This is a genomic window from Streptomyces sp. SID5464, from assembly GCF_009862985.1.
GTDB lineage: Bacteria > Actinomycetota > Actinomycetes > Streptomycetales > Streptomycetaceae > Streptomyces > Streptomyces chartreusis_D.
Genome location: NZ_WWIQ01000076.1, coordinates 149,309 through 253,256, shown reverse-complemented (window position 1 = coordinate 253,256; position 103,948 = coordinate 149,309). Strand labels below are relative to the sequence as shown.

The following is a 103,948-nucleotide window of genomic DNA, read 5'->3' as shown; positions in this document are numbered from 1 at the left end:
GGGTGGGCGCAGCGGCACCCCGCTCCGCCGAGCTGCGGCCCAACCCGACAGCGACCCTCACGCCCAGCACGGAAATCACCACCCTCACCCCATCCCGCCTCGCCACCCTCACCTCCCTCCTGGCCCTGGTCGTCGCCGTCCTCGTCTTCGACCTGGACGCAGGCCTCACGGCCATCACCCTCGCCGTCCTCCTCAGCACCGCCTGGCCGGACGACAGCCGCAAGGCGGTGGGCGAGATCGCCTGGCCGACAGTCCTCCTCATCTGCGGCGTCCTCACCTACGTGGGCGTCCTCGACGAGATGGGCACCATCACCTGGGCAGGCGAGGGCGTGGGCAACATCGGCATCCCGCTGCTCGCCGCCGTCCTGCTCTGCTACATCGGCGCACTCGTCTCGGCCTTCGCCTCCTCCGTGGGCATCATGGGCGCCCTGATCCCCCTGGCCGTGCCGTTCCTGGAACGGGGCGAGATCGGCGCGATCGGCATGGTGGCGGCGCTCGCCGTGTCCGCGACCGTCGTGGACGTGAGCCCGTTCTCCACGAACGGCGCACTCGTCCTGGCCGCCGCGCCGGACGTCGACCGCGAGCGTTTCTTCCGGCAGCTGATGGTGTACGGAGGGATCGTGGTGGCGGTCGTACCGGCGGCGGCATGGCTGGTGATGGTCGTCCCCGGCTGGGGATAGCCCCGGCGTCCACAGCGAACCGCACGCAACAGCCAAGGAGATGACGCGTGACCCCTCTCTTCCCGGGCCTGACCGAACCCCCGGCCGACCACCCCGCCCTCCGGTTCGGCGAGCGCTCCCTCACCTACGCGCAGCTCGCCGCCGCGGCCGGAGCACTCACGGGCCGCATCGGCGAGGCCACGCGGGTCGCCGTCTGGGCGACGCCCACCATGGAGACGGCCGTCGCCGTCGTCGCCGCGCTGCTGGCCGGCGTCCCCGCCGTGCCGCTCAACCCGAAGTCGGGCGAGAAGGAACTCGGGCACATCCTGTCCGACAGCGCGCCCGACCTGGTGCTCACGGCACCGGACGACCAACTCCCCGCCCCCGTACGGGACCTGCCCCGCCTCGACATCGACGTGCACGGCACCGGGCCGGTCCCCGGGGACCACGCCGACGAGTCCGACCCGGCCCTGATCGTCTACACCTCCGGCACCACCGGCCCGCCCAAGGGTGCCGTCATCCCGCGCCGGGCGATCGCCTCGACCCTGGACGCGCTGGCCGACGCGTGGCAGTGGACCGGCGACGACGTACTCGTCCACGGACTGCCGCTGTTCCATGTGCACGGCCTGGTCCTGGGCACGCTCGGCCCGCTGCGGCGCGGCGGTTCGGTGCGGCACCTGGGCCGCTTCAGCACGCAGGGCGTCGCCCGGGAGCTGAACGCCGGGGCGACCATGCTGTTCGGCGTGCCGACGATGTACCACCGGATCGCGGAGGCGGTGACCGGCGACCCGGAGCTGGTGAAAGCGCTGACCGGGGCGCGGCTGCTGGTGTCCGGTTCCGCCGCGCTGCCCGTCCACGACCACGGGCGGATCGCGACGGCGACCGGGCGGCGGGTGATCGAGCGCTACGGCATGACGGAGACGCTGATGAACACCAGCGTCCGTGCCGACGGCGAGGCCCGCCCGGGCACGGTGGGCGTGCCGCTGCCGGGCGTGGAGCTGCGGCTGGTCGAGGAGGACGGCTCGGAGGTCACCGCGTACGACGGTGAGACCGTCGGCGAGATCCAGGTGCGCGGCCCGAACCTGTTCACCGAGTATCTCAACCGGCCCGACGCCACCGCCGCCGCCTTCACCGCGGACGGCTGGTTCCGCACCGGCGACATGGCGGTGCGCGACCCCGACGGCTATGTCCGGATCGTCGGGCGCAAGGCCACCGATCTGATCAAGAGCGGCGGTTACAAGATCGGGGCGGGGGAGATCGAGAACGCGCTCCTGGAACACCCGGGGGTGCGGGAGGCCGCCGTCACCGGGGAGCCGGACGCCGACCTGGGCGAGCGGATCGTGGCGTGGATCGTCCCGGCGGAGCCCGATTCCCCGCCGTCGCTGGAGGAGTTGGCGGATCACGTGGCCAAGCGTCTCGCCCCGCACAAGCGCCCCCGGGTCGTCCACCACCTCGACGCCCTGCCCCGCAACGACATGGGGAAGATCATGAAGCGGGCGCTGCCCCATGACTGAGCGCCTCCCCGGGACTGAGCGCCCCTCCGCCCGCGCGGTCGCCGACGCCATCGCCGACGACTCCACCTTCGCCGAACTGCCGGCCGTCATACGGGACGCGAAGCCGGACGGCCCGCTCGGCTGGCCCGGCTACGACGCCTTGCGCACCCGTGCCGCCGAACGCACCGGCGAGCAGGAGTCCGTGGTCTGCGGCACCGCCCGCGTCGGCGGTACCCGGGCCGTGCTGATCGCCTTCGAGTTCGGCTTCCTCGGCGGCTCGCTCGGCGAACGCACCGGCGACCGGCTGGAGGCGGCGTACACCTACGCCCGTGAGCACCGCCTCCCGGTCGTGCCGCTGGTCGCCACCGGCGGCAGCCGGATGCAGGAGGGCATGCTCGCCCTGACCCAACTCCAGCGCGTGGCCCGGCAGTCGGCGCTCACCAGGGAAGCGGGACTCGCGCAGGTCGCCGTGGTGCGCGATCCGACCACCGGGGGCGGCTGGGCCACCCTGGGCGCGGGCGCCGACGTGGTCCTCGCGCTGCCCGGGGCCCAGGTCGGCTTCGCCGGCTCCCGGGTGCGGCCGGCGGACGCGGACCCGGCGGCCTACACGGCCGAGGCGCAGGTCGCGGCGGGGGCGGCGGACGCGGTCGTACGGCCGGAGGACCTGCGCGGGACGCTGGGCCGGTGGCTGCGGCTGCTGACGTGCCCGTCCGGCACGCCGGCGCCGCCGCCCGAACCGCTCGGCGACGACGCGGGCCTGCCCGCCACCGGCTGGGACGCCGTCCGGCGCGCCCGCTCACCCCGGCGCCCGCGCGCCGCCGCCTACTTGGACGCCTACTTCTCCGACCGAGCGGCGATCAGCGGCGACCGCTGCGGCGGCACGGACCCGGACGGCATGCTGTGCGGCTTCGGCACGCACGAGGGCCGCACGATCGCGTACGCCGCGCAGACCGGAACCGCGACCCGCCCCGCCGGCTACCGCACCGCCGCCCGTCTGATCCGTCTCGCGGACCGGCTGGGCATCCCGGTGCTGACCCTCGTGGACACCCCGGGCGCCGCCAACGACGCGGCGGCGGAGCGGCAGGGCGCGGGTCCCGCGATCGCGGACCTGTTCGGCGCGGTGGCGGGCGCCCGCACCCCGGTGACGACGCTGGTGATCGGCGAGGGCGGCTCCGGCGGCGCGCTGGCGCTGGCCGCGCCCGGCAACACCTGGGCCACCCCGGACAGTTACTTCTCGGTGATCGCGCCGGAGCTCGCGGCGGCCATCCTCAAGCGGCCGCCCCGCGAGGTGGAGACGACGGCGGACCAGCTCCGCATCCGGCCGCAGGATCTGGTGGAGCTGGGGGTGATCCGGGGGACCGTGGGTCCGTGAGAGTTCGGTGGATGCCTCCCGCAACATCAAGTACCTTCCGTGACAATGGAAATGCTCAGTGCAGTGGGACGACGGGGGTGCCGTGGACGGGTTGGTCGAGTTCAGGACCGGTGACGGTGCCGTGGTCGCGGTCGAGGCGGTGGAGGAGCGGTCCGGCTCCCGCCTGGTCTCCCGCGGCGACGGCACGGTCCAGGCGACCCGCACCTTCGAGGGCGCCCTGGACGGGGTGCGCTCGGCGGCGGAGTCCGCGCTGCGGGTGTTCCGCGACGGCTCGCTGAAGCCCGACGGCGTGGAGATCGAGTTCGGGGTCAAACTGTCCGCGGAAACAGGCGCGTTCATCGCCAAGGGCACCGCCGAGGGCCACCTGGTGGTCAGACTGACCTGGTCCCCGGCCGGTCCGGAGACCAGCCCCGCCTCATGAACAGCGCCGAGTGGCACGCCCGGATCGAGTTACGGGGCCGGGTGGCCGGAGCCGGCTTCCTGGTCGCGCCCGGCACGGTGCTGACCTGTGCCCACGTCGTGGGGGACGGCGAGGGCCTGACCGTGACCTTCACCGAGCGGCCCGGCTCCCCGCCCGTGCCCGCCCGGGTGGTCGCGCACGGCGGCTGGACCGGCTCCAGCACCGACCTCGGCGACCTCGCCGTGCTGGAACTCGACGAGGAGGTGCCGATCGCCCCGGCCGCGCTGGCCCCGGTCGACGCCGCGCACGGCCCGGCACCGCGCAAGCTCGTCGTCTACGGCTTCCCGGTCGGCTTCGACGAGGGCACCCTCGCCGAATACCGCGTCACCGCACCCCAGTTGATCAAACGGGAGTGGATCCAGCTGGAGGCCTGGCACCCGGGCGGCCAGCCCCTGGCCCCCGGCTTCAGCGGGGCCGCCGTCACCCTGGCCGACACCGGCGAGGTCGTCGGCATGGCCACGGCGGCGGCCGGCACCCGGGACGTGCGCACCGGCCGGATGATGCCCACCCAGGTCATGGCCCGCTACTGGCCCGCACTCCAGAGCCTGGTCCCCACCTCCGACCACACCACCGCCGACCGGGCCCGGTTGCGTGCCCTGGTCGAGAAGGCGGCCCGCGCGGGCGTGGACTGCGACCCGGTCCGGCTCTACACGGCGGCGGCCGACCCGTTCGATCCGCCGCCGCCCGAGGAGGGGTTCGACTCGCTGTGGTCGGCGGCCCTGTTCGTCCTGTGCGAACTCGACGGCCCGGGCGCCGCGCGGACGGTGTCCCGGTTCGCCGACCGGCTTCAGGCCCTGCTGCACACCCCGGCCGTGGAGCCGTCGGCGCCCGACTGGTCGCCCATCCTCGTCGAACTCGGACACAGCGGCGCGGGCGACGACCTGGTCCGTGTCGAGGTGTCCGCGTACAGCGAGGGGCGGCGGCACCCGGTGGACTCGGGCACGGTCGAGCAGCACCGGCTGCGCGCTTACGTCCAGGACCGTATCGAGGCGGCCTTCCGCTATCTGACGCCCGGCGCCGACGAGTTGGTCGCCTTCGCACTGCCCCGGGACTGGCTGGACTGGCCCGTCGACCGCTGGGAGAGCGCCCCCGACGACGCCACCCCGCTCGGCTGCGTCTACCCGCTGGTCGTCACCGACCACGCCCGGCGCAAGGCCAGCACCCGGCATGTCCTGACCCGGGCCTGGAAGCGCCTCGACGCCTTGCCGGGCGCGCGGCTGCACCGCGTGGAGTGCGGCGGCCCGCAGGAGCCCGGGCGGCTGCGGATGCTGCTGCGGCGGCCCGACGCCTGCCTCGCCGGGTTCGGCACCGCCCCGGCCGCCTCCCGCACCCGGCCGCACTTCGACACCTCGCTCACGGCGCCGGCCCCGGTCATCGTGTGGTCGCGCGACGGCTGCGGCTCGGGGCAGGAGGACTGCTCCGGAGCGGACGGCTGCACCGGCAAGGCCTTCCTCGACGCGCTCGACGCCTGCCTCAGGGCCGTACCGCCCGCGGAACTCCCCCGCCGGATCCTGGCCCTGCGCGAGGAGGCCGACGCCGAGGAGGACCACTGGGCCCACGGCATCCAGCTGCTGTGGGACGACCCGCGCGTCTTCACCGACCCGCATGCCGTCGCCGCCCACGCCCGGACCCCGGTGGCCTGACCACCGCTGACACGGCCCGGAGCACCCGAGAAACACCAGCTCGACAACGGAGAGCGGAGAACATCCCCCATGCCGCACTGGTCCGTCTACACCGGCGACAGCGAGCCGCACGACGGCATCGACCACCTCCCCGCACCACCGCCCTGGCGTGCCTTCGACGGCGGGCCCGCCCTGCCGCCGCCGCACGACAGCGACGACGCGACGGCCGTCTCCCCCGACCGCGTGCACCGGGCGAAGTCGTACGTGGCCACCCCGGAGAGCGTCCGGCTCGTCAACGCCGCGCTGTGCCTGCGCCGCCCCCTGCTCGTCACCGGTCCGCCCGGCACCGGCAAGTCCTCACTCGCGTACGCGGTGGCGCGCGAGCTGCGCCTCGGACCGGTCCTGCGCTGGAACATCACCAGCCGCAGCACCCTCGCCGACGGCCTCTACCAGTACGACCCGCTGTCCCGGCTGTACGCGGCCCGGGAGCGGCAGGACGGGCCCGGCCGTGCCGCCGGTGACGTCGAGGACCACCTCCGCCTCGGCCCGCTCGGCACGGCCCTGCTCCCCTACGAACGGCCCCGCGCCCTGCTCGTCGACGAGATCGACAAGAGCGACCTCGACCTGCCGAACGACCTGCTGAACGTCCTGGAGGAGGGCCAGTACGAGATCCCGGAACTGGTGCGGGCCGCACGTCACTCCGGTGACGGCGCGGCCGAGGTCCTGGCGGACGGCACGGACACGCCGGTCACCGTCCACCGCGGGCGGGTCCGCTGCCGGGCCTTCCCGTTCGTGGTGCTGACCAGCAACGGCGAGCGCGAGTTCCCACCCGCCTTCCTGCGCCGCTGTGTCCGGCTGAAGCTGCGCCGCCCCGACCGGGACCAGCTCACCGACATCGTCCGCGCCCACCTGGACACCCCGGACGGTCACGCGGACCGTCTGATCACCCGCTTCCTGGAGCGGGCGGGCGGCGGCGAACTCGCCACCGATCAGCTGCTGAACGCCCTCTACCTCACAGGAGTCGCGGGCCTCGACGCCGAGTCCCGCGACGACCTCGCCGAGCAGCTGATGCCGTACCTCAGCGCGACGGCCGACGGCGATGGTTTCTGACCACGGCCCCGGGCCGTCCCCGGTTGCCCGGCTGGCCGCGGCCCTGTCCGCGGCCGGCGCGTCGCCGACGCCGCGCGAGCTGGCCGAACTGCTGTGGATGGCCGCCCTGTTGGACCGCGAACGGCAGGAGGAGGAGCCGTCGCGGGAGCCCGGCGAGGACCGCGCCCCGTCGTCCACCGCACCCGCACACGAGGCCGGCAACCCCGAGGCGAGCACCCCCGGGAAGGCAGACACTCCCACCCCCGTACCCCCGCAGCCGGAGCCGGTCCGCCACACCCCCGACCGCGTCCCGCTGACCCTGCCCGCCCCGCGCTCCCCGCAGCACCGGCACGACGCCCCGGGCGGCGGCGGATCCCCCCTCCTCGCCCCCGCACCCCCGATGCTGCCCCACCCCCTCGCGCTCCAGCGCGCCCTGCGTCCGCTGAAGCGCAAGGTGGCCTCCGCGCACGTCCGGGTGCTGGACGAGCGGGCGACGGCCGACCGCATCGCCCGGCTCGGCGCCCACCCCGACGTGTGGTTCCCGGTCCTGCGCCCGGCCCCCGACCGCTGGCTGCGCCTGAACCTCGTGCACGACACCGGCCCCACCATGCCGGTCTGGCGCCCCCTGGTGAGCGAACTGCACACCGCGCTGGCCCAGTCGGGCATCTTCCGTGACGTCACCCTGCACCCGGCGGCCCCCGACGGCCGGGCCCGCCACGTCCCGGTGCTCGACGACGGCCGCACCGTCACCCTCGTCGTCAGCGACTGCATGGGCCCGCAGTGGCGTCCGGGCGAGGCGGGCGACCGCTGGTACCGCACCCTGCGCCACTGGGCCCGCCACATGCCGCTCGCCGTGGTCCAGCCCCTCCCGGAACACCTCTGGCCCACCACCGCGCTCCCCGCCGAGCCGGGCCTGCTCACCTCCCCGTCCACGGCGGCCCCCTCGGCGCGCCTCGCCTTCACCCCCTACGAAGCCGCACCGCCCCCCGACCACGCCCTCCCCGTCCCGGTCCTGGAACCGGGCGCCCCCTGGCTCGCCCACTGGGCTGCCCTGGTCGCCGGCCCGGGCGGCGCCCGCACCCCGGGCGCGGCGGCATGGCTGCCGCCCTCCCCCGCACCGCCCGCCGAACCGACCCCCGACATCGCCTCGTCCTCCCCGGAGGACCTGGTCCTGCGCTTTCGCGCGACCGCGTCCCCGGAGGCCTTCCGCCTCGCCGGGCACCTCGCCCTGGCGGTCCCCTCGGTCCCGGTGATGCGCCTGGTCCAGCGCACCGTGGACCGCGACCCGCGCCCCCAGCACCTGGCCGAGGTGATCCTCAGCGGCATGCTCACCTCCGTCCCCGGGCCACCCGGCTCCTACGAGTTCCGGCCCGGTGTACGGGAGTTGCTGCTGCGCTCCCTCCCCCGCACGGCCCGGGGCCGCACCCGCGAGTTCCTCGAACAGGTCGGAGGCCTGATCGACGAACGGGCCGGACGCGCGGCCGGCGAGTTCCGGGCCGAGACGACCGGCGAACGCGACGGCTCGGGCATGGCGTTCGCGACGGTGAGCGAGGAGACGGTACGCCGGCTGGGCCACCGCGCCCGCCCCACGATCCTCTTCGAGGCCGACGACCTCACCGGCCACCCCGAGGCCCGCATCACCCTCGAATACGCGGTGCACGAGATGCTCTCCCGCGGCGCCCTCACCGCTTCCCAGTTCGACGTCCGGGTCCGCGGCAACGGCTACGTCGTCCACGCCGACCCCGGCACCTACGTGCTCCCCGTGCTGGTCGCGGTCCTGCGCGGGCTGCCCGAGGTCCTCACCGGGCTGGTGGACCCGCCGCGTCTGACCGTGACGTTCTGGGACCGGCCCACCCCGCCGCCGGAGGCACCGCCCGTGCCCGCCGACATCCTGGTGGTCGTCTCCCCGGACGTGTACGAGCAGTTCGCCGGCAGCTCGGCGGCGCAGGGGCCCCAGCGCTTCCAGCCCCTCTACCGGGGCGGCGCCACGGACACCCCGCCCGTCGCCTGGTACTGCCCGCTGTCCCCCGCCACCGCCGCCCCCGGACCCGAGGCCCGCGACCTGGTGCGGGGCCCCTTCATCACGCACGACCTGCGCCGGCTCGGGATACCGGCCCCGGGCCGCACGGCCGTCGTCCACACCCAGCCCGACGGCCCGCTCACCCTCCTCGACCCCGCCCAGCCGCACGGCGACGGGCCGCCGCGGCTCGTGACGTACTACGAGGTGGACCTCACCACCCACCAGTCCCACCACTGGGTCTCCCTGCCGAGCTCCGGCAAGGGCGCCTTCGCCGCCGCGGTCGAGCTGTCCTGGCGGGTGGACGACCCGGTCGCCTTCGTGCGCGCCGGGGTCACCCGGGTGTCCGAGCCGCTGCTCGGCCATCTGCTGGACGAGGCGGCCCGCATCACCCGGCGCCATCCACTGCGCCGGGCGGGCGCGGCCCAGCGCGCGGTCAACGCCGGGCTGCGCAGGTGGCCGGTGCCGGGGCTGTCGGTGGCGGCCTCGGTGGAGCTGGCCCCGGAGGGGGCGGCCCCGCCCGGCCTGCCGCAGGCCCCGGCCCGGTCGGCGCCCGACCTGTCCGGACTCCTGGATGAGGCCGAGACCGTGCTGCTCGGCTTCGACGGCCCCATGGCCCGGCTGTTCTCGGCGGCCACCGCCCGCGAGGCCGCGCTCGACCTGCTCACCCTCGTCACCGAGCACCGCGACCCGCAGGACGCCCTGACGGGCCGGCCCCTGGCCGCCGACGCGGCACGGGAGACGTTCGTCCATCCGCTCGACGTCCTGAGGGCCTTCGCCCGGGACCGGCTCGGCCCCCTGCTCCGCGACCGTCTCGACGCGATCGAACTGCGCGCGGTCCCCGACGCGCCGACGACCCACAACTCGGTGCCGCTGGTCCGGGCCCTGCACGACTCGGGCCGCCGCGTCAGCGTGGTCACGGACGTCAGCGCACCGGCCGTACACCGCTACCTCGACCCCTACGGCCTCCCCCTGGCCGGTATCCACGCCCGCGGCGAGGACCTCGCCCTGCTGACCCCGCACCCCGACTGCCTCCTGCGCGCGATGCACTCCTCGGGCGGCGCCGCCGCGACCGGCGTACTGATCGGCTCCACGGTCGCCGAACTCACCGCCGCCCAGCAGGCCGGAGTGCGCTTCGTCGGCCTCGCCCGCAACACCACCGCCGCCCGGCAGCTCGACGAGGCGGGCTGCGAGACCACCGTCAGCTCCCTGGCACCACTCCTGGAGGCCGCGCGCTCCCTCTAGGGGTGTCCGCGGAGTCCCGGTGGGCTGGAACCCCCCGTTCGGCGGCACCCCGCCCGGCCCCCTCCGAAAGGCGCCCCCGTCCCGTCCCACGCACCATGCGAGGGAGGCCCGCCGCCCGGCGGCCTCACGTCTGCGAGGCCCGCCACCTGGCGGCCTCCCACGGTCTGTGCTCTCGGGAGGACCTGCCATGACCGCCAGTCTGGAGCAGTTGCGCCGCTGCCACTTCGCCGTCGACCTGGGGGCGGCCCGCACCCGTGTCTACGTCAAGGGCGCCGGGCTCGTCGTCGACCAGCCGTCGGCCGCCGCCGTGAACAGCCGCACCGGCGCGCTGATCGCGGTCGGCGAGCTCGCGGAGAAGATGACGGGCCGCACACCGGACTACATCAGGGTGGTACGGCCGGTCTCCGGCGGCACCGTCGTCGACATCGAGATGGCGCAGCGCATGCTGCGACACCTGCTCGGCGACAAGATGCGCCGCAGCCTGCGCCGCAAGCCGATCCTGCGCGCCGCGGCCTGCACCCCGCACGACGCCGACCCGCTCGCCCAGCGCGCCGCCATCGAGACGCTGGTCGGCCTCGGGGCCCGCCGCGTGGAACTGGTCGACACGCTGATCGCCGCCGCCGTCGGCTGCGGACTGCCCGTGGAGCAGCCCGAGGCCACCATGATCATGGTGTGCGGTGCCGCGGCGACGCAGGTGGCCGTGCTGTCCCTCGGCTCGATCGTCACCGCCGAGCGCATCCCCGTGGGCGGCGAGGCCGTCGACAACGCGATCGTGCAGCACCTGCGGCACCGGCACGAGCTGATGCTGCCCAGCCAGTCGGTACGGCCGTTGCAGCTCGCCCTGTCCGGCAACGGCCTCACCCCGCACGGTCCGGCCTCGACGGAGATCCACGGGCGGGACGTCGCCACGGGCCTCGCCCGTTCCGTCCAGGTCGACACGGCCGCCGTCCGGGACGCCATCCAGACGCCGCTGACCGCCATCCTGGACGGCATCGGTGCCGTGCTGCGGTCCTGTCCGCCCGACCTGGTCGCCGACCTCGCCGACCGGGGGATCATGATGGTCGGCGGCAGTGCGCTGCTGCCGGGCCTGGACCAGATGCTGCGTCAGGCGACCGGGATGCCCGTGCACATCGCCGAGCGCCCGGACGTGTGCGCCGTGCAGGGGCTCGGCGCGATGATGGAGGGCAGGATCGAACCGCTGGCGCTGGATCCGCTGGGATCCTGAACCGCCGGGGCCCGAGGCCCGCCCTCAGCGCGCTGCCCTCAGCGGGCGAACCAGCAGCGCACGGTCGTCCCGCTGTCCCCCCTGTGCACCCGCACCAGGTCGGCGATGAGATTCACCAGCAGCAGCCCGCGCCCGCCGCGCTGGTCCCGGGGCACGGGCCGGCGCCCGGCCAGCACGTCCGCGAGCCGCCCTTCGTCGCGCACCTCGCACACCACGTACCTGTCCTCGGTCCACACCCGCAGCACCCCGGAACCGCCGCCGTGCACCACGCTGTTGGTGGTGAGCTCCGCCGTGGCGAGGGCCAGGTCGTCCAGCTTGACGCCGGTGAGGCCGAGCCGCGCGCCCTCCCCGACGGCCACGTGCCGGGCCTCGGAGAGCGAGCCGGAGTCGAAGGCGAACGTCAGCGCGTCCGGCACGGGCGGCAGCGCCTCGTTGTAGCGGTCGACGACGTCCCCGGGGGCGTACGCGTCGCTGCCCTGCTCCAGCCGGGAGCCGGAGGGGATGACGGTGGGATGCGTGGCGTAGGCGTCGGCGAGGACGTGCTCGGGGAGCTGCTCGACGTCGTACGGACACAGGATGGTCGCCGTACGGCCCCGGAAGGCCGCGTTGATGAGCGCCTCGTGCTGGACGCAGGCGGGGTACTCGGTGTCGGAGCGCCCGGCCCAGATGGGCTCGCCGATGATCCGCACCCGGCGTCCGGCCGGCTGGGCGTCGGCGAACGCGCGGAGCACGCCCGGGATGATCCGCCCGGGGTTGCGGCCGGCCTCGCGCATGTCGAGGAGCCGCACCGCCTCGGCGGCATCGCCCAGCGCGTCCCGGATCAGCGCGAGGTTCTTGCCCGGCACGGCGACGGCCACGGGTTCACCGGCCGCCAGACCTTCGCGCACGAAGGGCACGGTGACGTCGAGGTACTCCTCCTCGTCGCGGTAGAAGAGCGCGGGATGGACGAAGGGTTCCAGGGGACCGAAGGGTTCAGCCACGGCAGCGGTCATGACATCGACACCTCGATCCCCGCATGGCCGGGCCACAGCAGGTCCAGCGTCCGCCGCAGGGCCGCCGGCGGCCGTCGCACCACGAACCGCCGGCCGTCCCCGAGCTGCCCGGCGGCCGTCGCGAGCGCACCCGCGCCCGCGACGTCGACGAACGTCACGTCGGACAACTCCAGGTGGTACACGTCCTCATCCTCGCGAACGGCCTGCTCCAGTACGCCTTCCCAGATCGCACGGGTCGTCAGGACGACCTCGCCCGCCGCCCGGACACCCTGCCGCCCGGACAACGGGAACACCGCCAAGCCCGGCACGGGGTCACTGGACCCGGCGGCCGGCACCCGATACTGAGTGTTCAAGCCCCTCTCCCCACGCTTCTGGACCACAGCGCTCGTACCCGCCCGGGAGAGGCTCATTCCCCACTGTGGTGTGTAGTACGCCGTACGGCGGGCAGGCGCACCTCACACCGACGTCCACGGGGGCGAGTGACGTCGTGCAGTTCCCGCGAGGAGGAACGCGACCGACGAGGACCGAGAAGGCGGTGACATGACGTCTGCGGCATCACCACATCGCACAGGAGGGTTGAACACACTGGTCATCAGTGGCCGCGTGGACGCGGAACGGGCTGAGCTCACCCCGTGTGGTGAGCTGGTCCACGGCTGCGCGGAAACACTGGCCAGGACCCTGGCCGAACTGCCGCCCACGATCACGCGGGTGGATCTGGACATGGGGGGCGTGCACTTCATGGACACGGCGGGTCTGCAGTTCCTCGACGTGCTGGGCGACTTCGCCCGGCAGCGGTTCGTGACGGTCACGACCACGAACTGGAACGGCCAGCCGCGCCGGATCCTGGAACTGGCGGGCCTGGACACGACCGACCCCCTGCGGGCCACGCCCCGGCCCGACCCGGAGCCCGCCCAGCCGTCCGCCCCGGCCCCGTCCGCGGTCGCCCTGGAACGCGCGGAGCGCCTGCACGTCCTCCAGGAGGAGGTCGAGCAGCTCCGCCAGGCCATCGCCTCCCGCCCGGTCATCGACCAGGCCCGGGGCATCCTGATGGCGACCCACGGCTGCACGTCCGACGAGGCCTGGCACATCCTCCGCGAGACCTCCCAGCTCTCCAACACCAAGCTCCGCGACGTGGCCGCCGCGGTGACGGCGAGCGCGAAGTCGGACGGCCCCCGCCCGTCCCCCGCCCTCCGCGAGGCCTTGCAGCGAGCCATCACCCGCCGCGGCCGGACCTGAGAGCGAGACCGACGACCGCGCCGGCACCCTTTCCGAGGAGGACGGCACCGGCTCCTGACGGCACCCCGACCCACATGCACTAGCCCACGCGCTCATCGCACAACCTGGACGTGCCGTCCTCGTTGTGAGCGATGTGCCTCGCGCGAACACACGACCGGCAGACCGACGAGCGACCTCCGCACGGGCGGTGATCGGCGACGATCCGGCGCTGCGGGCGGCCTACGGGCTGTGCCGGCGCCGGACCAGGGAGCAGGACCCGGCGGAGTACGCGCTGATCCAGCTGGTGCCCGCGGGGCTGCGCCCGGCCTGCTGGGCCCTCTGGGCGGCGGCCAACGCGCTCGACGACCTGGGCGACGACCGCACCGCGCCCGCCGCCGAACGGGCCGCCCGGGTCGAGGAGTGGATCACCGCCCTGCACCGCGAGCTGCCCACCGGCACGAGCCCGGACCCGGTCCGCCACGCCCTGGTCGACACCGCGGCGCGCTGGCGCCTGGACCTGTCCGAGCTGCACGGCGCCATGGTCCAGGTCCAGGACGACACCCGCGGCAGGCACTTCACCGACTGGGCCGCGTGGCGCACCTGGGGCCGGGACAACCTGCTGCCCTGGTTCGGCCAGGTCCGCACCCTCTTCGACCGGGCGGGCGTCCCCGTGGCACTCCGGCTGGACTGCCGGGAGGCCTACGAGGAGTTCCTCGACGGCGTCCGGCTCACGGACATCCTGACCGACCTGTCCGCCGACCTCGCCCAGGGCGACCTCCTCCTGCCCGACGAGGCCGTGCGGTCCTGCCCGGGGGCCGCGGACGACCTGGCGCACCGGCGCTGGAGCCCCGCCGTCGCGGCCCTGGTCACGCAGCTGACCGGCCTGGCCCGCCAGTGGGTGACCCAGGACGGCCTCTGCCGCGGCATGCACCCCGGGCCCGCCACCGTCCTGACCACCATGGCCGCCCTGCTCCGCGCCCAGCTCGACGCGATCGGCTCCGCCGGCCCGGCTCTCCTGCGGCGCCCGCCCCGGCCCGCGCTCCGCACCCGGGCCCGCATCCTCGTCCCCGCCCGGGCCCGCGCCGCCCTGGCCTGGAGTCTGACTCCGCCGACGGTGCCGCCCGCACGGCCCGCCGGGCCCGGCGACCCGTCCCCGGCCGGGCGGACGGCACCCGTCCGGAGCTTCCGGCCGCCGCCACCGCACCCCGGCGGCCATCGGCCCCCGCCCCTCCCGCCGGACCGGCTCCCCGCCCACGTCGCCGTGATCATGGACGGCAACGGCCGCTGGGCCCAGCAGCGCGGGCTGCCCCGGCACGAGGGACACCGGGCCGGCGCCGCCGCCGTCCGCGAGGTGGTGCACGGCGCGCTGGAGATCGGTCTGCGGCACCTGACGCTCTACACCTTCTCCACCGAGAACTGGCACCGCGATCCGCGGGAGGTCGACGCCATCCTGGACCTCCTGCGCCGCGAGGTCGTCGACGACCCCTTCCGCGACCTCGACGTCCGGCTGCGCTGGCACGGCCGCGCCGGCCGCCTGCCGCCCGACCTGGCCGACCTGCTCCACCTGCGGGAGCGCGGTACCCGCACGCGCACCGGCCTGACGCTGACGATGTGCATCGACTACGGCGGCCGCGACGAGCTCACCCGCGCCGCCGCGGCCCTCGCCCGCCGGGCCCGGGCCGGCCAGCTGGATCCCGACCTGATCGGCGAGGAGGACTTCGCGCGGCACCTGCCCCGCCCGGACATGCCGGACGTCGACCTGCTCTGGCGCACCGGCAACGAGCAGCGCACCTCCAACTTCCTGCCCTGGCACACCGCCTACGCCGAGCTGCACTTCACCCCGGACCTCTGGCCCGACACCGACCGCCGCCACCTGTGGCAGGCGATCACCGCGTACACCCACCGCCAGCGCCGCCACGGCTCCGCCCCGACGCCCACGCCCTGAGCCGAACGCCGCTTTGTGCGGGGGACGCCGCGTCGGCCGGGAGCGGTGCCCCTGCCGACTGGAGGGTGCCACCCCACCGTGACGAGGCACTGGTCCGCTCGGGCTTCGAACTCATTCTCGGCGCGTCCGAGGACATCGAGGTCGTCGCGACCGCGAGCGGCGGCGACGCGGTGGGGACCGTCCGCCGGGAGCGACCCGACGTGGTGCTGCTGGACATCCGGATGCCGGACGTCGACGGGCTCACCGTCCTGCGCGAGCTGCGCACGATGCCCGATCCGCCGGTGGTGGCGATGCTGACCACGTTCGACACCGACGAGTACATCCTGACCGCGCTGCACTCCGGCGCGGCCGGCTTCCTCCTCAAGGACACCGAGCCCGACCAGCTCGCCCACCTGGTGCGCACCCTGGCCGCGGGCGGTGTCGTGCGGCACGGTGAAGGACCACGTCAGCGCGGTCCTCACCAAGCTGCGGGTGACGAGCCGGGTGCAGGCCGCGCTGCTGGCGCAGCGGGCCGGACTGCTGGACGAGCGCCCGCGGTCGGAGGCCGGCCGATGAGCCGTGCGCGCGCCGTGTGGCAGCGGGTTCCCGCACCGGTCGTCGACCGCACAGACGGCAGCCGACGTCGCCCTACCGCGTCCGCGCACCGGCCATCTACTCACCCGCAGGTCAGGGTGTGGAGCTCCCCCGAGCACCGCCCGACTCCAAACCCACGAGCAGCGGATTCGGTCCGTCCAGGCGAAGTTGACGCTCCGGCACCCAAAAATGAACGTTTCAGCAGGTCAGCGACCTGCAAAGGTGGGGCGGGTGGGACTCGAACCCACGGCCGACGGATTATGAGTCCGCTGCTCTAACCGGCTGAGCTACCGCCCCATAGCGGCGTGTCGCGTACATGTGTGCGCGCCGTCTGCCGCAGCATAGCCGCTCATACGATCTCCTGCTTCGGATGGTCGGCTACGCACGGCCTTCGTGACCATGAGGACTGCGCCCGGCGCCGCGCGGTTCCCGGAAGATCGGAACGGACATGAAAAAGGACCCCTGCGGGGGTCCTCGTTCAGCATGCTCCCCCGACTGGACTCGAACCAGTAACCTGCCGGTTAACAGCCGGCTGCTCTGCCAATTGAGCTACGGAGGACCGAGCTCCCCGGACTGGACTCGAACCAGTAACCTGCCGGTTAACAGCCGGCTGCTCTGCCAATTGAGCTACCGAGGAAGGTCTCGTTTTGCATCGAACGTACCTACCTGGGTATTCGCCAGGGGGCGCGCGCTCGCTGCGACACATACATTAGCGCAAGCAGGGGGGTGCTCCGCCAATCGGTACTCCCCGGCGCCGTCGCCGCATCGGAGACCTACGCAAGGGAAGGGTGGCCGCCATGCGTTACCGGCTCACGTTCGTCGCCGGAGTCGTCCTGGGTTACGTGCTGGGCACGAGGGCCGGACGCGAGCGCTACGAACAGCTGAAGAAGTCGGCCCAGCAGTTCGCACAGAACCCGGCCGTCCGTAACACCGCGGAGACGGCAGCCCAGCAGGGCCGCGAGTTCGCGGGCAAGGCCTACCACGTGGTGAGCGACAGGGTCGGCGACCGCGTCCCCGACTCGGTGGCCGAACGCGTCCGCCACCTCAAGGAGCGCGCCACCCACAACGGCGGCGAGGACGACTGGGGCACGAGCAACACGTAACAGTCCCTTGTCAGGCGCCGAGTACGCCCGCGCCCCCAAGGGGCGCGGGGAACTGCGCGACCGGCCACGACGAGACCCGCACCCGAAGCCCGGCGACACCCCCCACGGCGCCCACGGCTCCAGCCGGCGCAGCGGTACGGCAGAATTTTGGCCATGGGGATAGTCGCCGGGTTGGACAGTTCACCCGATTTCACTCGTATCGTCGTCTGTGACACGGACTCCGGAGCCGTGCTCAGGCAGGGATATGCACCGCATCCGGTGGAGAGCCCCGACAGCGGCGGCCGGCCGTCCGACGTCGACCCGCAGGCCTGGCTGCTGTCCCTGGGCGAGGCCGCGGGCGGCGGGCTGCTGGAGGGCGTGCAGGCGATCGGCGTCTCGGCGCAGCAGAACGCCGTCGTGCCGCTGGACGCGCAGGGCAACACCGTGCGGCCGGCGATGGTCGGCGCCGACAAGCGGACGCAGGTCGCGGCGGCCGACCTGATCGACGCGCTCGGGGGGCGCGAGGCGTGGGCGCAGGCGGTGGGGTGTGTGCCGCAGGCCGCGCAGCCGGTGACGAAGCTGCGCTGGCTGGCCCGGACCGAGCCGGAGAACGCGCAGCGCACCGCGATCCTGCTGCAGGCCCATGACTGGCTGGTGTGGCAGCTGCTGGGCCGGCCGGTCCGCAGAACCACCGACCGGGGCGGGGCGTCCGGGACCGGGTACTGGTCCGCGGCGACCGGCGCCTACCGGCCCGACCTGGTCGAGCTGGCGCTCGGGCACCAGGTGATGCTGCCGGAGGTGATCGGCCCGGCGGACGCGGCCGGTACGACGCCGGAGGGGCTGCTGATCTCCGTAGGGACCGGCGAGACCATGGCGGCGGCGTTCGGGCTCGGCATCGGGCTCGGGGACGCCGTCGTGTCGCTGGGCGCGTCCGGGTCCGTGATGGCCGTGCATCCCGAGGCGCTGGTCGACGGCTCCGGCATGATCACCGCGTTGGCCGACGCGACCGGCATGCACCTGCCGGTCGTCACCACGCTGAACGCCGTACGCACGCTGCGCGGGACCGCGGAGCTGCTGGGGCTGCCCGATCTGGAGAGCCTGTCCGAGCTGGCGATGAAGTCGACGCCGGGGGCGCACGGGCTGGTGCTGCTGCCCTATCTGGAGGGTGAGCGGACGCCGAACCTGCCGCACACCGCGGGGACCCTGGCGGGGCTCAGGCGCGAGTCGATGAAGGCGGAGCATCTGGCGCGGGCCGCGTTCGAGGGCATGCTGTGCGGGCTCGCGGACGCGCTGGACATGCTGCGCGCCCGGGGTGTGGAGGTGCGGCGGGTGTTCCTGCTCGGTCCGGCCGCCGAGCTGCCCGCCGTGCAGGCGGCCGCGCCGTCGCTGTTCGGGACGCAGGTCGTGGTGCCGCAACCGGCGGACTACGCGGCGATCGGGGCCGCCCGGCAGGCGGCATGGGCGCTCGGGGCGTCCCAGGGCACGCTCGACGCGCGGACCCCGCCGGCCTGGCAGGGCGCGGTCGCGCAGGTGCTGGAGCCCGGGGAGGAGCTGGCCGTGGGGCAGGCGGTGCGGCAGCAGTTCGTGTCGGTGCGGGAGCAGACGCATCCCGGGGCGTTTTGACCGCCTGTTGGGTTAATTCGGTTGAGGTAACGCGGGTGGAGTGTTCGACGATAGGGGCCACGGGCAACCAACCGCCCCGTCACCCCACTCCGAGAGAAGCAGCGTGCTCATACGACTCCTGCGGACCTGTCTCAGGCCCTACAAGAGACCCATCGCTCTGCTGGTGCTGCTGCAGTTCCTGCAGACCTGCGCCACGCTCTACCTGCCCACGCTGAACGCGCACATCATCGACCGGGGTGTCGTGAACGGCGACACCGGCTACATCCTCGGCTACGGCGCCCTGATGATCGGCATGTCGCTGGTCCAGGTCGTGTGCAACATCGGTGCCGTGTACTACGGCGCCCGTACGGCGTCGGCGCTCGGGCGGGACGTGCGGGCCGCCGTGTTCGACCGGGTGCAGTCGTTCTCCGCGCGTGAGGTGGGTCACTTCGGGGCCCCCTCGCTGATCACCCGCACGACGAACGACGTCCAGCAGGTGCAGATGCTGGTGCTGATGACGTTCACACTGATGGTGTCGGCGCCGATCATGTGCGTGGGCGGCATCGTGCTGGCGCTCGGGCTGGACGTGCCGCTGTCCGGGGTGCTGGTGGCGGTCGTGCCGGTGCTGGGCATCTGCGTGACGCTGATCGTGCGGCGGCTGCGGCCGCTGTTCCGGGCCATGCAGGAGCGGCTGGACACGGTGAACCGGGTGCTGCGCGAGCAGATCACCGGCAACCGCGTCATCCGGGCCTTCGTCCGGGACGAGTACGAGCAGCAGCGCTTCCGGAAGGCCAACACCGATCTCACCGACTTCGCGCTGGGCACCGGCAACCTGCTCGCGCTGATGTTCCCGATCGTCATGACGGTGGTGAACATGTCGTCCATCGCCGTGGTGTGGTTCGGCGCGCACCGGATCGACAGCGGCGGGATGCAGATCGGTGACCTGACGGCGTTCCTCGCCTATCTGATGCAGATCGTCATGTCCGTGATGATGGCCACCTTCATGTTCATGATGGTGCCGCGCGCGGAGGTGTGTGCGGAGCGCATCCAGGAGGTGCTGGACACCTCGTCGAGCGTCGTGCCGCCGTCCGCGCCCGTGCGGGAGCTGCGGCGGCACGGGCATCTGGAGCTCCGCGGGGCGGGCTTCCGCTACCCGGGTGCCGAGGAGCCGGTGCTGCGGGCCGTGGACCTGGTGGCCCGGCCGGGCGAGACGACCGCCGTCATCGGCTCGACCGGCAGCGGCAAGTCCACGCTGCTCGGGCTGGTCCCGCGGCTGTTCGACGCGACCGAGGGGCAGGTGCTCGTGGACGGTGTCGAGGCGGCGGAGATCGATCCGGAGCTGCTCGCGAAGACCGTCGGGCTGGTGCCCCAGAAGCCGTATCTGTTCGCGGGCACGGTCGCGACCAACCTGCGCTACGGCAATCCGGACGCCACCGACGAGGAGCTGTGGCACGCGCTGGAGGTGGCGCAGGCCAAGGAGTTCGTCCAGCGGCTGGAGGGCGGGCTCGACGCGCCGATCGCGCAGGGCGGGACGAACGTCTCGGGCGGTCAGCGGCAGCGGCTCGCGATCGCCCGGACGCTCGTGCAGCGGCCGGAGATCTACCTCTTCGACGACTCCTTCTCCGCCCTCGACTACGCCACGGACGCCGCCCTGCGCGCCGCGCTCGCGCAGGAGACCGCGGAGGCGACCGTGGTGATCGTCGCCCAGCGGGTGGCGACCATCCGGGACGCCGACCGGATCGTCGTCCTCGACGAGGGCCGGGTCGTCGGCACCGGCCGGCACCACGAGCTGATGGCGGACAACGAGACCTACCGGGAGATCGTGCTCTCCCAGCTCACGGAAGCGGAGGCTGCCTGATGGCGGGGCCCATGGGGCGGATGATGGCCGGGGGCGGCCCCGACCAGCGCTCGCTGGACTTCAAGGGGTCGGGCAAACGGCTCGTCGCGCGGTTCCGGCCGGAGCGCATCACCATCGTCGTGCTGCTGGCGTGCGTGGTGCTCAGCGTCGGCCTCAACGTCGTCGGGCCGAAGATCCTCGGCAAGGCGACCGACCTGGTCTTCGCGGGCATCGTCGGGCGGGGGATGCCGGAGGGGGCGAGCAAGGAGCAGGTGCTCGACCAGATGCGGCAGCGCGGGGACGGTGACGTCGCCGACATGCTGCGCAGCACCGACTTCACCCCGGGCGAGGGCATCGACTTCACCGCCGTCGGGCACGTGCTGCTGCTCGCGCTGGGCGTGTTCACGGTGGCCGGGCTGCTGATGGCGGTGGCGACGCGGCTGGTGAACCGGGCCGTGAACCACACCATGTTCCGGATGCGCGAGGACGTGCAGACGAAGCTGTCGCGGCTGCCGCTGTCGTACTTCGACAAGCGCCAGCGCGGCGAGGTGCTGTCCCGGGCGACGAACGACATCGACAACATCGGGCAGACGCTCCAGCAGTCGATGGGGCAGCTCATCAACTCGGTGCTGACCATCATCGGCGTGCTCGCCATGATGTTCTACGTCTCGTGGATCCTGGCGCTGGTCGCGCTGGTGACGGTGCCGCTGTCGTTCGTCATCGCCACGCGCGTGGGCAAGCGGTCGCAGCCGCACTTCGTGCAGCAGTGGCGCTCGACGGGCGCCCTGAACGCGCACATCGAGGAGATGTACACCGGGCACGCGCTCGTGAAGGTGTTCGGACGGCAGGAGGAGTCGGCGCGGCAGTTCGCCGAGCAGAACGAGGCGCTGTACGAGGCCGGGTTCCGGGCGCAGTTCAACAGCGGCGTCATGCAGCCGCTGATGTTCTTCGTGTCGAACCTCAACTACGTGCTGGTCGCGGTCGTCGGCGGGCTGCGGGTCGCCACTGGCTCGCTGTCCATCGGTGATGTGCAGGCCTTCATCCAGTACTCGCGGCAGTTCTCCATGCCGCTGACGCAGGTCGCGTCCATGGCGAACCTGGTGCAGTCGGGCGTCGCCTCGGCCGAGCGGGTCTTCGAACTGCTGGACGCGGAGGAGCAGGGCGCCGACCCGGTGCCGGGCGTGCGGCCCGAGGAACTGCGCGGGCAGGTGGCGCTGGAGCACGTGTCGTTCCGCTACGACCCCGACAAGCCGCTGATCGAGGACCTGTCGCTGAAGGTCGAGCCCGGGCAGACGGTGGCCATCGTCGGCCCGACCGGTGCCGGCAAGACGACGCTGGTGAACCTCTTGATGCGGTTCTACGACGTCACCGGCGGGCGTATCACCCTCGACGGGGTCGACATCGCGCGGATGTCCCGGGACGAACTGCGCGCCGGGATCGGCATGGTGCTCCAGGACACCTGGCTGTTCGGCGGCACCATCGCGGAGAACATCGCGTACGGGGCCGCGCGGGACGTGACGCGGGGGGAGATCGAGGAGGCGGCCCGGGCCGCGCACGCGGACCGGTTCATCCGTACGCTGCCGGACGGGTACGACACGGTGATCGACGACGAGGGGGCGGGGGTCAGCGCGGGTGAGAAGCAGCTGATCACCATCGCCCGGGCGTTTCTGTCCGACCCGGTGATCCTGGTGCTCGACGAGGCCACCAGCTCGGTCGACACCCGCACCGAGGTACTCATCCAGAAGGCGATGGCCAAACTCGCGCACGGACGCACCTCGTTCGTCATCGCACACCGGCTGTCGACGATCCGGGACGCGGACACGATTCTGGTGATGGAGAACGGGGCGATCGTGGAGCAGGGCGGACACGAGGAGCTGCTGGCGGCGGGCGGGGCCTACGCCCGGCTGTACAAGGCGCAGTTCGCGCAGGCGGCGGCAGAGGTCGACTGAGCTGGTCGCGTCCCACGCGGCGGAGCCGCACATCGATACAGCCCCGCGCCCCTGACGGGCGTCAGCTGAACGCCCCCGAGGGGCGCGGGGAACTGCGCGAACGACCCCCGCCGGCCCGCGGGCGGCATCAGTCCAGATAACCCCTCAGCTGGTCCGCGAAGGCGTGGTCGCGGAGCTTGTTCAGGGTCTTCGACTCGATCTGCCGTATGCGTTCCCTGGTGACGCCGAAGATGCGGCCGATCTCCTCCAGCGTGCGGGGGCGGCCGTCGGCGAGGCCGTAGCGGAGCTGGACGACCTTGCGCTCCCGCTCCCCCAGGGTCGACAGGACCGCTTCCAGATGCTCCTTGAGCAGGAGGAACGCGGCGGATTCGACGGGGCTGGTGGCGTCGCCGTCCTCGATCAGGTCGCCGAGGGCGACGTCGTCCTCCTCGCCCACGGGCGCGTGCAACGACACCGGCTCCTGGGCGAGGCGCAGCACTTCGCTGACGCGCTCCGGGGGCAGGTCGAGGTGGGCGGCGACCTCTTCCGGTGTCGGCTCGTACCCCCGCTCCTGGAGCATGCGGCGCTGGACGCGGACGACCCGGTTGATGAGCTCCACGACGTGCACGGGGACGCGGATGGTGCGGGCCTGGTCGGCCAGGGCGCGGGACATGGCCTGGCGGATCCACCAGGTGGCGTAGGTGGAGAACTTGTAGCCGCGGGCGTAGTCGAACTTCTCGACGGCCCGGATGAGCCCCAGGTTGCCCTCCTGGACGAGGTCGAGCATGGTCAGGCCGCGCCCGACGTAGCGCTTGGCGACGGAGACGACCAGGCGCAGGTTGGCCTCGATGAGGCGGCGCTTGGCCATCCGGCCCATGACGACGAGGCGGTCGAGGTCCAGCGCCAGCTGGCTGTCCAGGTCGGGGGCGAGTCGCAGCTTCTCCTCGGCGAACAGGCCGGCCTCGACGCGGCGGGCGAGTTCGACCTCCTCGGCGGCGGTCAGCAGGGGGATGCGGCCGATCTCCCGCAGGTACTGGCGGAACAGGTCGGAGGAGGGGCCACCGGTGTCGGGGCGGGCCGGTGGCGGTTCGACGGCCTCGGGAGCCTCGGCCGTCTCGATGGCCTCGGCGGGCGGCTCCTCCGGTTCCGTCTCGGGGCGGAGCACGACGCGGCTCTGCGCCGGGACCGCGGGGAGGACGTCGTCCTCCGCGTCCGGTGCGCTGCCGTCGACGCCGACGGCACCGCTGGCGTCGGTCTGGGTGAGGGTCTGGGTCTGCACGGGGGCGACCTCCAGGATGATCGCTGCCAAGGAGGGCGGCAGCGGTACTTCGGGGGCGGAGTCGGCGGCCTCGCCGCTGTCCGTCCCGTACGCGATGAGCGGAACCGCGGGGGTCTGGGACCCGTCGGGGACGGATCGGCCGCGCTCCGAGGACTCAGGCACCGGAACCCAGTGTGGGGTAAGACACATCCTCGCCACGAGGGGCGTGCGATGACTTTTTGCTTCCGGTCCGTGACCGCGCGGTGACCTCAGAGCGCGGCGGCGCCGTGCTCCCGGAGGGCCTGGTCGTACTGCTGGAGGACCCAGAGTTCGTTCTGCACGGCGGCCAGCTGGGCCGGGTCGCCGTGGGTGCCGAGGCGGGTGAGCTGGCTCGTGATGTCGCGGATGCGGCGTTCGACGGCGCGGCGGCGGACGGTGACCAACTGGGCGCCCGCGTAGGTCTCGTCGACGCCCTTCACGCCCTTGTGCAGCAGGATCGCCTCGACGGCCAGTTCCGTCACCATCGCGCGGACCGCGTCGTCCGGGGCGGCCTCACGGACCTTCACCAGGTAGTCCTGGGGGTCCGCGACGCCCAGTTCGGCGCCGCCGGCGTCCAGGATGGCCTGGCGTACGGCGGCGTAGGGCGGGGCGGTGAACTCGTCGACGCCGTACGCGTCGAAGGCCGGGGAGACCAGCTCGGGGCGCTGGAGGGCGAGTTTGAGCAGTTCGCGTTCGGTGGCGTAGACGGGGTTGCGCAGGTTGAGGGCCGGGCCGCGGGGGGCGGCGGACGGCTGGGCGGCGGCGTACTGCTGTGACCCGTGCTGGTGCCGGTCCGGGGCCGGGCCCTTGCCGCCGCGGTCGCGGGCCCAGCGGGCCAGCTGGGCCACGCGCTTGACCACGAACTGGGTGTCGAGGATGCCGAGCATGCCGGCGAGCTGGACGGCGACCTCGTGCTGGGCGCCGCTGTTCTTGATGCGGGCGACGATCGGAGCGGCCTCGTCCAGGGCGGCGGCGCGGCCGGCCGGGGTGTCGAGGTCGTAGCGGCTCACGATCTGGCGGAGGGCGAACTCGAAGAGCGGGGTGCGGGGTTCGACCAGGTCCGCCACTGCCTCGTCGCCCTTGGCCAGGCGCAGGTCACAGGGGTCCATGCCGTCGGGGGCGATGGCGATGTACGTCTCGGCGGCGAACTTCTGGTCGTCCTCGAACGCGCGCAGGGCGGCCTTCTGGCCGGCGGCGTCGCCGTCGAAGGTGAAGATGACGCGGGCCGAGCCGTTGTCCATCAGCAGGCGGCGGAGGATCTTGATGTGGTCGCCGCCGAAGGCCGTGCCGCAGGTGGCGATGGCGGTCGTCACCCCGGCCAGGTGGCAGGCCATCACGTCCGTGTAGCCCTCGACGACCACCGCGCGGCTCGTCTTCGCGATCTCCTTCTTCGCCAGGTCGATGCCGTAGAGGACCTGGGACTTCCGGTAGATCGCCGTGTCGGGAGTGTTGAGGTACTTGGGGCCGTTGTCCGCCTCGTACAGCTTGCGGGCGCCGAAGCCGACGACGTCGCCGCCGATGTCGCGGATGGGCCACATCAGGCGGCCGCGGAACCGGTCGATGGGGCCGCGGCGGCCCTCCTGGGCGAGGCCGGAGAGGATGAGTTCCTTGTCCGTGAAGCCCTTGCCGCGCAGGTAACGCGTGAGGTGGTCCCAGCCCTGGGGGCTGTAGCCGACGCCGAAGTGGACGGCGGCGGCCTGGTCGAAACCGCGCTCGGCGAGGAAGACCCGGCCGGTGTCGGCCTCGGGGGAGGTCGCGAGCTGTTCCGCGTACCACTCGGCCGCGATCTTGTGGGCCTCGACCAGGCGGATGCGTTCGCCGCGCTGGTGGGAGGGGTTGTACCCGCCCTCCTCGTAGCGCAGGGTGATGCCCGCCTGGCCGGCCAGGCGCTCGACCGCCTCCGAGAAGGAGAGGTGGTCGATCTTCATCACGAACGTGATGGTGTCGCCGCCCTCCTGGCAGCCGAAGCAGTGGAACAGTCCCTTGCTCGGGCTGACCTGGAAGGACGGTGACTTCTCGTCGTGGAACGGGCAGAGACCCTTGAGGTTGCCGCCGCCCGCGCCCCGCAGCTGGAGGTACTCGGACACCACGGCGTCGATCGGGACCGCGTCCCGTACCGCCTTCACGTCCTCGTCGTTGATCCGCCCAGCCACGGAGCGATTCTACGGGGCGGAACCGACACTCCCGACGGCTAGGAGGCGAGGCTGTCCAGCGGTGCGTGCGGGTCCGCCAGTGCCTCCGTGCTCACCCGGGCCTTCGACCGGATCAGCTGCTGGATCTTGTCTGTGACATCCCACACGTTCACGTTCATCCCGGCCAGCACCCGGCCCTCCTTCACCCAGAAGGCGATGAACTCGCGCCGGCTCGCGTCCCCCCGGATCACCACCTGATCGTACGTCCCCGGGGGCGCCCAGCCGGAGTACTCCATGCCGAGGTCGTACTGGTCGGAGAAGAAGTAGGGAACCCGGTCGTACGTCACGTCCCGGCCGAGCATGCAGCGGGCCGCCGCCGGGCCGCCGTTCAGCGCGTTGGCCCAGTGCTCCACCCGCAGGCTGGTCTCGAAGAGGGTGTGGTGGAAGGAGGCCACGTCGCCGGCCGCGTAGATGTCGGGGTCGGAGGTGCGCAGCCGCTCGTCGACCACGACGCCGCCGCCGCGCGCCCGGTCGGCGATCTCCAGCCCGGCCGCCTCGGCGAGGGCGACCCGCGGGGCCGCGCCGATCGCGGCCAGGACGTCGTGCGCCGGGTGTTCCTCGCCGTCGTCCGTGCGGGCCGCGAGGACCATGCCGTCCTGGCCGACGATCTCGGTGAGCCGGCTGCCGAAGTGGAAGCGGACGCCGTGGTCGCGGTGCAGGTCGGCGAAGAGCTGGCCGAGCTCGGGGCCGAGGACGTGGTGCAGCGGGGTCGGCCCGCGGTGGACCACGGTGACCTCCGCGCCGTACTCGCGGGCCGCCGCCGCGACCTCCAGGCCGATCCAGCCGGCGCCCGCGATCACGAGGTGGCCGTTGTCCCGCCCGAGATTGGTCAGTACGTGCTTGAGCCGCTCGGCGTGCGCGAGCCGGCGCAGGTGGTGGACGCCGGCCAGGTCCGTGCCCGGGATGTCGAGGCGGCGGGGCTCGGCGCCGGTCGCCAGGAGCAGCTTGTCGTAGCGGACGACGGTGCCGTCCTCGCCGAAGCGGACGGTCTTGGCCGCACGGTCGATCGCGTCGACGGTCTGGCCGAGGTGCAGCTCGATGTCGTTCGCCGCGTACCAGGCGGGCTCGTGCACGAAGACGCTGTCGCGTTCCTCCTTGCCGAGGAGGTAGCCCTTGGACAGCGGCGGACGCTCGTAGGGGTGGTCACGTTCGTCGCAGATCAGTATCACCCGGCCGGTGAAGCCCTCCGCCCGGAGCGTCTCGGCCGCCTTGGCGCCGGCGAGTCCGCCTCCGACGATGATGAATGTCTGATCCGCGTCGACCACTTGGTGCCTCCTCGTAAGGGTGTCGCCACTTGCGAGCGTCCCGCACGGAGCGTGATGCGGGAAGGGGGAGTGACCCGATCAGGCCACGGAGGGTCACGATCGGGCGTGCCGGGCTCCCCTGTTTCCCGTGTGCCGTCTGCTGTTTCCCGCCAGTTTCATGCGTGCCCCGTCAGACGGGCGTGAAGCGAACGGGCGGAGGTGTCGGTGAGGGAGGCGATCTGGTCGACGATCACCCGTTTGCGGGCCCGGTCGTCCGGCGCCCGGTCGAACAGCGCGCGGAACTGCGGGTCCAGGCCGTCCGGGGCGCGGGCGGTGAGCGCCTCGGCCAGTTCGGCGACGACGACGCGCTGGTCGGCGCGCAGGCGTTCCTGCTCGGCGCGCTGCATGACGTAGAGGTCGGCGACGGCCTTGAGGACGGCGCACTCCATCCGGGTCCCGCGCGGGACGACGAGTTCGGCGGCGTACCGGGTGAGCCGTCCGGTGCCGTACGCGGTGCGGGTCGCGGTCTCGGCGGCCAGGCAGAAGCGGCCGATGAGCTGGCTGGTGGCATCCTTCAGCCGGGCCTGGGCGACGGCGGTGCCGTCGTAGCCGTGCGGCCACCACTCCTGGGCGAGGAGCCGGTCCAGGGCCTCGGCGAGTTCGGCGGGGTCGGTGTCCGCCGGTACGTACCGGTCCCGGGCGACCTGGAAGACGTCCTGCCGTTCGGGTTCCGCGTGCAGGCAGTTCGGGTCGATGTGGCCGGCGTGCAGGCCGTCCTCCACGTCGTGCACCGAGTAGGCCACGTCGTCGGACCAGTCCATGACCTGCGCCTCGAAGCAGATGCGGGTGCCGGGGGCGTCCTTGCGGACCCAGTCGAAGACCGGGCGGTCGTCCTCGTAGACACCGAACTTGCGGGACGCCGGGTCGGTGGGGTGGGCGCCACGGGGCCAGGGGTACTTGGTGGCGGCGTCGAGGGCGGCGCGGGTGAGGTTGAGGCCGACGGAGCCTTCGGGGGTGAACCGTTTGGGCTCGATGCGGGTGAGGAGCCTGAGGGACTGGGCGTTGCCCTCGAAGCCGCCGCAGTCCGCCGCGAACTCGTTGAGGGCCTGTTCGCCGTTGTGGCCGAAGGGGGGGTGGCCGAGGTCGTGGGAGAGGCAGGCGGCTTCCACGAGGTCCGGGTCACAGCCGAGGGCCGCGCCCAGCTCGCGGCCGACCTGGGCGCATTCGAGGGAGTGGGTGAGGCGGGTGCGGGGGCTGGCGTCCCAGGCCGGGCCCATGGTGCCGGGCGTCACCACTTGGGTTTTGCCGGCGAGTCTTCTCAGGGCGGCGCTGTGCAGGACTCGGGCCCGGTCGCGCTGGAAGGCGGTGCGGCCGGGGCGCTTGTCTGGTTCCGGGGCCCAGCGGTCGACCGACGTCGGGTCGTAGGCCGGGGGGGTTTGTGAGGTGCCTGCCATGTGTCGACAGTACGGGCCCGGGTGTGCTGTGTGCCTGAGCGTTTGCCGGGTGCGGGTGTGTGGCGGGTGCGGGTTGAGTGTGGCTTGTCGCGCCCACGCGGCGGAGCCGCATATCGAATACAGCCCCGCGCCACCTTCAGGCCGATGCCAGTGCTGGTTCCTCGAAAGCCCGGGTTGCCAGGGCCTCGTCGTAGCGGTGCAGGAGGAGCCGGGCCATCGACGGGTGGGTGCCGAGGGGGGCCGCTGCGATCCAGGGGGCCGCTTGGGCGCACTCCGTGGCGAAGCGTCCGGGGGCCGTGAAGTAGGAGGCCAGGGCGATGCGGTGGCGGCCCCGCGCGATCAGGGTGCGCACGGCCGTCTGGACCGTCGGGGTCGCCGCGGAGGCGTAGGCGGGGATGACGGGGACGCCCAGGCGAGCGGCGAGCAGGTGGGCCGTGCGGCCGGTGTCCGTCTTGGCGTCCGGGTCGCGGGAGCCGGCGGCGGCGAGGATCACGGCGCTGGTGCGGCGGGTCGCCTCGTCCATGTGCGTGGGCCAGCCGGCCTCGGTCAGGCGGGCCTGGAGGGCGTCCACCAGGAGGGGGTGCGGGCCCAGGGGGGCCGCCAGGTGGGTGCGGGCCCCGGCGGCCGCGGCCATCTCCGGGATGTCCTGCTTGACGTGGTAGCCGCGGCTGAGGAGGAGGGGGACCAGGACCGCCTCCGTGTCTCCCAGGGCGGCGAGCGTGTCGGGGAGCAGGGGGGCGTTCAGTTCGATGTGCCCGAGGTGCACCGGCACGTCGGGGCGGAGCGCGCGGACGCGGTCCAGGAGCGCGCGGACGGTGCTCAGCGCACGGGGGTCGCGGCTGCCGTGCGCCACGACCACGAGAGCGGGCGGGGCCGGGCGGCGCGTGGCGGGCGGCGGGACGAGGCTGAGCTGGCTGGGCATGTCACCGATGGTCGCCGCCGCACGTTGCCTTCCCGTTGCGTGGGCGTCACGGGTGTTTTCCAGCGGTTCACGATGTGGGACAGGTTCGGTGTGAGGCGGCTTGACCTGGGGTTTCCGTGTAACGAGTGAAGCTGGTCACGCGTATCCGGATGAACCGGGCGGCCCGGGAGGACGTCCCTGACTGTCGAGGGGCCGACCTGGGGAGGGACCGTCCGATGCGTCGTGTGACGTTCCGCAGACCGCGGCTGCCGCGTACCCGGCGGGGGCAGCGGCGGCTGGTGCAGGCCGTGATGGCCGGGTGCGTGCTCGCGTTGCTGCCGGCGACCTGGATGTACGTGGTCGCGGGTGACCGGCTGCGGACGGCGGCGGACGTGCCGCGGACCGATGTGGCCGTGGTGTTCGGTGCCGGGCTGTGGGACGGGGAGCCGTCGCCGTACCTCGCGCACCGGCTGGACGCGGCGGCCGGGCTGTACCGCGAGGGGCGGGTCGAGGTGGTGCTCGTCACCGGGGACAACAGTCGCGAGGACTACGACGAGCCGGACGCGATGCGGGTGTACCTGACGCGGCACGGGGTGCCCGACGGGCGGATCGTCAGCGACTACGCGGGGTTCGACACCTGGGACTCCTGCGTGCGCGCGAAGAAGATCTTCGGCGTGGACGAGGCCGTGTTGATCAGCCAGGGCTTCCACATCCGGCGGGCGGTGGCGCTGTGTGAGGCGGCGGGTGTCGAGTCGTACGGGGTGGGCGTGGACGCCGTGCATGACGCGACCTGGTACTACGGGGGCGCCCGGGAGATCCTCGCCGCCGGGAAGGCCGCTCTGGACGCGGTGTTCCGGCCGGACCCCCGGTTCCTCGGCCCCCGGGAGCCAGGGGTGGAGCGGGCCTTGACCACGGCCGAACAGCCGCTCGGATGACGCGAACTGGGGGAAAGGAAAACGTGGCCGGGGGCGGGAGCGCGGCCGGCGCGCTGCGGGCGTCCCGCCCCCGGCTGTCCTGTGACCGTCAGCGTCCGTGGAAGCGCGGGGGGCGCTTCTCCAGGAACGCCGTCATCCCCTCCTTCTGGTCCTCGGTGGCGAACAGGGCGTGGAACACCCGCCGTTCGAAGCGGAGGCCGTCCCGCAGGCCCGACTCCAGGGCCCGGTCGACGCATTCGCGGGCCGCCCGGACCGCCGTACGGCCGTACGAGGCGATGGCCGCCGCCGCTTCCAGTGCCTCGGCGAGGACCCGGTCGTCGGGGACCACGCGGGAGACCAAGCCGCAGCGCTCGGCCTCCCGGGCGTCCATCGTGCGGCCGGTGAGCACCAGGTCCAGCGCCTTGGCCCGGCCCACCAGACGGGTCAGCCGCTGGGTTCCGCCGATGCCGGGTATCACGCCCAGCTTGATCTCCGGCTGGCCGAAGAGGGCCGACTCGCCCGCGACGACCAGATCGCACATCATGGCCAGCTCACAGCCGCCGCCGAGCGCGTAGCCGGCCACGGCGGCGATCTTCGGGGTGCGCAGGTCCGCGAAGTCCTCCCAGGCCGCGAAGTAGTCCTCGGACATCATGTCGACGGCCGACCTGCCGGCCATCTCCCGGATGTCCGCACCGGCCGCGAAGACCTTCTCCGAGCCGGTGACGACGAAGCAGCCCACCTCCGGGTCCTGGTCCAACGGGCCGAGGAGGCCGAGGAGTTCGGCGAGCAGCTCGGAGCTGAGCGCGTTCAGGGCGTGCGGGCGGTGCAGGCGGACGGTCACCACGCGGCCGTCCCGTTCGACTTTCAGGTGGTTCATCCTGGCTCCCTGGACGTTGGGTTAGGAATCCCAGATCGCGCCGTACGCCGGAACGCCGCGCCGTTCCAGACCGTGCACCACCTGCCAGGTCAGCCGCTTGTTGGAGATGCAGATGACCGCCTCCGCACCGAAGTCGCGGTACGCGGCGTGGGCGAGGCGCACCATGTCGGGCTTGCCGTGCCGGGAGGTGTCCCAGACCAGGGCGTGCGGCTGGACGGCGAGGATCTCGTCGACGAGGGCGTCGCCGTAGGTGGCGCGGGGGTCGCGGGTCGCCCAGACCAGGCGCGAGGGGACCTCCGCGGCGAGCAGGTGGGGCAGGCAGGGGCCGATGCCGCTGCCGGTCGCGACGTAGACCACTTTTCTGAACAGGACCTCGATGTTGGCGACTCCGGCCGTGGTGATGCCCTTCACCCACACCCGCGAGGGCAGGTCGTCGATGAAGGAGCCGGTCCAGTCACCGGCGCGGGAGATGGTGAGCCGGAAGCCGGAGCGGCCGGGGGCGGGCACGTTGGCGAAGGAGTGCCACTCCGTCAGCGGGCTGCGGCTGATCGCGGTGGAGGAGCCGGCGAAGGGGGTCTCGCCGTAGTCGAAGCGGGCCAGCGCGACGTGCGGCGACGGACGTTCGACGCGGACGTCCACCTTGCGCAGCCGCAGCCAGGGCAGGGCCACGCTGAAGGTGACGACGGCGAGGACCGCGAGCGGCACCGGTCCCTGGCCGGACAGCAGGGTGTGGGTCCAGAACAGCGTGAGGGCGCTCCAGCCGCCGAAGCGGTGGATCTTCTCGAACCGGTCGTGGTGGCGGGAGCGGAAGGGCGGCAGCGCGGTGGCGACGATCAGGGCGAGCAGGGCCACCAGGGTCCAGCTCACCGTGATCAGCGGCAGGTCCGTTCCGGCGCGGGTCACCGCGACCGTCAGGGCCAGGAACCAGGCCGCCCCGGCCAGCGCCCCGCCCACGTGCAGCCCGCCGAAGTGGTACACCTTGCCGAGCGTCCAGCGGACCTTCAGCGGCCAGCTCACCGGGGCCGAAGTCGCCAGCCGGAACAAGAGGTTGATGACGTACTGCTGGCGCACGAGGACGGCGAGGGCGAGGTTGGCGAGGGCGGCGTGCCCGAGGGTGGGCGTGGCCAGGGGCCGCGCGGCCCACAGGAACGCCGCGTTGGCCAGGAGGACCAGGGCCGCGAGGCGGTTGTAGTGCATCAGGCGGGGGTGCTTGAGCAGGCGGCGGGGGGCGGGCAGGAGCGGCGGGAGCTCGCCCGTGTCCTGGCGCGTCCGGGCCGGGGACGTGGTCATCGGGCCACCGCCAGGCGCTGTTCGAGCATGCTCAGCAGGGCCTGTTTGTCGACCTTGCCGCGGTCGGTCTCGGGGAGGAACGCCAGGGGCAGGACCTGCTCGGGGACGCAGTAGTACGGCAGGGCCTCCGCGACCGCGCGGCGGGCCGTGTCGGGGTCGATGTCGGCGGGGCAGACGAAGGACACCAGGGTGCGGGCGTCGCGCTTCAGGGTGACGGCGCGGGTGCAGCCGGCGGCCGTCTCCAGGACGGCGGAGACGGAGTCCAGCTCGACGCGGAAGCCGCGCACCTTGACCTGGTCGTCGGTGCGACCGAGGTGCTCCAGCTCGCCGCCGGGGGTCCAGCGGCCGAGGTCCCGGGTGCGGAACATGCGGCGGTCGCCGCCGAGGAAGGGGTCGGGGGCGTAGCGCTCGGCGTTGAGGGCGTCGTCGCCGAGGTAGCCGGCGGAGACGCAGTCGCCGCCCGCCCACATCTCGCCGGGCTCGCCGACGGGCACCGGGCGCCGGTCGGCGTCGAGGACGTAGACCGTGTTGTTGGGGGTGGGGCGGCCGATGGTGAGCAGCGGGGCGGCCGGGTCGTGGCGGCTCATCGTGTTGACGATCGTGGTCTCCGTCGGGCCGCAGCAGTTGTGGAAGACGGCCCGCCGGGCCCAGCGGTCGGCCAGCGGGCGCGGGCAGGGCTCCCCCGCCACGGCGACCGTGCGCACGCGCGGGCAGCCGGCGGGGTCGAGGCCCGACAGCACGGTCGGGGTGGCGATCAGCACGTCGGCGGTGCGGGCCGCCGCGGCGATGTCCTTGCCGCGGATGACGAGGGTGCCGCCGTGGGTGAGGCAGCCGAGGATCTCCCAGGCCGCCATGTCGAAGGCGATGTTGAGGAGCTGGGCGACCCGGTCGCCGGGGCGGATGCCGAGGCCGCCCGGCTCGGTGAGCAGGAGGTTGGCGACGTTGCGGTGGGTGACCTTCACGCCGTTGGGGCGGCCGGTGGTGCCGGAGGTGAACAGGACGTAAGCGCCGTCCTCGCCGGTGACGCGCGGGCGCGGGGCCGGGGCGTACGGCAGCGGCTCGTCGAGCGCGAGCAGCAGGTGGCCGTCCGGCAGCGGTACCCGGTGGGCGTGTTCGGCGACGGTGAGGACGACCCGGGTGCGGGCGGTGCGGATGACGTGGGTGAGCTGGGCCGGGGGCGCGAGGCCGATGTCCTGCGGGACGTAGGCGGCGCCGGCCTTCAGGATGCCGAGCAGGCCGACGAGCATCGGGATCGAGCGGCGGACGAACAGGCCGACGTGGTCGCCGGGGCGTACGCCCTCGCGGACGAGGCGGGCGGCGAGGGCGTCGGCGTACCGGTCCAGCTCGCCGTAGGTGAGGTGCGCGCCCTGGTGCTCGGCGGCCACGGCGTGCGGGGTGGCCGCGGCGTGCCGGGCGACGGCGTGGTGCAGGAGGGGGTCGGGGACGGGGACGGTGGGGCCCCGGCCGTACTGCCGGAACAGCTGCCGGTCACGGGGGGTCAGATGGCGCAGAGGCATGGTCGGTTGGCCTCCTGGCTGTTTCGAGTGTCGGATGGCCACACGCGGCGGAGCCGCAGGTGGATGCTGCCGTGAGCGGCGGGCATGCCCGGGTGTCGAACGCCGTACGGAGTCGTGCGAGCGCTGCGCGTAGCGAGAGCGTAGTGCGGCTGCTTCAACACTCAACTAGGTCGGATCAGCCAAGAAAGGAGAGCAATGAGCCACATGTGACGTTTTTGGTCGCACAGGCAACGTCCGTGCCGGTCGGCGGCGACCTGAAGGTGGGCAGGCGTGTGCCTCACGCCGGTGGGGCGGTGGCGGGGAGGTTGCCGTCCCTGCCGCGTAACAGGGAACCGTCCCGGGCGTAACACGGTGGAAGCAGGCTGAACGGTATGCAGACCACCGCCACGCCCACGCACTGCCCGTACTGCGCCTTGCAGTGCGGGATGAACCTGACGCCCGCGCCCGACGGGACCGTCGAGGTGAGCGAGCGTACGGACTTCCCGGTGAACCGGGGGGCACTGTGCGGCAAGGGCCGTACGGCGCCGGCCGTGCTGGCCTCGAACGTGCGCCTGACCTCGCCGTTGGTGCGCGAGCAGGGCGCTCTGGTGCCGGCCTCCTGGGACGAGGCGCTGGACCGGATCGCCGAGGGGCTGCGCCGGACGCGCGCGGAGTACGGGCCGGACGGGGTCGGCGTGTTCGGCGGGGGCGGCCTGACGAACGAGAAGGCGTACACGCTCGGCAAGTTCGCGCGGGTCGTGCTCGGCACGTCCCAGATCGACTACAACGGCCGCTTCTGCATGTCGTCGGCCGCGGCGGCCGGTATCAAGGCGTTCGGCCTCGACCGAGGGCTGCCCTTCCCACTGGAGGACATCCCCAGGACGGGCTGCGTGATCCTCGTCGGCTCGAACCTCGCGGAGACCATGCCGCCGTCCCTGCGTTTCCTCACCGAGCTGAAGGAGAACGGCGGCACGCTGATCGTCATCGACCCGCGCCGCACCAGGACCGCCGAGCAGGCGGACCTGCACCTGGCGCCCCGGCCGGGCACTGACCTGGCGCTCGCCCTGGGTCTGCTGCACCTGGTGATCGCCGAGGGACGAGTGGACGAGGAGTACGTCCAGGAGCGGACCGTGGGCTGGGAGGACGCCAGGGCCGCGGCGATGGCGCACTGGCCGGAGTACGTGGAGCGGATCACGGGGGTGTCCGTTCCCGAACTGCGGGAGACGGTACGGATGTTCTGCGAGCCCGAGTCGGCGATGGTGCTCACCGCGCGCGGGCCCGAGCAGCAGTCCAAGGGCACCGACACGGTGGGCGCGTGGATCAACCTGTGCCTGGCGACCGGCCGGGCGGGCCGCCCGCTGTCCGGGTACGGCTGCCTGACCGGGCAGGGCAACGGGCAGGGCGGCCGCGAACACGGGCAGAAGGCCGACCAGCTGCCGGGCTACCGCAAGCTGGACGACCCGGCGGCGCGGCGGCATGTCGCCGAGGTGTGGGGCGTGGACCCCGACTCGCTGCCCGGCCCGGGGCGCAGTGCGTACGAGCTGCTGGACGCGCTGGGCACGGACGTCAGGTCGCTGCTGCTGATGGCGTCCAACCCGGTGGTGTCGGCGCCGCGTGCCGCGCACATCGAGGAGCGCATCAAGTCCCTGGACTTCCTGGCCGTCTGTGACGTGGTCCTGTCGGAGACGGCAGCGCTCGCGGACGTGGTCCTGCCGGTCACCCAGTGGGCCGAGGAGACGGGCACGACGACCAACCTGGAGGGCAGGGTCCTGCTCCGCCGCCAGGCCATCACCCCGCCCGACGGCGTCCGCAGCGACCTGGAGGTCCTCCACGAACTGGCCGCCCGCCTGGGCGTGGAGAAGGGCTTCCCGACCGACCCGGAGGAGATCTTCGAGGAACTCCGCCGAGCGAGCGCGGGCGGCCCCGCGGACTACTCGGGGATCACGTATCGCAGGCTGGTCGAGGAGAACGGGGTGTTCTGGCCGTGCCCGGCGGTGGAGCCGGAGGGCCTGACGGGGGCCGAGGACGGGGCGGGCGGCCCCGGGGCGCAAGGGAGCGCGCCGGGCCGCCCGGCCTCCACCGACGACAGGCCGGCCGCCACGGGAGACACGCCGGCCGCCACCGGGGACACGGCGGACCCTGCCCACCCCGGCACCCCGCGCCTCTTCCTCGACCGTTTCGCCACCCCCGACGGACGCGCCCGCTTCGTCCCCGTCTCGCACCGGGCGATCGCCGAGGAACCGGATGACGAGTACCCGGTGCTGCTCACCACGGGGCGGGTCGTGGCGCAGTACCAGTCCGGGGCGCAGACCCGGCGGGTGGCGGAGCTGAACGCCGCCGCGCCCGGGCCGTTCGTGGAGTTGCACCCGCGGCTCGCGGCCCGGCTCGGGGCGGCCGAGGGCGATCCGGTGGCCGTCGTGTCCCGGCGGGGCCGGGCCGTGGCGCCCGCCAGGATCACCAACACCATCCGCCCCGACACCGTCTTCATGCCGTTCCACTGGCCGGGCGAGGGCCGCGCCAACTCCCTCACCAACCCGGCGCTCGACCCGACCTCCCGGATGCCGGAGTTCAAGGCGTGCGCGGTGCGACTGGAGGCGGTGCGGCCCTAGGCTTTCCTGTCCGTGCCGGTGCGGCTCAGCCCACGTTGACCGCGCTCCAGGCCGCCGCCACGGCCTTCCGCTCCGTGCTGTCGCTGCCGTAGAGGTCCTTCGCCGCGTTCAGGGTCGCCGTACGGGCCCCCGCGTAGTCCGTCGAGGACGTCATGTAGACCGTCAGGGCGCGGTACCAGATCTTGCCCAGCTTGGCCCGGCCGATGCCCTTCACCGCGGAGCCGTCGCAGGTCGGGGAGGTGTGGGCGACGCCGTTGATCGTCTTCGCGCCGCTGCCCTCCGCGAGGAGGTACGCGAAGTGGTTGCCGACGCCCGAGGAGTAGTGCACGTCGAGGTCGGCCAGCCCCTCGCTCCAGCAGTCGGCGGACTTCCCGTCCGTCGACGGCTTGTCCATGCGGCGCAGGGCCTCCCGGCCGAGCCCGGAGCGCACGACCTTCTCGCCGATCAGCCAGTCACCCGGATCCTTCGCGTTGTCCGCGTAGAACTCCACCAGCGTGCCGAAGATGTCCGACGTGGCCTCGTTCAGGCCGCCGGACTCGCCCGAGTACGTCAGCGCCGCCGTCTTCGACGTCACGCCGTGGGACATCTCGTGCCCGGCCACGTCCAGCGACACCAGCGGTCCGAGCTGCTTGCCGTCGCCGTCGCCGTACGTCATGCAGAAGCAGTTGTCGTCCCAGAAGGCGTTGTTGTAGTCCTTGCCGTAGTGGACGCGGTTGAACGAGCCCTTGCCGTCGCCGGCGATGCCGTTGCGCCCGTGCGCGTTCTTGAAGTAGTCCCAGGTGACGTCCGTGCCGTACTGGGCGTCCACCGCGACCGTCGCGCGGTCGGAGGCCTGACCCGTGGCCCAGTGGTTGTCGGCGTCCGAGAAGACGGTCGCGGGGGCCCGGTTCAGGCACACGGTCAGCAGGCACAGGTCCGTCTTGTTCGCGGCGTCGCCCGTATAGGTGCCGCCCCGCGTCGCGTCCTTCAGCTGGTACGACGACCCGGACTTCGTCGTCTCCAGCGGAACCGTTCCGCCGTAGAGGGACTTGCCGTCGCCCGACGCCGACTCCAGGGTGTCCCAGGCGTCGATCCGGTCGCCGGTCGTCGCGTCGGTCAGCACCGTGCGCCCGACCGGGTTGCCGAGCCCGTCGTGCGCCACCGCGTCGGTCTGCCAGGCCAGCTTCGGGGCGCCGTGCAGGGCGTCGACGACCAGCCGCGGCCGGGCGGTCAGCTTCTTCAGGGTCTCGCCGAGGTGCGCGGCGCGCAGCAGGCTCGCGGCGAGGTCGGCGGCCTTCGGGGCGCTCACCTTCGGGGTGACGCTCTTGAGGGAGAGCGCGGACTTCGTGGCCCGGCTCGTGCCGCGGTAGCTGCCGTCCGGGTGCAGATGGAGGACGAAGTCACCGCCCAGGACCGGGAGCCGGTGGTACGTGCGGTCGTAGCGGACGTGCCGGGTGCCGTCCTCGTCGACGACCACGTCCCGGACCTTGGTCTCCTGGGCCGAGGTGAGGCCCAGTTCGGCGGCCCGGTCGGCGAGGACCGTCTCGGCACTGTCGATCGCGTCGGACCGGGTCGGCCGGTCCTCCGCCAGGGCGTTCGGCGAGAGCGCGGCGGCCAGCAGGGCGGCGGTGCCGGTGACGGCCGCCCCCGCGACGGCGAGACGGGACCCCCGGACGTGACGTATCCGACTCATCGGTCTCCTCATACGGGCGCACCCGGTCGCGTGGGGTCGACCGGGTGCGGCGTTGATGTTGACCGCGAGTTAAGGCGGCCCGGACATGTCATGTCCATAGGCCCGGTGTGGAGGTGTGTGAGGGTGGAGAATCGTTCCTGTGACCCTCCCCTTCTTCGTCTACGGCACCCTCCGCCCCGGCGAGGTCAACCACGACCTCTTCCTGCGCGGCCGCACCCGCTCCGAGGTACCGGGACGGCTCTCCGGCGCGGTGCTGTACGAGGGGCCGGGCTATCCCTACGCGGTCGAGGAGCCGGGCGGCGGGGTCGTGTGCGGGGAGCTGGTGACCGCACACCCTCAGACGTACGCGGAGCTGCTCGCCGAGCTGGACCGGCTGGAGGACTACGTGCCGGGCGACCCGCGCAGCCTGTACGAACGCGTCGAGCGGAAGGTCGTGCGCGACGCGGACGGAGCGGTTGTCCGGGCCTGGGTGTACGTCGCCGCGCCCGCCGTCGCCGCCCGGCTCCGGACCAGCGGGAGGCCGATCGCGGGCGGTGACTGGCGGGCGCGGGGGTGACAGGGGGCGGGCAGGGGTGAGGGCGGGCGGGCTCAGCCCGCGTACGGCCGCTTCGCCCGGGCCTCGCGCAACGCCAGGCCCCACCACACCAGTTGGTCCAGCATGGCCTTGGCCGCCGCGTCCGGGCCGGACGGGTCGTGCAGGGTGCCCGCGTCGTCGAAGGACGCGCCGGCGTTGTGGAAGGAGACGGTGTCGCGGACCGTCACGGCGTGCAGCTCGGCGAAGACCTGCCGGAGGTGCTCGACGGCGCGCAGGCCGCCGGCCAGTCCGCCGTAGGAGACGAGGGCGACGGGCTTGGCCCGCCACTCGCCGAAGTGCCAGTCGACGAGGTTCTTCAGGCCCGCCGGGAAGGAGTGGTTGTACTCGGGGGTGAGGACCACGAAGGCGTCCGCGCGGGCCAGCTTCGGGGTGACGCCGGACAGCGCGGCGGTCGCCTCGGGGGTCGGCTCGAAGGACGTCGGCAGGTCGACGTCGACGACGTCCACGACCTCGGCGACCAGGTCGTCCCGGCCTTGGAGGTGGTCGAGGAGCCAGCCGGCGACGACCGGGCCGAAGCGGCCGTGACGGTTGCTGCCGACGACGAGGGTCACCCGGAGGGGCTCGGTCGCGGGCGGGTCGGGGACGGGTGCGTTCGTAACGGCTGTGTTCATGCGGCACAGCCTCATACCTCAACCTTTCTTGAGGTCAAGGGCGGATGCGCGCGGCGTCCGGGTCACCCGTTCACACGCGCGCCCCGCGCTTTTCCGCGACCGGTCCGCCGACAGCCCGTGACCTGCCCAAACACCGACGAACGCCACCCCGCCCACCTCCCCCTGACACCCATTCACCCCAATTCTGACGCTCCATCAGAAAGCGGGGTCGTCTCGCTGCCCGTTACCTCGGAAGGGCAGGTGCACGAACGAACAGCTCGAAGGAGCACCGATGCGACGTACCGCCCGGCCGCTGACCGGCACCGCGCTCGCCGTCGCCGCCGCGGCCCTCGCCGCCGCCCCCGCGTACGGCGCGTCCGCCGGTGACGTGGAGGTGTACCCGTCCTCGGTCGTCCCGGGCGGACAGGTCACGGTGCGCACGGCGGCCTGCGGCGACGGCGGCACGGCGACGGGTGACGCCAGCGCGGTCGGGGCCGGTCCCCTCAGCCTCGCGCCGGGCCCGCACGAGCAGGACGCGACCGGGCGGTTCCGGGTGCCGCCGAGCGCGCAGCCGGGGACGTACGAGATCACGGCGACGTGCACCGGGAGCGGTCGGCGGATCACCGGTGACCTGGTCGTCACGTTGACGGCCGGGCACCAGCAGGTCCATCCCAGAGGGAGTGTGAAGACGGGGGTCGGCGGCGCACTGGGCCCCGATCCCGTGCAGACCGCGGCCGGTGTGGCGGCCCTCGCCGTCGCCGCCGCGGGCGGTACCTGGCTCCTGCATCGCCGGGCGAGAGGCGACGGGATCTGACGGACACCCTCCGCTGTCCGTCGCCGGTACCGCATGTCCCCTCCCCCTCCGGGTCCGACGCCCCTCGCGGCCCGGAGGGGGGTACGGGGCGGTCCCAGGACAGGAGCCCGGGGTCTGCTGTCTGCTGGGTCGAGGGCCGAGAACGGGACGACTGTCGGGGATCAGGAAAGGGTCGGCCATGCGCAGGTTCCCCAGGTACGGCACCAGGTCCGGCAACCCGGCCAACGCCGCCATGGCGGCCGTCACGGTGTTCGCCCTGTGCTCCGGGGCGTGGCTGCTGCGCAACGGCGCCGAGACGCACGCCCCGCCGCAGCCCTCCGCCGCGCAGGCCCGAGCCGGGCAGGACGGGCAGGACGGCCGGGCCGGTGAGCGGCCCGCCGTGCCCGCGCTGCCGCCCTCGCCGCCCGACCGCATCCGCATCCCGGCGATCCGGGTGAACGCGCCCCTGACCGGGCTGGGCCTGACGAGGACCGGCAGCCTCGACGTACCGCCCGCCGCGCGGAGGAACCTCGCCGGCTGGTACGAGGCCGGCACCACGCCCGGCGAACAGGGCACCGCCATCGTCGCAGGCCACGTCGACAACGCCGACGGCCCCGCGGTCTTCTACGACCTCGGCGCCCTGGCCAAGGGCGCCACGATCGAGGTGGACCGGCGGGACGGCGGCGTCGCGGTGTTCACCGTGGACGCCGTCGAGGCGTACGCGGCGAAGGACTTCCCCGACGAGAAGGTCTACGGCGCCGCCCGCCGCCCCGAGCTGCGGGTCATCACCTGCGGCGGCGGCTACTCACGCGGCTCCGGGTACCAGGGGAACGTCGTCGTCTTCGCGCATCTGACCGGCAGCCGGTGACCCTCCCAGCACGTTGGCCTTCCCCCAGGCCCCCAGCGGTTCCAGTGCCTCGTTCAGGGAGACGCCCCGGGGGGTCAGCGAGTACTCCACCCGGGGCGGCACCTCGTCGTACGCCTCGCGGTGCACCAGGCCGTCGGCCTCCATCTCCCGCAGGTGCGAGGCCAGCACCTTCTCGGTGATCCCCGGCAGCTCGCGGCGCAGCTCGCCGAAGCGGCAGGGCCGCTCGTGCAGCGCCCAGAGGATCAGCACCTTCCACTTGCCGCCGATCACGTCCATCGCCGCGTCGATCCCGCAGACGTACGACCCCGGCCGCCGCCCCCTCGTCCCCATCCCCGAGCCCTCCCCTTCCGCTGCCTGCACGCTTCCCCCGGGGTAACCGCCCACTTCGAAGTACGTACTTGAGCGGTCGCACCCCTGGGACGAGCCTAAACGCCATGACCGACAACCCAGTTGATTCCCGCACCCCTCTCACCCTCCTCGGCACCGGCGACATGGGCACCGCCCTGGCACGCGCCTGGCTCGCCGCAGGACACCCGGTGACCGTCTGGAACCGCACGGCCTCCCGCGCCGAGGCCCTCGCCGCCGAAGGCGCCACCGTTGCCCGGACCGCCGCTGAGGCGGTGGCCGCGAACCGGCTCGTGGTCGCGTGTCTGCTCGACGACGCCTCCGTGGGCGAGGCCCTCGACGGGGCCGACCTCACCGGCCGGGACCTGGTGAACCTGACCACCGGCACCCCGGGCCAGGGCCGTGCGCGCGCCGCCTGGGCCGAAGCGCGCGGCGCCCGCTTCCTGGACGGCGGGATCATGGCCGTCCCGCCGATGATCGGGGTCCCGGAGTCCGGCGGATACGTCTTCTACAGCGGCTCCCCCGAGCTGTTCGCCGAGCACCGCGACACCCTCGCCGTCCCGGCCGGCACCCGGTACGTCGGGGCCGACCCGGGCTTCGCCGCGCTGCACGACGTGGCGTTGCTGAGCGCGATGAACGGCATGTTCGCGGGCGTCATGCACGCCTTCGCGCTGATCCGCCCGGAGGACATCGCCCCGAAGGACTTCGCGCCGCTGCTCTTCGGCTGGCTCACCGCGATGGCCCCGGCCGTCCACCAGACCGCCGACCAGCTGGAGAGCGGCGACTACACCAAGGGCGTCGTCTCCAACCTCGCGATGCAGGCGGCGGGCATCCCCACGTTCCTGCGCACGGCCGAGGAACAGCACGTCAGCCCCGAGCTGCTGACGCCGTACCTGGAGCTGATGGAGAAGCGGGTGGCCCAGGGGCACGGGGACGAGGACGGGACGGGGATGATCGAACTGCTGAAGAAGGAGGGGTCACACTGAGGTCTGCGGGCGTGTAGTCCGGTTTCTTCGCTGGCCCGAGACAACTAGGTGGGCTCCTTGGACGAGGAAAGTCGGCGGGAAGGTGCGAGCCTCGAGGTCGACCGCGTCATGCGCATCCTGCTGGACCAGATCGCCGGCGGCATTTTCCCACCCGGGTCACGGCTTCCGCCCCAACGCGAAACGGCCAAGGAATTCGGCGTTGCGCGCGACACGGTGCAGCGTGCGCTCAGGAAGCTGGCCGACGAGGGGTACATCCAGTCCCGGCAGGGCAGCGGAACCCGCGTCCTGCGGCCGCCGCGGGGAGAAGAACGATGGACCAGGCCGGGCCTACTCCGTGGGTCGCTGGGCCAGCTCGTCCAGGATGCCTTCAGGGTCGCCGAGGGCGGCGTGCCGCCTGCCTCGATCCGCGTGCGTGTGCTGTGCATGGGCGGCGACGGGGGCAGCCCTGACATCGAGGAACTTCGGCACCTGTTGGAGGACACGGCGAGGCGCGACCACAGCGAGGTGGAGTTCGAGCTCCGGACGTCCACGTCCCAGCCCCCACGGAGGTGTATCTGATCAACGAACGGACCGTGCTCGCGTCCTACTTCCACGTGCCCGGGCCGAGTCCGAACCCGCTGCACCCGCTGCCCGAGGACCGGGTGGCGGAGACCCGGGGCTGGTTCGAGTCATGGTGGGACCTGCTCGGAGGGACTCAGACCGACCGGCAATAGGCGCTGCGGAGGTGGCCCGGACGGCAGAACGGGCATGGGTCCCCGCGGTCATGGAGCTCTACGCTCGGAAGCCCTCGCTTGTCAACGCACCAGGGGGAGGAAGAGCGTGTCGACGATCTCTTCGAGAACCTGGTCGGGTACGGCGGCGAAGGTGGTCAGGAGCTCGTGGCGAAGCAGGTCGAACGGCAGGGTCTTGATGCGTTCGGTGAGGTGCTCCGCCTTGACTTCCCCGCGGTCGACGGCACGGTTGTAGATCGTGTCGATGGCTTGCCCCCGTCCGGTCTCGGAGGGATCGAGCAGTTCGCTGGGGCTGGTCCCGGTCGCCTGGTGGTAGTCGGCCAGGTACACGCTCATGACGGTGACGAGCTGGACGCGGGTGGCGTTGATCTTCCGCATGAGGGTCAGGACGTCCTCGCGGAGGCTTCCGGTGTCGGGAACGGCCAGGACGTTCTTGTGCAGGATGTGGACGAGGGTCGCCCGGACGAGTGCGTCGCGGTCGGGCCAGCGGCGGTAGAGGACCGGGGGGCTGGTGCCGGCGCGTTTGACGACGGCGTCCATGGTGAACCTGGCGTAGCCGGTGGCCGTGAGCTCGTCCCAGGCCGCGTCCAGCAGGGCATTCTCCAGGGCCGCTCCGCGGCGCCGTTCGGGCATCGCCACTCCTCCAATTAGATAGATTTGCCTATCTTAGGGTAGCGCCGTAGCCTGAGCTCCATAAGATAGAGCGCATTATCTTAAGGAGGGCGTCCATGAAAGCCAGCGGTACCCAGTCACCACCCGTCCCCGGTTCCGACCGGGTCGACCCGGCCTTGCGGCGCCTGACCTACACGTTGATCGTCGGCGCGCTCGCCGTCATCTTCGACACCACGATCATGAGCGTCGCCATCGACAGCCTCGTCGGGCAACTGCACACCTCGCTCGCCACCATCCAGTGGGTGACCACCGCCTACCTGCTGGCCCTGTCCGCCACGATGCCGACCGTCGGCTGGGCCCAGTCGGTCCTGGGCGGCAAGCGGCTGTGGATCCTCGCCCTGGGCCTGTTCCTCGCCGGATCGATGCTGTGCGCCGCGGCGTGGAACGCCCCGAGCCTGATCGCATTCCGCGTTCTCCAGGGCATCGGCGGCGGCATCATGATGGTGCTGATGGCCACGCTGGCCATGCAGGCCGCCGGGGGCCGCAACATCGGCAAGGTCATGTCGCTGATCACCGTGCCCACCGCCCTGGGCCCGGTCGTCGGCCCGGTGATCGGCGGCGTCATCCTGCACCTGGGCGACTGGCGCTGGATCTTCCTGTTCAACATCCCCTTCTGCCTCGTCGGCGCCTACCTGGCCTGGCGCAACCTGCCCGAAGACGGGCCTCGCCCCGGGACCACCCCCCGCCTGGACCTCGTGGGCACGCTCCTGCTCTCACCCGGCATCGCCGCCGTCATCTACGGCCTGACGCAGCTCGGCGGACCCGACTCGTTCATCGGCATCAGGGCCGGGCTGCCCCTGCTCGCCGGAGTCGTCCTGCTCACCGGCTACCTCGCCTGGGCCCTTCGGCGCGGAGCCGACGCCCTGCTCGACATCCGCCTGCTCCGCCACCGGGCCCTGGCCTCGTCCACGGCGCTGCTGCTACTGGCCGGAGCCGCCCTCTACGGGGCCATGCTGCTCATGCCGCTGTACTGGCAGCAGGTCCGGGGAGAATCCGCTCTGGGCGCCGCGATCCTGCTCATCCCGCAGGGTGTGGGCACCTTGTTGTCCCGTTCGCTGGCCGGCAAGTACATGGACCGCATCGGGGCGCGCCCGGTCGCCGTCATCGCCTTCGCCGTCACCTTCGCAGCCACCATGCCGTTCGGCTTCGTCACTGCCACCATGGACAACTCCATGCTGATGGCCGTGCTGTTCGTCCGCGGCCTCGGGCTGGGCGCGGCCATGATCGCCCTGATGGGCGGCGCTTTCGTCGGACTGCGACGCCAGGAGATCCCGGCTGCCGCCAGCATCAGCCGCGTCGCCCAGCAGATCGGTGGCTCCATCGGCACCGCGATCCTCGTCATGATCCTGCAGCACGCCACCGCCGGCACCCACACCCGGGCCGCGCTGGCCTCGGGATTCGGCGACGCCTTCTGGTGGGCCGCCGTGTTCACCGCCGCAGCGGTGCCGCTCTGCCTCCTGCTGCCGCGCCGAGCCGACCCCGAACGCCAAGACCAAGAGACCACTCCTGACGCACCATCCACCGAAGTCTGAGCTACCCAGGCACCGCCGAGCCTGATGTACACGAAAGTTCGAGGGTCAGCCGTGTCCCTCGGTTGGGAATCGCTTCTCAATGATCACGAAGGACAGCCGTGCCCGCGGTGCCGTCTTGCCGTTCGAACCCCTCTGGGACCCATGGGCCGAACTCCTGCCCACACGACCGGAGGTCACTCTGAACCACCCGCTCGGCCGCCACCGCCGTAGGGTCCCCGACCGGACCGTGTTCGAGCATGTGGTCCTCGCGCTGGTCCACGGCTCGGGCTACGAGCGTCTTTCCAGCCCCGGATACTCGGACCGCACCATCCGTCGAAGACTCGATGAGTGGGCGAAACAAGGCATCTCCGAGGCCGTCCACGCTCTCGCGCTCCAAGCCTACGACCGCATGATCGGTCTGGAGCTGTCCGAGATATCCGTCAACGGCTGCATCACCAAGGCCCCGTGCGGCGGCGAAGGTGCGGACCGTTCCCCGGTCGACCGCGAGAAACAGGGCCTGAAGCGCTCTATCGCTACCGAGGCCCACGGCATCCCGCTCGGCCTGGTCGCCGCCGGGGCAAGCCGCCACGACTCGCCTCTCCTCGGGCCGACCCTCGAAGCCGCCATCGGGCAGATCGGCCCCCTGCCCGAGGGCGTGAACGTCAACCTCGACGGTGGCTACGACAACACCAAGTCCCGTGATCTGCCACGAGTTGGGCTTCACCGGCGAGGTCGCCCGCAAGGGAGTGCCCGTGCCGATCCAGGTCGGCAAGCGGTGGGCCGTGGAACGGCCACACTCATGGATGAACGGCTACGGCAAGCTGCGGCGCTGTACCGACAGGAACGGCGCTGTCGTGGGGTCCTGCCTCTACCTGGCCGCCGCACTCGTCACGCTCCGCATGGTGATCCGCCACGCCACCACGCGCTACCGGTGGGACGGCCGCCCCACCACACGCCGTCTCAAGTGATCCATTTGCCGGTCGGTCTTAAGCAACCCACTGCTCGTACGCCAGGTTCCCCACCAGGGCGAACACCACCGTCAGCAGCACGATCCGCACGAAACCGCTGCCCTGCTTCAGGGCGGTGTGGGCGCCCAGGGTGCCGCCCGCCAGGTTGAACACGGCCATCAGGGCGGCCAGTTGCCACAGGACCGCGCCCTGCCAGGCGAAGGTGGCGAGGGCGCCCGCGTTGGTGCAGCAGTTGACGATCTTGGCGGTGGCCGAGGCGCTGACGAGGTCCAGGTGGAGCACGGCGGTGAGGGCGAGGACCAGGAAGGTGCCGGTGCCGGGGCCGATGAGACCGTCGTAGAAGCCGATGCCGAGGCCGGCGAGGCCGATCGCCGCGAGGATCCGGCGCCGGGTGACCGGGCCGGTCGCGGGGGCCGTGCCGAAGGCGGGCCGCAGGATCACGAACGCGGCGACCCCGAGCAGCACCACCATGATCACCGGCTTGAGGACGTCGGTGCTCATCCCGGCCGCGAAGAAGGCCCCGGCGGACGATCCGGCGAGCGCGGCCAGTCCGATGCGCACCGCCGTCCGGACGTCCACCGGGGTCTTGCGGGCGTAGGTGACCGCCGCGCCCGTCGTGCCCACGATGGCGACCGCCTTGTTGGTGCCCAGGGCGTGCGCGGCGGGCGTGTGCGACGGCAGCCCGAGCAGCAGCACCGGCAGCAGCAGGAGCCCGCCGCCACCGACCACGGCGTCGATCCACCCGGCGGCGAGAGCCGCGACGCAGAGCACGGCGATCATGGTCAGAGATATGTCGGGCATGATCGGGAGCGTATGCGACGGGCGGGCGACGGCCGTGCGGCGCTTCCCTCACAGCCCGCCGTCACCGCACTCCAGGAACCCTCACACCCACGGCCCGCCTCTGCTGAGGGCAGCGTTCCCCGTGGGAAACAGTCGTGATGCTGCCGGGAAACACCGGCACCGCACGCTCAAGGACATGACCTCGAATGAGCGTGTGGTGGTGATCGGCACCGGCCTCGCGGGCGTACGGCTCGCCCGGCGGCTCGGTGAGCTCGGCACGCCCGCGTTGCTGATCGGCGAGGAGGAGCACCGGCCGTACAACCGGGTGCTGCTCGCCGAGGTGCTGGCCGGGCGTTACAGCCCCGAGGTGATCGCGCTGCCGGCGCCCGCGCAGGCCGTGCGCGGCCGGGTCGTCGGCATCGACCGCGACGAGCGCACCGTCGAGTGCGCCGACGGCACGGTGATCGCATACGACCGGCTCGTCCTCGCCACCGGATCCAACCCCGTACTGCCGCCCCTGCGCGGCCTGTTCACCCCCGACCACGTGCTGCCCGAGGGCGTCCACGCCTTCCGGACCATGGACGACTGCCTGGGCCTGTCCAAGGCGGTCCGGCCGGGGGCGCGGGCGGTGGTCATCGGCGGCGGGCTCCTCGGGGTCTCCGCGGCCCGCGCGCTCGCCCTGCGCGGCGCCCAGGTCGTCCTGGCCCAGCAGTCCGAGCGGCTGATGGAGCGCCAGCTCGACCCGGCCGCCTCCAAGCTCGTCAAGCGGCACCTGACCGACCTGGGCGTCGAGGTGCACACCGAGTGCCGCGTACGGGACGTGCGCTGCGTCGGCGGCGCCGTCCGCTCCGTGGAGATGGCCGACGGGTACGCGCTCGACGCCGACCTCGTCGTGGTGGCCTGTGGGGTGCGCCCCCGGGTGGGCCTCGCGCAGGCCGCCGGCCTCGACGTCCGCAAGGGCGTCGTCGTCGACGACGAGCTGCGCACCTCCGACCCCTACATCCACGCCATCGGCGACTGCGCCCAGCACGACGGCGTCCTCTACGGCCTCGCCGCTCCCGCACTCGAACAGGCCGACGCGCTCGCGGAGCTGCTGGCCGGCGACGCGGACGCCCGCTACACCGGCACCCGCTCCCTGACGCGACTCACGCTGAACGGGCACGACAGCCCCTTCGACCTCGCCGCGTTCGGCGAGACGGAGGCGCTCCCGGGCGACGACGTCGTCCAGCTCACCGACGCCACCCGCGGCACCTACCGCAAGGTCGTCGTCCGCGACGACCGCCTGGTCGGCGGGGTCCTCGTCGGCGAACTCGGCACCGTCGGCGCGCTCGCCCGCGCCTGGGAGGGAGCAGAGCCGCTCCCCTCCGACGGCGGCCCGCTGCTCCACCTGCTTACCAACGATGGAGGCTCCTGAATGACCGCCAGCCTGGGGGCCACCCCCACGATCGTGCTCGTCGGCCACGGCATGGTCGGCCAGCGCTTCCTCGAAGCGCTCGCCGAACGCGGCCTGACCGCCACGCACCGCGTGGTCGTGCTCTGCGAGGAGCCGCGCCCGGCCTACGACCGCGTCCAGCTCACCTCGTACTTCTCGGGCAAGACGCCCGAGGACCTGTCCATGACGGACCTGCGGTTCATCGAGGACCACGGCATCGAGCTGCACGTCGGCGACCCGGCGGAGACGATCGACCGCGAGGCGCGCCGGGTGACCGCCCGTTCCGGTCTCGTCGTCGACTACGACGTGCTCGTCCTGGCCACCGGCTCGTACCCGTTCGTGCCGCCGGTCCCGAACAAGGACGCCGAGGGCTGCTTCGTCTACCGCACGATCGAGGACCTCCTCGCGATCGAGGAGTACGCCAAGAAGGCGACGACGGGTGCCGTGGTCGGCGGCGGTCTGCTCGGTCTGGAGGCCGCGGGCGCGCTGAAGGGTCTCGGACTCACCTCCCACATCGTGGAGTTCGCGCCCCGTCTGATGCCCGTCCAGGTCGACGAGGGCGGCGGCGCCGCCCTGCTGCGCACCATCGAGGAGATGGGCCTGAGCGTCCACACGGGCGTCGGTACGCAGGAGATCGTCGTCGGCGAGGACGGCGCCGTGACCGGCATGAAGCTGTCCGACGGCTCCGAACTCGCCACCGACATGGTGGTGTTCTCCGCCGGTGTCCGCCCCCGTGACCAGCTGGCCCGCGACTGCGGCCTGACGGTCGGCGAGCGCGGCGGCATCAGCGTCGACGAGCAGTGCCGTACGGTCTCCGACCCGCACGTGTTCGCGATCGGCGAGTGCGCGCTGGCCGCCGACGGCCGGGTCTACGGCCTGGTCGCGCCCGGGTACGAGCAGGCCGAGACGGCCGCCGCGACGATCGCGTCGGACGAGGCCGCCTTCACCGGCGCCGACCTGTCCACCAAGCTGAAGCTGCTCGGCGTGGACGTGGCGTCCTTCGGCGACGCGCACGGCACCGCCGAGGACTGCCTGGACGTCGTCTACTCCGACTCCCGCGCGGGCCTGTACAAGAAGCTGGTCATCGGCCGCGACGGCACGCTGCTCGGCGGCATCCTGGTCGGCGACGCGGAGGCGTACGGCACGCTGAAGGCGTTCACCGGCTCGGTCCCGCCGGTCGCGCCCGAGGCCCTCGTCCTGCCCGCCGGCGCCGGCGCCCCGGCCCAGCTCGGCCCGTCCGCGCTGCCCGACGACGCGATCATCTGCTCGTGCCACAACGTCTCCAAGGGCGCGATCCGCGGCGCGGTCACCGACCACCAGTGCACGACCGTGCCCGAGGTGAAGAAGTGCACCAAGGCCGGCACCGGCTGCGGCTCCTGCGTCAAGGTCCTCGGTCAGCTCGTCAACGCGGAGCTGGAGGCCGGCGGCATCGAGGTCGACAAGGGCCTGTGCGGCTGCTTCTCCCAGACCCGCGAGGAGCTGTACGAGATCGTCCTCGCCCTGCGCATCAACAGCTACCAGGAGCTGCTGGACCGGCACGGCCGCGAGGAGGCCAGGGGCGGTGACGGCTGCGAGGTCTGCAAGCCGGCGGTCGCCTCGATCATCGCCTCCCTCGCCCCGGCGATCGGCGCCAGCGGCTACGTCCTGGACGGTGAGCAGGCCGCCCTCCAGGACACCAACGACCACTTCCTGGCCAACCTCCAGAAGAACGGCTCGTACTCGGTCGTCCCGCGCATCCCCGGCGGTGAGATCGCCCCGGAGAAGCTGATCGTGATCGGCGAGATCGCCCGCGACTTCGGCCTCTACACGAAGATCACCGGTGGTCAGCGGATCGACATGTTCGGCGCCCGCGTGGAGCAACTGCCCCTGATCTGGGCCCGCCTGGTCGACGCCGGCTTCGAGTCCGGCCACGCCTACGGCAAGTCGCTGCGCACGGTGAAGTCCTGCGTCGGCCAGACCTGGTGCCGCTACGGCGTCCAGGACTCGGTCCGCATGGCGATCGACCTGGAGCTGCGCTACCGGGGGCTCAGGTCGCCCCACAAGCTGAAGTCCGCGGTCTCCGGCTGCCAGCGCGAGTGCGCCGAGGCCCAGTCGAAGGACTTCGGCGTGATCGCCACCGCCAACGGCTGGAACCTGTACGTCGGCGGCAACGGCGGCGCCACGCCCCGCCACGCGGACCTGCTCGCGCAGGACCTGTCGGACGCCGAACTGGTCCGGCTCATCGACCGGTTCCTGATGTTCTACATCCGCACGGCCGACCGTCTGGAGCGCACCTCGACCTGGCTGGAGCGGATCCCCGGCGGCCTGGACCACGTGCGGGACGTCGTCGTCCACGACTCGCTCGGCATCTGCGACGAGCTGGAGAAGCTGATGCAGGCGCACGTCGCGCACTACCGCGACGAATGGGCGGAGACCATCAACGACCCCGAGAAGCTGGCCCGGTTCGTCTCCTTCGTGAACGCGCCGGACACCCCGGACCCGGTCGTCGCCTTCGTGCCCGAGCGCGACCAGATGAAGCCCGACCTGCCGCTGCTGTCCATCGGCATGCGACCCGCCGAAGACGTACTGGAAGGAAGCGCCCAGCGATGACCCTGGCACCTGAGACCACCGATCTGAAGGTCGAACTCGCTCTGGACGGCGACTGGTTCACGGTCTGCGACCTGAGCATGCTGCTCCCGGGCCGGGGGGTGGCCGCACTGCTGCCGGACGGCCGCCAGGCGGCGATCTTCCGGGACCGCACCGGTGAGCTGTTCGCCATCGACAACCGCGACCCGTTCACCGGCGCGGCGGTCCTCTCCCGCGGCCTGACCGGCACCCACCGGGGCCGCCCGTTCGTCGCCTCCCCGCTGCTGAAGCAGCGCTTCGACCTGGCGTCCGGGCAGTGCCTGGACGACGAGGCGGTACAGGTGACGGTGTACAAGGTCCGCACCGCCTGACGGTCGGTCCGGACAGACCATCGCGCGCAGGATCCCCGCCCGGCCACGGATGCCGGCGGGGATCCTGCGCGCTGACCGTTTCCGGCCGGGTACTCGACGATCACCACACCCCTGTACGGCAAGCTGTCGGAGCTGCACGGCCGCAAGCCGTACTTCCCGATCGCCATCAGCATCTTCGTGGTGGGTTCGGCGGCGAGCTCCTTCGCCGGCTCGATGACCGAACCGGCCTGGTACCGGGCGTTCCAGGGGCTCGGCGCGACGGCCACGACATGGAACTGGCCCACCCGGCCGAGTGAGCGAGGCCACGGATCACTTGACCGAACGTTCCAGAAAAGCCTAGGCTCCACCTCGTGGCCAGGACCAAGGAGTTCGATCCGGACGCCGCGCTGCAGGCAGCCCTCGAGCTGTTCTGGCGGCGCGGCTACGAGGCGACCTCGATGTCCGACCTCGTCGAGCACCTCGGCATCGGGCGCGCCAGCCTCTACGCGACCTTCGGCAACAAGCACGAGCTGTACCTGAAGGCGCTGGACCGCTACCAGCAGACCTGTGACCCGCAGCTTCTGCGGGAGCTGTCCCGACCGGGGCCGGCCCTGCCCGCCGTACGGGCGGTGGTACGCCGTTTCGCCGCTGAATCCGCGGCCGACGAACGCCGTCTGGCCGGCTGCTTCGTCGTCAACACGGCCACCGAGCTGGCCCCCCACGACACGGCCGCGTGCCGCCGCGTGGAGCACAGCTGGGACCAGCTGGAGACCCTGCTGCACTCGGCCCTGCTCCGCGCGCAGGCGCAGGGCGAGCTGGACCAGGGCCGCGATCCGCGCACCCTGGCCCGGATGCTGCTCGTGCTGATGCAGGGGCTGCGGGTCGTCGGAAAGGCGTCGGCGGATCCGGCCCGGGTCCGGGACGCCGCGGAAGGGGCCCTGGCACTGCTCGACTGAGAACCGGGCGCCCGCGAGGGCGCCTTTTTCACGCCCTCATACTGAACCGATCAGTCAAGAAAAGAGAAGATCATGACCCACCGTTTCACCGGCAGGACCACCCTCGTCACCGGCGGCGGATCCGGCATCGGACGCGGTATCGCCCTCGCGTTCGCCGCCGAGGGCGCGAACGTCGTCGTAGCCGGGCGGCGCCAGGAGCCGCTCGACGAGACCGTGGCGCTGATCGAGGCGGCGGGCGGAAAGGCCCTCGCGGTCACCGCCGACGTCACCCGCGCCGACGACGTGCGGGCCCTGGTCGACGCCGCCGTGGACCGCTTCGGCTCGCTGGACGTGGCGGTGAACAACGCCGGGGTCCTGGAAGCCGCCGGAACTCCCGTCGCGGACGTCCCCGAGGACGCCTGGCGCCGGATGCTCGACATCAACGTCACCGGCGTCCTGCTCGCCCTCCAGGCCGAGGTGCGCCAGATGCGCACCCAGCCCGGCGGCGGCGCCATCGTCAACATCGCTTCCCGGATCGGCGTCCACGGCCGCATCCCCGGCACCACGGCCTACGGCGCCACCAAGGCGGCCGTGTCGGTCCTCACGCGCGGCGCCGCCCTGGACCACATCGCCGACGGTGTCCGCATCAACGCGGTGTCGCCCGGCGCCACCGCCACGCCCATGTCGCTCCAGCCGGGCGAGACGGAGGCCGGACGCGCGGAGCGCATGAGGACCGCGGTCCCGCTCGGCCGGGTCTCCACGGTCGAGGAGACGGCGGCCGCCGTGCTGTACCTGGCTTCCGACGACGCGGCATCGGTGGTGGGCACGGACCTGGTGGTGGACGGCGGCTCCACGGCCTGAGCGCGGACCTGATGGTGGAGGCGGCCCCACGGCCTGAGCGCGAAACGCCCCCTGGCGGACCCGCTGCTGGCAGGCTGGGCACATGGTCACGCAGCCGAACGACTGGTCCGGGCTCTCCTGGCTGGGCCCCCCGATCGACGCCCGCGCGCTGTTCGGTCCCGAACTGGACGCCCTGCTTGGGCTGTTGCGGGGACTGGGGCCGACGCAGTGGGCGCGGATCGCCGTGCCCGGGTGGACCGTGCACGACGTCGCCGCGCACGTCCTCGGCGACTGCTCCGCGCGCCTCGGCCGCCGCGAGTTCGGCGCGTTCGCGCCGGGCGAGACCCTGGAGGCGTTCATCCACCGCTCGAACCAGGAGTGGGTCGACCGCCACCGGGACATGGACCCGGCCTCGCTCGTCGACGCCCTGGAAGAGGCCGGCACCGAACTGGCCCGCCGCTTCGCACACGCCGACCTCGACGCGCCGTCCCTGGGCGTGTCCTGGGCCGGGGCGGACCCGGCGCCGATGTGGCTGGACTGTGCCCGGGAGTTCACCGAGTACTGGACGCACCGCCAGCAGATCCGGCACGCGGCCGGGCTGGGCACCGACCCCGCGCCGCGGGCCCTGTCCATCGTGCTGGACACCTTCATGCGGGCCCTGCCCCACACGCTGCGCGACACCGCCGCACCGGCCGGCACGCGGGTGCAGGTGACGGTCCCCGGCCCGGGAGGAGGCACCTGGAGCGTGACCGCCGGGGCGGAGGGCTGGTCCCTGGCGGAGGACCCCGGCGCCCGGCCGGCGGCAGCCGTCGTGGAGCTGGACACGGAAACCGCCTGGCAGCTCTGCACCCGGGGTGTCGAACCGGCCACCGCTCTCACCCGGGCCCGGGTCGATGGCGACCGGCGGCTCGCCGAGGCCGTGGGCCGGATCGTGTCGATCGTCTACTGATCAACTGCCGTGCCCGGCTGTCGAGTTGCTGTCGACTTCACCGACTCGGCTGCCATGCCGGGGTCGTTCACGTTTCATCGAGTCACCTCACCGCCTTCCTTCCACGAAAGGCCCGACCATGACTCGGAACCACACCCGGCCGTCCCGGCGGACCGTGCTCGGCGGGGCCGTCGCCGCGCTCGCGGTGGCCGCCGGCACCGGCACGGGGCAGGCCGCCGCCGGGACCCGTTGGCCCACCGAGTTCCCGCTGCCCGACGGCTGGCTCCCCGAGGGGATCACCATAGGCGGCAGGCCGTACGCGTACATGGGCTCGCGCGCCGACGGCGCGATCTACCGCACCGACCTGCGCACCGGCGAGGGCGGGGTCCTGCACGAGGGTGCCGCCGGTCTCGCGTCCATCGGGCTGAAGCTGGACCGGGACGGCCTGCTGTACGTGGCCGGCGGCGCCGGAGGCACCGCGCGGATCGTCGACGCGCGCACCGGCGAGCTGCTCACCACCTACCGACTCACCCGGGACGCCGCCCCGTTCGTCAACGACGTCGTGCTGCACGGCGACCGCGCCTGGTTCACCGACTCCCGTGCGGCCGTCCTCCACGGCGTGCCGCGCGGCCGGCGGGGCGAGGTCCGCTCCCTTCCGCTCACCGGCGAGTGGGTGCAGGCGCCCGCCGGGACCAACAGCGCCAACGGCCTGGTCGCCACACCCGACGGCCGCGGCCTGATCGTCGTCAACGCGGGTCGGCTGTACCGCGTGGACCTCAGGACCGGCCACGCCACCGAGGTCACGCTGCGGGGCGCGCCGGACGTGGCGGGCGGCGACGGCCTGGTCCGCCTCGGCCGCACGCTGTACGTCGTCCAGAACCGCCTGAACAAGATCACGGTCTGGGACCTCGACCGGAAGGCCACCACCGCCGGCCTGACCAGGACGATCACCGACCCCCGCTTCGACGTCCCCACCACGGCCGCCCGCCACGGCAACCGCCTCTACCTGGTCAACGCCCGCTTCACCAGCCCGCAGACGCCGGAGACGACGTTCAACGCGGTGGCCGTGTCCCTGTGAGGGTCACGCCGTCAAAGCGCCGTACGTCACGCCGGTCAGCTCCTCGGACGCGGCCCACAGTCGCTGCCCCGCCGCGTCGTCGAGGGTCCAGGGCGCCCGCCAGGACGGTGCGGGGGCCCCGCGCCACATCGCGATGTGCGGGCCGGTGAAGGAGTCGGGCCGTACGCCGGGTTCCGTCGCCGCGTACAGGATCGGGAGCGCGCCCGCCTCGGCCGGCTGGGCGACGACCCGGTTGGCGATCCGCACGAGCCGCTCGGCGGCCCGGCGCCCCTCGGCGAGCGGCCCGGTGGTCTGGAGATTGGTGGCCGCGTACCCGGGGTGGGCCGCGGCCGCCACCAGGCCCGTGCCGTGCGCCGCCGCCCGGCGCGCCAGCTCGTGCGTGAACAGCAGGTTGGCCGTCTTGGAACGGGCGTAGGCGATCCAGCGCCGGTAGCGGTGCTCGCTGTTGAGGTCGTTCATGTCGATGTTGGCGAGGGCGTGCATCCCGCTGGAGACGACCACGACCCGGGCCCCCGGCGCCGCGAGCAGCGCGGGCAGCAGCAGGCCGGTGAGGGCGAAGTGCCCCAGGTGGTTGATCCCGAACTGGGTCTCGAAGCCGTCCGCCGTCGTCCCGTACGGCAGCGCCATCACCCCGGCGTTGTCGACGAGCACGTCCAGCCGCTCGTACGGGAACCCGGCCGCGAACTCGCGTACGGAGGCCAGGTCCCCGAGGTCGAGCCGGCCCAGCTCGACCCGGGCCTCGGGCAGTTCCGCCCGGAGCCGGTCCACGGCCGCGTTCCCCCGGGCCTCGCTGCGGCACGCGAGCACCACCCGCGCGCCCTTGCGGGCCAGTTCCCGTGCCGTGACGAGCCCGATCCCGCTGTTGGCGCCGGTGACGACGGCGACGCGGCCGCTCTGGTCCGGGATGTCCCCTGTGCTCCAGCCTGGCATGGCAGGCTCCCTTCGCCGGTGGCCGTGATCCAGCCTACGAGGAGGAGTTGGGGCGAGACGGACCCGGGGCACCGGCCCCGGGCCGGGGTCAGCCCACGGGGCTCGACCGCTGGTCGTCCGGGAGGGGCCGGGTGTCGAGGTAGAACCACTCGGCGTCGGCGGTGGGCCAGGGGGAGGGCGGGGCCGGTGCGGACGGTGGTGCGGACGGTGGTGCGGACGGTGGGGACGGTTCCCTCACCGGTTCGCCCCACGGTTCCTCGGCCATGGCCGTGACAGGCCGTTTGGGCAGCGGTGCCTGGGCGTCTCCCGCGGGCGCCGCGGCCCGGTCACCGGTCGGCTTCGCCTCGCCCGGCATCAGCAGCTCCACTCGCAGCCCCAGTCCCCGCTGCTGGGCGGTGAACTCCTCGACCTGGTTGCGGCAGGCGTGGTCCAGGTGGGTCACGCCGGTCAGGTCGAGCCGGATCCTCGGCTTCCCGGACGCGGCGGCGGCCTCAAGCGCCTCGATCACCTTCGGCAGCCGCAGGAACGTCGCGTTGCCGGCCATGACGACCTTCGCCGTGTCGTCCTCGACGTGCTGGCGGATCGCGGTCTGCGACATGCGCAGCGCCGCCAGCACGATGCCCGCGGCGAGGCCGATCAGCACGCCCTCCAGCAGCGCGGTCACCACGATGACCAGTGTGGTCAGCGTCATCACCGCGAACTCGCCCTTGTCCTGGCGCCACATCTTCGGGAACTCGGCGGGCCCGAACAGCTTCCAGCCGCTGTGCACGAGGACACCGGCGAGCACCGAGATCGGGATCAGCGCGAGCACCTGCGGCAGCAGCAGCGCGAACGCGAGCAGCCACAGGCCGTGCAGGGTGCGGGAGAGCCGGGTCTTGGCCCCGGCCTGGACGTTGGCCGAACTGCGGGCCACGACCGCGGTGATGGGGAGCGCGCCGAGGATGCCTGCGACGGTGTTCCCGGCGCCCTGGGCGATCAGCTCGGTGTTGTAGCGGGTGCGCGGGCCGCTGTGCATACGGTCCACCGCGGCGGCCGTGAACAGGCTCTCGGCGGACGCGATGACCGTGAAGGTGAGGATGGCGGTGATGATCGCCCCGTCCGCGAGCCCGGCGAACTGCTCCGGCCCGGGCAGCGACACGGACGCGAGCAGATTGCCGACTTGGAGCGTCTTGACGTCCACGCCGGGCAGCGCGGCGACCACGATGCCGATGCCCACGGCGACCAGCGCGGCGGGGATCCTCCCGGCCGGGCCCGGCACCTTCTTCCACACGAAGCTGAGCACGATCGTGACGACACCGAGCAGGGTGGCGATCATCGCCTGTCGGTCGGTCAGGATGCCGGCCAGCAGTCCGGGGATGCCGGCCATGTTCTCGATCGCGGTGCCCGGGGCCTTGGCGTCGGCCATCGGGTAGGCCTGGCTGAACATCAGCGGCACGCCGATGCCGGCCAGCATGCCCTGGACGACGGCGACCGAGATGGCCTGGAACATCCGGCCGAGCCGCACCAGTCCCAGGATGATCTGGAGGAGGCCGGCGAACAGCACGATCACGCCGAGCATGGCCACGCCGACCTCGGCGACGGTCTCCGCGACCAGCGCGGCGAGGCCGGCTGCCGGCCCGCTGACCTGGAGGGTACTGCCGCGTGCCGCGCCGACGACCAGACCGCCGATCACCCCGGAGATGATCCCGAGCTCGGCGGGCACGCCGGAGGCGACGGCGACGCCGATGCACAGCGGCAGAGCGACGAGGAAGACGACGAGCGAGGCGGTGATGTCGGTGACGAGATCACCCTTGGCCCCGGCCTTGCCGCCGGCGCCCTTCACACGGCTGATCAGCCCACCCAGCACACCGCCAGAGCCGCCCCCCGGGTCACGGGAGGAACCGCCCGACCCCCGACGCGCACCGCCTCCCGCCCGGTCGCCACCCGCGCCACCGGACGGACCCCCCGACCGCCAACCCGCACCGCCTCCCACCGAATCCCACCCCGGCTCACCACCCGGACCCCCCGACCGCCAACCCCCAGGGCTCCCCGCCGAGTCCCCGACCAGGCCACCGCCCGCACCACCCGACCGACCCCCCGTCAAACCGCTCGCCGGTCCGTCCGATCCCCAGCCTGCGGCACTTCCCGCCGAACCACCTCCCGGCCTGCCGGGCCCCCAGTCCGAGACACCCCCGTCGGAACCTGCCGCTGCCCAGTCCGCCGCGTCCCCGCCGCGATCACCCGGCCCCCAGCCCCCCGAGCCCTCTGCGAAACCGCCCGCTCCTCCATCCCCGGAGCCCTCCGCGGAGCCGCCCGACCTCCAGTCCGAAGCACCGCTCCCGGCATCAGCCGATCCCCAGCGCGCGGCACCCCCCTCGGAAGCAGCACCCCAACCCCCCGCGTCTCCCGCAGGGCCGGCCTGCCGGCCCCCCGGCGCGGCACCGCTCCTTACCCGCCCCCGCGCATGCGCCCCGCTCACGCGGCATGCACCCGGAAGGCGCCGTCGTCGCCGAGTTCGTAGACGAACCCCGTGTCGACCTCGTAGTACCAGCCGTGCAGCCGCAGCCGGCCCGCGTCGAGCCGCTGTCGCACCACCGGGTAACTCCGCAGCGCGGCCAGCTGGTTGACGACGTTGCCCTGGGAGACCTCCGGCAGCGACGGGTCGTCCGGCGCGGACTCCAGTACGGGGGTGAGTTCCGGGCGGGCGATGTGGAGCCAGGCGTCCACGCCGGGCAGCGCGGACAGGTCGTCGCCGGACTTCAGCGCGCCCATCGCGCCGCAGTGTGAGTGACCGCACACCACGATGTCCTGAACCCCGAGCACTTCCAGTGCGTACTCGATGGTGGCCGCCTCGCCCGAGGCCCCGGGCCGTCCGTAGGGCGGCACGATATTGCCCGCGTTGCGCAGCTCGAATATCTCCCCGGGCCGCGCACCCGTGATGAGTGCGGGTATGACACGGGAGTCCGAGCAGGTGATGAACAACGCCTCCGGATATTGCCCTTCGGCCAGTTTCCGGTATTCGCCGCTGTCGAAATCGACACGCGTCCTGAACGTGCGGGCACGATCCAGCAATGCCTTCAACTTCGCCTCCTGAACTGCCGTTTCGTTCTGTGCACCCCACCGTAGACGGACGACGTACAGAGGAAGGTTAAGCGAGCTCCAGCGCCCGGCCAGGAATTGAACATTCTTTGTCCGGATACCCAGACGAACGGTCATCTTGTAGCGTGTGAACTCCAGGGCGGAAATTGCGAATTCACGCTGCCCGGATTTATGTCGGCTTCACGGAGAGACAGGACGTATGGGCCTACGAGTGCTGCTCATCGAGGACGACGAGACGATCGCCGAGCCGCTCACCGAAGGGCTGGGACACTTCGGGCTGACGGTCGATCATGTCGCCACGGGCACGGACGGGCTGAGAGGCCCGTACAACGACGTCGTCCTGCTCGACCTGGGACTGCCGGACATGGACGGCATCGACGTCTGCCGCGGCATCAGGCAGGTCTCGGACGTGCCCATCGTCATCCTCAGCGCCCGTGGCGAGGAGGCCGACCGCGTGCTGGGCCTGGAGCTGGGCGCCGACGACTACCTGGCGAAACCATTCAGCGTACGGGAGCTGGTGGCCCGGGTCCGGGCGGTGACCCGCCGCACGCAACGCACCCGGCAGACGTTCCCCGAGCCCTCGGGCACCCCGGGCACAGCAGGCGCAACCGGCGAGTCGAGCACGCCGGGCACCGCCGAGCCGCTGCCCCACGTACCGGCCCCCGGCCCCCCGCACGACCCGGGCCCCCTCGTGGTGGACCGCCGTACCCGCCAGGTCTGGGTCGGCGACTCCCCCGTGCTGCTCACCCCCAAGGAGTTCGACCTGCTGGCGCTCCTCAGCGAGGACCCGGGCGCGGTCTACTCGCGACAGCAGATCCTCGACCGCGTCTGGGATCCGCACTACGACGGCCCGACCAAGACGCTGGACGTCCATGTGGCCGCGCTGCGCCGCAAGCTGGGGCACCCGGCGTGGATCAGGACACTGCGGGGTGTCGGCTTCCGGCTGGCGGTGCACACCGGGCCGAACGCCCCGCAGGTGGCATCTCCATGACCCGCCGGCTGCTGTTCAGCTATCTCACCCTCGCCGCGCTGGTGCTGCTCTGCCTGGAGATCCCGCTGGGCTTCGTCTACTCGCGCGGTGAGCGGGAGCAGGTGGTCAACGCGGCGAAGGACGAGGCCGAGTCGGTCTCCGCGTACGCCGCGCTGTCCCTCGCGGCGGGCCGGGCCGAGGGGGACCTGCCCGCACGGGTGGCGCACTGCGCGAAGCGCATCGGCGGGAAGGTGGTGATCGTCGCCGCCTCGGGCGCCACGCTCGCCACCTCGCATCCGATCGACACCTCGGTGTCCGGCGCCCTGGCCGACCGTCCGGGCATCGCGGCCGCGCTGCGAGGCACCTCGACGGTGGATGTGCGTACCTCCACGATCGGCGGGGTCGAGTACCTGTCGGTGGCCGCGCCGGTCGGTCAGGAAGCGCGGCCGGTGGGTGCCGTGTGGCTGACGGTGCCCACGCGGACGGTGCACGAGCGGGTCCACCACGTGTGGCTGTTGCTCGTCCTGGGCGGGCTGGCCGTGCTGACGGCGGTGGCCGTGGTCGGCTTCGCCTTCGCCCGCTGGGCCGGTCGCCCCATCCGCGAACTGGAGCAGGCGACGCACGACTTGGCGGAGGGCGGCGGCCGGTTCACCCCGGTGACGATCACGAAGGGCCCGCCGGAAGTACGCAGTCTGGCCGCGGCGTTCAACCGCACCGCGGCCCGCCTCGCCCATCTGCTCGCCTCCCAGCGGGCGTTCGCCGGCGAGGCCTCGCACCAGCTGAAGACCCCGCTCGCGGCGCTGCGGCTGCGCCTGGAGAACCTGGAGCCGGACGTCGCCGCCCGGGCCCGGGGCAGCCTCACGGCGGCCGTGACGGAAACGGACCGGCTCGCCCGGATGGTGGAGCACCTGCTGGCGATGGCCCGGCTGGAGGAGCACGCGGCGATCCCCGCCACCGTCGATCTGGGCGCGGTGTGCGCGGAACGGCACCGCACCTGGCAGCCCCTCTTCACACGGGAGGACGTCTCCCTCGTGCTCTTCGCGGGCGGCGTCGGCCCGGTGCTGGCGGTGCCGGGGGCCGTCGAGCAGATCATGGACAACCTCCTGTCCAACGCCCTGCGGGCGTCCCCGCCCGGCAGCACCGTCACGATCGAGCTGCGGGTGCCGGCCCCGCCCCGGCGGGCCCTGCGCGACGGCCGCCCCCGCTGGGTCGACCTGCACGTCACCGACGAGGGCCCGGGCATGACGGAGGATCAGCGGGCCCGCGCCTTCGACCGTTTCTGGCGCGCCCCGGGCGCTCCCAAGGGCGGCTCGGGACTCGGGCTCGCCCTGGTGCAGCGCCTCGCCCACGCCAGCGGCGGCGAGGCGACCCTGCACGCGGCGGCGACGGGCGGCCTGGACGTGGTGATCCGTCTGCCGTCCGTACGACCACCGGCCGAGGGCCACGGACCGGGCACGGACCGCCCGAGGGGCGCCCGGAGACAGCAGGCCCCGGCGCTGCCCGCGTGAGCCCGCGAAGGACGAGGCGAGGCCCGCCGGCTCCTGGCCCCACAGGCGGCACACAGCATGCCGTTCCACGGCCACGAGTTGGCCATGCCCCGTCAACCCGGCCCGCTTAGCGTTCCTCCCGCCTCCCCCCACGCACAACCCTGCCGTCGACCGGCGGCGGGGCGGTACGGCACCTCTTGGAGTGAGAGTGGAACGTCGTAGCCTCCTGCGTGCGGCCGTCCTCGGCGGCACCTCGGCCGCCCTCGGCGGAACTCTGTGGCGCGGGGCCGCCTACGCGGCCCCCGCCCAGCCCGGCACCGGCCCCTACGGGCCGCTGGGCTCCCCGGACGCCAACGGCATCAGACTCCCCAGCGGCTTCACCAGCCGGGTGATCGCCCGCTCGGGCCAGCGGGTCGGGAGCACGTCGTACACCTGGCACAACGCCCCGGACGGCGGCGCCTGTTACGCCGACGGCACGGGCTGGATCTATGTCTCCAACTCCGAGATCAACCCGTCGGGCGGCGCGAGCGCGGTGAGGTTCTCCTCGACCGGGGCGATCACCGGCGCGTACCGCATCCTGTCCAACACCCGCCAGAACTGCGCCGGCGGCAAGACGCCGTGGGGCACCTGGCTGTCCTGCGAGGAGGTGGACCGGGGCTACGTCTACGAGACGGACCCCTGGGGCACGAAGGCGGCGGTGCGCCGCGACGCCATGGGCCGCTTCAAGCACGAGGCGGCGGCGGCCGACCCGGTCCGCCAGGTCATCTACCTGACCGAGGACGTCACCGACGGCTGCTTCTACCGCTTCCGCCCGACGACCTGGGGCGACCTCTCCTCCGGCACGCTGGAGGTCCTGGTGGCGGGCAGCGGCACCAGCGGCCCGGTCACCTGGGCCCGGGTCCCCGACCCCTCCGGCGCGACCGCCACGCGCAGCCAGGTCTCCGGCGCCAAGCACTTCAACGGCGGCGAGGGCTGCTACTACGCGGACGACACCTGCTGGTTCACCACAAAGGGCGACAACCGCGTCTGGCAGTACGACGCCGCCGCCCAGACCATCGACCTCGCCTACGACGACTCCCTGGTGACGAGCGGCACGGCGCCCCTCACGGGTGTCGACAACGTCACCGGCTCCGCCTCCGGAGACCTCTTCGTCGCCGAGGACGGCGGCAACATGGAGATCTGCGTCATCACCCCCACCGACGTGGTCGCCCCGTTCCTCCGCGTCGACGGCCAGTCCGGCTCGGAGATCACGGGTCCGGCCTTCTCCCCGGACGGCACGCGCCTGTACTTCTCCAGCCAGCGCGGCACCAGCGGCAGTTCCTCGGGCGGCATCACCTACGAGGTGACGGGCCCGTTCCGCTCGTAACGGCACCACCCGCCTTCACCTGATCATCACAAGATGGTCACCTCTCCCTCATCCGGGGCCGCTCGGACCTACGGTCATCCCCTCACGTACCACTACTGGGGGGATGACCATGAGCAATCCGTACACGGGCCCGCACGCCGACCCGTATCCCGTGCCGCCGGCGCCGCAGCCCGTCCGGCCGGCGCCCCGCTGGGCGCGGAAGCGCTACCTGCTGCCCGCCCTCGGCCTGGCCTGGTTCATCGGCGTCGGTATCGGCGCCTCCGGCGACAAGACGGCCGACGCGAAACCCGCGGCCGCCAGACCGCAGCCGACCGTCACGGTCACCGCGACGACCACCGCCACCGCGACACCACTCGCGAAGAAGCCGGAACCCGCCCCCACGGTCACCGCCACCAGGACCGTCAGAGCCACCACCACCGTCACCGCACAGCCGGCCGCGGGCGGCGGCTCCGACGACGACGGATCGAGCGGATCGGGCGGCTCGGAGGACGTCTACTACGCGAACTGCTCCGCCGTCCGTGCGGCCGGAGCCGCCCCCATCCACCGTGGTGAACCCGGCTACGCCTCACACCTGGACCGCGACAACGACGGGATCGCCTGCGACACGTGACACGAGTACGCCGGTGACCATCGGCGCGTCCGGCCGTTCCACCGTTTGGGCAGCTCGTCCCGGGCTGCCCGGACGACGGAAGGAACACCACCGTGGACACGACCGTGCCCGCCACCGACGTACAGCGCGTGCTGCCGCGTGACGAGTGGGTCAAGACGCTGCCGCAGACCATCGTCGCGTCGTGCGTGCTGCTCCTCGACGCGGAGGACCGGATCCTGCTGCTGCGCTACGCCGAGGGCGAGCCCGGTGCCGGGCTCTGGGGGCTGCCGGGCGGGATGCTCGACCACGGCGAGGACCCCTTCGGTGCCGCGTGCCGGGAGCTGCACGAGGAGACCGGCATCGTCCTGGACCGGGCGCCCCGGTTCATCGGCTACGACCACCGGGCCGATGTGAAGGGCACGGGCCCGGTGATCGACTTCTACTTCCACGGCGGCCGTGTCGCCCCCGGGCAGACCGTCAGGCGCAGCGGCGAGCACGACCGAGACGGCCTGTTCGCCCTCGCCGACCTGGAATCCCTCTCGCTGTCGACTCCCCTGCCGGCCCTCACGGCGCTGCACACGGCCGCCCTGACGGGAACCGTCGTCTGCCTGCGGGAAGGACTGCCCCGGTGACAGCGGCCGGGCTTCGGCGAGCCAGGCGTGGGCCGGCCCGGGGGCCGGTCCCAGCAGGTGTCCCGGTCAGCCGTACATCGCCACGCGGAAGAGAGTCGCCAGCGCGTCGTCGATGGGGTGGGGCTGCGGCTTGCCGGAGGAGTCGAGCCTGTTCCACCTCTGCAGGTTCACCGCGACGGACAACTGCCGCCTGCCGTCGGCACGGGTCATGGCCAGCGCTCCGCCGCCCCAGACCGTGCCGCCATGGCCCCAGAAGGTGCCCGGACCGGGACCTTCCATCGGGTGCAGGCCGAGGCCGTAGCGGATCGTCTTTCCCTCCTGGGAGACGACCGGGACGGTGCGTCGCATCTGCGCCAACGACGACGGGCTGACGATCTCACCGGCCAGCAACAGGCCGAAGAAGCGGTTGAGGTCCTTGACGGTCGATATCAGCGAGGCCGACGGCCCCACCCATGACATGTCGTACACGCTGTAGTCGCGCGGCGGGTCGATCATGCCGAACCACGACTCGTAGAGCTGCGAGTGCGGCCCGTCGACGTACGGTCCGGCGGGGAATCCGGTGTCCCGGAGCCCGGCGCGCTCGATGACGTTCCGGGTGATGTACCGCTCGGCCGTAGTGCCCGTCACCTGTTCCAGGAGTGCGCCGAGGAGCAGGTAGTTGGTGTTGGAGTAGACCCCCGGAGCACCACCCGGGGCGCCGACGGCAGGTGCGGCGACCCCCATCTCGATCAGTTCAGTGGGGTCGAACCGCGTGAACCGGTGGTCGTCCAGGCTCTGGGGCCCGGTGTCCGCGAGGGCGGGGAACGCCCTGAGGGAGGGGTAGGCGTACGGGAGGTACTCGGCGAGGCCGCTGGTGTGGTTGATCAGCATCCGGACCGTGATCGCGTCACCGCGTTCTCCGGGCACCAGCTTCGGCAGGTACCGGCCGATCGGTGTGTCGAGACCGATCCGACCGCTCTCGACCTGCTGCAGAACCGCGGCGGCGGTGAAGGTCTTGGTGATGCTGCCGACGCGGTGCCGCATGTCGGCGGTGACGGGACGGCCGGTGGCGACATCGGCGACCCCGGCGGCGCCGCGCCAGACCTGGTCGCCGTCTCGCACCTCGGCGAACAGGCCCGGCATCCCGGCGCGGTGGACGTCTTCCATGGCGGCGTTCAGGGCCGCGCAATCCAGTGGGCTCTTCACGTCATGCGTCCTTTCGTGTTGCCCGCCCGGTACACCCATGTCCCCATTATGCACGCGGTGCGTGCAACACCAAGTGCACAAGTAGTCTGGGGTCCGGCGAGAGGAGCAGAGATGGCAGGCCGAAGGCGTTGGTCGACCGAGGAGATCCTGGATGCGGCGGCGGAACTGCTGCGCACGAGCGACGCGGATTCGTTCAGCGTGCGCAAGCTCGCCGCGGCCCTCGGGACGGATTCCTCCAGCCTCTACCGGCACTTCCGCAGCAAGACCGAACTGCTGCGCGCGGTCGCCGACCGGATCCTCCTGGCCGCGATGGACGGCTACCGCCCCGAGGGCGACTGGAAACAGCGCATCACGGCCCTGGCCCTGCGCGTGAGGGAGGCCTTCGGACGGCAACCGCAGCTCGCCGCGGTCTGGGGACGCTACGCCTCGTCCGGCACCGGTTCCCGGATGGTCATGGAAGAGGTGCTGCAGGCTCTGCGCTCGGCGGGACTGCCCGACGAGGAGATCCCGGCCCGCTACCACCGGCTCGCGGTCCTCATCGCCGCGTTGATCGCCTCCGAGGCCGGGGTCAGCACCGTCACCCCCGGAGAGGCCGAACAGGGCATGGAGCTGTTTCGCGTCGCGGTACTCGGCGCCGACCCCGAACGCTTCCCGGCCCTGGCCCACTTCGCCCGCGACGTCCGTCCCCTCGGGATGGATCGCCGCGCCGCGTTCGAAGAGATCCTCGCCGCCCAACTGGCCCACATCGAGGCCGCGACCCGCCCGAGCTAGCCGACCGCCTCAGGGGTTTCGGCACACGAGAGCGGGGGCGCATCTCCGCACAAGATGCGCCCCCGCTCTCCTCCGTGCTCCGGAGCCGCCGCGATCGGTGAGGGTCGGGGACCGTCGACGGCTCCGGGTCCTGAGCTGCCCGCAGGGGCCACAGCGAGGTGGCCCCGCACGGGCCACGGTCTACCGGTGGTCGCTGCCCTGCGACTGGACCGCCGCCCGGCCCGCCTCCAGCCGGGCCACCGGGATGCGGAACGGGGAGCAGGAGACGTAGTCGAGTCCCACCTCGTGGAAGAAGTGGACCGACTCCGGGTCGCCGCCGTGCTCGCCGCAGACGCCGAGCTTGAGGTCGGGGCGGGTCTCACGGCCGGCCTTGGCGGCGAGCTTCACCAGGGAGCCGACGCCGTCCTTGTCGATCGTCTCGAACGGCGAGACGCCGAAGATGCCCTTCTCCAGGTACGCGGTGAAGAAGCTGGCCTCCACGTCGTCACGGGAGAAGCCCCACACCGTCTGGGTGAGGTCGTTCGTGCCGAAGGAGAAGAACTGGGCGGCCTCGGCGATCTGGCCGGCGGTCAGGGCGGCGCGCGGCAGCTCGATCATCGTGCCGATGGACAGCTTGAGCTGCGTGCCCGAGGCCGCCTCCACCTCGGCGATGACCTTGTCGGCCTCCTCGCGCACGATCTCCAGCTCCTGCACCGTGCCGACGAGCGGGATCATGATCTCGGCGCGCGGATCGCCCTTGGCGGCCTTGCGCTCGGCGGCGGCCTCGGCGATCGCCCGGACCTGCATGGTGAACAGGCCGGGGATGACGAGGCCCAGGCGCACGCCGCGCAGACCCAGCATCGGGTTCTGCTCGTGCAGCCGGTGCACGGCCTGGAGGAGGCGCAGTTCGTTCTCGTGCGGCTCCTGGCGGGACTCGGCGAGCGCGACCCGCACCGACAGTTCGGTGATGTCGGGCAGGAACTCGTGCAGCGGCGGGTCCAGGAGGCGGACGGTGACCGGGAGGCCGTCCATCGACTCGAAGAGCTGCACGAAGTCCTGCTTCTGGAGCGGCAGCAGTTCCTTCAGGGACTCCTCGCGCTCGGCCTGGGTGTCGGCCAGGATCAGCCGCTCCACCAGCTCGCGCCGGTCGCCGAGGAACATGTGCTCGGTGCGGCACAGGCCGATGCCCTGGGCGCCGAAGCGGCGGGCGCGCAGCGCGTCCTCGGCGTTGTCGGCGTTGGCCCGCACCCGCAGGCGGCGCTTGCGGTCGGCGAACGCCATGATGCGGTGGACCGCCTCGACCAGCTCGTCGGCGTCCTCGGCACCGGCGTGCATCCGGCCCTCGAAGTACTCCACGACCGGGGACGGCACGACCGGTACCTCACCGAGGTACACCTTGCCCGTCGAGCCGTCGATGGAGACGACGTCGCCCTCCTCGACGACGTGCCCGCCCGGCACGGTCATCCGGCGGCGCTTGGTGTCGACCTCCAGCTCCTCGGCGCCGCAGACACAGGTCTTGCCCATGCCGCGCGCGACGACGGCGGCGTGGGAGGTCTTGCCGCCGCGCGAGGTCAGGATGCCCTCGGCGGCGATCATGCCGTCCAGGTCGTCGGGGTTGGTCTCACGGCGGATCAGGATGACCTTCTCGCCCGACCGCGACCACTTGACCGCCGTGTAGGAGTCGAACACCGCCTTGCCGACCGCCGCGCCCGGCGAGGCCGCGATGCCCCGGCCGACCGTCTCGACCTTGGCGCTCTCGTCGAAGCGCGGGAACATCAGCTGCGCGAGCTGGGCGCCGTTGACGCGGGTGAGCGCCTCGGCCTCGTCGATCAGGCCCTGGTCCACCAGCTGGGTCGCGATCCGGAAGGCCGCGCCCGCCGTGCGCTTGCCGACCCGGGTCTGGAGCATCCACAGCACACCGCGCTCGATCGTGAACTCGATGTCGCAGAGATCCTTGTAGTGGTTCTCCAGCGTCTCCATGATCTGCATCAGCTGGTCGTACGACTTCTTGTCGATCTGCTCCAGCTCCGCGAGCGGCACGGTGTTGCGGATGCCCGCGACCACGTCCTCGCCCTGCGCGTTCTGGAGGTAGTCGCCGTAGACGCCCTGGTGGCCGGAGGCGGGGTCCCGGGTGAACGCCACGCCCGTGCCGGAGTCGGGGCCGAGGTTGCCGAAGACCATCGAGCAGACGTTGACGGCCGTGCCGAGGTCGTGCGGGATGCGCTCCTGGCGGCGGTAGAGCTTGGCGCGGTCGGTGTTCCAGGAGTCGAAGACCGCGTGGATGGCGAGGTCCATCTGCTCGCGCGGGTCCTGCGGGAAGTCCCGGCCGGCCTCGGTCTTGACGATCTTCTTGAACTTGGTGACCAGCTTCTTGAGGTCGGCCGCCTCGAGCTCGGTGTCGACCGTGACCTTCTTGGCCGCCTTGGCCGCCTCCAGCGCGTCCTCGAAGAGCTCGCCGTCGACGCCGAGGACGGTCTTGCCGAACATCTGGATGAGGCGGCGGTAGGAGTCCCAGGCGAAGCGGTCGTCGCCGGCCTGCTTGGCCAGGCCCTGCACCGACTTGTCGGACAGGCCGATGTTGAGGACGGTGTCCATCATGCCCGGCATGGAGAACTTGGCGCCCGAGCGCACCGACACCAGCAGCGGGTCGTCGGCCTGGCCGAGCTTCTTGCCCATGCGCTGCTCCAGCGCGTCGAGGTGCGCACTCACCTCGTCACGCAGTGCCGCCGGCTCCTCGCCGCTTTCCAGGTAGACCTTGCACGCCTCGGTGGTGATCGTGAAGCCGGGCGGGACGGGAAGGCCCAGGTTCGTCATCTCGGCGAGGTTCGCGCCCTTGCCACCGAGGAGGTCCTTGAGGTCCTTGTTGCCCTCGGTGAAGTCGTAAACGAACTTCACGCCCTCAACACTCTTACCGTGCTCAGCTACGTGGGGATCTTTGTTTTCCGACACGGGTCTCGACTCCTCGAGGACGCGGTGGCTGCCCTGACGGCGAGGAACATACCCAGATCAAAGGCGTCTGGGTACGTCCACTCGCGCGTCATACGCCTGTAACCACTCGTCCGCCAGCGGATCGAAAGTCAAGGCTCGGCAAGCGATCACAGCCGTATGTTTTCACTTCTTGAACGCAGGAACCTCCATTGAGCCCGCTGAGCGCTCAAACGAGCGGGGTTCGGCACGCTTGATTTCGCTCGATGAACGATCAAAGGGTGGCACTCAGTGCCACCCTTTGGAGAAGTGCAGCCGCTCAAGATCCGCTCATCTGAGCGCAACCCTTATCAAGGGTGGCGAGAATCACGTTGCCACAGCCGACCGGATTTCACCATGCGGACGCGTCTCGGGGCTGAAATGTCCCGGTCACACCCCGAGCGCGCGCAGCCGCTCCTCGACCCGCTCGGGGGCGTAGAGGTGCTCCACGACCATCGCCCCGGCCCCGACCAGCCCGGACCGCTCGCCGAGCCGCGCCGTCACGACGTCCAGGTGGGCGGTGGAGCGGGGCAGCGCCCGCTGGTAGAGCAGTTCGCGCACGCCCGTGAGGAAGGGGGTTCCGGCCAGATCCCCGGCGATCATCAGCACCCCGGGGTTGAGCAGGGTCACCACGGTCGCGAGTACGTCCCCCACCCGGCGCCCGGCCTCCCGGGCGAGGCCGACCGCCTCGGGATGCCCGGACGCCAGCAGGTCCCGCACGTCCGAGCCGGACGCCGCCGGCACCCCGGCCTCGGCCAGCCGCCGCGCCACCGCGCCACCGCTCGCGATGGCGGCCAGACAGCCGTAGGAGCCGCACCGGCACAGCGTCTGGGCGCCCTCCGGCACCCGGATGTGCCCGATGTCCCCGGCGCCCCCGTCGATGCCCCGGAAGACCGCGCCGTCCACCACGACCCCGGCACCGATGCCGGTGGAGACCTTGACCAGCACGAAGGCGGAGCAGTCGGGATAGCCGGTGCGCTGTTCGCCGTACGCCATGAGGTTGGCGTCGTTGTCCACCAGCACCGGCACCGCGGCGGCGCCCGTGTGCTCGGTGAGCGCCCGGGCCAGCCGGCTCCTTATGTCGTAGCCGTCCCAGCCGGGCATGATCGGCGGCTGGACGACGCGGCCGGTCTCGGTGTCGACCGGGCCGGGCACGGCGAGCCCTACGCCGCACACCGACTCGGCCCCGCGGCCGGTCTTCTCCAGCAACTCGCCGAACCAGCGGCCGAGTTCTCCCAGCACGACGTCCGGCCCGTCCTCGACGACGAGGGTGCCGGAGTGCTCGGCGAGGATCTCGCCGCTCAGCGACAGCACGGCCGCCCGCGCGTGCCGGGTGTCGAGGTCGGAGGCCAGGACCACCGCGTGCTCGTCGTCGAACTCCAGGGTGATGGAGGGGCGCCCGCCCAGCGGGGAGTCCACCGGCCCCCCGGCGCCCTCGCGCAGCCAGCCCGCGCGGAAGAGCCGGTCGAGCCGCTGCCCGACGGTGGCCCGGGACAGTCCGGTCGCCTGCTGGAGCGCACCCCGGGTCACGGCGCGACGACTGCGCACCAGTTCGAGCAGTTCGCCGGCACTCGCCTGGCCGGTACCTCGTCCCGTTCTGACGGGCCGTCCGGTCATGCACACCCCCTTGTGTTTCTCAACCTTGCCTTACATAGTGGGTTTTGCGTGTTAAATAGACGTAACCCCACGGTAGCCGCAGCCGAACCGGCCGGCCGGACGTCTTCCGGAGAGCCCCGAGTGGACAGCACCGCCCAACGCGCCCCTCGTCCCACGGGACGAACCGTTGCATACGATCCGTCCAGTACCGCGTCACCGCTGCACGTCAGGGCCGCCGCCGTGCTGGAGGCCGGCTGGACGGGCACGTCCACGGTGCCCTCGCGCGGTCTGTATCCGCACCAGTGGTCATGGGACTCGGCGTTCATCGCGATCGGCCTGAGACACCTGTCGCCGTTACGGGCGCAGACGGAACTGGAGACGCTGCTGGCGGCCCAGTGGGCCGACGGGCGCATCCCGCACATCGTCTTCAACCCCTCCGTCCCGCTCGACGCGTACTTCCCGAGCCCCGACTTCTGGCGCTCCTCGACCGCGGGGCGCGCCGCGGGCGCCCCGCGCACCGTACAGACCTCAGGGATCGTGCAGCCACCGGTCCACGCGCTGGCCGCGTGGCTGGTGCACCTCGCCGACCCCGGTCTGTCCCGGGCGCGCGGCTTCCTCACCCGGGTGTATCCCCGGCTCGCGGCCTGGCACCGGTACCTGCTGCACCGGCGCGACCTGGGCGGGGGCGGGCTGGTGTCCGTCGTGCACCCCTGGGAACAGGGTATGGACAACAGCCCCTGCTGGGACCGTCCGCTCTCCCGGGTCACTCCGGCCCCGGCCCGCTCCTTCCGCCGCGCCGACCTCGCCCACGGCTCCCCCGAGGACCGGCCGACGGACCTGGACTACGGGCGGTACGTGCGACTGGCGGCCGACTACCGGGACCGTGGATACGCCGACGGTGGAATCGGGGGTGCGGCCCGCAGGGCCTCGGTTGAGGGCGGTGGTGGGAGACGGGCGGGCGATTTCGCCGTGGAGGACCCGGCGTTCAACGCCCTGCTCATCGCCTCCGAGTACGCCCTGGCCCGGATCGCCCACGAGCTGGGCGCTGCGGCCTCGGCCCGGCAGGACCGCGCCGAGCGCCTCACCGCCGCCCTGGTGGAGCGGCTGTGGGAGCCGTCGGCGGGGATGTTCCTGTGCCGGGACGTGTGCGCCGGGGAGCTGATCCCCGAGCGCGGTGTCTCCGGGCTCGTACCGCTGCTGCTGCCGAGCCTGCCGCGCGACCTGGCGGCCACCCTGGTGCGCACCCTGAGCGGCCCGCATTTCGGGCTCGGCGGCACGACCCGGCTGGTGCCCAGCTACGACCTGCTCGGCGAGGCCTTCGACCCGCACCGCTACTGGCGCGGCCCGGCCTGGTTCAACACCAGCTGGCTGCTGGAGCGCGGGCTGCGGCTGCACGGCGAGCGCGGCCGGGCCGACGCCCTGCGCAGGGGGATCCTGCACACCGCGGGCGCCTCCGACTTCGCGGAGTACGTGGACCCGTACACCGCACAGGCCTGCGGCGCCACCGGCTTCGGCTGGACCGCCGCGCTCACGCTCGACCTGCTGCACGACCGGCCCGCACGGGACAGGAACGGCGTCACGGCGATCAAGGGAGAGGACCGGGCATGACGGACCGGCATCATCTGCTCGTGCACGGCGGGACGTTCGCCGCCGTCGGCGACCGCGGCGACATCAGCGGCTACCGGGGCGGCAGCGCCCCGGACGGAATGTTCGTACGGGACGCGCGGCATCTGAGCCGGTGGCAGCTCACCGTCGACGGAGCCGTGCCGGACACGCTGACGCCGGTGGCCGACGGGGACACCGCGCGCTGCGTGCTCGTCCCGCGCGGCGGCCGCAGCGAGCCGCCCGCGTACACGCTCTTCCGCGAACAGGCCGTCGGGGACGCCTCGTTCGTCGAGTCGCTGCGAGTCACCAGCAACCGCCCGGTGCCGACGACGGTCCGCCTCGCGGTCACCGCCGACGCCGACTTCACCGACCAGTTCGAGCTGCGCGCCGACCAGCGCACCTACACGAAGGCCGGTGCCGTCCGCTCCCGCCAGGTCCTCCGGCACGGCGTGGAGTTCAGCTACCGGCGCGGCGAGTGGCGGTCCGTCACGACCGTGACGGCCGAGCCCCAGCCGGACGCCGTGGAGGAGACCGGCACCGGCGCCCGCCGCCTGGTGTGGAACCTGGACCTCGAACCGCACGGCACGGCCGAGCTGGTCCTGCGGGTCATGGCCCGCCCGCACGGCGACAAGCGCGCCCTGCGCGTGCCCCGCTCCCCCGCCGCCCTCCAGCAGCAACTCCTCGCCCGGGAAGGCCGGTTCATGGAGGGCGTGGCCCTGCCGGCCGGCTGGCCGGAGCTGTCCGCTGCCTGCACCCGGGGTCTCGCCGACCTGGCCGCGCTCCAGGTCCCGGCGACGGGCCCGGACGGGGAGGAACTGCGCGTCCCGGCCGCCGGTGCCCCCTGGTTCCTGACCCTGCTGGGCCGGGACGCGCTGCTGACCTCGCTGTTCGCCCTGCCCTACCGGCCCCGGCTGGCCGCCGCCACCCTGCCCGCGCTCGCCGCGACCCAGGCCACGGACGCCGGTGCCAGCGAGGTCGCCCAGCCCGGGAAGATCGTGCACGAGGTGCGGCACGGCGAACTGGCGCACTTCGGCCAGGTCCCCTACGGCCGCTACTACGGCTCGGTCGACGCCACGCCCCTGTTCCTCGTCCTGCTCGGCGCGTACACCGAGCAGACCGGCGACACCGGCCTGGCCCGCCGTCTGGAGCCGCATGCCCGGGCGGCGGTCGGCTGGATGCTCGACCACGGCGGCCTGACCTCGCGCGGCTACCTCGTGTACCGCGCCGACCGGGGCGGCCTCGCCAACCAGAACTGGAAGGACTCCCCCGGCGCCATCTGCTCCGCCGAAGGCACCCGCCCCAACGGCCCGGTGACGGCCGCGGGCGCCCAGGGCTACGCGTACGACGCGCTGCGCCGCACGGCGTGGCTCGCGCGCACGGTCTGGCAGGACGGGACGTACGCGGACCTGCTGGAGCAGGCGGCCGGTGACCTGCGCGACCGTTTCCAGCGGGACTTCTGGATGCCGGAGCACTCCTTCCCGGCACTCGCGCTCGACGGCCGGGGCGGACAGGTCGACGCGCTCGCCTCCGACGCCGGGCATCTGCTGTGGTCGGGCCTGCTGGACAAGGAGTACGGCGAGCAGGTCGGCCGACGCCTGCTGGAGCCGGACTTCTTCTCCGGCTGGGGCGTGCGCACCCTGGCCGCCGGCCAGCCCGCCTACCACCCGCTCTCCTACCACCGCGGCTCGGTCTGGCCGCACGACAACGCGCTGATCGCGCTGGGCCTGGCCCGCTACGGGCTGCACGACGAGGCCCGCGCGATCGCCCGCGGCCTGGTCGACGCGGCGAGCGCGACCGGCCACCGGCTGCCGGAGGTCCTCGCGGGCTACGGCCGCGACACCCACCCCGAGCCGGTGCCGTACCCGCACGCGTGCGTACGTGAATCCCGGTCGGCGTCGGCCCCGTTGGCCCTGCTCACGGCGGTCGGCGGCGCCTGAGGGCCAGTTGGCCGGGCGTTTGCCCGGTGTTTGCCGAGCGCTGGCCCGGTGGGCTGAACGCGCCTGCCGGGCGCCCCGTACGGAACTGCGGCGGACCCGTACCCCCACGCGGGTCCGCCACCCCACCGGGTTTCGTACGGGAAGGACCTCCGGGTGCCTGTCTTCACACGCTTCCGCCAGCCGTCGCAGCCGGGCAGCTCGGAGGACGAACCCGAGACGCAGCAGGAGGTCATCCCAGAGGAAGGGGGGACTCCCGCCCCCGGCTCCCGCCTCACCCCCCTCCGCACCTGGCGCACCCGTCACCCCCGGGCCGCCCGTGCCCTCCGCCTGACCACCACCGCCCTCGCCGCCGTCCTGGTCCTCGGGGCGCTGCTCCTGCCCAACACCCTGCCCGCCGTCGAGCCGGAGCGCTTCGCGCGGATCCCGGCGGAGGCGGTCGTCGGAGCCGTCGTGATGCTGGTGCTGCCGCGCCGGGCCCGGCTGGCGGCGGCGGTGCTGTACGGGCTCGGTCTGGCCGCGCTGACCACGGTGAACCTGCTCGACATGGGGTTCAACGAGTACCTGGGCCGGGGCTTCAACGCCGCGCTGGACTGGGACCTGCTCCCGGATGCCCGGGCGTACGTCGAGGACACGCTGGGCGCCGGCGTCGCGACCGCCGCCGCCGTCGGCGCGGTCGTGCTCGTCCTGCTCGTGGCGGCCGTCATGGTCGCGGCGACGATCCGGCTCGGCGACGTACTGGCCCGCCACCGGATCCGGGCGACCAAGGGCGCCCTGCTCGCCGGCACCGTCTGGGTCACCTGCTCCGCCCTCGGCCTGACGCTGTTCGGCGGCCCGATCGCCTCCGAGCGCGGTGCCGGGGCCCTCCGGGTGCACGCGCAGCGGACGGTGGAGTCGCTGCGGGACGAGGCGGCGTTCGTGCGGCAGTCGAAGGCGGACACCTTCGGCAACACCCCGCCCGGTCAGCTCCTGCCCGACCTGCGCGGCAAGGACGTGATCTTCACGTTCATCGAGAGCTACGGCCGCAGCGCCGTCGAGGACCCGATCATGGCACCCGGCGTCGACCGCACCCTCGACACGAGCACCGAGGCCCTGGCGAAGGCCGGCTTCCACGCCCGCAGCGGCTGGCTGACCTCGGCGACCTACGGCGGCAGCAGCTGGCTCGGCCACTCCACGACCATGTCCGGCCTGTGGATCGACAACCAGCGCCGCTACCGCACGGTCACCGCGGGCGACCACCTCACCCTCACCAAGGCGTTCCAGAAGACCGGCGCCTGGGACACGGTCGGTGTGATGCCGGGCGTGCAGAAGGGCTGGCCGGAGGAGAAGTGGTACGGCCTCGACAAGCTCTACGACGCCTTCGACCTGGGCTACCGGGGCCCGAAGTTCAGCTGGTCGACGATGCCCGACCAGTACGCGCTGGAGGCGTTCCAGCGCCAGGTGCACGGCGAGAAGCGCGACAAGCCGCTGATGTCGTTCGTCATCCTGACCTCCAGCCACCAGCCCTGGGCGCCCATCCCGAAGACGGTCGGCTGGGACGAACTGGGCGACGGCTCGGTCTTCGACGCCATCCAGAAGTCCGGCGAGAAGGCCGCCGACGTCATCACCGACACCACCAGGTCCCGGCAGGAGTACGGCAAGTCCATCCAGTACTCGGTCACCAGCCTCACCCAGTGGCTGGAGCGCTACGGCACCGACGACACCGTCCTGGTCTTCCTCGGTGACCACCAGCCCATCGCCCGGGTCAGCGGCAACCGCGCCAGCCGGGACGTGCCGGTGTCGATCGTCGCGAAGGACCCGAAGGTCCTCGACCAGGTCGCGGACTGGAACTGGACGGAAGGCCTCAAGCCGGACCGCGACGCCCCCGTCTGGAAGATGAGCGCGTTCCGCGACCGCTTCCTCAGGGCGTTCGGCTCCACACCGCACCCCTCGGCCGGCTGATCAGCCGCCGGAGGTGTCCAGCTCCGCGTCCTCGCTGATGCCCGCGCAGTCGTACGGGTCCTTGAGCCAGCCGTCCGGCAGCACCACCCGGTTGTTGCCGGACGTACGGCCCCGGGGCCCGTCGGCGCCGACGGGCCAGGGCTGGTCGAGGTCCAGCTCGTCGAGACCGGCCCGCAGCTCTTCGAGCGACGAGGTGATCGCGAGCCGCTTGCGCATCTCGGAGCCGACCGCGAAGCCCTTCAGGTACCAGGCGACGTGCTTGCGGAAGTCGATCACGCCCCGCGACTCGTCCCCGATCCACTCGCCGAGCAGCGTGGCGTGCCGGACCATGACGTCGGCGACTTCCCGGAGGGTGGGCCTGCGGTAGTCCTCACGGCCCTCGAAGGCGGCCACCAGGTCCGCGAACAGCCAGGGCCGCCCGAGACATCCGCGCCCCACGACCACTCCGTCGCAGCCGGTCTCCCGGACCATCCGCAGGGCGTCCTCGGCCGACCAGATGTCGCCGTTGCCGAGCACGGGGATCTCCGGCACGTGCTCCTTCAGGCGGGCGATGGCGTCCCAGTCGGCGGTGCCGCCGTAGTGCTGGGCGGCCGTGCGGCCGTGCAGGGCGATGGCGGTGACGCCCTCCTCGACGGCGATCCGGCCCGCGTCGAGGTAGGTGATGTGGTCGTCGTCGATGCCCTTGCGCATCTTCATCGTCACGGGCAGCTCGCCGGCGCCGCTGACCGCCTCGCGCAGGATGGCACGCAGCAGATGCCGCTTGTACGGGAGCGCGGACCCGCCGCCCTTCCGGGTCACCTTGGGCACCGGGCAGCCGAAGTTCAGGTCGATGTGGTCGGCGAGGTCCTCCTCCGCGATCATGCGGACGGCCTTGCCGACGGTCGCCGGGTCCACTCCGTACAGCTGGATGGACCGGGGGCGCTCACTCGCGTCGAAGTGAATGAGCTGCATCGTCTTCTCGTTGCGCTCGACCAGCGCCCTGGTGGTGATCATCTCGCTGACGAACAGGCCCTTGCCGCCGCTGAACTCTCTGCACAGGGTGCGGAAGGGCGCGTTGGTGATCCCGGCCATGGGAGCCAGGACGACGGGCGGCTGGACGGTGTGCGGGCCGATCCGGAGGGGCGTGGACATGCCTCCATTGTGCCGTGCAATGAAAAGGCAAAATTCATTAGTTAGCCACACTATCGAAATCGGCGTACGATGGAGCCCATGCCCGAGCTCAGCCCCCGCCGCCGCATGCTGGTGCTCGCGATCTGCTGCATGAGCCTGCTGATCGTGAGCCTGGACAACACGGTCCTGAACGTGGCCCTGCCGTCGATGCAGCAGGACCTGCACGCGAGTACGTCGGGCCTGCAGTGGACCATCGACGCGTACACCCTGGTCCTGGCCTCGCTGCTGATGCTCGCGGGCTCCACGGCCGACCGGATCGGCCGCAAGCGCGTCTTCATGGCGGGCCTGATCGTCTTCACCCTCGGCTCGGTGCTGTGCTCCCTCGCGCCGAACCTTCAGGCGCTGGTCGCCTTCCGGATGGTGCAGGCGGTGGGCGGCTCGATGCTGAACCCGGTCGCCATGTCGATCATCACCAACACCTTCACCGACCCGCGCGAGCGGGCCCGCGCGATCGGCGCGTGGGGCGCGGTCGTCGGCATCTCGATGGCCGCCGGCCCGCTGGTCGGGGGGCTCCTGGTCGAGTCGGTCGGCTGGCGCTCGATCTTCTGGATCAACCTGCCCGTCGGGCTCGCCGCCCTCCTGCTCACCCTGCGCTTCGTCCCCGAGTCCCGCGCACCGAGGGCCCGCCGCCCGGACCCGGTCGGGCAGCTCCTGGTGATCGCGCTGTTCGGCACGCTCACGTACGCGATCATCGAGGCGCCGAGCACGCCGTTCGCCTCCATCGCCCCGGCGGCCGTCGTCGCCCTGGCCGCGCTGATCGGCCTGCTGTGGTACGAACCACGGCGCGCGCAGCCGCTGATCGACCTGCGCTTCTTCCGCTCGGCGCCGTTCAGCGGGGCGACGGTGATCGCGGTCAGCGCGTTCGCCGCGCTCGGCGGCTTCCTGTTCCTGTCCACGCTGTACCTGCAGAACGTCCGCGGTCTGAACGCCCTGGAGGCGGGCCTGTGGATGCTGCCGATGGCGGCCCCGACGTTCCTGTGCGCCCCGCTCTCCGGCCGCCTGGTCGGCAGCCGGGGCCCGCGTCTGCCGCTGTTGGTCGCGGGCTGCGCGATGACGGTCAGCGGCCTGCTCTTCGCCGCGTTCGAGGCCGAGACCTCCGACACCACCCTCTTCGCTGGGTACGTCCTGTTCGGCATCGGCTTCGGTTTCGTCAACGCGCCGATCACCAACACGGCGGTCTCCGGCATGCCACGCGCCCAGGCGGGCGTCGCCGCGGCCGTCGCCTCCACGAGCCGCCAGCTCGGCCAGACGCTCGGCGTCGCGGTGGTGGGCGCGGTGCTCGCCTCCGGCGTGGGCGCGTCCTCGTACCGCGAGGTGTTCGTGCCGGCCGCGCGGCCGGGCTGGTGGATCATCGCGGCGTGCGGTCTCGCGGTGCTGGTGCTGGGGGCGGTGAGCAGTGGGCGCTGGGCTCGGGGGACTGCCGAGCGGACGGCTGAAAGGCTGGAGGCGGCGGAGGTGCGGGATGTGGTGGCAGCCGCGGAGCGTGCCTAGCTGCGGGTGAGTCGTGGCTGGTCGTGCGGTTCCCCGCGCCCCTGAAGGTCGGATTCTCTGCTCAGCGCCATGGCTTGCAGCCTCTCCAGGCGCTCTCGCGAGTCCTGGTCGGCCGGGACGTAGGTGACGATCCGCGGGCCCGTCCCCGGTGTCAGCCAGAAGTCCGTGTGGTCGACGGTGATGCGGCCGACGTGGCGGTTGCGGAACTCCTTGCGTTTGGTGCGGTGGGCGACGACCTCGTGGCGGTCCCAGGCCGTGCGGAAGGCGGGCGACTCCGTGCGCAGTCGCTTCAGGAGCATCGTCCAGGCGGGCTCGGCGAGATGACCGGCCATCGCGGCCCGGAAGCGCGCGGCCATCAGCCGCTGCGTCTCCTCCAGGTGCACGATCGACGACTGCCACTCGGCGTGCGTGTAGGAAAGGACCATGCAGTTGCGGTCCTCGGGCGGCACCGCGTCCAGGTCGCACAGCAGCAGCCCGTACGTGCGGTTGTGGGCGAGGATGTCGTACCGGCTGTTCTGGAGGCACGCCGGGAACGGCTCGACCTGCTCCAGCACCGCCCGCATCGCAGGCGTGACCGACGGGCACGTGGTCGCCGGCGTCGGGTCGGCGGCCCCGGCCAGCCGGAAGAGGTGGGCGCGCTCGCTCGGGTCGAGCAGCAGCGCGCGGGCCAGCGCGTCGAGGACCTGCACGGAGACCTGGATGTCCCGGGCCTGCTCCAGCCACGTGTACCAGGTGACGCCCACGGCGGAGAGCTGGGCGACCTCCTCGCGGCGCAGACCCGGCGTACGGCGCCGGCGGCCGCGGGGCAGGCCGACCTGCTCGGGGGCGATCCGCTCCCGGCGGCTGCGCAGGAACGCCGCCAGCTCGTGCCGCCGGACGTCCGCGTCGCCGGACGCCTCGGGCGGATGGGCCGCTGTCTCCTGTGCCATGGTCGTCATACCCTTCAGCCTGCCGCTGCCCGGACCCTGTTTCCAGGTGGCGCTGCTACCAGGATAAGAACACTCTGGTACCAGCCTGAGCGCCGCCGCAGGCTGATGACGTGACCACGGAATCCCTCACCTCACGTCCCGTCCGCTCCCCCGCCGCTCCGGCTCCCGTGCTCGGCGGGCTCGGACTGTTCACAGTGCTGCTGGCCGCGGCACTGCCGCTCATCGACTTCTTCATCGTGAACGTCGCCCTGCCCACCATCGGCGCCGACCTCGCCGCGAGCGAGTCGGTCCTCGAACTCGTCGTCGCCGGGTACGGGGTGTCGTACGCCGTGCTGCTGGTCCTCGGCGGACGGCTCGGTGACCTGTTCGGCCGGCGGCGGCTGTTCCTCGTCGGCATGGCGGCCTTCGGGCTGACCTCGCTGGCGTGCGGACTGGCGCCCGGCGCCTGGTCGCTGGTCGCGGCCCGGGTCGCGCAGGGCGCGTCGGCCGCCGCGATGCTGCCGCAGGTGCTGGCCACCATCCAGGCGACCACGACGGGCCCGCGGCGGGCGAAGGCCATGGGCCTGTACGGCGCCACCGCGGGGCTGTCCATGGTGGCCGGGCAGATCCTCGGCGGGGTCCTGGTGGCCGCCGACATCGCGGGGACCGGCTGGCGCTCGGTGTTCCTCGTCAACGTGCCGGTCGTCCTCGCCGGGCTGGTCCTGGCCGTCCGCGCGGTCCCCGAGACCCGGTCCACGCGGCCGGAGCCGGTCGACGTCCCGGGCACGGTCCTCCTGGCGGCCTCGCTCCTGACGCTGCTGGTGCCGCTCACCGAGGGCCGGGCGGCGGGCTGGCCGCTGTGGACATGGCTGTCGCTGGCGGCGTTCCCGTTCGCGGCGGCGGCGTTCTACGTGGTCGAGCGGCGGGCCGACCGCGAGGGCCGTACGCCGCTGGTCCCGCCGAGCCTGTTCGCGCTCACCTCCCTGCGCCGCGGACTGCTGCTGGTGCTGCCCTTCTCCATCGGCTTCAGCGGCTTCATGTTCGTGATCGCCGTGGCGCTGCAGCAGGGCGCCGGGCTCGACCCGGTCGCCGCGGGCCTGGCGCTCGCGCCGCTGGCGGTGGTGTTCTTCGTCTTCTCGCTGCTGGGCCCGCGGCTGGTCGCCCGGTACGGCACGCGGGTGGTGACGGCGGGCGCCGCGCTCCAGGGTCTGGGCCTGGCGCTGATGGCACTGGCCGCCTGGCGCTTCTGGCCGCACCTCGGCTTCGTCGAGCTGCTCCCGGGGGCGGCGGTCGCCGGCGCGGGCCAGGCGCTGCAACTCCCCGTCGTCTACCGGGTCATCCTCTCCGAGGTGCCGGCCGCCCGCGCCGGTGTCGGCAGCGGAGTGATGATCACCACTCAGCAGTCGGCACTGGCACTCGGGGTGGCGACCCTGGGCACGCTGTTCCTGTCCCTGGTCCCGGGGATGGGCATGCGGGACGCCCTGGTCACGACGTTGCTGGTGCAGCTCGGCGGAGTGGTGCTGACCGGCGCGCTGAGTCTCCGGCTGCCGCGCACGATCGTTTGAGGTGTCTCACGGCCTGATAACTCGCGTCCGGGAAAACCCTGTTGATGTTGGTCTTGCAGCACACTCCTTGCTGCGAGCGGACCGGATCCGCCGGATTCCTGGACGCGGGAGGCGTCATGGCGCAGATCGACACCAGCAAGGTCAGCCGCTGGGACCAGCACGGCCGCGAGCACGTGGTGCGGGTGCGGCGCACCGGCGTGCAGCGCACGATCAGATGCGACACCTGCGGCTGGCGCAGAGGCGCCCAGTTCCTGCCCTGGCTGAAGGCCGAGGAGCACCTGGCGGAGGCCCACCAGGCGACGGTGGACCCGACGGCGGCGTGAGCGACCGGACGGGTCCGGTACCGAAGAGCCCCTAGTAGAGGATCGAGGGCAGGTACGCCCCGTCGGGCTGGTTGTACAGGCCGATGGTCATCAGGCTCATCAGCTGCACGATCTTGAGGCCGTTGGCCAGGCACCACCTCAGCAGCACGCTGTCGCTCGTGGGGACGAGGATGCCCGGGCCGGCGAACTGCGGGGCGGCGGCGATCAGGGCCTGGAGGTCCGGGGTCGTCTCGCCGACGGCGTGCGCGAAGAAGGCGAGGTCGGTGGCGTACCCGGTGACGCGTCCCGCGCGCTCGACGACCCGGGCGGTGCCCTGTTTGAGCCCGTCGGCGACCTCGCCACCACGGTCGACGCCGTGGACCTGCCGGCACACCTCGTTGCAGGCGCCGAGGTCCGCGTCCGTGGCCTCCCGCACCGTGTAGCCGGGCATCTCACGCCCGATCGGCGGGCCCTGCACGCAGGCCATCGTGGCCCGGTGGACGAAGCCCAGGCTCATGTACAGCGAGAACGACCTGTTGTGGTAGCCGCTCTGCAACAGCCGGATGCCCGGCGCCCCGCGTTCGTCGGCCCGCTCCATCACGTCCCGCATCAGGCGGCGGCCCACGCCCGCGTTCTGCACGCCGGGGTCGACGGTGATGGGCCCGACCCCGACGACGGTCGAGCGTTCGTCGAGGAAGTTGCTGCCCACGATCCGCCCGTCGAGCTCGGCGACGACACTGTAGAAGCCCGGATGCGTCAGGGCTCCCTCGATCACCGCGACCCCCACGTCGGGGCTCGGGAAGTCGGGTGGGAAAGCGTGCTCCTCGGCGATGCCGGCGAAGGCCTCGTAGCAGATCCTTCCGCACTCCGCGGCATCGTCCGCGGTGCCCGGGCGCAGTATGAGATCCACGATCGCCATCTCCTTCTCAGCGCCCCCGCGCGGCGACCCCCTCACGTCCCATCCTGTGCCCCTCCCGGCCGGGGCGCACCCGGTACGGCGATCGCCCAGGGGCCGGGAGAGACGGTCTCCGGCCCGTTTCGGGCCAGCCGAGGTTCCCTTTCAGACAATCCTGTGGCAGATGATGGATTGGCTGATTGCCGACCGAATGACTTCTGGACGTCAACTCGAATGCTCGACTAACCTTTGCGCAGCCACGGGCTGGATCGATCAATATTGCCCGTCGAATGCGTGGAATTATTCATCGGGCCCTCTTGTGTGGCGTCTGTGCGGCGCACGTGAGCAGGTCGATTGCCATGGAGGAAATTTTGACCTTCGTGCTCGCTGAACCATGCATGGACGGCAAGGATAAATCGCCGATCTGCCCGGTTGAGGCGATCCGTCGGGATATCGAACCCCCGCCTCCTGTACGTCCGCAGCGTTGCCCATAACGGATTTCCGTGCGGACTGGCCATCGGACTCGGTGCGGCCTCCGACGTGCGGCCCCAGGTCTTCGCGATGGCATTCGGCGCGCACGCCTGCATCGACGCGCCGTCAAGCTCTCCCTCACCGTCACGGCCGAGTTCTTCACGACCTGGAGGACCGTATGACCGGTACGAACGACCTCATACACAACGACGGACACCAGGGCGAACCGCCGAACGGAAAGGTACGGCACCCGGCACTCGTCTACCTGGCCGGCTGTCTGCTCTTCTCGGTGGGTGCCCACTTCTTCATCCAGTCCCATCTGGGGACCGACCCCCTCGACGTGTTCGCGCTGGGAGTCCTCGAACACCTGCCCCTGACGATCGGCGTCTGCCAGGCGGCAGTGGCGCTCGTCTGCATCGGCGTATGGGCCGTGTGGAACAGACGGCGCCCGGTGCTCTCCCCGTTCCTGACCTTCTTCCTCTGCGGCACCCTGATCGACATCCACCAGTGGGTAGGACTCGCCGGACATCTGGGGCTCGGCGGATACCCGCTGATGCTGCTCGGGGCACTGTTCTGCGCGTACGCCTCGGCCCTGATCATCATGAGCGGCTTCGGCATCCGCGCGATCGACCTGGTGGCCATCACCGCACGGCAGCGGTGGAAGTGGCCCTTCTGGTGCGGGAAGGGCCTGATCGAGGGCGCCCTTCTGGTGTCCGGGTGGCTGCTGGGCGGCCCGGTCGGCATCGGCACGGTGGCGTTCCTGGTCTTCGTCGACCTGCTCATCGAGCCGTTCGTCCGGTTCAACCGGCGCTATCTGGCCATCCCCGACCGCGGATTCGCCGTGGCGCCCGCGCTGACCTGACAGGTGAGCACCGAGGTGCGTCCTCCCCTGGACCCGGCGCCGGCCGAAGGGGCGCGCCCTAGGGCCGCAGCCCCCGGACCACGAGGTCCATGACCGCCGTGAAGTCCGCCTCGATGCCGGGTTCTTCCCACTCCCGGGCGTAGCACGGGTCGTGGAAGCGGCCCGTGGCGTGGAAGAGGGCGCGGGCGGTCGCCCCGGGGTCGGTCGTGGCGGCGAAGGTGCCGGACTGCACGCCCGCCTCGACGATCCGGGTCAGCTGAGCGGTCAGGTCGGCGATGTGCTCGCCGACCACCGTGCCGTTCTCGCCGGTGAGGACCGTGTACGTGGCGAACAGCTCCGGATCGTCGCCCGCCTTGCGGCGCTTCGCGGCGAACAGCGTGGTGAGCCAGTCCCGCAACCGGGCCTCCGGGTCGCGGTCCGCGGCGACGATCCCGGACAGCTCCACGGAGGTGCGGTCCAGCCAGCGCTTGGTGACGGCCTCGCGCAGCGCCGCCTTGGTGCGGAAGTGACGGTAGACGCTGCCGTGGCTGACGCCGAGCGCGCGGGCCACGTCCACCACGGTGGCCTTGGCCGGGCCGTGGCGGCGCAGCACCTCCTCGGTCGCCTCCAGGATGCGCTCGGCGGTCAGGGTCTCGCTGGTCGGTGCCATGCCCAGACCGTACCCGCAGCGCGGTTCAGCTCTCGAGGTGCGCCATCTGGGCCGCCGGGTAGCGGTCACCGGCGGCGGCGCCGGCGGGCACGGCCTCCTCGATCGCGGCCAGGTCGGCCGCGTCCAGCGTGACGTCCAGCGCTCCCAGGGCCTCGCCGAGCCGGTCGCGGCGTCGGGCGCCGACCAGGGGCACCACGTCCTCACCGCGCGAGAGCACCCAGGCGATGGCGATCTGCGCGACGCTGACGCCCTTCTGCTCGGCGATCTTCCGCAGCGCCTCGACGAGGTTCAGGTTGTGCCGGAGGTTGTCCCCCTGGAAGCGCGGGGACATCGCCCGGAAGTCGCCCGTGCCGAGCTGCCGGTCGGCGGTGAAGTGGCCGGAGATCAGGCCCCGGGAGAGCACGCCGTACGCCGTGATGCCGATGCCCAGCTCGCGCGTGGTGGGGAGGATCTCGTCCTCGATGCCGCGTGAGATGAGGGAGTACTCGATCTGGAGGTCGGAGATCGGCGCGGTGGCGGCGGCCCGCCGGATCGTCTCGGCGCCGACCTCGCTGAGGCCGATGTGCCGCACGTAGCCCTTCTCGACCAGTTCCGCGATCGCGCCGACCGTCTCCTCGATCGGCACGTCGGGGTCGAGGCGGGCGATGCGGTAGACGTCGATGTGGTCGACGCCGAGCCGCTGGAGGGAGTAGGCGGCGAAGTTCTTCACGGCGGCGGGCCGGCCGTCGTAGCCGGACCAGCCGCCGTCCGGGTCGCGCAGGGCGCCGAACTTCACGCTGACCAGGGCCTGTTCACGCCGGGTGGCCGGGGCCGCGCGCAGGGCCTCGCCGATCAGCATCTCGTTGTGGCCCATGCCGTAGAAGTCGCCGGTGTCCAGCAGGGTGACGCCCGCTTCGAGCGCCGCGTGGAGGGTCGCGATGGACTCGGCCCGGTCCGCCTCGCCGTACAGCGCGGACATGCCCATGCAGCCGAGACCGAGGGCGGAGACCTGGGGGCCGGTGGTTCCGAGGGTTCGGGTTCGCATCGTCATGCCGTCCACTGTGCCATGACAGCTGACAGAATTCAATATCTGTCATTCGATACTTGTCACCCCTGCTCCGAACTCTCGGCTACCGCGCCGTGAACGCCAGCTTCGCCCCCAGCGCCAGGAACGACCCGGCGAAGCCGCGCCGCAGCCACGCCATCACCCGGGGCCGCCCGACCACATGGCTGCGCACCGACGCGGCCAGCACCCCGTACGCGGCGAACACGGCGAAGGTCGTCAGCATGAACACCCCGCCGAGCCCCACCATCCGCGCCACCGCGTGCGGCTCCCCGGGACTCACGAACTGCGGCAGGAACGCGAAGAAGAAGATCGTCAGCTTCGGGTTGAGGATGTTGATCAGCACACCCCGCACGATCACCCGCCGCGCGGACACCGGCGCCGACCGCTCCTCCACCACGAGCGCGTCCTTGTCCCGCACCGTCGCCCACGCCATGTACAGGAGGTAGGCGACCCCGGCGTACTTCAGCACCTGGAAGGCGGTCGCGCCGGCGTGCAGCAGGGCGGCGACCCCGGTGACCGTGGCCAGCAGATGCGGCACGATCCCGAGCGTGCACCCGACGGCCGCGACGACACTCGCGCGCCGGCCCCGGGAGAGCGCGGCGGCGAGGGTGTAGACGACTCCGGTGCCCGGCGTGGCGACGACGACGAGAGTGGTCAGCAGAAACGCGATGCTCATGGGCTCACCCTGGCGCCGCGCCGGTCCCGGGAACAGGGCCAATCGGCAGCGGCGCTGGAGGACCAATCCCGCCACTGAAACGCGGCGGTGCCGGGCCCCTCCGCAGAGGAACCCGGCACCGTCGTGGGCCCAGGGGCGATCAGCAGCCGACCAGGCGGGCCGCCAGGTAGCCCTCGATCTGGTCGAGGGAGACACGCTCCTGCTTCATCGAGTCACGCTCGCGGACGGTGACCGCGTTGTCCTCCAGCGTGTCGAAGTCGACGGTCACGCAGAACGGCGTGCCGATCTCGTCCTGGCGGCGGTAGCGGCGGCCGATCGCGCCGGCGTCGTCGAACTCGATGTTCCAGTTCTGGCGCAGCGCCTGGGCGAGGCCCTTGGCCTTCGGGGACAGCTCCGGGTTCCGGGACAGCGGCAGCACCGCGACCTTCACCGGCGCCAGGCGCGGGTCGAGGCGCAGCACGGTGCGCTTCTCCATCTTGCCCTTGGCGTTGGGCGCCTCGTCCTCGACGTAGGCGTCGAGGAGGAACGCCAGCATCGCGCGGCCGACACCGGCCGCGGGCTCGATGACGTACGGGGTCCAGCGCTCACCGGCCTCCTGGTCGAAGTAGGTGAGGTCCTGGCCGGAGGCCTTGGAGTGGGCGCCGAGGTCGAAGTCGGTGCGGTTGGCGACGCCCTCCAGCTCGCCCCACTCGCTGCCGCCGAACTGGAAGCGGTACTCGATGTCGGCGGTGCGCTTGGAGTAGTGGGAGAGCTTCTCCTTCGGGTGCTCGTACCACCGCATGTTCTCTTCACGCAGGCCGAGACCGGTGTACCAGTTCCAGCGCTGCTCCATCCAGTACTCCTGCCACTTCTCGTCCTCGCCCGGCTTGACGAAGAACTCCATCTCCATCTGCTCGAACTCGCGGGTGCGGAAGATGAAGTTGCCCGGCGTGATCTCGTTGCGGAACGACTTGCCCATCTGGGCGATGCCGAACGGCGGCTTGCGGCGGGAGGTGGTCTGCACCTGGGAGAAGTTGGTGAAGATGCCCTGCGCGGTCTCGGGCCGCAGGTAGGCGATGGAGCCGGAGTCCTGGGTCGGGCCGAGGTGCGTGGACAGCAGGCCCGAGAACTGCTTGGGCTCGGTGAACTGGCCCTTGTTGCCGCAGTTGGGGCAGTTGATGTCGGCGAGGCCGTTCTCGGGGGCGCGGCCCTTCTTCTCCTCGTACGCCTCCTCCAGGTGGTCCGCGCGGAACCGCTTGTGGCAGGAGGTGCACTCGGTCAGCGGGTCCGTGAAGGTGGCGACGTGGCCGGAGGCGACCCAGACCTCGGGGGCCAGGATCACGGACGAGTCGATGCCCACGACGTCCTCGCGCGACGTCACCATGTAGCGCCACCACTGGCGCTTGAGGTTCTCCTTGAGCTCGACACCCAGGGGGCCGTAGTCCCAAGCGGCGCGCTGACCGCCGTAGATCTCACTACAGGGGAATACGAAGCCACGGCGCTTGCTCAGGCTGACGATGGTGTCGATCTTGTCGGCGGCCACGGTGCTCTCTTCATTACGACGACGGGCGACGAAGCGAGTTGCTTCCAGCGAATGCTTCAGGTTACCGGCGGGGGCGCCCCCTCAATCAAATCGCTCCCCCTCCGCGACCGCCAGGCCCCCTCCCGGAACCCGCTCAGCCGGTTTGTTGACAACGGTTTCCATATTTGTTGAAAATGAGTGTCATGAACGTACGACGACGCCTCATACCCGCCACCGCGGTCACCGCGGCCACCGCTCTCGGCCTCGGTGCCCTCTCCGCCTGCTCCAGCGACAGCGCGGCGACGGGCAACACCGACAAGTTCGACGTCGTCGCGTCGTTCTACCCGATGGCGTTCCTCGCCGAGCAGATCGGCGGCGACCACGCGAACGTCACCAGCCTGACCGAACCCGGCCAGGAGCCGCACGACCTGGAGATCAGCACCAAGCAGCGGGCCCAGCTCGAAGAGGCCGACGCTGCGCTCTACCTCAAGGGCCTCCAGCCCGCCGTCGACGAGGCGGTCTCGCAGACCGGCATCAAGACGAAGATCGACGCGGCCACCCTGACGACCCTCGAGGACCACGGCAACACCGAGCACAGCCACGAGGGCGAGAAGGGGCACGCCGAGGAGGAAGGCCACGCCGAGGAGGAGGAGCACGCCCGCGACCCGCACGTCTGGCTGGACCCGGTGAAGTACGCCGAGGTCGCCGAGGGCGTCGGCAAGGCGTTCGAGAAGGCCGACCCGGACCACGCGGCCGACTACAGGAAGAACACCGCGGCCCTGGTCGAGAAGCTGAACGGGCTCAACGGCGACTTCGAGAACGGCCTGAAGAACAGCAGGACCAAGGTCTTCTTCACCAACCACGCCGCCTTCGGCTACCTCGCCGAGCGCTACGGCCTCACCCAGGAGGCCATCTCCGGCCTCGACCCCGAGAGCGAGCCCAGCGCCGCCCGGGTCAAGGAGCTCCAGCAGGAGGCCAAGGCCGACGGCGTCACCACCGTCTTCTACGAGACACTGGTCTCCGACAAGACCGCGAAGACCCTGGCCCGGGACGCCAACCTGAAGACGGACGTCCTCGACCCGCTCGAGGGCATCACGGACAAGTCCCGCGGCGACGACTACTTCCAGGTCATGGAAGCCAACCTCAAGGCCCTGCAGACGGCTCTGGGAGCCAAGTGATCGACCCATCGGAGGACGGCATGACCGAGCCCGTCATATCCCTGCGCGGCGTCCGCGCGGACCTGGGCTCGCGCCCCGTCCTGCGCGGCATCGACCTCACCGTGCACCACGGCGAGGTCGTCGCGCTGCTCGGCGCGAACGGCTCCGGCAAGTCCACGGCCGTGCGCAGCATCATCGGCCAGGTGCAGACCGGCGCCGGTGAGATCCAGCTGTTCGGCACGGACCGTAGGCGGTTCCGGGACTGGCACCGCGTGGGCTACGTCCCGCAGCGCACCACGGCCGCGGGCGGCGTGCCCGCCACGGTGACCGAGGTGGTCTCCTCCGGCCGGCTGTCCCGGGCCCGCTTCGGCGTGCTGCGCAAGGCGGACCACACGGCCGTGCGGCAGGCGCTGGAGCTCGTCGGCATGGCCGACCGGGCCAAGGACTCGGTCAACGCCCTGTCCGGCGGCCAGCACCAGCGCGTCCTGATAGCCCGTGCCCTGGCCTCCGAGCCGGAACTGCTGATCATGGACGAGCCGATGGCCGGTGTGGACCTGGCCAGCCAGGAGGTGCTGGCGCACACGCTGCGCGAGCAGGTCTCGCAGGGCACGACCGTGCTGCTCGTGCTGCACGAACTGGGCCCCCTGGAGCCCCTCATCGACCGGGCGGTCGTACTCCGCGACGGCTGTGTCGTGCACGACGGCCCGCCCCCGAAGGCGGTCGGGCAGCACGCCCTCCCCGGCCACGACCACGTACACCCGCACGCACCCGCGGGCGCCGAACCGATCCGCACGGGACTGCTGAGCTGATGGACTTCCTCGACTACGCCTTCATGCAGCGGGCGCTGCTCGCCGCCGTCCTGGTCGGCATCACGGCCCCCGCGGTGGGGATCTACCTGGTCCAGCGCCGCCAGGCCCTGATGGGCGACGGCATCGGGCACGTGGCGATGACCGGCGTCGGCCTGGGCTTCCTGCTGACCTGGTCCCCGGTGTGGATGGCGACCCTCGTCTCCGTCCTCGGCGCGGTCCTCATGGAGCTGATCCGCTGGTACGGCAGGACCCGAGGCGACATCGCCCTCGCGATGCTGTTCTACGGCGGCATGGCCGGCGGTGTGATGTTCATCAACCTCGCGCCGACGGGCTCCAACGCCAACCTGACGTCGTACCTGTTCGGCTCCCTGTCTACGGTGTCCGAGTCGGACGTCACGGCGATCTGCGTGCTGGCCGCCTTCGTCGTCCTGGTCACCCTCGGCCTGCGCCGGCAGCTGTTCGCGGTCAGCCAGGACGAGGAGTTCGCCCGGGTGACGGGCCTGCCGGTGCGCGCCCTGAACCTGCTGACGGCGATCACCGCGGCCGTCACGGTGACGGTGGCTATGCGCGTGGTCGGCCTGCTGCTGGTCAGCGCGCTGATGGTGGTGCCCGTCGCGGCCGCCCAGCAGATCGGCCGCAGCTTCGCCGCGACCTTCGTGATCGCCGTCGCCATCGGCGTGAGCGTGACGATCGGCGGGACCGTCACCTCGTACTACCAGGACGTGCCGCCCGGCGCGACGATCGTGCTGCTGACCATCGGCGCCTTCGTCGTGCTGACGGCGCTCGCGGCTCCGCTGGCCCGCCGCCGCGCCCGTGCCCGGACCGCCGCGGATCCCGCCCACGACCCTGCCGAGTGCACGATTCCGGGCACCCGGGAGACAGCCGACGAAGTCGGCGTCTGACCGCCCCCGCCCCGGGCTGGCACAATGGCCCGGGCAAGGCAGACGTGAGGAGGCAACGGTGACGACCGCTGGACCGTCCGTGAAGGGCCGCGCCACCAGGCAGCGTGCCGCCGTGGCGGCGGCCCTGGACGAGGTCGACGAGTTCCGCAGCGCGCAGGAACTGCACGACATGCTCAAGCACAAGGGCGACTCGGTCGGGCTCACCACGGTCTACCGCACCCTCCAGTCCCTCGCCGACGCCGGCGAGGTCGACGTCCTGCGCACCGCCGACGGCGAGTCCGTCTACCGGCGCTGCTCCACCGACGACCATCACCACCACCTGGTGTGCCGCGGCTGCGGCAAGGCCGTCGAGGTCGAGGGCCCGGCCGTGGAGAAGTGGGCGGAGGCCATCGCCACCGAGCACGGCTTCGTGAACGTGGCCCACACGGTGGAGATCTTCGGCACGTGCGCCGACTGCGCGAAGTCCTCCGGCGGTTGAGCCGTTGTTCGCCGTGAAGGTGAGGCCCGGCCATCGGGGTGCGGGTCGGTAGCGGCCGGTCGCGCAGTTCCCCGCGCCCCTGAGGGAACTGCGCGACCGCCAGATCTCGGAACGGCCGTGAGACCTACTGCTGCTTGCCCTCCATGGCCAGCAGTTCCTCGTTCGGGATGGCCCCGCCGAAGCGGCGGTCCCGCGAGGCGTACTCCAGGCAGGCCCGCCACAGGTCCCGGCGGTCGAAGTCCGGCCACAGCACGTCCTGGAAGACCATCTCGGCGTACGCGCTCTGCCAGATCAGGTAGTTGGAGGTGCGCTGTTCACCGCTCGGACGCAGGAACAGGTCCACGTCCGGCATGTCCGGGTAGTACATGTACTTCGCGAAGGTCTTCTCGTTGACCTTCGACGGATCGAGCTTCCCGGCCTTCACATCGGCCGCGAGCGCCTGGGCGGCGTCGGCGATCTCGGCGCGCCCGCCGTAGTTCATGCAGAAGTACAGCGTGAGCCGGTCGTTCCCCTTGGTCTGCTCCTGGGCGATCTGGAGCTCCTTGGCCACGGACCGCCACAGCTTGGGCATCCGCCCCACCCAGCGCACCCGCACACCCAGCTCGTCCAGCTGGTCGCGGGACTTGCGGATGAAGTCCCGGTTGAAGTTCATCAGGAAGCGCACCTCGTCCGGCGAACGCTTCCAGTTCTCGGTGGAGAAGGCGTACAGGGAGATGGCGCCCACGCCCATCTCGATGGCGCCCTGGAGCACGTCGACCACCCGCTCGGCGCCGACCTTGTGCCCCTCGGTGCGCGGCAGGCCCCGCTCCTTCGCCCACCGCCCGTTGCCGTCCATGACGATCGCCACATGCTGCGGTACGAGCTCCCCGGGGAGCTTCGGCGGCCGCGCGCCGGACGGGTGCGGCTCCGGCGTCCTGTACTCCCGGCGCTGCCGCCCCAGGATCCCGCGTACGGCCATGTGTTTCTCGTCTCCTCGTGCTCGCTTGCTTCGCTTACTTCTCGACGTAGCGCAGGGAGCGCAGCCCGCGCTCCATGTGCCAGTGCAGATACGCGGACACCAGCCCGCTGCCCTCCCGGACGTACCGCGCCTCGCAGGCGTCCGCGGTCTCCCAGTCTCCCGTAAGCAGCGCGCCGAGGAGTTCCAGGGCCTGGGGCGAGGGTACGACGCTGCCGGGCACCCGGCAGTCCGCGCAGACGGAACCGCCCGAGGCGACCGAGAAGAACCTGTTGGGCCCGGGCATACCGCACTTCGCGCAGTCGGTGAAGCTCGGGGCGTAGCCGTTGACGGCGAGGGACCGGAGCAGGAACGCGTCCAGCACGAGGTGCGGCGCGTGCTCCCCGCGGGCGAGGGTCCGCAGCCCGCCGACGAGCAGCAGGTACTGCTGCACGGCCGGCTCCCCCTCGTGGTCGGTGAACCGCTCGGCGGTCTCGAGCATCGCGGTCCCGGCGGTGTACCGCGCGTAGTCGCTGACGATCCCGCCCCCGTACGGGGCGATGGTCTCGCTCTGCGTGCACAGCGGCAGCCCGCGCCCGACCAGCTCGCTTCCCTTGGCGAAGAACTGCACGTCGACGTGGGAGAAGGGTTCGAGGCGCGCACCGAACTTCGACTTCGTCCGGCGCACGCCCCTGGCCACCGCCCGTACCCGTCCGTGACCGCGGGTGAGCAGCGTGATGATCCGGTCCGCCTCACCCAGCTTCTGGGTGCGCAGCACGATGCCGTCGTCGCGGAACAGACTCATGGCGCCATTCTCGCAGGGTCATGAGGTCAAGGGACCTCGCCCCTGCTGCGGGCGTTGGCGTACGCCGTCGCCGCGCGCAGCCGCTCGGCCGGGGTGGCGTGCCGGACGGCAGCGGGATCGGCGTCCCACTCCTTCCCGCCCCCGTACGGCCTCAGCTGCACGTAGGGCCCCTCATGCCCCATGACGATGCCGATGCGGCCGCTGCGGGTGTCCACGACGTACGCGCCGACCGGGGGCTTCATCGCGGCACCGCCGCGAGCCGCCGGGCGGTCCGAACGGAACACCCGCCGGATTCCATGAGCGGACAGGGTGCTTCCCGCGCAAGACTCACCGGGTCGAGCCCCAGTGACGGCAGGATAATTCCGGCCTTGGCGAGTTCTGCCCGCAATTCTTTCACCGCATCCTCCGCTTCTTCGGCGCAGAGCGCCGAGTGTCGTGCCTCCACCGTGCTCCCCCTCCTTTCGGAGTTTCACTCTTCGCATCTCCGCGGTGACGCTCCGCGCCTACACTCGGGAGGGGTCTGTGCCCTACAACTGCGGGGCAGCACAAAGGGGTTCGGCAATGCGAAAAGCTGATTGCCGATAAGCGGTGTGCGGACGATTTCGCGCCTACGATCCCCCTCCATGGAACAGTCTTGGACCATGCGCCCGGCCGAGCCGGCCGATGTCGAGCCGATAGCGGAGCTGCGGGCGGTGGTGATGCGCCCGGATCTGGAGCGCCTGGGCCGCTACGACGCACACCGGGTCAGGCAGCGCCTGCGGGACGGCTTCTCCGCCCGGCACACCTCGATCATCGAGGCCGACGGCTCCTTCGCGGGCAGCGTCGCCCTGCGCCCGTCCGAGACCGACGAGAACGGCCACTGGCTGGAGCACTTCTATCTCGCCCCGGCCCTCCAGGGCCGAGGGCTCGGAGCGGCGGTCCTCCACACCCTGCTGACCCGGACCGACGCGGACAACGCCCTGGTCCGCCTGAACGTCCTCCAGGGCAGCCCGGCCCGCCGCCTCTACGAACGCCACGGCTTCACGATCGAATCCCAGGATCCGGTCGACATCTTCATGGTGAGGCGCCCGAACAGCGTTTGAGGAGGGGCTCATCCCCTACCGAACCGGCGTACGAACCGCCGCTGCCAGGGCGTTTCCACGGCATGCCTGTCGTAGTGCCGGCGCACGTACGCCACCGCCTCCTCGCCGGGTACGCCGTCCAGGACCGCGAGGCAGGCCAGAGCCGTGCCCGTGCGGCCACGTCCTCCGCCGCAGGCGATCTCCACGCGCTCCCCGGCGGCCCGCTCCCAGGCTTCGGCCAGCACCTCGCGGGCGGCTGCCCGATCCGACGGGAGGCGGAAGTCGGGCCAGCGGATCCAACACGCCTCCCAGGGAACCCCGGGCGGCTGCCGGCCGAGCAGGTAGACGCCGTAGGAGGGAAGCTGCGCGCCGGGGTCCATGGGGTGCCGGAGACCTCGTCCCCGCACCAACCGGCCGGAAGGCAGTCTCAGGACGCCGGCGCCGCTCTCACTCCACAGCTGGGTCACGCCCCTCATCATGCTCCGTGCCCGCTCCCCCGGGGAGCGGAATCAGCCCACCCCTCGTGACTCCTGTGCCGCCCGTGCCTCGATCCCCCGGAAGTGCACCGCCATGGCCCGCTGCGCGCCCTCGACGTCGCGGGCGCGCAGGGCGGTGACGATGTCGCGGTGGCGGCGGACCGTGATCTCGGGGGACGGGTCGGCGGTCCAGCCGCGGGCGCCGGAGACCCGCCGGAAGACCGTCCAGAAGGCGCCGAGGAGCTGGGCGTTGCCGAGGGAGGCGTACAAGATCTCGTGGAACTCGCGGTCGAGTTCCGGGAAGGAGCGGCCCGTGCCGCCCGCGCGCTCCATGCGGGTCACCACGCCCTCCAGCCGGTCCAGTTCCGCCTCGGTGACCGTCGCCGCGACCCGGCGGATCAGGCCCTCTTCCAGTACCTCGCGGACCTGGAGGATCTCGGCGAGGGCGCCGGGGTCGTCGTCGTGCCGGGCCAGGGTGCGGAAGGTCAGGCCGTCGACGAGGGGGGTGAGGGAGGCCTGGCCGACGTAGGTGCCGTAGCCGTGTCTGATCTCGACGATGTCGAGGGCCTGGAGGGCCTTGAGGGCCTCGCGGACGGAGTTGCGGCTGACGCCGAGGTCCTCCATGAGTTCGGCCTCGGTGGGCAGCGGCGCACCGGCGGTGAGTCTGCGGTCGAGGATGAGCTGCACGACCTGGCGTTGTATCCGGCTGGTCCTGGGCTCCTCGGACATGCGCCGCATCGTACGCGCCCCGGACGTCCCACGTCCCACCTCTGGCGGTACCCGGTCCGGACCGGCCCTGACAGGTCATCAACTCACGGCGTTTCCCAGTGCCATTGGTCCGACCTGTGGCAGATACGCCATTCGTGTGCGATCCCTTGACCGCCCCCACGGCCCCTCCTATCGTCGCGCTGACCGCAGGACGTAGGACGTCGTATCTCCGCTGCTCGCTCCCTTGTCTCCTTTCCAGACCTCTCGCTGGAGGACCCCGTGCGCGACGTGACCCACGACGTGCCGGCGCCGCACCGCCGGCAGTTCCTGAAGTACACCGGCGCGCTGGGCGCGGCCGCCGCCGTCTCCGCGTCGCTGTCGGCCTGTTCGTCCGGGCCGGAGTCCACGAACGACACCGGCGGGGGCGGCGGCCGGGACCGGACCCTCACCGCCGTGATCGGCTACGGCAACGACGGCAGCTGGGATCCCACCCAGACCGCGTCGGCGTTCTGCATGGCCGCCAACAACCACATCTACGAGGGCCTGCTCGACACCGACCCGATCTCCCGCGAGCCGTACCCGGCCCTGGCGACCGAGGTGCCGAAGGACCCGGGCAGCACGTCCTGGACGTTCACGCTGCGGGCCGGGGCGAAGTTCCACGACGGCAAGCCCGTGACCGCCGACGACGTGGTCTTCGTCTTCGAACGGATCCTCGACCCGGACACCCAGACCCTCGCCAAGGGCTTCTTCGCGAGCTGGCTGAAGGAGGTCCGGAAGATCGACGCGCGGAAGGTGGAGCTGGTGCTCAAGTTCCCCTTCCCGGACGGGCTTTCGCGGCTGACCCTCGCCAAGATCATGCCCAGACACGTGTTCTCGCAGCCGGGCGCCTGGGACGACGCCATCAAGGGCAAGGCGATCGGCTCGGGGCCCTACCGGCAGACCGCGCACCACCCGAAGTCGAACACCACCTTCGAGGCGTTCGACGACTACAACGGCCCGCGCAAGCCGGCCTTCCGGAAGATGAACTGGCTGACGATCGTGGACGCGGCACCCCGCGTCGCGAAGATCTCGGGGTCGAGCGCGGGCGCGCAGATCGCGGACAACATCCCGTACGCCAACATCGCGCAGTTGGAGAGCGGCGGGCTGACGGTCGCCGGCGGGGCCGGGATGAACAACCTGTTCCTGATGTTCAACACCCGGCACAAGCCCTTCGACGACGTGCGCGTGCGTCAGGCCCTGCACTACGCCATCGACACCGAGAAGATGGTGGAGGTGGCGCTCAAGGGCCACGGCAAGCCGTCGAGTTCCTTCCTCGACGAGAGCAACCCGTCCTACCGCCGGGCCAGGACCGTCTACGACCACGACCCCGACAAGGCGAAGGCACTGCTGAAGGAGGCCGGGGTCAGGGACCTGAGCATCGACATCCTCGCGGTGAACGTCAGCTGGATCGTCGACTGCCTGCCCACCATCAAGGCGTCCTGGGACGCGATCGGCGTGAAGACGACCCTGTCCCCGCAGGAGACCACGGCCGTGTTCACGAAGATGGACCAGAAGCAGGACTACCAGGTCGTCGCCGCCGCCTCGAACCCCAACCAGTTCGGCCTCGACGCCGACCTGATCATGCACTACAACTACGGGCCCGAGAACCTGTGGATGCAGTACACGCGGTGGGCGGGCGACCCCGTCGCCAAGGCGCTCTTCAGGGACATGGACCGGGCCACCCGGGAGCCGGACCCGGAGAAGAAGAAGGCGATGGTCCAGGACTACATCGACGTCGTCGCCGAACAGGCCGTGCTCTACCCGGTCGTCCACAACGAGCTGATGACGGCCTGGGACCCGAAGCGGCTCAGCGGCATAAGGGCACAGCCCTACCCGGGCATCAACCTCCTCCAGGCCAAGTGGGCCTAGCGGTATGACGGCCGTCCTGCGGATCCTGCTGCGCCGTGTCGCCCTGCTCGTGCCGCTGATGCTCGGCATCGTGCTGTTCGTGTTCCTGGTGATGCGGTTCTCGGACGTCGACCCGGCGTCCGCGTTCTTCCAGGGCGCCAACCCGACGCCGCGGCAACTGCACGACTTCCGCGAGGAACACGGCCTGCTCGACCCACTGCCCGTGCGCTACGCCGACTTCGTCGCCGACCTGCTGCACGGCGACATGGGCACCAGCGCGCTGACCCGGGCACCGGTCGTCGACCAGGTCACCACCGCGCTGCCGCTCACCCTCCAGCTCACCTTCCTGGGTCTGGGCGTCGCGGTCGTGCTGTCCCTCGTGGGCGGGGTGACCGCGGCGATCTACCGGGACCGGCTGCCCGACCAGATCATCCGGGTCGTGTCGCTGACCGGTGTCGCGGCGCCCGGCTTCTGGCTGGCGCTGCTGATGATCCAGTACCTGGCGGTCGACCTGGGCTGGTTCCCGACCGGCGGCTACGTCAACCCGGCCGACTCCTTCACCGGCTGGCTGAAGACCATGACGCTCCCCGCCCTCGCCCTCTCCCTCCCGGTGGCGGCGCAACTGACCCGGATCGTGCGGACGGCCGTGGTGGAGGAGCTGGACAAGGACTACGTACGGACGGCGATCGGCAGCGGGCTGCCACCGCGCGTGGTGGTCGGGCGGAACGTGCTGCGGAACGCGCTCATCAACCCCCTCACGGTGCTCGGACTGCGCGTCGGCTACCTGCTGGGCGGCGCGGTCGTCATCGAGACGATCTTCTCGCTGCCCGGCATGGGCAAGCTGATGATCGACGCCGTGAAGAACGGCGATCCGGCCGTCGTTCAGGGCGTCGTCCTGACCACGGCGGCCGGGTTCGTCGTCGTGAACCTCGTCATCGACGTCCTCTACCTGCTGGTCAACCCGCGACTGAGGGATGCGACCGCATGATGACCCCCCTGCTGACCCGCAAGAGCCTCACCGAGGCGCTCTCCCGGCCCGGCGTGCGGCTGCGCGGGTGGCGTCGGCTGCCGTTGCTGTCGAAGGCCGCCGTCTGCTTCCTGGCGGTCGTCGTCCTGCTGGCGCTGCTCGCCCCGCTGCTCGCCCCGCACGACCCGCTCGACCAGCAGCCGCCCGTCGACGGCACCGGGCATCCCTCCGCCGGGCACTGGATGGGCCAGGACAGCCTCGGCCGGGACATCCTCAGCCGGCTGATGTACGGGGCGCGCTGGTCGCTCGCGATCGGGCTCGGCGCCACCGGCCTGGCCCTGGTGGCCGGAGCGCTGCTCGGGGCGGTCGCGGCCACCTCGCGCAAGGCGGTCGACGAGACGCTGATGCGCTGCCTGGACGTCGTCATGGCATTCCCGGGCATCGCGCTCGCCGCCGTGCTGGTCGCGGTGTTCGGCGGTGGCATCACGGTGCTGATCTGCGCGATCGCCTTCCTGTTCACGCCGCCGGTGGCCCGCGTCGTCCGGGCGAACGTCCTCGACCAGTACGGCGAGGACTACGTCACGGCGGAACGCGTGATCGGCGCCCGGACACCGCACATCGTGCTGAAGCACGTGGCGATCAACTGCGCCGCGCCCGTGCTGGTGTTCTGCACGGTGCAGGTCGCCGAGGCGATCGTCTTCGAGGCGTCGCTGTCCTTCATCGGAGCGGGCGTTCGGCCGCCGGACCCGTCCTGGGGCAGTGTCATCGCGGACGGCAAGAACATGGTGCTGACCGGCGGCTGGTGGGCGACGGTGTTCCCCGGGCTGCTGATGCTGGTCACGGTGCTGTCGCTGAACATCCTGTCCGAGGGCGTGTCCGACGCGTGGGCGGCCCCCTCGGCGCGGGAGGTCGACGCACCCGGCGACGACCCGGTGGAGGCGCCGGAGCCCGGCAGCGGCGAGGTCCTGCAACTGCCCGGCCTGACGGAAGCGGCCCGGCGGCTGCGGGCCCGGGCCCGTCGGCTGCCCCGGGACGGGCAGCCGGTGCTCGCGGTGGAGAACCTCGCCATCGGCTTCGACCAGCGGCACGGCGGCGTGGACATCGTGGACGGCATCAGCTTCGAGGTGCATCCCGGTGAGGTCCTGGGCCTGGTCGGCGAGTCGGGCTGCGGCAAGTCGCTGACCGCGCTGGCGATCATGGGCCTCCAGCCGAAGGGGGCGCGCGTCGGCGGCCGGGTCCGGTTCGGCGGGCGGGACCTGCTCGCCGAGCCGATGCGCGTACGCCGCAGGCTCCTGGGCCACGAGATGGCGATGGTCTACCAGGACGCGCTGTCGTCGCTGAACCCGGCCATGACGATCCGCGCGCAGCTGAAGCAGGTCGTCCGGCGGGGCGGGCGGCGCAGTCCCGCCGAGCTGCTGACGATGGTCGGCCTCGACCCCGAGCGGACCCTGCGCAGCTACCCGCACGAACTGTCCGGCGGGCAGCGCCAGCGCGTCCTGATCGCCATGGCCCTGTCCCGCGACCCGAAGCTGATCGTCGCCGACGAGCCGACGACGGCCCTCGACGTGACCGTGCAGGCCCAGGTCATAGAGCTGCTGCTGCGGCTGCGCGAGGAGCTGGGCTTCGCGCTGATCCTGGTCTCGCACGACCTGGCGCTGGTCGCGGACGTCACCGACCGGGTGGTGGTGATGTACGGCGGGCAGATCGTGGAGACGGGCGTGACCGCCGACCTGGTGGAGGCGCCGGCCCACCACTACACGCGCGGCCTGCTCGGCAGCGTGCTGTCGCTGGAGACGGCGCAGGAGCGGATGACGCAGATCAAGGGGGTCGTGCCGTCTCCGGCCGACTTCCCGGCCGGGTGCCGGTTCGCCGACCGGTGCCCGCGCGCGAGCGAGATCTGCCGTACGACGGCACCGGTCCTGGCCGGCACCGCGGCCCACACGGCGGCCTGCCACCACCCGGCCATAGAGCCGGCGACCACCGGGACCGAGGCGGTGTCATGACCGCGCGGCCCGCTCTGGTGGAGCTCTCCGACGCGCACGTCGTGCACAAGGCCCGCAGCGGCGGCCTGTTCACCCGCGACCGAGTGTACGCCCTGACCGGCGCCGACCTGGCGATCGCGCCCGGCGAGACCGTCGGTGTGGTGGGCGAGTCGGGCTGCGGGAAGTCGACGCTGGCGAAGGTGCTGGTGGGCGTGGAACGGCCGACCCGCGGGACGGTGTCGTTCCGGGGCCGCGACCTGTGGACGATGCCGCCCGCCGAACGCCGCCGCGCCGTCGGCAGCAGCACCGGCATGATCTTCCAGGACCCGTCGACGGCCCTGAACCGCCGCCTGACCGTACGGCAGATCCTGCGGGACCCGCTGGACGTGCACGACCGGGGCACGAAGAGCGAACGCGACGCGAGGGTCCGGGAGTTGATGTCCCTGGTCGGCCTCCCCCGGGCCCTCGCCGACGCCCTGCCGGGCCAGTTGTCGGGCGGGCAGCGGCAGCGCGTCGCGATCGCCCGGGCGCTGGCACTGGACCCGGACCTGGTCGTGGCGGACGAGCCGACGAGCGCCCTGGACGTGTCGGTCCGCGCCCAGATCCTCAATCTGCTGCTGGACCTGAAGGAACGCCTGGGCCTGGCCCTGGTGTTCGTCTCGCACGACATCCAGACGGTCCGGCGGATGAGCGACCGCGTGATCACCATGTACCTGGGCCGGATCGTCGAGGAGTCCCCGGCCGCCCTGGTCACCGACCGGGCCCGGCACCCGTACACCCGCGCCCTGTTCTCCGCCACGCCCGGCCTGCTCGACCCGATCGACCCGATCCCGCTGGCCGGCCCGGTCCCGTCGGCGACGCGCCCGCCGAGCGGCTGCCCGTTCCGCACCCGCTGCTGGAAGGCGGACGGGACGTGCGCACAGGAGATGCCGGGCTTCTCGGTCGCGTCGGCGCCCGCGCACCGCTTCCGCTGCCACCATCCTGTCCGGGAGGACGAGTCGACCCGCGACCTCGTCCGCCGCAGCGACGCGATGGAGGCCCCATGACGATCACCCCGCTGACCGGTGTCATCCCGCCCGTATGCACACCCCTGACACCGGACCGCGAGGTGGACGTCCCCTCGCTGCTCCGGCTGGTCGACCATCTGGTGTCCGGCGGAGTGCACGGCCTGTTCGTGCTCGGCTCGACCTCGGAGGCGGCGTATCTGACGGACGCGCAGCGCAGGCGGGTGGTCGAGTCGGTCGCGGCGCACGTGGGCGGACAGCTCCCGGTGCTGGCCGGGGCGATCGACATGACGACGGCCCGGGTCCTGGACCATGTCGCGGCGGTGACGGCGGCGGGCGCGGACGCGGTCGTCGTCACCGCCCCGTTCTACGCCCGCACCCACCCGGCGGAGATCGCCCGCCACTACCGCGCGGTCGCCGCCGCGAGCCCGGTCCCGGTGGTCGCCTACGACATCCCCGTCGCCGTCCACACGAAGCTGCCCGCGGACGTGGTCCTGGAGCTGGCCGCCGACGGTGTCCTGGCGGCGCTCAAGGACTCCAGCGGCGACCTGGCCGCCTTCCGCCAGGTCGTGACCGGCGCCCGGTCCCACCAGGGCATCACCGGCTTCAGCGTGCTGACCGGCTCCGAGCTGATCGTCGACGCGGCGCTCGCGGTCGGCGCGGACGGCACCGTGCCCGGACTCGGCAACGTCGACCCGCACGGCTACGCCCGCCTGGACCGCCTGTGCCGCGCCGGGGAGTGGGCGCAGGCCCGTGCCGAACAGGAGCGGCTGTGCGCCCTGTTCGGCCTGGTCACCGTCGGCGACCCGGCCCGCATGGGCCCCGGATCCTCGGCGATCGGCGCCTTCAAGGCCGCGCTGCACCTGCGGGGCGTGATCGACTGCCCGGTCACGGCGGAGCCGCAGGTGCCGTTGTCGCAGGACGAGGTGGAGCGGGTCGGCACCTACCTGACGGCGGCAGGGCTGCTCTAGAACTCCGCGGCCGGACGGTGCCCGTCCGTCAGACGCTCCCCGGGGTCACCAGCCCCGACTCGTACGCGACGATGACCAACTGCGCCCGGTCCCGGGCCGCCAGCTTGCCCATGATGCGGCTGACGTGCGTCTTCGCGGTCAGGGGGCTCAACCCCAACGCCTCGGCTATCTCGGTGTTGTTGAGGCCGCGCGCGACCAGCGACAGCACCTCCCGCTCGCGGTCGGACAGGCACTCCGGCCCGCCGGTCCGAGGTGCCGAGGGGCTGCGCAGGAACCGCTCGATCAGCCGTGCCGTGGGCCCGGGCGACAGCAGGGACTCCCCGGCCGCGACCGTACGGATGGCGTCGAGGAGTTCGGCCGGCCTGGTGTCCTTCACCAGGAACCCGGAGGCGCCGGCCCGCAGGGCTTCCACGATGTTCTCGTCGGTGTCGTACGTGGTGAGGACCAGGACGCGGACGCCCGCGAGGTCCTCGTCGGCCGCGATGAGCCGGGTCGCCTCGATGCCGTCCAGGTCGGGCATGCGGATGTCCATCACGACGAGGTCGGCGCGCTCGCTGCGGGCCAGTCGCACGGCCTGCCGGCCGGAGGCGGCCTGGCCGACGACCTCCATGTCCCGGGCCGACTCCACGAGCAGCGCGAACGCCTCCCGTACCAGGGTCTGGTCGTCCGCGAGCAGCACTCGTATGGTCATCCGGTCCCCTCCCCCGTGGCCCCCGTCATCGTCAGCGGCAGTACGGCGGTCACCTCGAAGCCGCCGTCCGCACGTGGACCGGCGTCGAGTGTGCCACCCACCGTGCGCGCCCGCTCGCGCATTCCGACGATTCCGAAGCCCGGGGTGCCGCCCGGGGCCGGTCCCGTGCCGTCGTCGCTGACCGACAGGTGCAGGGCGCCCTCCCGTTCCACCAGGTCGACCCGGACGGCCGGTTCGGGCCCCGCGTGCCGTACGGCGTTGGTCAGCGCCTCCTGCACGATGCGGTAGGCGGCGGCACCGACGGCGGGCGGCGCCTGCCGTATCCGCACGGTCTGCTCGACCCGGGCACCGGCGAGCCGCGCGGCCTCCGCCAGATCCGGCAGACCGCCTAGGCCGGGCAGCGGGCCGCGGACGTCCGGGGTGCCGTGCTCGCGCAAGACCTCCAGGGTCGTACGGAGTTCGCCCCGGGCGCTGCGACAGGTCTCGGCGATGTCGTCGAGGGCCTTGGCCACGGTCTCCCGGTCGAGCCGCTCGGGGTCGGCGGACAGCACGTGGGCGGCGACCGAGGTCTGCACGCCGATGAGGGTGATGCTGTGCGCGAGCAGGTCGTGCAGGTCCCGGGCGATCCGCAGCCGCTCCTCGGCGACCCGACGCCGGGCCTCCTCCTCCCGGGTGCGTTCGGCACGTTCGGCGCGCTCCACGATGGAGGCGACGTACTGGCGGTAGAAGCGCACGTCGGCACCGCAGAACAGCACGGCGACGACCCAGCCGGAGATCTGGAGCACCCTCAGCGCCTCGTGCGCGCTGACGGTGAGCATCACACCCGTCGAGAGGGTGATGACACCGACGCCGACCAGGACGGTACGCAGCGGGCGACCGGTGACGGCGACGGTGTAGAGCGCGATGTAGGCGGCCGGGGTCGGCGCCGTGTGGGTGTTGTCGAGGGCGTGATACGGGGCGACGCAGACCACGATCGCGAGCAGCACGAGCAGCGGACGGCGGCGGCGCCACGCCAGCGGCACGTGGCAGGCGAGCAACAGCGCCCAGCCGAGCGCGTCGGGCCGGCGCCCGTCGTCGACGAACAGCGCGAGAGCGACCGCGAGTGCGGCGGCGACGACGGCGAGCAGCGCGTCGTTGCGCAGGGCGTGCGGAGCGGTCAGCGGATCACGGTTGATCACCGCCATGATGCGGTTGCCTGTCGTGGGTACCTGCACGGACATCATCCTCGGCCAGGAGGGGCCCCCTCCGGGAGGGGACCCACTCGGCTGCTGGCAGTCGTGCCGCT

General features: G+C 72.3%; 89 protein-coding genes, 3 tRNA genes and 3 pseudogenes. 56 read left to right on the top strand and 39 right to left on the bottom strand.

Annotated elements, in window-relative coordinates:
• The 8 genes from GTY47_RS38565 to GTY47_RS38530 form a co-directional block, all read left to right on the top strand.
• Positions 1–680, top strand: a 680-nt coding sequence (locus tag GTY47_RS38565; protein ID WP_324604459.1) for an SLC13 family permease, incomplete at its 5' end; no start/stop codon positions are given.
• A gap of 47 nt (positions 681–727) precedes the next feature.
• A complete protein-coding gene (locus GTY47_RS38560; RefSeq protein ID WP_010042276.1) occupies positions 728–2,173 on the top strand; it encodes an acyl-CoA synthetase in 1,446 nt (481 codons plus the stop codon).
• Positions 2,166–3,524, top strand: coding sequence for a carboxyl transferase domain-containing protein (locus GTY47_RS38555; protein ID WP_010042274.1), 1,359 nt, complete (start codon positions 2,166–2,168; stop codon positions 3,522–3,524). The genes GTY47_RS38560 and GTY47_RS38555 overlap by 8 nt, the downstream gene beginning before the upstream one ends.
• 82 nt (positions 3,525–3,606) lie before the next feature.
• Positions 3,607–3,945, top strand: a complete 339-nt coding sequence (locus tag GTY47_RS38550; protein ID WP_040903464.1) for a CU044_2847 family protein — start codon at positions 3,607–3,609, stop codon at positions 3,943–3,945.
• Positions 3,942–5,627, top strand: coding sequence for a trypsin-like peptidase domain-containing protein (locus GTY47_RS38545; RefSeq protein ID WP_010042271.1), 1,686 nt, complete (start codon positions 3,942–3,944; stop codon positions 5,625–5,627). The genes GTY47_RS38550 and GTY47_RS38545 overlap by 4 nt, the downstream gene beginning before the upstream one ends.
• A 69-nt stretch (positions 5,628–5,696) precedes the next feature.
• Positions 5,697–6,716: a MoxR family ATPase gene (locus GTY47_RS38540; protein WP_010042269.1), complete on the top strand. Its 1,020-nt coding sequence runs from the start codon at positions 5,697–5,699 to the stop codon at positions 6,714–6,716.
• Entirely contained in the window at positions 6,706–9,957 is a 3,252-nt protein-coding gene (locus tag GTY47_RS41775) for an SAV_2336 N-terminal domain-related protein (protein ID WP_010042268.1), read from the top strand. The genes GTY47_RS38540 and GTY47_RS41775 overlap by 11 nt, the downstream gene beginning before the upstream one ends.
• Before the next feature lie 187 nt (positions 9,958–10,144).
• Complete coding sequence (locus GTY47_RS38530; RefSeq protein ID WP_010042267.1) at positions 10,145–11,182, top strand: rod shape-determining protein; 1,038 nt, start codon at positions 10,145–10,147, stop codon at positions 11,180–11,182.
• Between the two features lie 38 nt (positions 11,183–11,220).
• Here GTY47_RS38530 and GTY47_RS38525 read toward each other — a convergent pair whose 3' ends face one another.
• Together GTY47_RS38525 and GTY47_RS38520 are read right to left on the bottom strand one after the other, a co-directional pair.
• Positions 11,221–12,174, bottom strand: a complete 954-nt coding sequence (locus tag GTY47_RS38525; RefSeq protein WP_010042266.1) for a sensor histidine kinase — start codon at positions 12,172–12,174, stop codon at positions 11,221–11,223.
• Complete coding sequence (locus GTY47_RS38520) at positions 12,171–12,527, bottom strand: STAS domain-containing protein (protein WP_050810269.1); 357 nt, start codon at positions 12,525–12,527, stop codon at positions 12,171–12,173. Before GTY47_RS38520 ends, GTY47_RS38525 begins: the two co-directional genes overlap by 4 nt.
• Before the next feature lie 187 nt (positions 12,528–12,714).
• Between GTY47_RS38520 and GTY47_RS38515 the strand changes: the two genes are divergently transcribed.
• From GTY47_RS38515 to GTY47_RS38505, 3 genes and pseudogenes are all read left to right on the top strand, one after another.
• Positions 12,715–13,410: an ANTAR domain-containing protein gene (locus GTY47_RS38515; RefSeq protein WP_040903443.1), complete on the top strand. Its 696-nt coding sequence runs from the start codon at positions 12,715–12,717 to the stop codon at positions 13,408–13,410.
• 187 nt (positions 13,411–13,597) lie between these two features.
• On the top strand, positions 13,598–15,334 hold the full coding sequence (gene uppS, locus GTY47_RS38510) for a polyprenyl diphosphate synthase (protein ID WP_010042262.1): 1,737 nt from the start codon (positions 13,598–13,600) through the stop codon (positions 15,332–15,334).
• Positions 15,335–15,399: 65 nt separating this feature from the next.
• A pseudogene (locus tag GTY47_RS38505) lies at positions 15,400–15,889 on the top strand (response regulator transcription factor).
• Positions 15,890–16,130: 241 nt separating this feature from the next.
• On the opposite strand, the gene GTY47_RS38500 reads toward GTY47_RS38505, so the two are convergent.
• From GTY47_RS38500 to GTY47_RS38490, 3 genes are all read right to left on the bottom strand, one after another.
• Positions 16,131–16,204 (bottom strand) — tRNA-Ile (locus GTY47_RS38500).
• A gap of 189 nt (positions 16,205–16,393) precedes the next feature.
• Positions 16,394–16,466 (bottom strand) — tRNA-Asn (locus GTY47_RS38495).
• 5 nt (positions 16,467–16,471) lie between these two features.
• Positions 16,472–16,544: transfer RNA gene (locus GTY47_RS38490), tRNA-Asn, on the bottom strand.
• 160 nt (positions 16,545–16,704) lie between these two features.
• Here GTY47_RS38490 and GTY47_RS38485 point away from each other — a divergent pair.
• The 4 genes from GTY47_RS38485 to GTY47_RS38470 all read left to right on the top strand — a co-directional run bounded on the left by GTY47_RS38485 (position 16,705) and on the right by GTY47_RS38470 (position 22,377).
• The gene (locus GTY47_RS38485; protein WP_010042257.1) at positions 16,705–17,010 is read left to right on the top strand and encodes a hypothetical protein; all 306 of its coding nucleotides are present in this window, start codon (positions 16,705–16,707) and stop codon (positions 17,008–17,010) included.
• Between the two features lie 153 nt (positions 17,011–17,163).
• Positions 17,164–18,612, top strand: coding sequence for an FGGY family carbohydrate kinase (locus tag GTY47_RS38480; protein WP_029181345.1), 1,449 nt, complete (start codon positions 17,164–17,166; stop codon positions 18,610–18,612).
• A 103-nt stretch (positions 18,613–18,715) separates the two neighbouring features.
• Entirely contained in the window at positions 18,716–20,449 is a 1,734-nt protein-coding gene (locus GTY47_RS38475) for an ABC transporter ATP-binding protein (RefSeq protein ID WP_010042254.1), read from the top strand.
• On the top strand, positions 20,449–22,377 hold the full coding sequence (locus tag GTY47_RS38470) for an ABC transporter ATP-binding protein (RefSeq protein ID WP_029181344.1): 1,929 nt from the start codon (positions 20,449–20,451) through the stop codon (positions 22,375–22,377). Before GTY47_RS38475 ends, GTY47_RS38470 begins: the two co-directional genes overlap by 1 nt.
• 127 nt (positions 22,378–22,504) lie before the next feature.
• On the opposite strand, the gene GTY47_RS38465 is transcribed toward GTY47_RS38470, so the two are convergent.
• From GTY47_RS38465 to GTY47_RS38445, 5 genes are all read right to left on the bottom strand, one after another.
• Positions 22,505–23,797 carry an RNA polymerase sigma factor gene (locus tag GTY47_RS38465; RefSeq protein ID WP_010042249.1) on the bottom strand — a complete coding sequence of 431 codons (1,293 nt, stop codon included), beginning with the start codon at positions 23,795–23,797 and terminating at the stop codon, positions 22,505–22,507.
• An 86-nt stretch (positions 23,798–23,883) separates the two neighbouring features.
• Positions 23,884–25,806, bottom strand: coding sequence for a DNA primase (gene dnaG, locus GTY47_RS38460; RefSeq protein ID WP_010042247.1), 1,923 nt, complete (start codon positions 25,804–25,806; stop codon positions 23,884–23,886).
• A gap of 38 nt (positions 25,807–25,844) precedes the next feature.
• A complete protein-coding gene (locus GTY47_RS38455; RefSeq protein ID WP_010042245.1) occupies positions 25,845–27,110 on the bottom strand; it encodes an FAD-dependent oxidoreductase in 1,266 nt (421 codons plus the stop codon).
• Positions 27,111–27,265: 155 nt separating this feature from the next.
• A complete protein-coding gene (locus GTY47_RS38450; protein WP_029181343.1) occupies positions 27,266–28,543 on the bottom strand; it encodes a deoxyguanosinetriphosphate triphosphohydrolase in 1,278 nt (425 codons plus the stop codon).
• 136 nt (positions 28,544–28,679) lie between these two features.
• A complete protein-coding gene (locus GTY47_RS38445) occupies positions 28,680–29,465 on the bottom strand; it encodes a sirohydrochlorin chelatase (protein WP_010042239.1) in 786 nt (261 codons plus the stop codon).
• Between the two features lie 215 nt (positions 29,466–29,680).
• Here GTY47_RS38445 and GTY47_RS38440 point away from each other — a divergent pair, with 215 nt between their 5' ends.
• On the top strand, positions 29,681–30,379 hold the full coding sequence (locus GTY47_RS38440; protein WP_010042237.1) for an ElyC/SanA/YdcF family protein: 699 nt from the start codon (positions 29,681–29,683) through the stop codon (positions 30,377–30,379).
• Between the two features lie 88 nt (positions 30,380–30,467).
• Here the strand turns inward: GTY47_RS38440 and GTY47_RS38435 are convergent, their stop codons facing one another.
• The 3 genes from GTY47_RS38435 to GTY47_RS38425 are packed head-to-tail and all read right to left on the bottom strand — an operon-like array spanning position 30,468 to position 34,042.
• Positions 30,468–31,235, bottom strand: coding sequence for an enoyl-CoA hydratase-related protein (locus GTY47_RS38435; protein ID WP_010042235.1), 768 nt, complete (start codon positions 31,233–31,235; stop codon positions 30,468–30,470).
• Positions 31,236–31,256: 21 nt separating this feature from the next.
• Positions 31,257–32,525 carry a membrane protein gene (locus tag GTY47_RS38430; RefSeq protein ID WP_010042233.1) on the bottom strand — a complete coding sequence of 423 codons (1,269 nt, stop codon included), beginning with the start codon at positions 32,523–32,525 and terminating at the stop codon, positions 31,257–31,259.
• Positions 32,522–34,042 carry an amino acid adenylation domain-containing protein gene (locus GTY47_RS38425; protein WP_010042231.1) on the bottom strand — a complete coding sequence of 507 codons (1,521 nt, stop codon included), beginning with the start codon at positions 34,040–34,042 and terminating at the stop codon, positions 32,522–32,524. The genes GTY47_RS38430 and GTY47_RS38425 overlap by 4 nt, the downstream gene beginning before the upstream one ends.
• 371 nt (positions 34,043–34,413) lie before the next feature.
• On the opposite strand from GTY47_RS38425, the gene GTY47_RS38420 reads away from it, so the two are divergent.
• Positions 34,414–36,630 (top strand): molybdopterin-dependent oxidoreductase, encoded by a 2,217-nt coding sequence (locus GTY47_RS38420; RefSeq protein ID WP_010042228.1) that lies wholly within the window; start codon positions 34,414–34,416, stop codon positions 36,628–36,630.
• A 25-nt stretch (positions 36,631–36,655) separates the two neighbouring features.
• Here GTY47_RS38420 and GTY47_RS38415 read toward each other — a convergent pair whose 3' ends face one another.
• Positions 36,656–38,302 (bottom strand): M4 family metallopeptidase, encoded by a 1,647-nt coding sequence (locus GTY47_RS38415; protein WP_010042225.1) that lies wholly within the window; start codon positions 38,300–38,302, stop codon positions 36,656–36,658.
• Between the two features lie 139 nt (positions 38,303–38,441).
• Between GTY47_RS38415 and GTY47_RS38410 the strand changes: the two genes are divergently transcribed.
• Complete coding sequence (locus GTY47_RS38410; RefSeq protein ID WP_010042223.1) at positions 38,442–38,858, top strand: gamma-glutamylcyclotransferase family protein; 417 nt, start codon at positions 38,442–38,444, stop codon at positions 38,856–38,858.
• A 32-nt stretch (positions 38,859–38,890) separates the two neighbouring features.
• Here the strand turns inward: GTY47_RS38410 and GTY47_RS38405 are convergent, their stop codons facing one another.
• A complete protein-coding gene (locus GTY47_RS38405; RefSeq protein ID WP_050810265.1) occupies positions 38,891–39,508 on the bottom strand; it encodes an NAD(P)H-dependent oxidoreductase in 618 nt (205 codons plus the stop codon).
• Between the two features lie 271 nt (positions 39,509–39,779).
• On the opposite strand from GTY47_RS38405, the gene GTY47_RS38400 reads away from it, so the two are divergent.
• Together GTY47_RS38400 and GTY47_RS38395 are read left to right on the top strand one after the other, a co-directional pair.
• Positions 39,780–40,301 carry a hypothetical protein gene (locus GTY47_RS38400; protein ID WP_010042221.1) on the top strand — a complete coding sequence of 174 codons (522 nt, stop codon included), beginning with the start codon at positions 39,780–39,782 and terminating at the stop codon, positions 40,299–40,301.
• A 178-nt stretch (positions 40,302–40,479) separates the two neighbouring features.
• Positions 40,480–41,148, top strand: coding sequence for a class F sortase (locus GTY47_RS38395; protein ID WP_010042220.1), 669 nt, complete (start codon positions 40,480–40,482; stop codon positions 41,146–41,148).
• Here GTY47_RS38395 and GTY47_RS38390 read toward each other — a convergent pair.
• A complete protein-coding gene (locus tag GTY47_RS38390; RefSeq protein ID WP_010042219.1) occupies positions 41,086–41,478 on the bottom strand; it encodes a helix-turn-helix domain-containing protein in 393 nt (130 codons plus the stop codon). The genes GTY47_RS38395 and GTY47_RS38390 overlap by 63 nt on opposite strands.
• A gap of 104 nt (positions 41,479–41,582) precedes the next feature.
• Between GTY47_RS38390 and GTY47_RS38385 the strand changes: the two genes are divergently transcribed.
• From GTY47_RS38385 to GTY47_RS38375, 3 genes are read left to right on the top strand one after another with little or no spacing between them, the layout of a single operon-like run.
• Entirely contained in the window at positions 41,583–42,479 is an 897-nt protein-coding gene (locus tag GTY47_RS38385; protein ID WP_010042217.1) for an NAD(P)-binding domain-containing protein, read from the top strand.
• Positions 42,480–42,536: 57 nt separating this feature from the next.
• Positions 42,537–43,037 carry a GntR family transcriptional regulator gene (locus tag GTY47_RS38380; protein WP_231911182.1) on the top strand — a complete coding sequence of 167 codons (501 nt, stop codon included), beginning with the start codon at positions 42,537–42,539 and terminating at the stop codon, positions 43,035–43,037.
• On the top strand, positions 43,028–43,192 hold the full coding sequence (locus GTY47_RS38375; protein ID WP_158688422.1) for a hypothetical protein: 165 nt from the start codon (positions 43,028–43,030) through the stop codon (positions 43,190–43,192). Before GTY47_RS38380 ends, GTY47_RS38375 begins: the two co-directional genes overlap by 10 nt.
• 81 nt (positions 43,193–43,273) lie before the next feature.
• Here the strand turns inward: GTY47_RS38375 and GTY47_RS38370 are convergent, their stop codons facing one another.
• The gene (locus GTY47_RS38370) at positions 43,274–43,843 is read right to left on the bottom strand and encodes a TetR/AcrR family transcriptional regulator (RefSeq protein WP_010042215.1); all 570 of its coding nucleotides are present in this window, start codon (positions 43,841–43,843) and stop codon (positions 43,274–43,276) included.
• A 95-nt stretch (positions 43,844–43,938) separates the two neighbouring features.
• Between GTY47_RS38370 and GTY47_RS38365 the strand changes: the two genes are divergently transcribed.
• Positions 43,939–45,414: an MDR family MFS transporter gene (locus GTY47_RS38365; protein ID WP_010042214.1), complete on the top strand. Its 1,476-nt coding sequence runs from the start codon at positions 43,939–43,941 to the stop codon at positions 45,412–45,414.
• 98 nt (positions 45,415–45,512) lie between these two features.
• A pseudogene (locus GTY47_RS38360) lies at positions 45,513–46,361 on the top strand (IS5 family transposase).
• Positions 46,362–46,379: 18 nt separating this feature from the next.
• Here GTY47_RS38360 and GTY47_RS38355 read toward each other — a convergent pair.
• A complete protein-coding gene (locus tag GTY47_RS38355) occupies positions 46,380–47,162 on the bottom strand; it encodes a sulfite exporter TauE/SafE family protein (protein ID WP_029181340.1) in 783 nt (260 codons plus the stop codon).
• Between the two features lie 175 nt (positions 47,163–47,337).
• Between GTY47_RS38355 and GTY47_RS38350 the strand changes: the two genes are divergently transcribed.
• The 8 genes and pseudogenes from GTY47_RS38350 to GTY47_RS38315 all read left to right on the top strand — a co-directional run bounded on the left by GTY47_RS38350 (position 47,338) and on the right by GTY47_RS38315 (position 55,269).
• Positions 47,338–48,555, top strand: coding sequence for an FAD-dependent oxidoreductase (locus tag GTY47_RS38350; protein ID WP_040903442.1), 1,218 nt, complete (start codon positions 47,338–47,340; stop codon positions 48,553–48,555).
• On the top strand, positions 48,556–51,162 hold the full coding sequence (gene nirB / locus GTY47_RS38345) for a nitrite reductase large subunit NirB (RefSeq protein ID WP_010042208.1): 2,607 nt from the start codon (positions 48,556–48,558) through the stop codon (positions 51,160–51,162).
• Positions 51,159–51,509, top strand: a complete 351-nt coding sequence (gene nirD, locus GTY47_RS38340) for a nitrite reductase small subunit NirD (RefSeq protein WP_010042206.1) — start codon at positions 51,159–51,161, stop codon at positions 51,507–51,509. The genes nirB and nirD overlap by 4 nt, the downstream gene beginning before the upstream one ends.
• 93 nt (positions 51,510–51,602) lie before the next feature.
• Positions 51,603–51,767 (top strand): annotated as a pseudogene (locus GTY47_RS41505) (MFS transporter); the annotation flags it as partial.
• 92 nt (positions 51,768–51,859) lie between these two features.
• Positions 51,860–52,444 (top strand): TetR/AcrR family transcriptional regulator, encoded by a 585-nt coding sequence (locus tag GTY47_RS38330; protein ID WP_010042203.1) that lies wholly within the window; start codon positions 51,860–51,862, stop codon positions 52,442–52,444.
• A 72-nt stretch (positions 52,445–52,516) separates the two neighbouring features.
• Positions 52,517–53,284, top strand: coding sequence for a glucose 1-dehydrogenase (locus GTY47_RS38325; RefSeq protein WP_010042201.1), 768 nt, complete (start codon positions 52,517–52,519; stop codon positions 53,282–53,284).
• Between the two features lie 82 nt (positions 53,285–53,366).
• Positions 53,367–54,212, top strand: coding sequence for a maleylpyruvate isomerase family mycothiol-dependent enzyme (locus tag GTY47_RS38320; RefSeq protein WP_010042199.1), 846 nt, complete (start codon positions 53,367–53,369; stop codon positions 54,210–54,212).
• A gap of 118 nt (positions 54,213–54,330) precedes the next feature.
• A complete protein-coding gene (locus GTY47_RS38315; RefSeq protein ID WP_010042197.1) occupies positions 54,331–55,269 on the top strand; it encodes a superoxide dismutase in 939 nt (312 codons plus the stop codon).
• 3 nt (positions 55,270–55,272) lie between these two features.
• On the opposite strand, the gene GTY47_RS38310 is transcribed toward GTY47_RS38315, so the two are convergent.
• The 3 genes from GTY47_RS38310 to GTY47_RS38300 all read right to left on the bottom strand — a co-directional run bounded on the left by GTY47_RS38310 (position 55,273) and on the right by GTY47_RS38300 (position 59,259).
• The gene (locus tag GTY47_RS38310) at positions 55,273–56,199 is read right to left on the bottom strand and encodes an oxidoreductase (protein WP_010042195.1); all 927 of its coding nucleotides are present in this window, start codon (positions 56,197–56,199) and stop codon (positions 55,273–55,275) included.
• A gap of 88 nt (positions 56,200–56,287) precedes the next feature.
• Positions 56,288–58,021, bottom strand: a complete 1,734-nt coding sequence (locus GTY47_RS38305) for a SulP family inorganic anion transporter (RefSeq protein ID WP_231911181.1) — start codon at positions 58,019–58,021, stop codon at positions 56,288–56,290.
• A gap of 632 nt (positions 58,022–58,653) precedes the next feature.
• On the bottom strand, positions 58,654–59,259 hold the full coding sequence (locus GTY47_RS38300; protein WP_020275163.1) for a carbonic anhydrase: 606 nt from the start codon (positions 59,257–59,259) through the stop codon (positions 58,654–58,656).
• A 217-nt stretch (positions 59,260–59,476) separates the two neighbouring features.
• Between GTY47_RS38300 and GTY47_RS38295 the strand changes: the two genes are divergently transcribed.
• From GTY47_RS38295 to GTY47_RS38275, 5 genes are all read left to right on the top strand, one after another.
• A complete protein-coding gene (locus GTY47_RS38295; protein ID WP_029181337.1) occupies positions 59,477–60,268 on the top strand; it encodes a response regulator transcription factor in 792 nt (263 codons plus the stop codon).
• Complete coding sequence (locus GTY47_RS38290; RefSeq protein ID WP_010042181.1) at positions 60,265–61,755, top strand: HAMP domain-containing sensor histidine kinase; 1,491 nt, start codon at positions 60,265–60,267, stop codon at positions 61,753–61,755. Before GTY47_RS38295 ends, GTY47_RS38290 begins: the two co-directional genes overlap by 4 nt.
• 187 nt (positions 61,756–61,942) lie before the next feature.
• Positions 61,943–63,100: an alkaline phosphatase PhoX gene (locus GTY47_RS38285; RefSeq protein WP_010042180.1), complete on the top strand. Its 1,158-nt coding sequence runs from the start codon at positions 61,943–61,945 to the stop codon at positions 63,098–63,100.
• A gap of 103 nt (positions 63,101–63,203) precedes the next feature.
• The gene (locus tag GTY47_RS38280) at positions 63,204–63,710 is read left to right on the top strand and encodes an excalibur calcium-binding domain-containing protein (protein ID WP_102514871.1); all 507 of its coding nucleotides are present in this window, start codon (positions 63,204–63,206) and stop codon (positions 63,708–63,710) included.
• Between the two features lie 92 nt (positions 63,711–63,802).
• Positions 63,803–64,321, top strand: coding sequence for an NUDIX hydrolase (locus GTY47_RS38275; protein WP_010042177.1), 519 nt, complete (start codon positions 63,803–63,805; stop codon positions 64,319–64,321).
• 66 nt (positions 64,322–64,387) lie between these two features.
• Here the strand turns inward: GTY47_RS38275 and GTY47_RS38270 are convergent, their stop codons facing one another.
• A complete protein-coding gene (locus GTY47_RS38270; RefSeq protein WP_050810264.1) occupies positions 64,388–65,545 on the bottom strand; it encodes a serine hydrolase domain-containing protein in 1,158 nt (385 codons plus the stop codon).
• A gap of 72 nt (positions 65,546–65,617) precedes the next feature.
• Here GTY47_RS38270 and GTY47_RS38265 point away from each other — a divergent pair, with 72 nt between their 5' ends.
• Positions 65,618–66,277 carry a TetR/AcrR family transcriptional regulator gene (locus GTY47_RS38265; protein WP_010042171.1) on the top strand — a complete coding sequence of 220 codons (660 nt, stop codon included), beginning with the start codon at positions 65,618–65,620 and terminating at the stop codon, positions 66,275–66,277.
• Positions 66,278–66,457: 180 nt separating this feature from the next.
• Here GTY47_RS38265 and ppdK read toward each other — a convergent pair whose 3' ends face one another.
• Both ppdK and GTY47_RS38255 read right to left on the bottom strand, forming a co-directional pair.
• Entirely contained in the window at positions 66,458–69,151 is a 2,694-nt protein-coding gene (ppdK, locus tag GTY47_RS38260; protein ID WP_010042169.1) for a pyruvate, phosphate dikinase, read from the bottom strand.
• 459 nt (positions 69,152–69,610) lie between these two features.
• Positions 69,611–70,837, bottom strand: coding sequence for an ROK family protein (locus GTY47_RS38255; protein WP_010042167.1), 1,227 nt, complete (start codon positions 70,835–70,837; stop codon positions 69,611–69,613).
• A gap of 120 nt (positions 70,838–70,957) precedes the next feature.
• On the opposite strand from GTY47_RS38255, the gene GTY47_RS38250 reads away from it, so the two are divergent.
• The 3 genes from GTY47_RS38250 (at position 70,958) to GTY47_RS38240 (ending at position 76,296) form a co-directional block, all read left to right on the top strand.
• Positions 70,958–72,424 (top strand): hypothetical protein, encoded by a 1,467-nt coding sequence (locus GTY47_RS38250; RefSeq protein ID WP_050810263.1) that lies wholly within the window; start codon positions 70,958–70,960, stop codon positions 72,422–72,424.
• The gene (locus tag GTY47_RS38245; protein ID WP_010042163.1) at positions 72,421–74,358 is read left to right on the top strand and encodes a glycogen debranching N-terminal domain-containing protein; all 1,938 of its coding nucleotides are present in this window, start codon (positions 72,421–72,423) and stop codon (positions 74,356–74,358) included. Before GTY47_RS38250 ends, GTY47_RS38245 begins: the two co-directional genes overlap by 4 nt.
• A 153-nt stretch (positions 74,359–74,511) precedes the next feature.
• Positions 74,512–76,296 (top strand): sulfatase-like hydrolase/transferase, encoded by a 1,785-nt coding sequence (locus GTY47_RS38240; RefSeq protein WP_010042161.1) that lies wholly within the window; start codon positions 74,512–74,514, stop codon positions 76,294–76,296.
• On the opposite strand, the gene dusB is transcribed toward GTY47_RS38240, so the two are convergent.
• Complete coding sequence (gene dusB / locus GTY47_RS38235) at positions 76,297–77,427, bottom strand: tRNA dihydrouridine synthase DusB (RefSeq protein WP_010042159.1); 1,131 nt, start codon at positions 77,425–77,427, stop codon at positions 76,297–76,299.
• A gap of 78 nt (positions 77,428–77,505) precedes the next feature.
• Here dusB and GTY47_RS38230 point away from each other — a divergent pair, with 78 nt between their 5' ends.
• Positions 77,506–78,957 (top strand): MFS transporter, encoded by a 1,452-nt coding sequence (locus GTY47_RS38230; RefSeq protein WP_010042156.1) that lies wholly within the window; start codon positions 77,506–77,508, stop codon positions 78,955–78,957.
• On the opposite strand, the gene GTY47_RS38225 is transcribed toward GTY47_RS38230, so the two are convergent.
• Entirely contained in the window at positions 78,954–79,895 is a 942-nt protein-coding gene (locus GTY47_RS38225) for a helix-turn-helix domain-containing protein (RefSeq protein WP_010042155.1), read from the bottom strand. The two genes, GTY47_RS38230 and GTY47_RS38225, sit on opposite strands and share 4 nt — an antisense overlap.
• A gap of 101 nt (positions 79,896–79,996) precedes the next feature.
• Here GTY47_RS38225 and GTY47_RS38220 point away from each other — a divergent pair, with 101 nt between their 5' ends.
• Together GTY47_RS38220 and GTY47_RS38215 are read left to right on the top strand one after the other, a co-directional pair.
• A complete protein-coding gene (locus GTY47_RS38220) occupies positions 79,997–81,430 on the top strand; it encodes an MFS transporter (RefSeq protein ID WP_010042154.1) in 1,434 nt (477 codons plus the stop codon).
• Positions 81,431–81,546: 116 nt separating this feature from the next.
• Entirely contained in the window at positions 81,547–81,753 is a 207-nt protein-coding gene (locus GTY47_RS38215) for a hypothetical protein (protein WP_010042152.1), read from the top strand.
• Positions 81,754–81,784: 31 nt separating this feature from the next.
• Here the strand turns inward: GTY47_RS38215 and GTY47_RS38210 are convergent, their stop codons facing one another.
• Positions 81,785–82,642 carry a GNAT family N-acetyltransferase gene (locus GTY47_RS38210; protein ID WP_029181335.1) on the bottom strand — a complete coding sequence of 286 codons (858 nt, stop codon included), beginning with the start codon at positions 82,640–82,642 and terminating at the stop codon, positions 81,785–81,787.
• A 634-nt stretch (positions 82,643–83,276) separates the two neighbouring features.
• Here GTY47_RS38210 and GTY47_RS38205 point away from each other — a divergent pair.
• Positions 83,277–83,960, top strand: a complete 684-nt coding sequence (locus tag GTY47_RS38205) for a hypothetical protein (protein ID WP_010042148.1) — start codon at positions 83,277–83,279, stop codon at positions 83,958–83,960.
• 58 nt (positions 83,961–84,018) lie between these two features.
• Here the strand turns inward: GTY47_RS38205 and GTY47_RS38200 are convergent, their stop codons facing one another.
• The 4 genes from GTY47_RS38200 to GTY47_RS38185 all read right to left on the bottom strand — a co-directional run bounded on the left by GTY47_RS38200 (position 84,019) and on the right by GTY47_RS38185 (position 87,852).
• Positions 84,019–84,609, bottom strand: a complete 591-nt coding sequence (locus GTY47_RS38200) for a TetR family transcriptional regulator (RefSeq protein ID WP_010042146.1) — start codon at positions 84,607–84,609, stop codon at positions 84,019–84,021.
• 25 nt (positions 84,610–84,634) lie between these two features.
• Positions 84,635–85,639, bottom strand: a complete 1,005-nt coding sequence (locus GTY47_RS38195) for an aldo/keto reductase (RefSeq protein ID WP_040903456.1) — start codon at positions 85,637–85,639, stop codon at positions 84,635–84,637.
• 79 nt (positions 85,640–85,718) lie between these two features.
• Entirely contained in the window at positions 85,719–86,330 is a 612-nt protein-coding gene (locus GTY47_RS38190; protein ID WP_010042142.1) for a LysE family translocator, read from the bottom strand.
• Positions 86,331–86,469: 139 nt separating this feature from the next.
• A complete protein-coding gene (locus GTY47_RS38185; RefSeq protein ID WP_010042140.1) occupies positions 86,470–87,852 on the bottom strand; it encodes a glycine--tRNA ligase in 1,383 nt (460 codons plus the stop codon).
• A 182-nt stretch (positions 87,853–88,034) separates the two neighbouring features.
• On the opposite strand from GTY47_RS38185, the gene GTY47_RS38180 reads away from it, so the two are divergent.
• Genes GTY47_RS38180 through GTY47_RS38165 form a run of 4 tightly spaced genes read left to right on the top strand, consistent with a single transcriptional unit; the run spans position 88,035 to position 91,177 of the window.
• Entirely contained in the window at positions 88,035–89,009 is a 975-nt protein-coding gene (locus tag GTY47_RS38180) for a metal ABC transporter substrate-binding protein (protein ID WP_010042138.1), read from the top strand.
• A gap of 20 nt (positions 89,010–89,029) precedes the next feature.
• A complete protein-coding gene (locus tag GTY47_RS38175) occupies positions 89,030–89,797 on the top strand; it encodes a metal ABC transporter ATP-binding protein (RefSeq protein WP_010042136.1) in 768 nt (255 codons plus the stop codon).
• On the top strand, positions 89,797–90,699 hold the full coding sequence (locus GTY47_RS38170) for a metal ABC transporter permease (protein ID WP_010042134.1): 903 nt from the start codon (positions 89,797–89,799) through the stop codon (positions 90,697–90,699). Before GTY47_RS38175 ends, GTY47_RS38170 begins: the two co-directional genes overlap by 1 nt.
• A gap of 58 nt (positions 90,700–90,757) precedes the next feature.
• Positions 90,758–91,177 carry a transcriptional repressor gene (locus tag GTY47_RS38165; protein ID WP_010042133.1) on the top strand — a complete coding sequence of 140 codons (420 nt, stop codon included), beginning with the start codon at positions 90,758–90,760 and terminating at the stop codon, positions 91,175–91,177.
• Between the two features lie 124 nt (positions 91,178–91,301).
• On the opposite strand, the gene GTY47_RS38160 is transcribed toward GTY47_RS38165, so the two are convergent.
• From GTY47_RS38160 to GTY47_RS42005, 4 genes are read right to left on the bottom strand one after another with little or no spacing between them, the layout of a single operon-like run.
• On the bottom strand, positions 91,302–92,135 hold the full coding sequence (locus GTY47_RS38160) for an isoprenyl transferase (RefSeq protein ID WP_010042132.1): 834 nt from the start codon (positions 92,133–92,135) through the stop codon (positions 91,302–91,304).
• Positions 92,136–92,169: 34 nt separating this feature from the next.
• A complete protein-coding gene (gene recO / locus GTY47_RS38155) occupies positions 92,170–92,916 on the bottom strand; it encodes a DNA repair protein RecO (RefSeq protein ID WP_010042130.1) in 747 nt (248 codons plus the stop codon).
• A gap of 26 nt (positions 92,917–92,942) precedes the next feature.
• A complete protein-coding gene (locus GTY47_RS38150) occupies positions 92,943–93,158 on the bottom strand; it encodes a hypothetical protein (RefSeq protein ID WP_020273158.1) in 216 nt (71 codons plus the stop codon).
• The gene (locus GTY47_RS42005; protein ID WP_078602875.1) at positions 93,155–93,361 is read right to left on the bottom strand and encodes a hypothetical protein; all 207 of its coding nucleotides are present in this window, start codon (positions 93,359–93,361) and stop codon (positions 93,155–93,157) included. Before GTY47_RS42005 ends, GTY47_RS38150 begins: the two co-directional genes overlap by 4 nt.
• A 178-nt stretch (positions 93,362–93,539) precedes the next feature.
• Here GTY47_RS42005 and GTY47_RS38140 point away from each other — a divergent pair, with 178 nt between their 5' ends.
• On the top strand, positions 93,540–93,998 hold the full coding sequence (locus GTY47_RS38140) for a GNAT family N-acetyltransferase (protein ID WP_040903439.1): 459 nt from the start codon (positions 93,540–93,542) through the stop codon (positions 93,996–93,998).
• An 8-nt stretch (positions 93,999–94,006) separates the two neighbouring features.
• Here the strand turns inward: GTY47_RS38140 and GTY47_RS38135 are convergent, their stop codons facing one another.
• Both GTY47_RS38135 and GTY47_RS38130 read right to left on the bottom strand, forming a co-directional pair.
• Positions 94,007–94,453, bottom strand: coding sequence for a hypothetical protein (locus GTY47_RS38135; RefSeq protein WP_029181333.1), 447 nt, complete (start codon positions 94,451–94,453; stop codon positions 94,007–94,009).
• 33 nt (positions 94,454–94,486) lie between these two features.
• Positions 94,487–95,191, bottom strand: a complete 705-nt coding sequence (locus tag GTY47_RS38130; protein ID WP_029181332.1) for a FadR/GntR family transcriptional regulator — start codon at positions 95,189–95,191, stop codon at positions 94,487–94,489.
• Between the two features lie 249 nt (positions 95,192–95,440).
• Between GTY47_RS38130 and GTY47_RS38125 the strand changes: the two genes are divergently transcribed.
• The 5 genes from GTY47_RS38125 to GTY47_RS38105 are packed head-to-tail and all read left to right on the top strand — an operon-like array spanning position 95,441 to position 101,972.
• On the top strand, positions 95,441–97,069 hold the full coding sequence (locus GTY47_RS38125; protein ID WP_010042121.1) for an ABC transporter substrate-binding protein: 1,629 nt from the start codon (positions 95,441–95,443) through the stop codon (positions 97,067–97,069).
• Between the two features lie 4 nt (positions 97,070–97,073).
• On the top strand, positions 97,074–98,036 hold the full coding sequence (locus GTY47_RS38120) for an ABC transporter permease (protein WP_010042119.1): 963 nt from the start codon (positions 97,074–97,076) through the stop codon (positions 98,034–98,036).
• The gene (locus tag GTY47_RS38115; RefSeq protein WP_173937415.1) at positions 98,036–100,018 is read left to right on the top strand and encodes a dipeptide/oligopeptide/nickel ABC transporter permease/ATP-binding protein; all 1,983 of its coding nucleotides are present in this window, start codon (positions 98,036–98,038) and stop codon (positions 100,016–100,018) included. The genes GTY47_RS38120 and GTY47_RS38115 overlap by 1 nt, the downstream gene beginning before the upstream one ends.
• Positions 100,015–101,043: an ABC transporter ATP-binding protein gene (locus GTY47_RS38110; protein ID WP_010042115.1), complete on the top strand. Its 1,029-nt coding sequence runs from the start codon at positions 100,015–100,017 to the stop codon at positions 101,041–101,043. Before GTY47_RS38115 ends, GTY47_RS38110 begins: the two co-directional genes overlap by 4 nt.
• Entirely contained in the window at positions 101,040–101,972 is a 933-nt protein-coding gene (locus tag GTY47_RS38105; protein ID WP_010042112.1) for a dihydrodipicolinate synthase family protein, read from the top strand. Before GTY47_RS38110 ends, GTY47_RS38105 begins: the two co-directional genes overlap by 4 nt.
• 28 nt (positions 101,973–102,000) lie before the next feature.
• On the opposite strand, the gene GTY47_RS38100 is transcribed toward GTY47_RS38105, so the two are convergent.
• Positions 102,001–102,663 (bottom strand): response regulator transcription factor, encoded by a 663-nt coding sequence (locus tag GTY47_RS38100; RefSeq protein WP_029181329.1) that lies wholly within the window; start codon positions 102,661–102,663, stop codon positions 102,001–102,003.
• A complete protein-coding gene (locus GTY47_RS38095) occupies positions 102,660–103,847 on the bottom strand; it encodes a histidine kinase (RefSeq protein ID WP_173937414.1) in 1,188 nt (395 codons plus the stop codon). The genes GTY47_RS38100 and GTY47_RS38095 overlap by 4 nt, the downstream gene beginning before the upstream one ends.
• Between the last annotated feature and the right edge of the window lie 101 nt (positions 103,848–103,948).

What these genes read in the sequence shown, in the direction of transcription:
- GTY47_RS38200 (WP_010042146.1), bottom strand. Translation starts at nt 84,609, where the DNA reads ATGGCACCGACCAGCGAGACCCTGACCGCCGAGCGCATCCTGGAGGCG.
- GTY47_RS38355 (WP_029181340.1), bottom strand. Translation starts at nt 47,162, where the DNA reads ATGCCCGACATATCTCTGACCATGATCGCCGTGCTCTGCGTCGCGGCT.
- GTY47_RS38480 (WP_029181345.1), top strand. Translation starts at nt 17,164, where the DNA reads ATGGGGATAGTCGCCGGGTTGGACAGTTCACCCGATTTCACTCGTATC.
- GTY47_RS38135 (WP_029181333.1), bottom strand. Translation starts at nt 94,453, where the DNA reads ATGAGGGGCGTGACCCAGCTGTGGAGTGAGAGCGGCGCCGGCGTCCTG.
- GTY47_RS38390 (WP_010042219.1), bottom strand. Translation starts at nt 41,478, where the DNA reads ATGGGGACGAGGGGGCGGCGGCCGGGGTCGTACGTCTGCGGGATCGAC.
- GTY47_RS38325 (WP_010042201.1), top strand. Translation starts at nt 52,517, where the DNA reads ATGACCCACCGTTTCACCGGCAGGACCACCCTCGTCACCGGCGGCGGA.
- GTY47_RS38140 (WP_040903439.1), top strand. Translation starts at nt 93,540, where the DNA reads ATGGAACAGTCTTGGACCATGCGCCCGGCCGAGCCGGCCGATGTCGAG.
- GTY47_RS38400 (WP_010042221.1), top strand. Translation starts at nt 39,780, where the DNA reads ATGCGACGTACCGCCCGGCCGCTGACCGGCACCGCGCTCGCCGTCGCC.
- GTY47_RS38225 (WP_010042155.1), bottom strand. Translation starts at nt 79,895, where the DNA reads ATGACGACCATGGCACAGGAGACAGCGGCCCATCCGCCCGAGGCGTCC.
- GTY47_RS38405 (WP_050810265.1), bottom strand. Translation starts at nt 39,508, where the DNA reads ATGAACACAGCCGTTACGAACGCACCCGTCCCCGACCCGCCCGCGACC.
- GTY47_RS38120 (WP_010042119.1), top strand. Translation starts at nt 97,074, where the DNA reads ATGACGGCCGTCCTGCGGATCCTGCTGCGCCGTGTCGCCCTGCTCGTG.
- GTY47_RS38160 (WP_010042132.1), bottom strand. Translation starts at nt 92,135, where the DNA reads ATGGCCGTACGCGGGATCCTGGGGCGGCAGCGCCGGGAGTACAGGACG.
- GTY47_RS38310 (WP_010042195.1), bottom strand. Translation starts at nt 56,199, where the DNA reads ATGCCAGGCTGGAGCACAGGGGACATCCCGGACCAGAGCGGCCGCGTC.
- GTY47_RS38395 (WP_010042220.1), top strand. Translation starts at nt 40,480, where the DNA reads ATGCGCAGGTTCCCCAGGTACGGCACCAGGTCCGGCAACCCGGCCAAC.
- GTY47_RS38525 (WP_010042266.1), bottom strand. Translation starts at nt 12,174, where the DNA reads ATGACCGCTGCCGTGGCTGAACCCTTCGGTCCCCTGGAACCCTTCGTC.
- GTY47_RS38385 (WP_010042217.1), top strand. Translation starts at nt 41,583, where the DNA reads ATGACCGACAACCCAGTTGATTCCCGCACCCCTCTCACCCTCCTCGGC.
- GTY47_RS38545 (WP_010042271.1), top strand. Translation starts at nt 3,942, where the DNA reads ATGAACAGCGCCGAGTGGCACGCCCGGATCGAGTTACGGGGCCGGGTG.
- GTY47_RS38365 (WP_010042214.1), top strand. Translation starts at nt 43,939, where the DNA reads ATGAAAGCCAGCGGTACCCAGTCACCACCCGTCCCCGGTTCCGACCGG.
- GTY47_RS38270 (WP_050810264.1), bottom strand. Translation starts at nt 65,545, where the DNA reads ATGGGTGTACCGGGCGGGCAACACGAAAGGACGCATGACGTGAAGAGC.
- GTY47_RS38130 (WP_029181332.1), bottom strand. Translation starts at nt 95,191, where the DNA reads ATGCGGCGCATGTCCGAGGAGCCCAGGACCAGCCGGATACAACGCCAG.
- GTY47_RS38195 (WP_040903456.1), bottom strand. Translation starts at nt 85,639, where the DNA reads ATGACGATGCGAACCCGAACCCTCGGAACCACCGGCCCCCAGGTCTCC.
- GTY47_RS38175 (WP_010042136.1), top strand. Translation starts at nt 89,030, where the DNA reads ATGACCGAGCCCGTCATATCCCTGCGCGGCGTCCGCGCGGACCTGGGC.
- GTY47_RS38555 (WP_010042274.1), top strand. Translation starts at nt 2,166, where the DNA reads ATGACTGAGCGCCTCCCCGGGACTGAGCGCCCCTCCGCCCGCGCGGTC.
- GTY47_RS38170 (WP_010042134.1), top strand. Translation starts at nt 89,797, where the DNA reads ATGGACTTCCTCGACTACGCCTTCATGCAGCGGGCGCTGCTCGCCGCC.
- GTY47_RS38485 (WP_010042257.1), top strand. Translation starts at nt 16,705, where the DNA reads ATGCGTTACCGGCTCACGTTCGTCGCCGGAGTCGTCCTGGGTTACGTG.
- GTY47_RS38190 (WP_010042142.1), bottom strand. Translation starts at nt 86,330, where the DNA reads ATGAGCATCGCGTTTCTGCTGACCACTCTCGTCGTCGTCGCCACGCCG.
- GTY47_RS38315 (WP_010042197.1), top strand. Translation starts at nt 54,331, where the DNA reads ATGACTCGGAACCACACCCGGCCGTCCCGGCGGACCGTGCTCGGCGGG.
- nirD (WP_010042206.1), top strand. Translation starts at nt 51,159, where the DNA reads ATGACCCTGGCACCTGAGACCACCGATCTGAAGGTCGAACTCGCTCTG.
- GTY47_RS38205 (WP_010042148.1), top strand. Translation starts at nt 83,277, where the DNA reads ATGACCGGTACGAACGACCTCATACACAACGACGGACACCAGGGCGAA.
- GTY47_RS41775 (WP_010042268.1), top strand. Translation starts at nt 6,706, where the DNA reads ATGGTTTCTGACCACGGCCCCGGGCCGTCCCCGGTTGCCCGGCTGGCC.
- GTY47_RS38180 (WP_010042138.1), top strand. Translation starts at nt 88,035, where the DNA reads ATGAACGTACGACGACGCCTCATACCCGCCACCGCGGTCACCGCGGCC.
- GTY47_RS38420 (WP_010042228.1), top strand. Translation starts at nt 34,414, where the DNA reads ATGCAGACCACCGCCACGCCCACGCACTGCCCGTACTGCGCCTTGCAG.
- recO (WP_010042130.1), bottom strand. Translation starts at nt 92,916, where the DNA reads ATGAGTCTGTTCCGCGACGACGGCATCGTGCTGCGCACCCAGAAGCTG.
- GTY47_RS38100 (WP_029181329.1), bottom strand. Translation starts at nt 102,663, where the DNA reads ATGACCATACGAGTGCTGCTCGCGGACGACCAGACCCTGGTACGGGAG.
- GTY47_RS38370 (WP_010042215.1), bottom strand. Translation starts at nt 43,843, where the DNA reads ATGCCCGAACGGCGCCGCGGAGCGGCCCTGGAGAATGCCCTGCTGGAC.
- GTY47_RS38470 (WP_029181344.1), top strand. Translation starts at nt 20,449, where the DNA reads ATGGCGGGGCCCATGGGGCGGATGATGGCCGGGGGCGGCCCCGACCAG.
- GTY47_RS38230 (WP_010042156.1), top strand. Translation starts at nt 77,506, where the DNA reads ATGCCCGAGCTCAGCCCCCGCCGCCGCATGCTGGTGCTCGCGATCTGC.
- GTY47_RS38415 (WP_010042225.1), bottom strand. Translation starts at nt 38,302, where the DNA reads ATGAGTCGGATACGTCACGTCCGGGGGTCCCGTCTCGCCGTCGCGGGG.
- GTY47_RS38445 (WP_010042239.1), bottom strand. Translation starts at nt 29,465, where the DNA reads ATGCCCAGCCAGCTCAGCCTCGTCCCGCCGCCCGCCACGCGCCGCCCG.
- GTY47_RS38515 (WP_040903443.1), top strand. Translation starts at nt 12,715, where the DNA reads ATGACGTCTGCGGCATCACCACATCGCACAGGAGGGTTGAACACACTG.
- dusB (WP_010042159.1), bottom strand. Translation starts at nt 77,427, where the DNA reads ATGTCCACGCCCCTCCGGATCGGCCCGCACACCGTCCAGCCGCCCGTC.
- GTY47_RS38110 (WP_010042115.1), top strand. Translation starts at nt 100,015, where the DNA reads ATGACCGCGCGGCCCGCTCTGGTGGAGCTCTCCGACGCGCACGTCGTG.
- GTY47_RS38530 (WP_010042267.1), top strand. Translation starts at nt 10,145, where the DNA reads ATGACCGCCAGTCTGGAGCAGTTGCGCCGCTGCCACTTCGCCGTCGAC.
- GTY47_RS38295 (WP_029181337.1), top strand. Translation starts at nt 59,477, where the DNA reads ATGGGCCTACGAGTGCTGCTCATCGAGGACGACGAGACGATCGCCGAG.
- GTY47_RS38435 (WP_010042235.1), bottom strand. Translation starts at nt 31,235, where the DNA reads ATGAACCACCTGAAAGTCGAACGGGACGGCCGCGTGGTGACCGTCCGC.
- GTY47_RS38150 (WP_020273158.1), bottom strand. Translation starts at nt 93,158, where the DNA reads ATGAAGCCCCCGGTCGGCGCGTACGTCGTGGACACCCGCAGCGGCCGC.
- GTY47_RS38290 (WP_010042181.1), top strand. Translation starts at nt 60,265, where the DNA reads ATGACCCGCCGGCTGCTGTTCAGCTATCTCACCCTCGCCGCGCTGGTG.
- GTY47_RS38350 (WP_040903442.1), top strand. Translation starts at nt 47,338, where the DNA reads ATGACCTCGAATGAGCGTGTGGTGGTGATCGGCACCGGCCTCGCGGGC.
- GTY47_RS38245 (WP_010042163.1), top strand. Translation starts at nt 72,421, where the DNA reads ATGACGGACCGGCATCATCTGCTCGTGCACGGCGGGACGTTCGCCGCC.
- GTY47_RS38115 (WP_173937415.1), top strand. Translation starts at nt 98,036, where the DNA reads ATGACCCCCCTGCTGACCCGCAAGAGCCTCACCGAGGCGCTCTCCCGG.
- GTY47_RS38105 (WP_010042112.1), top strand. Translation starts at nt 101,040, where the DNA reads ATGACGATCACCCCGCTGACCGGTGTCATCCCGCCCGTATGCACACCC.
- GTY47_RS38320 (WP_010042199.1), top strand. Translation starts at nt 53,367, where the DNA reads ATGGTCACGCAGCCGAACGACTGGTCCGGGCTCTCCTGGCTGGGCCCC.
- GTY47_RS38540 (WP_010042269.1), top strand. Translation starts at nt 5,697, where the DNA reads ATGCCGCACTGGTCCGTCTACACCGGCGACAGCGAGCCGCACGACGGC.
- GTY47_RS38450 (WP_029181343.1), bottom strand. Translation starts at nt 28,543, where the DNA reads ATGGCAGGCACCTCACAAACCCCCCCGGCCTACGACCCGACGTCGGTC.
- GTY47_RS38215 (WP_010042152.1), top strand. Translation starts at nt 81,547, where the DNA reads ATGGCGCAGATCGACACCAGCAAGGTCAGCCGCTGGGACCAGCACGGC.
- GTY47_RS38425 (WP_010042231.1), bottom strand. Translation starts at nt 34,042, where the DNA reads ATGCCTCTGCGCCATCTGACCCCCCGTGACCGGCAGCTGTTCCGGCAG.
- GTY47_RS38430 (WP_010042233.1), bottom strand. Translation starts at nt 32,525, where the DNA reads ATGACCACGTCCCCGGCCCGGACGCGCCAGGACACGGGCGAGCTCCCG.
- GTY47_RS38440 (WP_010042237.1), top strand. Translation starts at nt 29,681, where the DNA reads ATGCGTCGTGTGACGTTCCGCAGACCGCGGCTGCCGCGTACCCGGCGG.
- nirB (WP_010042208.1), top strand. Translation starts at nt 48,556, where the DNA reads ATGACCGCCAGCCTGGGGGCCACCCCCACGATCGTGCTCGTCGGCCAC.
- GTY47_RS38255 (WP_010042167.1), bottom strand. Translation starts at nt 70,837, where the DNA reads ATGACCGGACGGCCCGTCAGAACGGGACGAGGTACCGGCCAGGCGAGT.
- GTY47_RS38280 (WP_102514871.1), top strand. Translation starts at nt 63,204, where the DNA reads ATGACCATGAGCAATCCGTACACGGGCCCGCACGCCGACCCGTATCCC.
- GTY47_RS38265 (WP_010042171.1), top strand. Translation starts at nt 65,618, where the DNA reads ATGGCAGGCCGAAGGCGTTGGTCGACCGAGGAGATCCTGGATGCGGCG.
- GTY47_RS38095 (WP_173937414.1), bottom strand. Translation starts at nt 103,847, where the DNA reads ATGGCGGTGATCAACCGTGATCCGCTGACCGCTCCGCACGCCCTGCGC.